This is a genomic window from Bacillus sp. FSL R5-0603 (assembly GCF_038050295.1).
GTDB lineage: Bacteria > Bacillota > Bacilli > Bacillales > Bacillaceae > Bacillus > Bacillus subtilis.
Genome location: NZ_JBBOYP010000001.1, coordinates 35,001 through 150,343 on the forward strand (window position 1 = coordinate 35,001; position 115,343 = coordinate 150,343).

The 115,343-nt window shown below is 42.9% G+C and carries 111 protein-coding genes, 7 tRNA genes, 3 rRNA genes and 2 pseudogenes (2 of these 123 cut by a window edge); 100 read left to right on the plus strand and 23 right to left on the minus strand.

Going from position 1 to position 115,343, the window contains the following annotated elements; genetic code table 11:
- From csfB to rsmI, 13 genes are all read left to right on the plus strand, one after another.
- A protein-coding gene (gene csfB, locus NYE56_RS00180; RefSeq protein ID WP_003243294.1) for an anti-sigma-G factor crosses the window boundary here: on the plus strand, positions 1 to 175 show its 3' portion. It extends 20 nt beyond the left edge of the window; the window shows 175 of its 195 coding nt (coding positions 21–195); its start codon lies beyond the left edge, outside the window; it ends in the stop codon at positions 173 to 175.
- A gap of 119 nt (positions 176 to 294) precedes the next feature.
- Positions 295 to 909, plus strand: a complete 615-nt coding sequence (locus tag NYE56_RS00185) for a 5-bromo-4-chloroindolyl phosphate hydrolysis family protein (RefSeq protein ID WP_341283292.1) — start codon at positions 295 to 297, stop codon at positions 907 to 909.
- 18 nt (positions 910 to 927) lie between these two features.
- Positions 928 to 2,088, plus strand: a complete 1,161-nt coding sequence (locus NYE56_RS00190; RefSeq protein WP_341283293.1) for a toxic anion resistance protein — start codon at positions 928 to 930, stop codon at positions 2,086 to 2,088.
- 81 nt (positions 2,089 to 2,169) lie between these two features.
- On the plus strand, positions 2,170 to 3,612 hold the full coding sequence (locus tag NYE56_RS00195) for an aminotransferase class I/II-fold pyridoxal phosphate-dependent enzyme (protein WP_341283294.1): 1,443 nt from the start codon (positions 2,170 to 2,172) through the stop codon (positions 3,610 to 3,612).
- On the plus strand, positions 3,609 to 4,247 hold the full coding sequence (tmk, locus tag NYE56_RS00200; protein WP_015253015.1) for a dTMP kinase: 639 nt from the start codon (positions 3,609 to 3,611) through the stop codon (positions 4,245 to 4,247). Before NYE56_RS00195 ends, tmk begins: the two co-directional genes overlap by 4 nt.
- 73 nt (positions 4,248 to 4,320) lie before the next feature.
- Entirely contained in the window at positions 4,321 to 4,650 is a 330-nt protein-coding gene (darA, locus tag NYE56_RS00205; protein ID WP_003242755.1) for a cyclic di-AMP receptor DarA, read from the plus strand.
- 12 nt (positions 4,651 to 4,662) lie between these two features.
- Complete coding sequence (locus tag NYE56_RS00210; protein WP_009966249.1) at positions 4,663 to 5,103, plus strand: YaaR family protein; 441 nt, start codon at positions 4,663 to 4,665, stop codon at positions 5,101 to 5,103.
- Positions 5,104 to 5,114: 11 nt separating this feature from the next.
- Positions 5,115 to 6,104, plus strand: a complete 990-nt coding sequence (gene holB / locus NYE56_RS00215) for a DNA polymerase III subunit delta' (RefSeq protein ID WP_268549261.1) — start codon at positions 5,115 to 5,117, stop codon at positions 6,102 to 6,104.
- Positions 6,105 to 6,106: 2 nt separating this feature from the next.
- A complete protein-coding gene (gene ricT, locus NYE56_RS00220) occupies positions 6,107 to 6,934 on the plus strand; it encodes a competence/sporulation regulator complex protein RicT (RefSeq protein WP_003226767.1) in 828 nt (275 codons plus the stop codon).
- Between the two features lie 14 nt (positions 6,935 to 6,948).
- Positions 6,949 to 7,308, plus strand: a complete 360-nt coding sequence (gene yabA / locus NYE56_RS00225; protein ID WP_003218308.1) for a replication initiation-control protein YabA — start codon at positions 6,949 to 6,951, stop codon at positions 7,306 to 7,308.
- Between the two features lie 58 nt (positions 7,309 to 7,366).
- Positions 7,367 to 8,110, plus strand: a complete 744-nt coding sequence (locus tag NYE56_RS00230; protein WP_003244526.1) for a tRNA1(Val) (adenine(37)-N6)-methyltransferase — start codon at positions 7,367 to 7,369, stop codon at positions 8,108 to 8,110.
- Positions 8,097 to 8,396, plus strand: coding sequence for a GIY-YIG nuclease family protein (locus NYE56_RS00235; RefSeq protein WP_003242983.1), 300 nt, complete (start codon positions 8,097 to 8,099; stop codon positions 8,394 to 8,396). Before NYE56_RS00230 ends, NYE56_RS00235 begins: the two co-directional genes overlap by 14 nt.
- Positions 8,371 to 9,249, plus strand: a complete 879-nt coding sequence (rsmI, locus tag NYE56_RS00240) for a 16S rRNA (cytidine(1402)-2'-O)-methyltransferase (protein WP_341283295.1) — start codon at positions 8,371 to 8,373, stop codon at positions 9,247 to 9,249. Before NYE56_RS00235 ends, rsmI begins: the two co-directional genes overlap by 26 nt.
- 48 nt (positions 9,250 to 9,297) lie before the next feature.
- Here rsmI and abrB read toward each other — a convergent pair whose 3' ends face one another.
- Positions 9,298 to 9,588 (minus strand): transition state genes transcriptional regulator AbrB, encoded by a 291-nt coding sequence (gene abrB, locus NYE56_RS00245; RefSeq protein WP_003226760.1) that lies wholly within the window; start codon positions 9,586 to 9,588, stop codon positions 9,298 to 9,300.
- Between the two features lie 494 nt (positions 9,589 to 10,082).
- On the opposite strand from abrB, the gene metG reads away from it, so the two are divergent.
- The 50 genes from metG to rrf all read left to right on the plus strand — a co-directional run bounded on the left by metG (position 10,083) and on the right by rrf (position 59,805).
- Positions 10,083 to 12,077 carry a methionine--tRNA ligase gene (gene metG, locus NYE56_RS00250; protein WP_015382561.1) on the plus strand — a complete coding sequence of 665 codons (1,995 nt, stop codon included), beginning with the start codon at positions 10,083 to 10,085 and terminating at the stop codon, positions 12,075 to 12,077.
- Positions 12,078 to 12,156: 79 nt separating this feature from the next.
- The gene (locus tag NYE56_RS00255; protein WP_014475570.1) at positions 12,157 to 12,924 is read left to right on the plus strand and encodes a TatD family hydrolase; all 768 of its coding nucleotides are present in this window, start codon (positions 12,157 to 12,159) and stop codon (positions 12,922 to 12,924) included.
- Positions 12,925 to 13,079: 155 nt separating this feature from the next.
- Positions 13,080 to 14,393: a ubiquitin-like domain-containing protein gene (locus NYE56_RS00260; protein WP_341283296.1), complete on the plus strand. Its 1,314-nt coding sequence runs from the start codon at positions 13,080 to 13,082 to the stop codon at positions 14,391 to 14,393.
- 144 nt (positions 14,394 to 14,537) lie between these two features.
- A complete protein-coding gene (gene rnmV / locus NYE56_RS00265) occupies positions 14,538 to 15,098 on the plus strand; it encodes a ribonuclease M5 (RefSeq protein WP_015253010.1) in 561 nt (186 codons plus the stop codon).
- Positions 15,091 to 15,969 (plus strand): 16S rRNA (adenine(1518)-N(6)/adenine(1519)-N(6))-dimethyltransferase RsmA, encoded by an 879-nt coding sequence (rsmA, locus tag NYE56_RS00270; RefSeq protein ID WP_003226751.1) that lies wholly within the window; start codon positions 15,091 to 15,093, stop codon positions 15,967 to 15,969. The genes rnmV and rsmA overlap by 8 nt, the downstream gene beginning before the upstream one ends.
- 160 nt (positions 15,970 to 16,129) lie before the next feature.
- On the plus strand, positions 16,130 to 17,002 hold the full coding sequence (gene prtG / locus NYE56_RS00275; RefSeq protein ID WP_014475574.1) for a sporulation-specific protease PrtG: 873 nt from the start codon (positions 16,130 to 16,132) through the stop codon (positions 17,000 to 17,002).
- Positions 17,003 to 17,212: 210 nt separating this feature from the next.
- Positions 17,213 to 17,473: a biofilm formation stimulator Veg gene (gene veg, locus NYE56_RS00280; RefSeq protein WP_003218330.1), complete on the plus strand. Its 261-nt coding sequence runs from the start codon at positions 17,213 to 17,215 to the stop codon at positions 17,471 to 17,473.
- 159 nt (positions 17,474 to 17,632) lie between these two features.
- Positions 17,633 to 17,818, plus strand: coding sequence for a small, acid-soluble spore protein, alpha/beta type (locus NYE56_RS00285; protein ID WP_003218333.1), 186 nt, complete (start codon positions 17,633 to 17,635; stop codon positions 17,816 to 17,818).
- Positions 17,819 to 17,965: 147 nt separating this feature from the next.
- On the plus strand, positions 17,966 to 18,835 hold the full coding sequence (gene ispE / locus NYE56_RS00290; protein ID WP_003226742.1) for a 4-(cytidine 5'-diphospho)-2-C-methyl-D-erythritol kinase: 870 nt from the start codon (positions 17,966 to 17,968) through the stop codon (positions 18,833 to 18,835).
- Between the two features lie 55 nt (positions 18,836 to 18,890).
- A complete protein-coding gene (gene purR, locus NYE56_RS00295) occupies positions 18,891 to 19,748 on the plus strand; it encodes a pur operon repressor (protein WP_003218342.1) in 858 nt (285 codons plus the stop codon).
- Positions 19,745 to 20,122, plus strand: a complete 378-nt coding sequence (ridA, locus tag NYE56_RS00300) for a 2-iminobutanoate/2-iminopropanoate deaminase (protein ID WP_003226738.1) — start codon at positions 19,745 to 19,747, stop codon at positions 20,120 to 20,122. The genes purR and ridA overlap by 4 nt, the downstream gene beginning before the upstream one ends.
- A gap of 194 nt (positions 20,123 to 20,316) precedes the next feature.
- Complete coding sequence (gene spoVG, locus NYE56_RS00305; RefSeq protein WP_003218346.1) at positions 20,317 to 20,610, plus strand: septation regulator SpoVG; 294 nt, start codon at positions 20,317 to 20,319, stop codon at positions 20,608 to 20,610.
- 192 nt (positions 20,611 to 20,802) lie between these two features.
- Positions 20,803 to 22,173 carry a bifunctional UDP-N-acetylglucosamine diphosphorylase/glucosamine-1-phosphate N-acetyltransferase GlmU gene (gene glmU / locus NYE56_RS00310; protein WP_015382564.1) on the plus strand — a complete coding sequence of 457 codons (1,371 nt, stop codon included), beginning with the start codon at positions 20,803 to 20,805 and terminating at the stop codon, positions 22,171 to 22,173.
- Positions 22,174 to 22,195: 22 nt separating this feature from the next.
- Positions 22,196 to 23,149 carry a ribose-phosphate diphosphokinase gene (locus NYE56_RS00315; protein ID WP_003218353.1) on the plus strand — a complete coding sequence of 318 codons (954 nt, stop codon included), beginning with the start codon at positions 22,196 to 22,198 and terminating at the stop codon, positions 23,147 to 23,149.
- An 84-nt stretch (positions 23,150 to 23,233) separates the two neighbouring features.
- Complete coding sequence (locus tag NYE56_RS00320; protein ID WP_122895838.1) at positions 23,234 to 23,848, plus strand: 50S ribosomal protein L25/general stress protein Ctc; 615 nt, start codon at positions 23,234 to 23,236, stop codon at positions 23,846 to 23,848.
- 106 nt (positions 23,849 to 23,954) lie between these two features.
- Positions 23,955 to 24,521, plus strand: a complete 567-nt coding sequence (gene pth, locus NYE56_RS00325; RefSeq protein WP_003226727.1) for an aminoacyl-tRNA hydrolase — start codon at positions 23,955 to 23,957, stop codon at positions 24,519 to 24,521.
- 59 nt (positions 24,522 to 24,580) lie between these two features.
- Positions 24,581 to 24,811, plus strand: coding sequence for an anti-sigma-F factor Fin (gene fin / locus NYE56_RS00330; protein ID WP_003243417.1), 231 nt, complete (start codon positions 24,581 to 24,583; stop codon positions 24,809 to 24,811).
- Positions 24,812 to 24,880: 69 nt separating this feature from the next.
- Positions 24,881 to 28,414: a transcription-repair coupling factor gene (gene mfd, locus NYE56_RS00335; RefSeq protein ID WP_341283297.1), complete on the plus strand. Its 3,534-nt coding sequence runs from the start codon at positions 24,881 to 24,883 to the stop codon at positions 28,412 to 28,414.
- Positions 28,415 to 28,549: 135 nt separating this feature from the next.
- Positions 28,550 to 29,086: a stage V sporulation protein T gene (gene spoVT / locus NYE56_RS00340; protein WP_003218365.1), complete on the plus strand. Its 537-nt coding sequence runs from the start codon at positions 28,550 to 28,552 to the stop codon at positions 29,084 to 29,086.
- Positions 29,087 to 29,267: 181 nt separating this feature from the next.
- Complete coding sequence (locus tag NYE56_RS00345) at positions 29,268 to 30,866, plus strand: putative polysaccharide biosynthesis protein (RefSeq protein ID WP_341283298.1); 1,599 nt, start codon at positions 29,268 to 29,270, stop codon at positions 30,864 to 30,866.
- Complete coding sequence (mazG, locus tag NYE56_RS00350; RefSeq protein ID WP_341283299.1) at positions 30,856 to 32,325, plus strand: nucleoside triphosphate pyrophosphohydrolase; 1,470 nt, start codon at positions 30,856 to 30,858, stop codon at positions 32,323 to 32,325. The genes NYE56_RS00345 and mazG overlap by 11 nt, the downstream gene beginning before the upstream one ends.
- 2 nt (positions 32,326 to 32,327) lie before the next feature.
- Complete coding sequence (locus NYE56_RS00355; protein ID WP_003226716.1) at positions 32,328 to 32,588, plus strand: RNA-binding S4 domain-containing protein; 261 nt, start codon at positions 32,328 to 32,330, stop codon at positions 32,586 to 32,588.
- A gap of 78 nt (positions 32,589 to 32,666) precedes the next feature.
- Complete coding sequence (gene yabP, locus NYE56_RS00360) at positions 32,667 to 32,969, plus strand: sporulation protein YabP (RefSeq protein ID WP_003226714.1); 303 nt, start codon at positions 32,667 to 32,669, stop codon at positions 32,967 to 32,969.
- Complete coding sequence (yabQ, locus tag NYE56_RS00365) at positions 32,966 to 33,601, plus strand: spore cortex biosynthesis protein YabQ (RefSeq protein ID WP_021479720.1); 636 nt, start codon at positions 32,966 to 32,968, stop codon at positions 33,599 to 33,601. Before yabP ends, yabQ begins: the two co-directional genes overlap by 4 nt.
- 17 nt (positions 33,602 to 33,618) lie before the next feature.
- On the plus strand, positions 33,619 to 33,996 hold the full coding sequence (gene divIC, locus NYE56_RS00370) for a cell division protein DivIC (protein WP_003243211.1): 378 nt from the start codon (positions 33,619 to 33,621) through the stop codon (positions 33,994 to 33,996).
- Between the two features lie 80 nt (positions 33,997 to 34,076).
- Entirely contained in the window at positions 34,077 to 34,463 is a 387-nt protein-coding gene (locus NYE56_RS00375) for a S1 domain-containing RNA-binding protein (protein ID WP_003218379.1), read from the plus strand.
- 168 nt (positions 34,464 to 34,631) lie between these two features.
- Positions 34,632 to 34,708 (plus strand) — tRNA-Met (locus NYE56_RS00380).
- Between the two features lie 9 nt (positions 34,709 to 34,717).
- Positions 34,718 to 34,789 (plus strand) — tRNA-Glu (locus NYE56_RS00385).
- Between the two features lie 199 nt (positions 34,790 to 34,988).
- Complete coding sequence (gene spoIIE / locus NYE56_RS00390) at positions 34,989 to 37,472, plus strand: stage II sporulation protein E (RefSeq protein WP_015253002.1); 2,484 nt, start codon at positions 34,989 to 34,991, stop codon at positions 37,470 to 37,472.
- Positions 37,473 to 37,556: 84 nt separating this feature from the next.
- Entirely contained in the window at positions 37,557 to 38,294 is a 738-nt protein-coding gene (locus tag NYE56_RS00395; protein ID WP_286315702.1) for a VWA domain-containing protein, read from the plus strand.
- The gene (gene prkT / locus NYE56_RS00400; protein WP_213419825.1) at positions 38,260 to 39,276 is read left to right on the plus strand and encodes a protein kinase domain-containing protein; all 1,017 of its coding nucleotides are present in this window, start codon (positions 38,260 to 38,262) and stop codon (positions 39,274 to 39,276) included. Before NYE56_RS00395 ends, prkT begins: the two co-directional genes overlap by 35 nt.
- A gap of 103 nt (positions 39,277 to 39,379) precedes the next feature.
- Positions 39,380 to 40,798 (plus strand): tRNA lysidine(34) synthetase TilS, encoded by a 1,419-nt coding sequence (gene tilS, locus NYE56_RS00405; RefSeq protein ID WP_070548359.1) that lies wholly within the window; start codon positions 39,380 to 39,382, stop codon positions 40,796 to 40,798.
- The gene (hpt, locus tag NYE56_RS00410) at positions 40,795 to 41,337 is read left to right on the plus strand and encodes a hypoxanthine phosphoribosyltransferase (RefSeq protein WP_341283300.1); all 543 of its coding nucleotides are present in this window, start codon (positions 40,795 to 40,797) and stop codon (positions 41,335 to 41,337) included. The genes tilS and hpt overlap by 4 nt, the downstream gene beginning before the upstream one ends.
- 97 nt (positions 41,338 to 41,434) lie before the next feature.
- Positions 41,435 to 43,348 (plus strand): ATP-dependent zinc metalloprotease FtsH, encoded by a 1,914-nt coding sequence (gene ftsH / locus NYE56_RS00415; protein WP_003243881.1) that lies wholly within the window; start codon positions 41,435 to 41,437, stop codon positions 43,346 to 43,348.
- Positions 43,349 to 43,542: 194 nt separating this feature from the next.
- Positions 43,543 to 44,319, plus strand: coding sequence for a type III pantothenate kinase (locus NYE56_RS00420; RefSeq protein ID WP_010886388.1), 777 nt, complete (start codon positions 43,543 to 43,545; stop codon positions 44,317 to 44,319).
- Between the two features lie 11 nt (positions 44,320 to 44,330).
- Positions 44,331 to 45,206, plus strand: coding sequence for a redox-regulated molecular chaperone HslO (gene hslO / locus NYE56_RS00425; protein WP_123374533.1), 876 nt, complete (start codon positions 44,331 to 44,333; stop codon positions 45,204 to 45,206).
- A gap of 46 nt (positions 45,207 to 45,252) precedes the next feature.
- Entirely contained in the window at positions 45,253 to 46,146 is an 894-nt protein-coding gene (locus NYE56_RS00430; RefSeq protein WP_003226693.1) for a peptidyl-prolyl cis-trans isomerase, read from the plus strand.
- Between the two features lie 75 nt (positions 46,147 to 46,221).
- Positions 46,222 to 47,148: a cysteine synthase A gene (gene cysK, locus NYE56_RS00435; RefSeq protein WP_341283301.1), complete on the plus strand. Its 927-nt coding sequence runs from the start codon at positions 46,222 to 46,224 to the stop codon at positions 47,146 to 47,148.
- A 166-nt stretch (positions 47,149 to 47,314) separates the two neighbouring features.
- Complete coding sequence (locus NYE56_RS00440; RefSeq protein WP_341283302.1) at positions 47,315 to 48,727, plus strand: anthranilate synthase component I family protein; 1,413 nt, start codon at positions 47,315 to 47,317, stop codon at positions 48,725 to 48,727.
- Between the two features lie 13 nt (positions 48,728 to 48,740).
- On the plus strand, positions 48,741 to 49,325 hold the full coding sequence (gene pabA, locus NYE56_RS00445; protein WP_341283303.1) for an aminodeoxychorismate/anthranilate synthase component II: 585 nt from the start codon (positions 48,741 to 48,743) through the stop codon (positions 49,323 to 49,325).
- Positions 49,325 to 50,206, plus strand: coding sequence for an aminodeoxychorismate lyase (gene pabC, locus NYE56_RS00450; RefSeq protein ID WP_341284368.1), 882 nt, complete (start codon positions 49,325 to 49,327; stop codon positions 50,204 to 50,206). The genes pabA and pabC overlap by 1 nt, the downstream gene beginning before the upstream one ends.
- Positions 50,188 to 51,045: a dihydropteroate synthase gene (gene folP, locus NYE56_RS00455; RefSeq protein ID WP_341283304.1), complete on the plus strand. Its 858-nt coding sequence runs from the start codon at positions 50,188 to 50,190 to the stop codon at positions 51,043 to 51,045. Before pabC ends, folP begins: the two co-directional genes overlap by 19 nt.
- Positions 51,038 to 51,400, plus strand: a complete 363-nt coding sequence (gene folB, locus NYE56_RS00460; RefSeq protein ID WP_335451701.1) for a dihydroneopterin aldolase — start codon at positions 51,038 to 51,040, stop codon at positions 51,398 to 51,400. Before folP ends, folB begins: the two co-directional genes overlap by 8 nt.
- Positions 51,397 to 51,900, plus strand: coding sequence for a 2-amino-4-hydroxy-6-hydroxymethyldihydropteridine diphosphokinase (folK, locus tag NYE56_RS00465; protein ID WP_003242690.1), 504 nt, complete (start codon positions 51,397 to 51,399; stop codon positions 51,898 to 51,900). The genes folB and folK overlap by 4 nt, the downstream gene beginning before the upstream one ends.
- A complete protein-coding gene (locus tag NYE56_RS00470) occupies positions 51,852 to 52,061 on the plus strand; it encodes a helix-turn-helix domain-containing protein (RefSeq protein ID WP_003226678.1) in 210 nt (69 codons plus the stop codon). The genes folK and NYE56_RS00470 overlap by 49 nt, the downstream gene beginning before the upstream one ends.
- Before the next feature lie 23 nt (positions 52,062 to 52,084).
- The gene (gene dusB / locus NYE56_RS00475) at positions 52,085 to 53,086 is read left to right on the plus strand and encodes a tRNA dihydrouridine synthase DusB (RefSeq protein ID WP_014475588.1); all 1,002 of its coding nucleotides are present in this window, start codon (positions 52,085 to 52,087) and stop codon (positions 53,084 to 53,086) included.
- A 91-nt stretch (positions 53,087 to 53,177) separates the two neighbouring features.
- Entirely contained in the window at positions 53,178 to 54,677 is a 1,500-nt protein-coding gene (lysS, locus tag NYE56_RS00480; protein ID WP_003226674.1) for a lysine--tRNA ligase, read from the plus strand.
- Between the two features lie 310 nt (positions 54,678 to 54,987).
- Positions 54,988 to 56,537: ribosomal RNA gene (locus NYE56_RS00485) — 16S ribosomal RNA — on the plus strand.
- Positions 56,538 to 56,707: 170 nt separating this feature from the next.
- Positions 56,708 to 59,635 (plus strand): 23S ribosomal RNA (locus tag NYE56_RS00490).
- Between the two features lie 54 nt (positions 59,636 to 59,689).
- Positions 59,690 to 59,805 (plus strand): 5S ribosomal RNA (rrf, locus tag NYE56_RS00495).
- The 16S, 23S and 5S rRNA genes sit together here, the layout of an rRNA operon.
- Before the next feature lie 15 nt (positions 59,806 to 59,820).
- Here rrf and NYE56_RS00500 read toward each other — a convergent pair.
- Positions 59,821 to 60,249 (minus strand): annotated as a pseudogene (locus tag NYE56_RS00500) (hypothetical protein); the annotation flags it as partial.
- 307 nt (positions 60,250 to 60,556) lie between these two features.
- Between NYE56_RS00500 and NYE56_RS00505 the strand changes: the two are divergent.
- Positions 60,557 to 61,993, plus strand: a complete 1,437-nt coding sequence (locus NYE56_RS00505; RefSeq protein WP_080528835.1) for a SulP family inorganic anion transporter — start codon at positions 60,557 to 60,559, stop codon at positions 61,991 to 61,993.
- A gap of 145 nt (positions 61,994 to 62,138) precedes the next feature.
- Positions 62,139 to 63,059 carry a bile acid:sodium symporter family protein gene (locus NYE56_RS00510; protein ID WP_341284369.1) on the plus strand — a complete coding sequence of 307 codons (921 nt, stop codon included), beginning with the start codon at positions 62,139 to 62,141 and terminating at the stop codon, positions 63,057 to 63,059.
- A gap of 9 nt (positions 63,060 to 63,068) precedes the next feature.
- Here NYE56_RS00510 and NYE56_RS00515 read toward each other — a convergent pair whose 3' ends face one another.
- The 13 genes from NYE56_RS00515 to NYE56_RS00575 all read right to left on the minus strand — a co-directional run bounded on the left by NYE56_RS00515 (position 63,069) and on the right by NYE56_RS00575 (position 77,499).
- Positions 63,069 to 63,821: an alpha/beta hydrolase gene (locus tag NYE56_RS00515; RefSeq protein WP_335389040.1), complete on the minus strand. Its 753-nt coding sequence runs from the start codon at positions 63,819 to 63,821 to the stop codon at positions 63,069 to 63,071.
- Positions 63,818 to 64,828, minus strand: a complete 1,011-nt coding sequence (feuC, locus tag NYE56_RS00520) for an iron ABC transporter permease FeuC (protein ID WP_341283305.1) — start codon at positions 64,826 to 64,828, stop codon at positions 63,818 to 63,820. The genes NYE56_RS00515 and feuC overlap by 4 nt, the downstream gene beginning before the upstream one ends.
- Positions 64,821 to 65,825, minus strand: a complete 1,005-nt coding sequence (locus NYE56_RS00525; RefSeq protein ID WP_134156055.1) for a FecCD family ABC transporter permease — start codon at positions 65,823 to 65,825, stop codon at positions 64,821 to 64,823. Before NYE56_RS00525 ends, feuC begins: the two co-directional genes overlap by 8 nt.
- 18 nt (positions 65,826 to 65,843) lie before the next feature.
- Positions 65,844 to 66,797 (minus strand): iron ABC transporter substrate-binding protein FeuA, encoded by a 954-nt coding sequence (gene feuA, locus NYE56_RS00530; RefSeq protein ID WP_014478641.1) that lies wholly within the window; start codon positions 66,795 to 66,797, stop codon positions 65,844 to 65,846.
- A 90-nt stretch (positions 66,798 to 66,887) separates the two neighbouring features.
- On the minus strand, positions 66,888 to 68,477 hold the full coding sequence (btr, locus tag NYE56_RS00535; RefSeq protein ID WP_341283306.1) for a bacillibactin transport transcriptional regulator Btr: 1,590 nt from the start codon (positions 68,475 to 68,477) through the stop codon (positions 66,888 to 66,890).
- Positions 68,478 to 68,666: 189 nt separating this feature from the next.
- Entirely contained in the window at positions 68,667 to 69,911 is a 1,245-nt protein-coding gene (locus NYE56_RS00540; RefSeq protein WP_341283307.1) for an exo-beta-N-acetylmuramidase NamZ family protein, read from the minus strand.
- A 14-nt stretch (positions 69,912 to 69,925) separates the two neighbouring features.
- The gene (nagZ, locus tag NYE56_RS00545) at positions 69,926 to 71,854 is read right to left on the minus strand and encodes a beta-N-acetylhexosaminidase (protein ID WP_341283308.1); all 1,929 of its coding nucleotides are present in this window, start codon (positions 71,852 to 71,854) and stop codon (positions 69,926 to 69,928) included.
- 27 nt (positions 71,855 to 71,881) lie between these two features.
- On the minus strand, positions 71,882 to 73,207 hold the full coding sequence (amiE, locus tag NYE56_RS00550) for an N-acetylmuramoyl-L-alanine amidase (RefSeq protein WP_341283309.1): 1,326 nt from the start codon (positions 73,205 to 73,207) through the stop codon (positions 71,882 to 71,884).
- Positions 73,208 to 73,263: 56 nt separating this feature from the next.
- Positions 73,264 to 74,631, minus strand: coding sequence for a PTS transporter subunit EIIC (locus tag NYE56_RS00555; protein ID WP_341283310.1), 1,368 nt, complete (start codon positions 74,629 to 74,631; stop codon positions 73,264 to 73,266).
- Between the two features lie 25 nt (positions 74,632 to 74,656).
- Positions 74,657 to 75,508 (minus strand): MurR/RpiR family transcriptional regulator, encoded by an 852-nt coding sequence (locus tag NYE56_RS00560; protein ID WP_341283311.1) that lies wholly within the window; start codon positions 75,506 to 75,508, stop codon positions 74,657 to 74,659.
- A gap of 16 nt (positions 75,509 to 75,524) precedes the next feature.
- Positions 75,525 to 76,439, minus strand: a complete 915-nt coding sequence (gene murQ, locus NYE56_RS00565; protein ID WP_336154865.1) for an N-acetylmuramic acid 6-phosphate etherase — start codon at positions 76,437 to 76,439, stop codon at positions 75,525 to 75,527.
- A 109-nt stretch (positions 76,440 to 76,548) separates the two neighbouring features.
- Entirely contained in the window at positions 76,549 to 77,031 is a 483-nt protein-coding gene (locus NYE56_RS00570; protein WP_014475628.1) for a GNAT family N-acetyltransferase, read from the minus strand.
- A gap of 12 nt (positions 77,032 to 77,043) precedes the next feature.
- A complete protein-coding gene (locus NYE56_RS00575) occupies positions 77,044 to 77,499 on the minus strand; it encodes a DUF523 domain-containing protein (protein ID WP_335451237.1) in 456 nt (151 codons plus the stop codon).
- 179 nt (positions 77,500 to 77,678) lie between these two features.
- Here NYE56_RS00575 and NYE56_RS00580 point away from each other — a divergent pair.
- From NYE56_RS00580 to NYE56_RS00635, 12 genes are all read left to right on the plus strand, one after another.
- A tRNA-Glu gene (locus tag NYE56_RS00580) sits at positions 77,679 to 77,753 on the plus strand.
- Between the two features lie 3 nt (positions 77,754 to 77,756).
- Positions 77,757 to 77,832, plus strand: a tRNA-Val gene (locus NYE56_RS00585).
- 4 nt (positions 77,833 to 77,836) lie between these two features.
- Positions 77,837 to 77,909 (plus strand) — tRNA-Thr (locus NYE56_RS00590).
- A 22-nt stretch (positions 77,910 to 77,931) separates the two neighbouring features.
- Positions 77,932 to 78,016: transfer RNA gene (locus NYE56_RS00595), tRNA-Tyr, on the plus strand.
- 4 nt (positions 78,017 to 78,020) lie between these two features.
- Positions 78,021 to 78,092, plus strand: a tRNA-Gln gene (locus NYE56_RS00600).
- Positions 78,093 to 78,322: 230 nt separating this feature from the next.
- Complete coding sequence (gene sigW, locus NYE56_RS00605; RefSeq protein ID WP_003223646.1) at positions 78,323 to 78,886, plus strand: RNA polymerase sigma factor SigW; 564 nt, start codon at positions 78,323 to 78,325, stop codon at positions 78,884 to 78,886.
- 13 nt (positions 78,887 to 78,899) lie between these two features.
- Positions 78,900 to 79,526 carry an anti-sigma-W factor RsiW gene (rsiW, locus tag NYE56_RS00610; RefSeq protein WP_015252964.1) on the plus strand — a complete coding sequence of 209 codons (627 nt, stop codon included), beginning with the start codon at positions 78,900 to 78,902 and terminating at the stop codon, positions 79,524 to 79,526.
- Between the two features lie 160 nt (positions 79,527 to 79,686).
- On the plus strand, positions 79,687 to 80,508 hold the full coding sequence (gene cdaA, locus NYE56_RS00615) for a diadenylate cyclase CdaA (protein ID WP_003223651.1): 822 nt from the start codon (positions 79,687 to 79,689) through the stop codon (positions 80,506 to 80,508).
- Positions 80,501 to 81,955, plus strand: a complete 1,455-nt coding sequence (gene cdaR, locus NYE56_RS00620; protein WP_341283312.1) for a CdaA regulatory protein CdaR — start codon at positions 80,501 to 80,503, stop codon at positions 81,953 to 81,955. Before cdaA ends, cdaR begins: the two co-directional genes overlap by 8 nt.
- Positions 81,956 to 81,973: 18 nt before the next feature.
- On the plus strand, positions 81,974 to 83,320 hold the full coding sequence (glmM, locus tag NYE56_RS00625; protein WP_014112449.1) for a phosphoglucosamine mutase: 1,347 nt from the start codon (positions 81,974 to 81,976) through the stop codon (positions 83,318 to 83,320).
- Positions 83,321 to 83,753: 433 nt separating this feature from the next.
- Positions 83,754 to 85,556, plus strand: coding sequence for a glutamine--fructose-6-phosphate transaminase (isomerizing) (gene glmS, locus NYE56_RS00630; protein WP_341283313.1), 1,803 nt, complete (start codon positions 83,754 to 83,756; stop codon positions 85,554 to 85,556).
- A gap of 44 nt (positions 85,557 to 85,600) precedes the next feature.
- On the plus strand, positions 85,601 to 85,741 hold the full coding sequence (locus NYE56_RS00635) for a hypothetical protein (protein WP_268555775.1): 141 nt from the start codon (positions 85,601 to 85,603) through the stop codon (positions 85,739 to 85,741).
- 262 nt (positions 85,742 to 86,003) lie between these two features.
- On the opposite strand, the gene alkA is transcribed toward NYE56_RS00635, so the two are convergent.
- Positions 86,004 to 86,915 (minus strand): DNA-3-methyladenine glycosidase II, encoded by a 912-nt coding sequence (alkA, locus tag NYE56_RS00640; RefSeq protein WP_341283314.1) that lies wholly within the window; start codon positions 86,913 to 86,915, stop codon positions 86,004 to 86,006.
- A 272-nt stretch (positions 86,916 to 87,187) separates the two neighbouring features.
- Here alkA and adaA point away from each other — a divergent pair, with 272 nt between their 5' ends.
- The 10 genes from adaA (at position 87,188) to NYE56_RS00690 (ending at position 97,042) form a co-directional block, all read left to right on the plus strand.
- On the plus strand, positions 87,188 to 87,826 hold the full coding sequence (gene adaA, locus NYE56_RS00645; protein ID WP_335451242.1) for a bifunctional transcriptional activator/DNA repair enzyme AdaA: 639 nt from the start codon (positions 87,188 to 87,190) through the stop codon (positions 87,824 to 87,826).
- Positions 87,810 to 88,352 carry a methylated-DNA--[protein]-cysteine S-methyltransferase gene (gene adaB / locus NYE56_RS00650; protein ID WP_335451244.1) on the plus strand — a complete coding sequence of 181 codons (543 nt, stop codon included), beginning with the start codon at positions 87,810 to 87,812 and terminating at the stop codon, positions 88,350 to 88,352. The genes adaA and adaB overlap by 17 nt, the downstream gene beginning before the upstream one ends.
- Before the next feature lie 519 nt (positions 88,353 to 88,871).
- On the plus strand, positions 88,872 to 90,389 hold the full coding sequence (locus NYE56_RS00655; protein WP_341283315.1) for an NADH dehydrogenase subunit 5: 1,518 nt from the start codon (positions 88,872 to 88,874) through the stop codon (positions 90,387 to 90,389).
- A 14-nt stretch (positions 90,390 to 90,403) separates the two neighbouring features.
- Positions 90,404 to 93,019 carry a DUF2309 domain-containing protein gene (locus tag NYE56_RS00660; RefSeq protein ID WP_341283316.1) on the plus strand — a complete coding sequence of 872 codons (2,616 nt, stop codon included), beginning with the start codon at positions 90,404 to 90,406 and terminating at the stop codon, positions 93,017 to 93,019.
- A 76-nt stretch (positions 93,020 to 93,095) separates the two neighbouring features.
- Positions 93,096 to 93,623 carry a carbonic anhydrase gene (locus NYE56_RS00665; protein WP_160244336.1) on the plus strand — a complete coding sequence of 176 codons (528 nt, stop codon included), beginning with the start codon at positions 93,096 to 93,098 and terminating at the stop codon, positions 93,621 to 93,623.
- A gap of 62 nt (positions 93,624 to 93,685) precedes the next feature.
- A complete protein-coding gene (locus NYE56_RS00670) occupies positions 93,686 to 93,976 on the plus strand; it encodes a DUF6407 family protein (protein WP_014475635.1) in 291 nt (96 codons plus the stop codon).
- 57 nt (positions 93,977 to 94,033) lie between these two features.
- Entirely contained in the window at positions 94,034 to 94,408 is a 375-nt protein-coding gene (locus NYE56_RS00675; protein ID WP_341283317.1) for a DUF2294 domain-containing protein, read from the plus strand.
- 482 nt (positions 94,409 to 94,890) lie between these two features.
- On the plus strand, positions 94,891 to 95,193 hold the full coding sequence (locus NYE56_RS00680) for an ArsR/SmtB family transcription factor (protein WP_003234907.1): 303 nt from the start codon (positions 94,891 to 94,893) through the stop codon (positions 95,191 to 95,193).
- A gap of 126 nt (positions 95,194 to 95,319) precedes the next feature.
- Positions 95,320 to 96,492 (plus strand): MFS transporter, encoded by a 1,173-nt coding sequence (locus tag NYE56_RS00685; protein WP_341283318.1) that lies wholly within the window; start codon positions 95,320 to 95,322, stop codon positions 96,490 to 96,492.
- A gap of 208 nt (positions 96,493 to 96,700) precedes the next feature.
- Complete coding sequence (locus NYE56_RS00690) at positions 96,701 to 97,042, plus strand: hypothetical protein (RefSeq protein ID WP_341283319.1); 342 nt, start codon at positions 96,701 to 96,703, stop codon at positions 97,040 to 97,042.
- Positions 97,043 to 97,158: 116 nt separating this feature from the next.
- On the opposite strand, the pseudogene NYE56_RS00695 reads toward NYE56_RS00690, so the two are convergent.
- Positions 97,159 to 97,308: pseudogene (locus NYE56_RS00695) on the minus strand (MerR family DNA-binding transcriptional regulator); the annotation flags it as partial.
- 130 nt (positions 97,309 to 97,438) lie between these two features.
- On the opposite strand from NYE56_RS00695, the gene NYE56_RS00700 reads away from it, so the two are divergent.
- From NYE56_RS00700 to NYE56_RS00715, 4 genes are read left to right on the plus strand one after another with little or no spacing between them, the layout of a single operon-like run.
- Entirely contained in the window at positions 97,439 to 98,416 is a 978-nt protein-coding gene (locus NYE56_RS00700; RefSeq protein WP_341283320.1) for an alpha/beta hydrolase, read from the plus strand.
- A gap of 1 nt (position 98,417) precedes the next feature.
- Positions 98,418 to 99,089 (plus strand): two-component system response regulator YbdJ, encoded by a 672-nt coding sequence (ybdJ, locus tag NYE56_RS00705; RefSeq protein WP_015252948.1) that lies wholly within the window; start codon positions 98,418 to 98,420, stop codon positions 99,087 to 99,089.
- Positions 99,086 to 100,072, plus strand: coding sequence for a two-component system sensor histidine kinase YbdK (ybdK, locus tag NYE56_RS00710; protein ID WP_335451254.1), 987 nt, complete (start codon positions 99,086 to 99,088; stop codon positions 100,070 to 100,072). Before ybdJ ends, ybdK begins: the two co-directional genes overlap by 4 nt.
- A gap of 58 nt (positions 100,073 to 100,130) precedes the next feature.
- A complete protein-coding gene (locus NYE56_RS00715; protein ID WP_133953770.1) occupies positions 100,131 to 100,394 on the plus strand; it encodes a hypothetical protein in 264 nt (87 codons plus the stop codon).
- Here the strand turns inward: NYE56_RS00715 and NYE56_RS00720 are convergent.
- Both NYE56_RS00720 and NYE56_RS00725 read right to left on the minus strand, forming a co-directional pair.
- A complete protein-coding gene (locus tag NYE56_RS00720) occupies positions 100,379 to 101,149 on the minus strand; it encodes a serine/threonine-protein kinase (protein ID WP_077671182.1) in 771 nt (256 codons plus the stop codon). The two genes, NYE56_RS00715 and NYE56_RS00720, sit on opposite strands and share 16 nt — an antisense overlap.
- An 85-nt stretch (positions 101,150 to 101,234) precedes the next feature.
- Entirely contained in the window at positions 101,235 to 102,092 is an 858-nt protein-coding gene (locus NYE56_RS00725; protein ID WP_123374006.1) for a hypothetical protein, read from the minus strand.
- Between the two features lie 131 nt (positions 102,093 to 102,223).
- On the opposite strand from NYE56_RS00725, the gene NYE56_RS00730 reads away from it, so the two are divergent.
- From NYE56_RS00730 to NYE56_RS00745, 4 genes are all read left to right on the plus strand, one after another.
- A complete protein-coding gene (locus NYE56_RS00730; protein WP_341283321.1) occupies positions 102,224 to 103,408 on the plus strand; it encodes a DUF4885 domain-containing protein in 1,185 nt (394 codons plus the stop codon).
- 317 nt (positions 103,409 to 103,725) lie between these two features.
- The gene (locus NYE56_RS00735) at positions 103,726 to 105,114 is read left to right on the plus strand and encodes an amino acid permease (protein ID WP_014475643.1); all 1,389 of its coding nucleotides are present in this window, start codon (positions 103,726 to 103,728) and stop codon (positions 105,112 to 105,114) included.
- 111 nt (positions 105,115 to 105,225) lie between these two features.
- Entirely contained in the window at positions 105,226 to 105,474 is a 249-nt protein-coding gene (csgA, locus tag NYE56_RS00740; protein ID WP_003234887.1) for a sigma-G-dependent sporulation-specific acid-soluble spore protein CsgA, read from the plus strand.
- A gap of 16 nt (positions 105,475 to 105,490) precedes the next feature.
- Positions 105,491 to 105,682 (plus strand): DUF5370 family protein, encoded by a 192-nt coding sequence (locus tag NYE56_RS00745; protein ID WP_003234886.1) that lies wholly within the window; start codon positions 105,491 to 105,493, stop codon positions 105,680 to 105,682.
- 26 nt (positions 105,683 to 105,708) lie between these two features.
- On the opposite strand, the gene blaOXA is transcribed toward NYE56_RS00745, so the two are convergent.
- Positions 105,709 to 106,512 carry a class D beta-lactamase gene (gene blaOXA, locus NYE56_RS00750; RefSeq protein WP_256683172.1) on the minus strand — a complete coding sequence of 268 codons (804 nt, stop codon included), beginning with the start codon at positions 106,510 to 106,512 and terminating at the stop codon, positions 105,709 to 105,711.
- 171 nt (positions 106,513 to 106,683) lie between these two features.
- Between blaOXA and cypC the strand changes: the two genes are divergently transcribed.
- Positions 106,684 to 107,937, plus strand: coding sequence for a fatty-acid peroxygenase (cypC, locus tag NYE56_RS00755; protein WP_341283322.1), 1,254 nt, complete (start codon positions 106,684 to 106,686; stop codon positions 107,935 to 107,937).
- Positions 107,938 to 107,977: 40 nt separating this feature from the next.
- On the opposite strand, the gene NYE56_RS00760 is transcribed toward cypC, so the two are convergent.
- Complete coding sequence (locus NYE56_RS00760; protein WP_003234883.1) at positions 107,978 to 108,238, minus strand: hypothetical protein; 261 nt, start codon at positions 108,236 to 108,238, stop codon at positions 107,978 to 107,980.
- 267 nt (positions 108,239 to 108,505) lie between these two features.
- Here NYE56_RS00760 and NYE56_RS00765 point away from each other — a divergent pair, with 267 nt between their 5' ends.
- Both NYE56_RS00765 and NYE56_RS00770 read left to right on the plus strand, forming a co-directional pair.
- Positions 108,506 to 110,125, plus strand: coding sequence for an APC family permease (locus NYE56_RS00765; RefSeq protein WP_341283323.1), 1,620 nt, complete (start codon positions 108,506 to 108,508; stop codon positions 110,123 to 110,125).
- A gap of 304 nt (positions 110,126 to 110,429) precedes the next feature.
- Entirely contained in the window at positions 110,430 to 112,310 is a 1,881-nt protein-coding gene (locus NYE56_RS00770; RefSeq protein ID WP_341283324.1) for a glycosyltransferase family 2 protein, read from the plus strand.
- A 55-nt stretch (positions 112,311 to 112,365) separates the two neighbouring features.
- On the opposite strand, the gene NYE56_RS00775 is transcribed toward NYE56_RS00770, so the two are convergent.
- Entirely contained in the window at positions 112,366 to 113,253 is an 888-nt protein-coding gene (locus NYE56_RS00775; protein WP_268555796.1) for a glycerophosphodiester phosphodiesterase, read from the minus strand.
- Positions 113,254 to 113,351: 98 nt separating this feature from the next.
- Complete coding sequence (glpT, locus tag NYE56_RS00780; protein ID WP_003246460.1) at positions 113,352 to 114,686, minus strand: glycerol-3-phosphate transporter; 1,335 nt, start codon at positions 114,684 to 114,686, stop codon at positions 113,352 to 113,354.
- A 294-nt stretch (positions 114,687 to 114,980) separates the two neighbouring features.
- On the opposite strand from glpT, the gene NYE56_RS00785 reads away from it, so the two are divergent.
- Together NYE56_RS00785 and NYE56_RS00790 are read left to right on the plus strand one after the other, a co-directional pair.
- Complete coding sequence (locus tag NYE56_RS00785; RefSeq protein ID WP_133953766.1) at positions 114,981 to 115,229, plus strand: YbeF family protein; 249 nt, start codon at positions 114,981 to 114,983, stop codon at positions 115,227 to 115,229.
- 91 nt (positions 115,230 to 115,320) lie between these two features.
- Positions 115,321 to 115,343 carry the start of a bifunctional helix-turn-helix transcriptional regulator/GNAT family N-acetyltransferase gene (locus NYE56_RS00790; protein ID WP_085187833.1) on the plus strand. Its footprint extends 895 nt past the window's final position, so 23 of the gene's 918 nt are visible here — the first part of the coding sequence; the start codon lies at positions 115,321 to 115,323; its stop codon lies off the right edge, out of view.

Below are 115,343 nucleotides of genomic sequence, written 5' to 3' on the forward strand. Positions count from 1 at the left end.
TAATCATACATGTGTGATTTGTGATCAAGAGAAGAATAGAGGCATTCATCTTTATACGAAATTCATATGCTTAGATTGTGAGAGAAAAGTAATTTCTACATCAACTTCTGATCCTGACTATGCGTTTTACGTAAAAAAACTAAAGAGCATTCATACACCGCCATTATATTCATAGACCTGAAAAGGTCTTTTTTTGTACTCTTAATAATAAAAAGAAGATGAAACTTGTTTAAGGATTGAACGTAGTAGATAATAATATTAAAACTGAGTATAGACACAGGAGTCGATTATCTCATGCAGAGATTTTTTCACTTTTTGATGTGGAGTTTAACTAGCAGTGCGACTTTTGTTTTCATTGGAATATTGAGCTTTTTTGGTTTAAACCAGTCGCTTTTTTTATCTATTGTTTATGGGCTTGCTTCTGGAGCAGCCGTATATATAGCTGGCATTTGGAATACAAGACGGTTATTTCTTAAAAAGCATGAATTGACAGGAAGAGAGTATGCTTACATTAAGAAAAACTTAGAGGAAGCAAGGCAGAAAATGATCCGTCTTAGGAAAGCCTTGTTTCAGGCTAAAAGCATTCAAATGTTTAAGCAAAATGCAGAAATGCTAAGGATTGTGAGAAGGATTTATCTCCTCACCAAAAAAGAGCCAAAGCGGTTTTATCAGGCAGAACGATTTTTTTATCAAACTCTCGATTCGGTTGTTGAATTGACAGAGAAGTATGCTTTTCTATCATCTCACCCAAAAAAAAGCAAAGAACTGTCGATGTCGTTAAGTGAGACACGCATCACTCTTACTGAATTGACCAAGCGTTTAGAGGAAGATTTAACTCAAGTAATGGGTGATGAAATTGACGAGTTGCAGTTTGAATTAGACGCAGCAAAACATTCATTAAAGAAATAAGGGAAGAGGGTAAGAGCGATGAACCGAGACCAAAGCGACCTTCATATAGATGAATTATTGGCAGATCCTTTTGGTGGTAACATAGAGATACCAGGTTCGGAGGCTGTAAAAGCAGAGAAAGAGCAAGTACGGCTTGTTGATGTTCTTCCTGAGGAAAACAAGGAAAAAGCAATTCAGCTTGCTGGACAGATTGATCATAAAAATATGCAAAGCATTGTCTTATACGGTTCACAAGCTCAATCTAAACTGCTGAACTTTTCTCATGATATGATTAATCATGTTCAAAAGAAGGATGTCGGGGAGATTGGCGAAATACTTGGAGAGCTGATGAAAAAGCTGGAGCAAGTAAATCCTGATGATCTCCAATCTAAGAAAAAGGGTTTTTTGGCACGCATGTTTGGAAGAGTATCAAGTTCTCTTCAAGAGATGCTGTCTAAATACCAAAAGACCAGCGTGCAGATAGACAGAATCAGCTTGAAGCTGGAGCACTCTAAAAATGCTTTAATCAGTGACAACAAGCTGTTAGAGCAGTTATATGAAAAAAATAAAGAATATTTTGCCGCGCTGAATGTTTATATTGCTGCAGGAGAACTGAAGCTGGAGGAATTAAAAACGAAAACAATTCCTGAACTGAAGCAACAGGCTGAATCGAGTGATCATAACCAAATGGCCGTTCAAGAGGTGAATGATTTAATTCAATTTGCTGACCGGTTAGATAAAAGAGTTCATGATTTGTTGCTGAGCAGGCAAATTACAATTCAAAGTGCACCGCAAATCAGGCTGATTCAAAATACAAACCAAGCGTTAGCTGAAAAGATTCAGTCATCCATTGTGACAGCGATTCCGTTATGGAAAAATCAAGTTGCCATTGCACTGACGCTTTTAAGGCAGCGCAATGCAGTGGATGCACAACAGAAAGTATCTGATACAACCAATGAGCTTTTGCTGAAAAATGCGGAGCTTTTAAAAACCAATACAATTGAAACTGCACGGGCAAATGAAAGAGGCCTTGTTGATATAGATACCTTGAAGAAGGTGCAGGAAAGCTTAATAAGCACGCTTGAAGAAACACTGACTATACAAGAAGAAGGACGAATCAAACGCCGTCAGGCAGAAGAAGAGCTCATGATGATGGAAGGCGACCTGAAGCAAAAGCTGCTTACAATAAAGGAAAGATAGTTACCAGTAAGTCTGGCTTTAAGTTCTGTCAGAGGCACGATATAATAAGGTGTAAGAAGACACATTCAAAGGATTGTTTTCATGAACACACCTTTATATAAAGCATTAATTCAACATGCGAGAAGAAATTCTCATTCATTTCATGTTCCGGGACATCACAATGGAGATGTCTTTTTTGATGACGCTAAGTCAATATTCGATCCGCTTCTCACCATTGATGTAACTGAACTGGCAGGACTGGATGATCTCCATCATCCTTCCGGGGTGATTAAGGAAGCTCAGGAGCTTGTCAGCCAATTATATGGATCGGCGGAAAGTTTTTTTCTGGTAAATGGTACGACTGTCGGAAACTTAGCGATGATTTTATCTGTTTGTGAACCTGGTGATACAATTCTGGTTCAAAGAAACTGTCATAAATCTGTATTTCATGCTGTTGATTTGGCCGGTGCTGAGCCGGTTTATCTTGCACCTGACGTTGATTCAGCGATGCATGTGCCTACGCATGTTCCGCTTGGAACAATTAAAGAGGCCCTGGCAGCATATCCAGATGCGAAAGGCTTAGTACTGACCAATCCGACATATTACGGACATAGTGCTGATTTGACTGAGATCATTACTGAAGCCCATCATTATGGGATTCCTGTTTTGGTCGATGAAGCGCATGGCGCACATTTTATTTTAGGTGAGCCTTTTCCGGTCTCAGCTTTAAAAATGGGGGCAGATATTGTTGTTCAGTCGGCCCACAAAACGTTGCCTGCCATGACGATGGGTTCTTATTTGCATCTCAACACCAGCTGCAGGATTAACAGGGATCGGGTGGCAGAGTATTTAAACCGATTACAAAGCAGCAGCCCGTCTTATCCGATTATGGCTTCGTTAGATATTGCCCGCGCTTATGTACAGCATATTATAGAAGAACAAAAGCTTTCTGACATTCTGCAGCGGATACAAACACTTAAACAAACGTTTGATTCACTTACAAATGCAGAAGCTGTTAACCCTGCTAATCCACTGATCATCACGGACCCGCTGAAGCTCACAATTCGTTCAAAACGCGGGCATTCTGGCTATACGCTGCAAAGCATATTAGAGCGTGCCAACATATTCACTGAGCTTGCTGATGAAAATCAAGTTCTGCTCGTTCTCCCATTGGGAGGAAAACGGAGAATAAACGCTGAAACCATTAGAAGCATCGATGAAGAGATTGAGAAAACGCCTCCGGATCAGGCGTTTGTTTCTGCAGAATGGGGAGTGCAGCCTGTTACTGTCTTGCCTTATCCAAAAAAGGTCTTACATTCGTTTAAGAAAGAATATGTGGACTTTGAGGAAGCAGCTGGCCGGCTGAATGCAGAAGATATCATCCCTTATCCTCCGGGTATCCCGATGATTATGGCGGGAGAAAGAATAACAAAAGAAAGTGTGCAAAAGCTCAGCCGCTTGATCAGCATGAAAACGCATGTTCAAGGGAATATGAAAATCAAAGAGAAACAACTACTTGTTTATATAGAAGAGGAGAAATCATGAGCGGTTTATTTATTACATTCGAAGGTCCTGAAGGTGCAGGAAAAACGACTGTTCTGCAGGAAATCAAAAACATACTGACAGCAGAAGGCCTTCAGGTTATGGCAACTCGAGAGCCAGGCGGAATAGATATTGCAGAACAAATTCGAGAGGTTATTCTGAATGAGAACAATACATTAATGGACCCAAAAACAGAAGCTCTCTTATATGCGGCTGCAAGACGCCAGCATTTAGTTGAAAAAGTAAAACCTGCTTTAGAACAGGGGTTTATCGTTCTTTGCGACAGATTCATAGACAGTTCTCTTGCGTATCAAGGATATGCAAGAGGACTTGGAATTGATGAGGTTCTGTCCATTAATGAATTTGCCATTGGAGATATGATGCCCCATGTAACGGTTTATTTTTCAATTGATCCGGAAGAAGGACTGAAGCGTATTTACGCAAACGGCTCACGGGAGAAAAACAGGCTCGATTTAGAAAAACTGGACTTTCATACAAAAGTACAAGAAGGTTATCAAGAGCTGATGAAGCGATTTCCGGAAAGATTTCATTCAGTTGATGCCGGGCAATCCAAAGACCTCGTCGTTCAGGATGTTCTAAAGGTGATCGATGAAGCGTTGAAAAAAATTCAATTGTGACCTGTTTCCCAATAGTTGATATAATAATGTAAACGAGATCACGTTGTTTCCAATCTAAAGGAGGCCTTCACAGATGAAATTGATAGTGGCAGTTGTACAAGATCAGGACAGCAACAGACTTTTGAAAACCTTAACGGATCACAACTTCAGAGTCACAAAGCTTGCGACGACAGGAGGATTTCTTAAATCAGGCAATACGACGTTTATGATCGGTGTCGAGGATATACGCGTCAATAAAGCGTTGAGTCTCATTAAAGAAAACGGGCAGAAACGTGATCAGATGATTGCCCCTGTATCTCCAATGGGAGGAAATGCTGATTCCTATGTCCCTTATCCAGTCGAAGTTGAAGTTGGCGGAGCGACAGTATTTGTCCTTCCAGTCGATGAATTTCATCAATTTTAAGGATCTGAAACTGTGAAAATTAATAAAGATATACGTACATTTATAGATAATAAGCAGATTCCCTCTGTGAAAACATCTGAGATCACGGCATCGTTTAAAACATCAATGGAAAACCAAAGCAGCAAAATGAAGCTTGATCAGCTTACCAGGCTGTTATCTGATATAGAAGCCTTCGGAAAAAGGCTAACGAAATCTCGGAATTTTAAAGACTTAGCGAGATTTAAAGGACTTGTGAAACGTTTTGTCAAAGAAGCTGTGGACAGCGGCCTTTCACATGAAACATCGAAAAGCTTTGACCTTTACGGGAACAGCAGAACGCTGGGACTTGTGAAAGAAATAGATGACAAATTGATACAGCTTACGGAAGAGATGATGGATCAGGAAAAACCGGCAATTGATTTGTTGGAGCGTATTGGCGAAATAAAAGGTTTATTGATTAACCTTTACACATAGAGAGTGATACAATGGCAATATCCTGGAAGGAAATGAAAGAGCTTCAGCCCAGAGTGATGAAGCTTTTATATAATAGTATTGAGAAGGACAGACTATCACACGCTTATTTGTTTGAGGGGAAAAAAGGAACAGGCAAGCTTGATGCCGCGCTGCTTCTTGCAAAAAGCTTCTTTTGTCTGGAGGATGGCGCGGAGCCTTGTGAGAGCTGCCGAAACTGTAAACGGATAGAGTCAGGGAACCATCCTGATCTCCATCTTGTTCAGCCTGATGGCTTATCAATCAAAAAGGCGCAAATTCAAGCGCTCCAAGAAGAGTTTTCTAAGACAGGACTTGAATCGCATAAAAAGCTGTATATTATTTCGCACGCAGATCAAATGACAGCAAATGCGGCGAACAGCCTGCTGAAATTTTTAGAAGAACCGAACAAAGACACAATGGCCGTCCTCATCACTGAGCAGCCCCAAAGGTTATTGGATACCATCATTTCAAGATGCCAAACCCTTCCTTTTCAGCCTTTGCAGCCGAAAGCAATTGAAGACAGACTGATCGAACAGGACGTCTCGCCTCATATGGCAAGGCTTCTGGCCAACATGACCAATAATGTAGCAGAAGCAGTCGAATTAAGTCGAAATGATGAGTTTGCAGAGTCTAGAGCGAAAGTGATAAAATTGTATGAAGTCCTACACCAGCGGAAAGGACATGCTTTTTTCTTTATTCAAGATCAATGGATGCCCTTTTTCAAAGAAAAAACCCATCAAGAAATGGGTCTTGATATGCTCTTATTGATATATCGTGATGTGTTGTCCATCCAAATAGGAAATGAAGATAAATTGATTTATCAAGACTTATTCCAATCAATAAAACAGCATGCGCTACAATCAACACAACAAAGCGTTACGAATCAGATACTTGCTGTTTTAGAAGCAAAGAAACGGCTTCATTCCAATGTGAATGTACAAGGATTAATGGAGCACTTGGTGTTAATGTTGCAGGAGGGATAAGCTTGTACAATGTAATTGGTGTCCGCTTTAAGAAAGCGGGTAAAATATATTATTTTGATCCGAATGGATTTCATATAGAACATGACAGCTGCGTAATTGTAGAAACTGTCAGAGGCGTTGAGTACGGCCAGGTCGTAATTGCAAATAAACAGGTGGATGAGCATGATGTGGTGCTTCCCCTTCGAAAAGTGATACGTGTGGCTGACGAGCGCGATCTTCTCATTGTAGAAGAAAATAAACAGGAAGCACTATCAGCATTTGATATCTGCCAAAAGAAAGTGATTGAGCATGGCTTGGATATGAAGCTGGTCGATGTTGAATTCACGTTTGATCGCAATAAAGTCATTTTTTACTTCACTGCTGACGGCCGAGTCGACTTTAGAGAGCTTGTAAAGGATTTGGCTTCTATCTTTAAGACAAGAATTGAGCTGCGCCAAATCGGAGTAAGGGATGAGGCAAAAATGCTCGGAGGAATCGGTCCTTGCGGAAGAATGCTTTGCTGTTCAACGTTCCTTGGAGATTTTGAACCCGTTTCCATTAAAATGGCCAAGGATCAGAACTTGTCTTTAAATCCTACGAAGATTTCGGGTCTTTGCGGACGATTGATGTGCTGTCTAAAATATGAGAACGATGAGTATGAGACGGCAAAAGAACAGCTTCCGGATATAGGAGAAATGATTACGACAGCAAACGGTCCCGCGAAGGTCGTCGGACTAAATATTCTGGAACGGGTGCTTCAGGTGGAACTGATAAACCGTGAAAAAGTGATAGAATATACTTGGGAAGAGCTCTTGGAAGAGGGCGTCGTATCCGCACAAACCACAGATTAACGAGGTGTGGAACCTTGGATAAAAAAGAGTTATTTGATACAGTCATTAACTTAGAAGAACAAATTGGCTCACTGTACAGGCAGCTGGGGGATTTAAAGCAGCATATCGGTGAGATGATTGAGGAAAATCATCATTTACAGCTTGAAAACAAGCATTTGCGCAAACGGCTGGACGATACGACGCAGCAGATTGAAAAGTTCAAAGCTGATAAAAAAGAATCAAAAACACAGAAGACAGAGCAAACTGATATAGGGGAAGGATATGATAATCTGGCACGTCTGTATCAAGAAGGATTTCATATCTGCAATGTCCACTATGGAAGTGTTCGAAAAGAGGATTGTCTTTTCTGTCTGTCATTCTTAAATAAAAAATAGGGAAAAGGCTTCCGCATAAGACGGGAGCCTTTTTCAAAGGTACTGAAAGGATAAGAAGATGGTTTCATTACATGATGATGAAAGATTAGATTATTTGCTGGCAGAGGACATGAAAATCATACAAAGCCCAACAGTGTTTGCTTTTTCGTTGGACGCTGTGCTTCTGTCCAAATTTGCGTACGTTCCGATTCAAAAAGGGAAAATCGTTGATTTATGCACCGGCAATGGTATTGTGCCGCTGCTGCTCAGTACAAGATCAAAAGCAGACATTCTGGGAGTCGAAATACAAGAAAGGCTGCATGATATGGCCGTTCGCAGCGTGGAGTATAATAAGCTGGACGATCAGATCCAGATCATACATGATGACCTGAAAAACATGCCGGAGAAACTTGGACATAATCGATATGATGTTGTCACCTGCAATCCGCCGTATTTTAAAACGCCGAAACAAACTGAACAAAACATGAACGAGCATCTCCGAATTGCAAGACATGAAATCCACTGCACATTGGAGGATGTCATTTCAGTCAGCAGCAAGCTGCTCAAGCAAGGGGGAAAAGCAGCTCTTGTTCACCGGCCGGGAAGGCTTCTGGAGATTTTTGAACTGATGAAGGCTTATCAAATCGAGCCAAAACGTGTACAATTTGTCTATCCGAAGCAAGGGAAAGAAGCCAATACCATTTTGGTTGAAGGTATCAAAGGCGGGCGCCCGGATTTAAAAATTCTTCCTCCCTTATTCGTTTATGATGAACAAAATGAATATACAAAAGAAATCAGGACCATTTTATATGGAGACAAATAACCATTTCTTCTACGTCGTGAAATGTAAGGACAATAGCTGGTATGCCGGGTATACCAACGATCTTCATAAACGAGTGAAAACACACAACGATGGAAAGGGCGCAAAGTACACAAAAGTAAGACGTCCGGTTGAATTAATTTTTGCCGAGAGCTTTTCAACAAAGCGGGAAGCTATGCAGGCGGAATATTATTTCAAAAAACTAACTCGGAAGAAAAAAGAGCTTTATATAGAAGAAAAGCGGAACAGCAAGGAGGCTGTATATGTTAAGGCGCCAAATGAGCTTTAATGGAAAGTCGGACATGGGGATTCTTTACTTGGTCCCAACCCCAATCGGAAATCTAGAGGATATGACATTCCGGGCGATCGACACGCTGAAATCAGTGGATGCGATTGCTGCGGAAGATACGAGGCAAACGAAAAAGCTTTGTCATGTATATGAAATTGAAACACCGCTCGTCAGCTATCACGAACACAATAAAGAAAGCAGTGGGCACAAAATTATTGAATGGCTAAAATCGGGAAAAAACATTGCTCTTGTCAGTGATGCCGGTCTGCCGACGATTTCTGATCCCGGAGCGGAAATTGTAAAGGATTTTACGGATATAGGCGGTTATGTTGTTCCGTTGCCGGGAGCAAATGCTGCATTAACAGCTCTTATTGCTTCAGGTATTGTACCGCAGCCTTTTTTCTTTTACGGTTTTCTCAACAGACAGAAAAAAGAAAAGAAGAAGGAGCTTAAAGCCCTTAAAAAACGGCGGGAAACGATCATTTTTTATGAAGCGCCTCACAGATTGAAGGAAACCTTGTCAGCGATGGCAGAGATATTAGGAGATCGGGAAATTGCTGTAACACGTGAACTCACTAAGAAATATGAAGAGTTTATCCGAGGAACCATATCTGAGGTCATTGGTTGGGCAAACGAGGATCAGATACGCGGCGAGTTTTGTCTTGTCGTAGAAGGAAGTAATAATGAAGAGGCAGATGAGGAAGAACAATGGTGGGAAACCCTCACTGCGAAAGAACATGTCGAGCATTACATCTCGAAAGGCGCTACGTCTAAAGAAGCCATTAAAAAAGCAGCAGTCGATCGCAATGTACCAAAGCGTGAAGTGTACGATGCTTACCATATTAAGCAATAAAAAAACGTTCTTGTGTCATAACAAGAACGTTTTTTGTACAAGAAATGATTATTTAAGGTTTTGAAGCTGGTTTTGGATTTCGCTGATGATTTGCTCAGCGCCTTCTTTACTAAGAACCAATTTACCGCCTGCAAGTTTAAGGTTATCATCAGAAACTTCACCAGTTACTTGGCAAGTCATGTTTGGTTTATATTTTTTAAGGATGATTTTTTCATCATCAACATAGATTTCAAGAGCATCTTTTTCTGCGATTCCAAGAGTACGACGCAGTTCGATAGGAATAACTACACGTCCTAATTCATCAACTTTACGTACAATACCAGTAGATTTCATAAACATTCTCCTCCCAAGAGATACTTATTTGTTTAAATTATATTTTTCTTCGTCATTATTCGACAAAATCCTTACCTTCATAGCATAACAAGGTTTCCAATAATCGTCAATCATTTTGTTTACTATTGATTGTAAGAATTAGTTCTTATAGTCAGTAATGTCTTAGAAACTACCGAAATAACAGCATTTTATAAATATTTAATAAAGCTATTATCCTACTAAAAATCCTTTTAAATCAAGACTTTCGAACCAAAGTTTTTTATTTCATTTGATTATATACGACAAAATTCGACACGAACAGACTTTTTTTATTTTCATTAAAGATTTTTAATTTTAATTATTCTTTTTCAGGGTGTATGTATATATTCTTGATCTTAAAGGCTAAGATGGTATCATAGATAAAGGATAAATATAAATAATATTCATATATGATTTGCACTTATCGCCGCTCTCGTCCTTTGGGCGGGAGCTTTTTGACATTCTGATTAGGAGGTTTCAAGATGCCGCAAGAAAACAATACATTTTACATTACAACACCGATTTATTATCCGAGCGGAAAATTACATATCGGCCATGCATATACGACAGTCGCGGGAGATGCAATGGCACGTTACAAAAGATTAAAAGGGTTCGATGTTCGCTATTTAACGGGAACGGACGAGCATGGACAAAAGATCCAGCAAAAAGCTGAACAGGAAAACATTACACCTCAGGAGTATGTGGATCGCGCAGCGGCAGATATTCAAAAACTGTGGAAGCAGCTTGAAATCTCAAACGACGACTTTATCCGCACGACAGAAAAACGGCATAAAGTTGTCATTGAAAAGGTGTTTCAGAAGCTTCTTGATAACGGGGACATCTATCTTGATGAGTATGAAGGCTGGTACAGCATCCCTGATGAAACGTTCTACACGGAAACTCAGCTCGTTGATATTGAGCGGAATGAAAAGGGAGAGGTCATCGGCGGAAAAAGCCCTGACAGCGGTCACCCAGTTGAATTGATCAAAGAGGAATCTTATTTCTTCCGCATGGGGAAATACGCGGATCGTCTTCTGAAATACTATGAAGAAAACCCGACATTCATTCAGCCAGAATCACGCAAAAACGAAATGATTAATAACTTTATCAAACCTGGACTTGAGGATTTGGCAGTATCACGTACCACTTTTGATTGGGGCGTGAAGGTGCCGGAAAATCCAAAGCATGTTGTATATGTTTGGATTGACGCACTATTTAACTATTTAACAGCACTCGGTTATGATACAGAAAATGATGAGCTTTATCAAAAATATTGGCCTGCCGATGTTCATTTAGTCGGTAAGGAGATTGTACGATTCCATACTATTTACTGGCCAATTATGCTGATGGCGCTGGATCTTCCGCTGCCAAAGCAAGTATTCGCGCATGGCTGGCTTTTGATGAAAGACGGAAAAATGTCGAAATCAAAAGGAAATGTTGTAGATCCGGTTACATTAATTGAGCGCTATGGTTTAGACGAACTTCGCTATTACTTGCTTCGCGAAGTGCCGTTCGGATCAGACGGTGTTTTCACGCCGGAAGGATTTGTTGAGCGAATCAACTATGATTTAGCGAATGATTTAGGAAATCTATTGAATCGTACTGTTGCGATGATCAATAAGTATTTTGACGGACAAATTGGTTCTTACAAAGGTGCTGTTACGGAATTTGACCAAACGCTCACTTCTGTTGCTGAAGAAACAGTGAAAGCTTATGAGAAAGCAATGGAAAATATGGAGTTCTCGGTAGCACTTTCGACTTTATGGCAGCTCATCAGCCGCACAAACAAATACATTGATGAGACAGCTCCATGGGTGCTTGCGAAAGATCCGGCAAAAGAAGAAGAATTGCGATCAGTTATGTATCATCTCGCTGAATCATTGCGTATTTCAGCGGTACTGCTTCAGCCATTCTTAACAAAAACACCTGAAAAAATGTTCGAGCAGCTGGGCATTACTGATGAATCTTTAAAAGCTTGGGACAGCATTACAACTTTCGGCCAGCTGAAAGATACAAAAGTACAAAAAGGCGAGCCATTGTTCCCTCGTTTAGAGGCAGAAGAAGAAATTGCTTACATCAAAGGGAAAATGCAAGGTTCGGCACCAGCGAAAGAAGAAACAAAAGAAGAAGAGCCGCAAGAGGTCGATCGTTTACCTGAAATTACGATTGATCAATTCATGGATGTAGAGCTTCGCGTAGCTGAGGTCATTGAGGCAGAGCCAGTGAAAAAAGCAGACCGTTTATTGAAGCTGCAGCTTGATCTTGGTTTTGAAAAGCGCCAAGTGGTATCCGGTATTGCGAAGCATTATACGCCTGAAGAGCTTGTTGGAAAAAAACTCGTTTGTGTAACAAATCTAAAACCGGTTAAACTCAGAGGAGAGCTTTCTCAAGGTATGATCCTTGCAGGAGAAGCAGACGGCGTTTTAAAGGTCGTGTCTATCGATCAGTCGTTACCAAAAGGCACAAGAATTAAATAATGATAAAACAAAAGGTGTTTCACGTGTAACAATTCGTCGAACACCTTTTGTGTTTCGACAAGAAAGGAGTTTTTCACTTATGTTGTTTGACACACACGCACATTTAAATGCAGAACAATATGATACTGATCTTGAAGAGGTTATTGAACGGGCAAAAGCTGAAAAAGTTGAACGAATTGTCGTAGTTGGTTTTGACCGTCCGACGATTACCCGTGCGATGGAAATGATTGAGGAATATGATTTTATTTATGCAGCCATTGGCTGGCACCCTGTTGACGCTATTGACATGACAGAGGAAGACTTAGCGTGGATTAAAGAGCTTTCTGCTCATGAGAAAGTGGTAGCGATAGGGGAAATGGGACTGGATTATCATTGGGATAAATCACCTAAAGATATTCAAAAAGAGGTGTTTAGAAAACAAATCGCCTTAGCGAAAGAGGTCAATTTGCCTATTATCATTCATAACCGTGATGCAACGGAGGATGTCGTGACCATTTTGAAAGAGGAAGGCGCAGAAGCTGTGGGCGGAATCATGCACTGCTTTACAGGAAGTGCGGAAGTGGCAAGAGAATGCATGAAAATGAATTTTTATTTATCATTTGGGGGACCGGTGACATTTAAAAATGCGAAGAAACCGAAGGAAGTAGTGAAGGAAATTCCCAATGACCGGCTGCTGATTGAAACGGACTGCCCGTTTCTCACACCGCACCCTTTCCGCGGGAAAAGAAATGAGCCAAGCTATGTGAAATATGTGGCAGAACAGATCGCCGAATTAAAAGAAATGACCTTTGAAGAGATTGCTTCCATCACGACTGAAAATGCGAAAAGACTTTTCCGTATAAACTGACAAAAAACGCTAGCGGGTTTTGTAAGAGCTTGTCCCTTACAGCGTTTTTCTATAAAAGTTCTACATGCTTTCTTCTCCTCATAGGATAGGTTTGTCGACAAGTCTTTCTTCCGTTTCTCAGTGTATTTCAGGATAATGAAGAGGACACTGAGCTTTTGGGAGAAAGAGAAGGGAGGGTTGACAGCCTTTTAGATACTCTATATAATCTCTCCGAGGAGAAGGAGGCGTTTTTCATCACACAAAAAATGAAAAAGCTGTTTTCCGTAAAGCTTAGCAAAAGCAAAGTCATTCTGGTTGCTGCTTGTTTGCTTTTGGCAGGAAGCGGGACTGCGTACGCGGCTCATGAGCTGACGAAACAATCAGTCTCAGTTTCTATCAATGGCAAAAAGAAACATATACGCACACATGCAAATACAGTCGGTGATCTTTTGGACACGCTTGATATCAAGACAAGAGACGAAGACAAGATCACACCTGCTAAACAGACAAAGATAACAGCAGACATGGACGTTGTGTATGAGGCTGCAAAACCTGTGAAGCTTACAATAAACGGGGAAGAAAAGACGTTATGGTCAACAGCAAAAACGGTCGGTGCATTACTGGACGAACAAGATGTTGATGTGAAAGAACAAGATCAAATTGATCCCGCAATAGATACAGATATTTCGAAAGACATGAAGATTAACATAGAGCCCGCATTTCAGGTTACTGTGAATGATGCAGGGAAACAAAAGAAGATCTGGACGACTTCGACTACGGTCGCTGACTTTTTAAAACAGCAAAAGATGAACATAAAAGACGAAGATAAAATCAAGCCTGCGTTAGATGCAAAGCTGACGAAAGGAAAGGCTGATATTACAATTACTCGTATCGAAAAGGTCACCGATGTAGTTGAAGAGAAGATTGCGTTCGATGTGAAAAAGCAAGAAGACGCTTCTCTTGAAAAAGGGAAAGAAAAGGTCGTCCAAAAAGGAAAAGAAGGCAAGCTAAAAAAACATTTCGAAGTCGTTAAAGAAAACGGTAAAGAAGTGTCCAGAGAGCTTGTTAAAGAAGAAACAGCTGAACAAAGCAAAGATAAAGTAATTGCTGTCGGCACAAAGCAAAGCAGTCCAAAAGTTGAAACGGTCAGTGCTTCAGGTGATTCAAAAACAGTTGTGTCCCGCAGCGATGAATCAACAGGCAAAGTCATGACTGTATCATCTACGGCTTATACGGCAAGCTGCAGCGGTTGTTCAGGACATACAGCGACAGGCGTCAATTTAAAAAATAATCCGAATGCCAAAGTCATCGCTGTGGATCCAAATGTCATTCCGCTAGGCTCCAAAGTCCACGTGGAAGGCTATGGATATGCCATTGCTGCAGATACCGGTTCAGCGATTAAAGGGAACAAGATAGACGTCTTTTTCCCAGAGAAATCATCGGCGTACCGATGGGGAAATAAAACAGTCAAAATTAAAATCTTAAATTAATATATACTTATGTATTCAGAGGGTTTTGCGCCCTCTGTTTTTTTCGTTATAATAGACAAAGTGCATTTTCTGCTTATTAGACGCTCGATATAAGAAAAAGTTTCATGAATATACAAAAGTTTTTATTTTGTCTTGGAGGAAATAATGAAAATTAAAGAGATCATTGTGGTCGAGGGGCGTGACGATACGGCCCGCATCAAATTGGCTGTTGATGCAGACACAATTGAAACAAATGGTTCAGCCATCGATGATCATGTGATTGACCAAATCCGTTTGGCCCAGAAGACCAGAGGCGTCATTATTTTAACGGATCCGGACTTTCCGGGAGAGAAGATTCGCAAAACCATCTCAGAGGCTGTACCCGGCTGTAAGCATGCATTTTTGCCAAAACATCTTGCCAAACCTAAAAACAAGCGGGGAATTGGTGTAGAGCATGCATCGGTTGAAAGCATTAGGGCATGTTTAGAAAATGTGCATGAGGAGATGGAAGCGCAGCCGAGTGACATTTCAGCTGAGGATTTGATTCATGCCGGACTAATAGGCGGGCCTGCGGCCAAACGCCGCCGGGAACGACTGGGTGATCTGTTGAAAATCGGCTATACAAATGGCAAACAGCTTCAAAAACGGCTGCAAATGTTTCAAATTAAAAAAAGTGATTTTATGAGTGCGCTCGATACCGTTATGCGGGAGGAACAGAATGAATAAAGATATTGCGACACCGATTAGAACGAAAGAGATACTGAAGAAATACGGTTTTTCTTTTAAAAAGAGCTTAGGACAGAATTTCTTAATTGATACGAACATTTTAAACAGAATTGTTGATCACGCGGAAGTGACTGAGAAAACAGGTGTCATTGAAATCGGCCCGGGAATCGGGGCTTTAACCGAACAGCTTGCCAAGCGGGCGAAAAAGGTCGTGGCATTTGAGATTGACCAGCGATTATTGCCGATTCTGAAGGATACACTGTCACCTTACGAAAATGTCACTGTCATTCATCAGGACGTGTTAAAGGCTGATGTCAAATCAGTCATTGAAGAACAATTTCAAGATTGTGATGAGATCATGGTAGTTGCCAACCTTCCTTATTACGTAACAACACCGATTATCATGAAACTGCTTGAAGAACATCTTCCGCTGAAAGGGATTGTGGTCATGCTGCAAAAAGAAGTGGCTGAGCGCATGGCGGCTGATCCTTCATCTAAGGAGTACGGCTCACTTTCAATCGCGGTGCAGTTTTATACAGAAGCCAAAACGGTGATGATCGTTCCGAAAACCGTATTTGTTCCTCAGCCTAATGTCGATTCCGCAGTCATCCGTCTGATTCTCCGAGACGGCCCGGCAGTGGACGTGGAAAACGAATCCTTTTTCTTTCAGCTCATCAAGGCAAGCTTTGCACAGCGCCGTAAAACGCTGCTCAATAACTTAGTTAACAATCTGCCTGAAGGAAAAGCGCAAAAATCAACGATTGAGCAAGTGCTCGAAGAAACAAATATTGACGGTAAGCGCCGAGGTGAATCCCTGTCTATTGAGGAATTCGCAGCGCTGTCTAACGGATTGTATAAAGCCCTTTTCTAAAAGGGCTTTTTGTTTTGCGCACCACATGGACTGCCGCTACATAGGCTAGAGAAGGACCTTTCATTCAATGATAAGAAAAACTTGGACTCAGCGAAAAAAGGCGCTTTCTCAAGGCTCTTTCTTTCATGATGAGGCTTAGTCTATGTGTGGAGTGAGGAACGTGCAATTTCAAATAGGGGATATGGTAGCCAGAAAATCCTATCAGATGGATGTTTTGTTTCGAATTATAGGAATAGAGCAAACAAGCAAAGGAAATTCAATTGCCATTTTGCATGGAGATGAAGTCAGGCTGATTGCTGATTCGGATTTTTCTGATCTGGTGGCAGTGAAAAAGGATGAGCAGATGATGCGGAAAAAGAAAGATGAGAGCAGAATGAATGAGTCGCTCGAATTACTCCGCCAGGATTATAAGCTGCTCAGAGAAAAGCAAGAGTACTATGCGACAAGCCAATATCAGCATCAGGAGCATTATTTCCATATGCCGGGCAAAGTGCTTCATCTGGATGGTGACGAAGCATATCTGAAAAAATGCCTGAATGTCTATAAAAAAATTGGAGTGCCGGTCTATGGCATCCATTGCCATGAAAAGAAAATGTCTGCTTCTATTGAAGAATTGCTCGACAAATATCGACCTGATATCCTGGTGATCACAGGGCATGATGCGTATTCGAAGCAAAAGGGCGGTATTGATGATTTGAATGCGTACAGACATTCTAAGCACTTTGTTGAAACAGTTCAAACAGCCCGAAAAAAGATCCCTCACTTAGATCAGCTTGTTATTTTTGCGGGGGCCTGCCAATCCCATTTTGAATCACTCATCAGAGCGGGTGCGAATTTTGCGAGTTCACCGTCAAGAGTCAATATTCATGCGCTTGATCCGGTATATATCGTCGCGAAGATCAGCTTTACGCCGTTTATGGAACGGATTAATGTATGGGAAGTGCTCCGTAATACGCTGACAAGAGAGAAAGGGCTTGGAGGTATTGAAACAAGAGGAGTTCTGAGAATTGGTATGCCTTATAAGTCCAATTAACAGTTGAAAACCTGCATAGGAGAGCTATGCGGGTTTTTTATTTTACATAATGATACATAATTTACCGAAACTTGCGGAACATAATTGAGGAATCATAGAATTTTGTCAAAATAATTTTATTGACAACGTCTTGTTAACGTTGATATAATTTAAATTTTATTTGACAAAAATGGGCTCGTGTTGTACAATAAATGTAGTGAGGTGGATGCAATGGCGAAGACGTTGTCCGATATTAAAAGATCGCTTGATGGGAATTTAGGTAAAAGGCTGACGTTAAAAGCAAACGGTGGCCGCCGAAAAACGATTGAGCGTTCGGGCATTTTAGCTGAGACGTACCCTTCTGTTTTTGTGATACAACTAGATCAAGACGAGAACTCGTTTGAAAGAGTTTCATACAGTTATGCTGATATTTTGACTGAGACTGTTGAGCTGACATTTAATGATGACGCCGCAAGCTCAGTGGCATTTTAACGGGCAGTGAACCTTTTGTTTACTGCTTTTTGTTTTGCCCTTTTTTGGTTTCCAATAATTTTAACGAAAGTTCCATCTGATTTAACAAAAGATAAAACAGTCACATATTATCGTGACGTGCACGAATGGCTATCACTTCTAAAAAAGGGGTTGTTTCGTTTGGGCAGACGTCGTGGAGTTATGTCAGATGAGTTTAAATATGAGCTTGCTAAAGACCTTGGTTTTTATGACACAGTAAAAAATGGCGGCTGGGGCGAAATTCGGGCTCGCGATGCCGGTAACATGGTAAAGCGCGCTATAGAAATCGCCGAACAGCAAATGGCTCAGAATCAGAATAACCGATAAGGATGTGACCCGGGGGACGTGCTGTTCCCTGGTTTTTTTATTTTGGATATAAATACATAATGGGCTGAATATGGATATGTTCATCCTGTACTTCAAATGTGATACAATGTTCATACTTATGTTTAGATGGAGAAGTAGGTGAAAGCTATGCGTATTTTAGAAAAAGCGCCAGCTAAGATCAATCTGTCACTTGACGTCACCCGAAAACGCCCGGATGGCTATCATGAAGTCGAAATGATCATGACGACAATTGATTTAGCTGATCGAATTGAATTGACGGAGCTTGCAGAGGATGAAGTGAGGGTTTCCTCCCACAACCGATTTGTGCCTGATGACCAAAGAAACTTAGCTTATCAGGCTGCCAAGCTGATCAAGGACAGATACAACGTGAAAAAGGGAGTTTCCATCATGATTACGAAGGTAATTCCGGTGGCTGCCGGTCTTGCCGGCGGAAGCAGTGATGCGGCGGCGACACTCAGAGGGCTGAACAGACTTTGGAATTTAAATCTGTCTGCGGAAACGCTTGCTGAGCTTGGAGCGGAAATTGGCTCTGACGTTTCATTTTGTGTCTATGGCGGAACTGCATTAGCAACAGGGCGCGGCGAGAAAATTAAACATATCAGCACGCCTCCGCACTGCTGGGTCATTTTAGCGAAGCCGACAATCGGTGTTTCAACTGCTGAAGTGTACAGAGCGTTGAAACTGGATGGTATAGAGCATCCCGATGTACAAGGCATGATCGAGGCGATAGAAGAAAAGAGTTTTCAGAAGATGTGCAGCCGTTTAGGCAATGTGCTTGAATCTGTTACGCTCGATATGCATCCTGAAGTTGCGATGATCAAAAACCAGATGAAACGCTTTGGTGCAGATGCCGTGTTAATGAGCGGGAGCGGCCCGACAGTGTTTGGACTGGTTCAGTATGAGTCGAAGGTGCAGAGAATTTATAACGGGTTAAGAGGCTTCTGCGATCAAGTTTATGCGGTGAGAATGATCGGTGAACAGAACGCTCTTGATTAAATCCGTATGTTAAGTTATATTGATCTTAAAATATTCGGATTTTGGGGGTAAGTTCATGAAGTTTCGTCGCAGCGGCAGATTGGTGGACTTAACAAATTATTTGTTAACCCATCCGCACGAGTTAATACCGCTAACCTTTTTCTCTGAGCGGTATGAATCTGCAAAATCATCGATCAGTGAAGATTTAACAATTATTAAACAAACCTTTGAACAGCAGGGGATTGGTACTTTGCTTACTGTTCCTGGAGCTGCCGGAGGCGTTAAATATATTCCGAAAATGAAGCAGGCTGAAGCTGAAGAGTTTGTGCAGACACTTGGACAGTCGCTGGCAAATCCTGAGCGTATCCTTCCGGGCGGTTATGTATATTTAACGGATATCTTAGGAAAGCCATCTGTACTCTCCAAGGTAGGGAAGCTGTTTGCTTCCGTGTTTGCAGAGCGCGAAATTGATGTTGTCATGACCGTTGCCACGAAAGGCATCCCTCTTGCGTATGCAGCTGCAAGCTATTTGAATGTGCCTGTTGTGATCGTTCGTAAAGACAATAAGGTAACAGAGGGCTCCACAGTCAGCATTAATTACGTTTCAGGCTCCTCAAACCGCATTCAAACAATGTCACTTGCGAAAAGAAGCATGAAAACGGGTTCAAACGTACTCATTATTGATGACTTTATGAAAGCTGGCGGCACCATTAATGGTATGATTAACCTGTTGGATGAGTTTAACGCAAATGTGGCAGGAATCGGCGTCTTAGTTGAAGCCGAAGGAGTAGATGAACGTCTTGTTGACGAATATATGTCACTTCTTACTCTTTCAACCATCAACATGAAAGAGAAGTCCATTGAAATTCAGAATGGCAATTTTCTGCGTTTTTTTAAAGACAATCTTTTAAAGAATGGAGAGACAGAATCATGACAAAAGCAGTCCACACAAAACATGCCCCAGCGGCAATCGGGCCTTATTCACAAGGGATTATCGTCAACAATATGTTTTACAGCTCAGGCCAAATCCCTTTGACTCCTTCAGGCGAAATGGTGAACGGCGATATTAAGGAGCAGACTCATCAAGTATTCAGCAATTTAAAGGCGGTTCTGGAAGAAGCGGGTGCTTCTTTTGAAACAGTTGTAAAAGCAACTGTATTTATCGCGGATATGGAACAGTTTGCGGAAGTAAACGAAGTGTACGGACAATACTTTGACACTCACAAACCGGCGAGATCTTGTGTTGAAGTCGCGAGACTCCCGAAGGATGCGTTAGTCGAGATTGAAGTTATTGCACTGGTGAAATAATAAGAAAAGTGATTCTGGGAGAGCCCGGGATCACTTTTTTATTTACCTTATGCCCGAAATGAAAGCTTTATGACCTAATTGTGTAACTATATCCTATTTTTTCAAAAAATATTTTAAAAACGAGCAGGATTTCAGAAAAAATCGTGGAATTGATACACTAATGCTTTTATATAGGGAAAAGGTGGTGAACTACTGTGGAAGTTACTGACGTAAGATTACGCCGCGTGAATACCGATGGTCGCATGAGAGCGATTGCATCCATCACGCTGGATCACGAATTTGTTGTACATGATATTCGTGTGATTGATGGAAACAATGGTCTTTTCGTTGCGATGCCGAGTAAACGCACCCCTGATGGAGAGTTCCGCGATATTGCTCATCCTATTAATTCAAGCACGCGAGGAAAGATTCAAGATGCCGTGTTAAATGAGTATCATCGTCTGGGTGACACTGAAGCATTAGAATTCGAAGAAGCTGGAGCTTCTTAAAAAATAACCAAAAAGCAAGGACTGCTGAAAGGGCTGACATAAGCCTTTTGCCGGCGGTCCTTTTTTAATTCTGATTTTTCAAACTTAGTTGCACTCAATAGAAAATTCTTGCACTTCATGAAGTCTCCTTGAAATCAGAAGATATTTAGGATATATTTTTCTATGGATAAAAGGGATATTGGAGGCCAATAAATGGATAAGCGGTTTGCAGTTGTTTTAGCGGCTGGACAAGGAACGAGAATGAAATCGAAGCTTTATAAAGTCCTTCATCCAGTTTGCGGTAAGCCTATGGTAGAGCACGTCGTGGACGAAGCCTTAAAATTATCTTTATCAAAGCTTGTCACGATTGTCGGACATGGTGCGGAAGAAGTGAAAAAGCAGCTTGGTGATAAAAGCGAGTACGCGCTTCAAGCAGAACAGCTTGGCACTGCTCATGCTGTAAAACAGGCACAGCCATTTCTTGCTGACGAAAAAGGCGTCACAATTGTCATTTGCGGAGATACGCCGCTTTTGACAGCAGAGACGATGGAACAGATGCTGAAAGAACATACACAAAGAGAAGCAAAAGCTACGATTTTAACTGCGGTTGCAGAAGATCCAACCGGATACGGCCGCATTATTCGCAGCGAAAACGGAGCGGTTCAAAAAATCGTTGAGCATAAGGACGCCTCTGAAGAAGAACGTCTTGTAACTGAGATCAACACCGGTACGTATTGTTTTGACAATGAAGCGCTATTTCGGGCTATTGATCAGGTGTCTAATGATAATGCCCAAGGCGAGTATTATTTGCCGGATGTCATAGAGATTCTTAAAAATGAAGGCGAAACTGTTGCCGCTTACCAGACTGGTAATTTCCAAGAAACGCTCGGAGTTAATGATAGAGTTGCTCTTTCTCAGGCAGAACAATTTATGAAAGAGCGTATTAATAAACGGCATATGCAAAATGGCGTGACGTTGATTGACCCGATGAATACGTATATTTCTCCTGACGCTGTTATCGGAAGCGATACTGTGATTTACCCTGGAACTGTGATTAAAGGTGAGGTGCAAATCGGAGAAGATACGATTATTGGCCCTCATACGGAGATTATGAATAGTGCCATTGGCAGCCGTACGGTTATTAAACAATCGGTAGTCAATCACAGTAAAGTGGGGAATGATGTAAACATAGGACCTTTTGCTCACATCAGACCTGATTCTGTCATCGGGAATGAAGTGAAGATCGGGAATTTTGTAGAAATTAAAAAGACTCAATTCGGAGACCGAAGCAAGGCATCTCATCTAAGCTATGTCGGCGATGCTGAGGTAGGCACTGATGTAAACCTGGGCTGCGGTTCAATTACTGTCAATTATGATGGAAAGAATAAGTATTTGACAAAAATTGAAGATGGCGCGTTTATCGGCTGCAATTCCAACTTGGTTGCCCCTGTCACAGTCGGAGAAGGCGCTTATGTGGCGGCAGGTTCAACTGTTACGGAAGATGTACCTGGAAAAGCACTTGCTATTGCCAGAGCGAGACAAGTAAATAAAGACGATTATGTGAAAAATATTCATAAAAAATAATCCTAAATTCGGAGGTTTATCCATGTCTAATCAATACGGAGATAAGAATTTAAAGATTTTTTCTTTGAATTCGAATCCAGAGCTTGCAAAAGAAATCGCAGATATAGTTGGAGTTCAATTAGGGAAATGTTCTGTCACAAGATTTAGTGACGGGGAAGTCCAAATTAATATCGAAGAAAGTATTCGCGGATGTGATTGTTACATCATCCAGTCTACAAGTGACCCCGTTAACGAGCATATTATGGAACTGCTGATTATGGTAGATGCGTTAAAACGCGCTTCTGCAAAAACGATTAACATTGTTATTCCTTATTACGGTTATGCGCGTCAAGACAGAAAAGCAAGATCCCGTGAGCCAATCACAGCTAAACTTTTCGCTAACCTGCTTGAAACAGCCGGTGCGACTCGTGTGATTGCACTTGACCTGCATGCGCCGCAAATTCAAGGATTCTTTGATATACCGATTGACCACTTAATGGGTGTTCCGATTTTAGGAGAATATTTTGAAGGCAAAAATCTTGAAGATATCGTCATTGTTTCACCAGACCATGGCGGTGTGACACGTGCCCGCAAACTGGCTGACCGGCTAAAAGCGCCAATTGCGATTATCGATAAACGCCGTCCGCGTCCAAACGTGGCGGAAGTCATGAATATTGTAGGTAACATCGAAGGGAAGACTGCTATCCTCATCGATGACATTATTGATACTGCAGGTACGATTACACTTGCTGCTAATGCGCTCGTTGAAAACGGAGCGAAAGAAGTATATGCATGCTGTACACACCCTGTACTATCAGGCCCTGCGGTTGAACGGATTAATAATTCAACAATTAAAGAGCTTGTTGTGACAAACAGCATCAAGCTTCCTGAAGAAAAGAAAATTGAACGCTTTAAGCAGCTTTCAGTCGGACCGCTTCTGGCCGAAGCGATTATTCGCGTTCATGAGCAGCAATCAGTCAGCTATCTGTTCAGCTAAACCATTTTTCGAGGTTTAAATCCTTATCGTTATGGGTATTGTTTGTAATAGGACAACTAAAACGACAATAGGATGGTGCTGAATATGGCAACTTTAACGGCAAAAGAAAGAACGGACTTTACTCGTTCGTCTCTTCGGAATATCCGTACTTCAGGACATGTTCCAGGTATCATATATGGGAAGGATACGGGCAACAAACCTGTGTCATTAGACAGTGTGGAGCTCATCAAAACGCTTAGGGACGAAGGCAAAAATGCAGTCATTACGCTTGAGGTCGGCGGAGAAAAACACTCAGTCATGGTAACAGACTTGCAGACGGACCCGCTGAAAAATGAAGTCACTCATGCTGATTTTCAAGTAGTTAATATGAGTGAGGACATTGAAGTGGAAGTTCCGATTCATCTGACCGGAGAAGCCATTGGAGTGAAAAACGGAGGCGTACTGCAGCAGCCGTTATATGCACTTACTGTAAAGGCCAAGCCAAAAGCCATTCCGCAAACGATTGAGGCTGATATTTCAAGCCTCGATGTAAATGAAGTACTGACGATTGCGGATTTGCCTGCTGGCGGTGACTACTCCTTTAATCATGAATCAGATGAGGTTGTGGCTTCAATCCTTCCTCCGCAGCAGCAGGAAGCAGCTGAGGTCGATGAAGAGGAATCTGCCGATGCTCAGCCAGAAGGTGAAAACGAACAATAATAGCTTAAGGCGTAACCCTCCCGCGGTTACGTCTTTTGTGCTAGAATGAGAAGAATTATAGCCCGTTTATGAAGACGGGAGTTATGTGACTAAGGGAGGATTCGCCATGCTTGTGATTGCCGGTCTCGGAAACCCGGGGAAGAACTATGAAAATACACGGCATAATGTCGGATTTATGGTGATAGATCAGCTTGCAAAGGAATGGAATATAGAGCTGAATCAAAATAAATTTAACGGATTATACGGAACCGGATTTGTTTCCGGCAAAAAGGTTCTACTTGTTAAACCGCTTACATATATGAACTTATCAGGAGAATGTTTGCGGCCTTTAATGGACTACTATGATGTCGATAACGAAGATTTGACAGTCATTTACGACGACCTTGACCTTCCGACTGGCAAGATCCGTTTAAGAACGAAAGGAAGCGCCGGAGGGCACAATGGCATCAAATCACTGATCCAGCATCTTGGAACATCCGAGTTTGACCGTATCCGCATCGGAATCGGCCGGCCTGTAAACGGCATGAAGGTCGTTGATTATGTGTTAGGCTCCTTTACCAAGGAGGAGGCACCTGAGATCGAAGAAGCGGTTGATAAATCTGTGAAGGCTTGTGAGGCTTCTTTGAGTAAACCGTTTTTAGAAGTCATGAACGAATTTAACGCAAAGGTATAAAATGTAACAACAAAGTCCATACTACACCAAAATGACTTTTTCATCAGGAGGTCCCTTGTATGGCTTTGCATTATTATTGTCGTCATTGCGGAGTGAAAGTAGGCAGTCTCGAATCTTCAATGGTATCGACAGACTCACTTGGATTTCAGCACTTAACAAATGAGGAAAGAAACGATATGATTTCTTATAAAGAAAATGGAGATGTCCATGTTTTGACGATATGTGAAGATTGCCAAGAGGCGCTTGACCGAAATCCGCATTACCACGAATATCACACATTTATTCAATAAAAAGCTTTGGTGTAGACACTAGACCAAAGCGTTTTTCTGTTCTCGCAGGAAACAGAGAGGAGGGGCCATATGGACAACATTCAAACCTTTATAAAAGAAAGCGATGACTTTAAATCCATCATCAACGGTTTACACGAGGGCCTGAAGGAACAGCTGCTCGCGGGTCTGTCGGGTTCCGCGCGTTCTGTTTTTACTTCTGCTCTGGCTAATGAAACGAATAAGCCTATCTTTCTCATCACCCATAACTTATATCAAGCCCAGAAAGTAACAGATGATCTGACTTCACTTCTAGAGGATCGGTCTGTCCTTTTGTACCCCGTCAATGAACTCATTTCATCAGAAATCGCAGTTGCAAGCCCTGAATTGCGGGCGCAGCGATTAGATGTCATTAATAGACTAACGAATGGAGAAGCGCCAATTGTCGTTGCTCCGGTAGCGGCAATCAGAAGAATGCTGCCGCCTGTTGAGGTGTGGAAAAGCAGCCAGATGCTCATTCAAGTAGGCCATGATATCGAACCTGACCAGCTTGCCTCACGGCTAGTAGAGGTAGGGTATGAGCGGTCTGATATGGTTTCTGCGCCCGGGGAATTCAGTATTCGCGGGGGAATCATTGATATTTATCCGTTGACTTCAGAGAATCCGGTGAGAATTGAACTTTTTGACACCGAGGTGGATTCAATCCGCAGCTTTAATTCAGATGATCAGCGGTCAATTGAGACCCTTACCTCGATCAATATCGGTCCCGCGAAGGAATTAATTATCAGACCGGAAGAAAAAGCGCGGGCGATGGAGAAAATCGATAGTGGTCTTGCCGCGAGCCTGAAAAAATTAAAGGCTGACAAACAAAAAGAAATACTTCATGCGAATATTTCTCATGATAAAGAACGCTTGTCTGAAGGCCAGACAGATCAGGAGCTCGTGAAGTATCTCTCATATTTCTATGAAAAGCCTGCTAGTTTACTAGATTATACACCTGATAATACACTTCTGATTTTGGATGAAGTCAGTCGGATTCATGAGATGGAAGAACAGCTTCAAAAAGAAGAAGCGGAGTTTATAACAAATCTTCTTGAGGAAGGGAAGATTTTGCATGACATTCGTTTGTCATTCAGCTTCCAAAAAATAGTGGCTGAGCAAAAACGGCCTCTGCTGTACTACTCTTTATTTTTGCGGCATGTACACCATACGAGCCCGCAAAATATCGTCAATGTGTCAGGCCGGCAAATGCAGAGTTTCCATGGCCAAATGAACGTACTTGCGGGCGAAATGGAGCGTTTTAAAAAATCAAATTTCACTGTTGTGTTCTTAGGAGCAAACAAGGAACGTACACAGAAATTGTCATCTGTTTTGGCTGATTATGATATCGAGGCTGCCACGACAGACAGCAAAAAAGCGCTTGTTCAGGGACAGGTCTATATCATGGAAGGCGAGCTCCAATCGGGATTTGAGCTGCCGTTAATGAAGCTTGCCGTTATCACGGAAGAAGAACTGTTCAAAAACCGTGTAAAGAAGAAGCCGCGAAAACAGAAGCTTACCAATGCAGAGCGCATCAAAAGTTATTCTGAGCTTCAAATTGGAGATTATGTCGTTCATATTAATCACGGGATCGGAAAATACCTGGGGATCGAAACTCTTGAAATCAACGGCATTCATAAAGACTATTTAAATATACATTATCAGGGCAGTGACAAGCTTTACGTTCCTGTAGAACAAATTGATCAGGTGCAAAAATATGTCGGCTCCGAAGGAAAAGAGCCAAAGCTGTATAAATTAGGCGGTAGTGAATGGAAGCGGGTCAAGAAAAAAGTAGAGACATCCGTTCAGGATATTGCTGATGACTTAATTAAGCTGTATGCCGAAAGAGAAGCGAGCAAGGGCTATGCGTTTTCTCCTGACCATGAGATGCAGCGTGAATTCGAATCGGCTTTCCCTTATCAAGAGACTGAGGATCAGCTCCGTTCTATTCACGAAATCAAAAAAGACATGGAAAGAGAACGTCCGATGGACCGCTTGCTGTGCGGAGATGTGGGCTACGGTAAAACAGAGGTTGCCATACGTGCCGCGTTTAAGGCGATCGGTGACGGAAAGCAGGTAGCTCTGCTCGTTCCGACAACAATTTTGGCACAGCAGCACTATGAAACCATAAAAGAGCGCTTCCAGGACTATCCGATTAATATCGGCCTTCTCAGCAGGTTCAGAACGAGAAAAGAAGCAAACGAAACAATCAAAGGGCTGAAAAACGGAACGGTTGATATCGTCATCGGGACGCATCGGCTTTTATCAAAGGATGTCGTGTATAAAGACTTAGGGCTCCTCATCATTGATGAAGAGCAGCGTTTCGGTGTAACCCATAAAGAAAAAATCAAGCAAATAAAAGCCAATGTTGATGTATTAACGTTAACTGCAACGCCGATTCCGCGTACGCTGCATATGTCTATGCTTGGCGTAAGGGATCTTTCAGTCATCGAGACTCCGCCGGAAAATCGCTTCCCCGTACAGACGTATGTTGTGGAATATAACGGCGCTCTTGTCAGAGAGGCGATTGAACGTGAGCTTGCACGCGGAGGCCAGGTCTATTTCTTGTACAACCGGGTAGAGGACATTGAGCGGAAAGCGGATGAAATTTCAATGCTAGTCCCTGACGCGAAGGTAGCATATGCGCATGGGAAAATGACAGAAAATGAATTAGAAACCGTTATGCTAAGTTTTCTTGAAGGAGAATCAGACGTTCTCGTCAGCACAACCATTATCGAAACTGGCGTGGACATCCCGAACGTCAATACGCTGATCGTATTTGACGCTGACAAGATGGGTCTTTCTCAGCTTTACCAGCTGCGGGGGCGTGTCGGTCGTTCTAACCGTGTGGCGTATGCGTACTTCACGTATCGCCGGGATAAAGTGCTGACAGAAGTGGCTGAAAAAAGGCTGCAGGCTATTAAAGAATTCACAGAGCTAGGTTCCGGTTTTAAAATCGCAATGCGTGACTTAACGATTCGCGGAGCCGGGAATCTTCTTGGTGCCCAGCAGCATGGCTTCATCGATTCGGTCGGATTTGACCTCTATTCACAAATGCTGAAGGAGGCCATTGAGGAGCGTAAAGGAGACACAGCGAAGACAGAGCAGTTTGAAACAGAAATTGATGTCGAGCTTGATGCGTATATTCCGGAAACTTATATTCAAGACGGCAAACAGAAAATTGATATGTATAAACGCTTCAGGTCTGTGGCGACAATCGAAGAGAAGAATGAGCTTCAAGATGAAATGATCGACCGCTTTGGAAACTATCCAAAAGAAGTCGAATACTTGTTTACTGTTGCAGAAATGAAGGTCTATGCGAGACAGGAACGTGTCGAGCTGATTAAGCAGGATAAAGATGCTGTCAGATTGACAATTTCTGAAGAAGCAAGTGCTGAAATTGACGGGCAGAAGCTGTTTGAGCTTGGCAATCAATATGGCAGACAAATCGGACTGGGAATGGAAGGGAAAAAACTCAAAATCTCCATACAGACGAAAGGCCGTAGTGCTGATGAATGGCTCGACACCGTGCTGGGCATGCTGAAGGGCTTAAAAGATGTGAAAAAGCAAACCATTTCATCAACGTAAATTTTGTTACTCTCTGGTGTATATTACATTTGATGTGACGGATACTAATTTCAAGCGAGGCGGAAGGTACATAAAGTAACTGCTTTAGGTCTTTCCCACATGTATATACCATCAAATGAAAGAGAGGCACCAGAGATGAAAGCAACCGGTATCGTACGTCGTATTGATGACTTAGGTCGGGTCGTGATTCCTAAAGAAATTCGAAGAACTCTGAGAATCAGGGAAGGCGATCCGCTTGAGATTTTTGTAGATCGTGACGGAGAAGTGATTTTGAAAAAGTACTCTCCGATCAGTGAGCTTGGAGACTTTGCAAAGGAGTATGCAGACGCGCTTTACGACAGCCTCGGCCATTCAGTGCTGATTTGTGATCGTGATGTATATATTGCCGTGTCCGGCAGCTCCAAAAAAGATTACTTAAACAAGTCAATCAGCGAAATGCTGGAAAGAACAATGGATCAGCGCAGCTCCGTGCTTGAGAGTGATGCGAAATCAGTACAGCTTGTGAATGGAATTGATGAGGACATGAATTCTTATACTGTCGGCCCAATTGTGGCGAACGGTGATCCGATAGGTGCTGTGGTAATCTTTTCAAAAGATCAGACAATGGGCGAAGTAGAGCATAAAGCCGTTGAAACAGCAGCTGGATTTTTGGCTCGTCAAATGGAACAGTAGGTCTTATTCCTTTCTTCGAAAATAGGTATGTAAAGAACAGCTCTCCTTGGGACGCTGTTCTTTTTCATGCGTGCCGAAAAAGGAATCCAAGGGTTGGGATGTGGTATAATAACCTCGTTTTTATTTGTGCCGCGGTAATACGTGAACCGTATTGCCCCTGACGTTGGGAAGGAGCTTTTGGATGGACGATTCAATAGGCGTTAAACGGCATTGGATTTGGCAGGGGGCTTTTGTTTTAATTCTGGCAGGCGTCATCACAAAAATTTTAAGCGCTGTTTACAGAGTCCCGTTTCAAAACATTGTCGGCGATGTTGGATTTTATATATATCAGCAGGTATATCCCTTTCTTGGTATTGCGGTCATGCTGTCCACATCAGGATTTCCAGTCATTATTTCAAAGTTGATGAATGATTATAGTGAAAAAAATCATCACACCATATTAAAAATATCAGCATTATTTTTGTCTTTAATCGGTATTTTATTATTTCTTTGTTTATATCTGGGTGCTGTTCCTATTGCACTCTTTATGGGAGATTCGCATCTAGCCGTGTTAATTCAAGTGGCCGCATGCGCGTTTCTGCTTTTCCCATTTGTCGCGTTGCTTAGAGGCGGTTTTCAGGGGCGGCACGAAATGCTCCCTTCAGCCTTATCACAGATGACAGAGCAGTTTCTGCGTGTTGCGGTGCTCTTGGGTTTATCATTTTGGCTCGTGAAAAAGGGAGCCTCGCTTTATACTGCGGGAGCGGCAGCCGCTTCAGGCTCTCTTGCCGGAAGTTTGGTTGCATTGGTGATACTGGGGTTTTTTTGGTTCAAAACGAAAAGAGACAACCAAACGGATAGGCAAAACGAAAATGTCATCACAACAAAAGAATTGACGAAAAAACTGCTTTTATATTCGGCTACAATCTGTGTAAGCAGTTTGCTGCTTTTGTTTATCCAGCTTGTTGATGCTTTGAATTTATATGCATTGCTTTCGGATGGTGAGGCAAGCGAAGAAGCAAAACGCCTAAAGGGGATCTATGATCGGGGACAACCGTTGCTGCAACTCGGTTCAATTTTCGCGGTAAGCATTGCGACGTCACTCGTTCCGTATATTTCTAAGGCTGTAAAAAACAAAGAGCTGAAGATCATGAAAGAAAAAATCACGTCATCTTTGAAACTATGCCTTGTGCTCGGTACAGGCGCATCGGCTGGGTTGATTTGCATTCTTAAGCCGGTGAATATCATGCTGTTTCAAAATGGAGAAGGCACAGGTGCGTTACAAGTATTTAGCTGCTCCATTTTATTTGCATCCTTGGCGGTAACGGCAGCGGCAGTCTTACAGGGAGCGGGATACACAGTTTTTCCTGCGATAGCGGTGGGCGCGGGTGTTGCAGTGAAATGGGTGTTAAACACTCTTTTGGTTCCGCGCTATGGGATTGAAGGCGCATCGCTTGCGACAGCGGCTTCCTTTGCGGCTGTCGCCGGCCTTAACTTGTATCAGCTTCGGCAAAAGGAATGGCTCGATAAGCTTAGAGGCGTTTTGATTCCGATTATTGGATCTGCTCTTTTGATGTCAGCTGTTTTGCTTGCGTATACGCGTCTATGGACTTTCTTGTTTCCTGCAACAGGAAGAGGAGTGGCTGTGATTGAGAGCCTTTCTGCTGTTGCCATTGGTGGCGCGGTGTTTATTTATTGTATGATGAGATTGGGAATATTTACAGATGAAGAGCTGAACAGTGTGCCATTCGGCAGCAAGTTAAGCAAATTCATGAGAAGGAGAGAACAAAATGGCGGGTAAAATTACAGTCGTGGGACTTGGTGCCGGAGACATGGACCAGTTGACAATTGGTATACACAAGCTGCTGACGAAGGCAGATACGCTGTATGTCAGAACCAAGGATCATCCTTTAATTGAGGAGCTTGAAAAAGAAACGAAGAACATCCGTTTCTTTGATGATATATATGAGAAACATGATCAGTTCGAGGCGGTATATGAAGAAATTGCTGATATCCTCTTTGAAGCGGCGCGGCGTGAGGACGTGGTTTATGCTGTGCCGGGACACCCTTTTGTCGCAGAAAAAACAGTTCAGCTGCTGACGGAGCGGCAGGAAAAGGAAAACGTTCAAGTGAAAGTCGCGGGGGGACAAAGTTTCCTTGATGCCACATTCAATGCCTTGCAAATTGACCCGATTGAAGGTTTTCAATTTGTGGATGCCGGCACATTGTCCGCGGATGAGCTTGAGCTCAGACATCATCTGATCATATGTCAGGTTTACGACCAAATGACGGCTTCTGAAGTCAAGCTGACATTGATGGAGAAGCTGCCTGATGATTATGAGGTCGTCATTGTGACTGCAGCAGGCAGCCGTGGCGAGGAGATCAGGACAGTGCCATTATTTGAGCTGGACCGCAATGTCGCCTTGAACAACTTAACAAGTGTGTATATTCCGCCGATTAAAGAAGAGAAGCTGCTTTATCACGAATTCTCCACGTTCCGAAGCATCATCAGAGAGCTTCGCGGACCTAATGGATGTCCGTGGGATAAAAAGCAGACGCATCAGTCATTAAAACAGTACACGATTGAAGAATGTTATGAGCTTCTCGAAGCTATTGACGAAGAAGACACAGACCATATGATCGAAGAGCTTGGCGACGTTTTGCTTCAGGTCTTGCTTCACGCGCAAATTGGTGAAGATGAAGGTTATTTCACAATTGATGATGTCATAAAAGGAATCAGTGAAAAAATGGTCCGAAGACATCCCCATGTGTTTAAAGATGTTAAGGTTCAGGATGAAAACGATGTTTTGGCAAATTGGGAAGACATAAAAAAAGCCGAAAAAAACACATCCGAATCATCCTTATTAGACAGCGTGCCGAAAACTCTTCCAGCTCTTTCGAAAGCCGCTAAACTGCAGAAAAAAGCAGCGAAGGTCGGTTTTGACTGGGAAGACGTCAGCGATATTTGGGAAAAGGTAAGTGAGGAAATGAAGGAATTTTCTTCTGAGGTTTCTGAAGCTCCTCACGAACACAATCTTAAAGCTGAGTTTGGCGACATTTTGTTCGCGCTGGTGAATGTAGCCCGCTTCTACAAAATAGAGCCAGAGGAAGCGCTGACCATGACTAATGACAAATTCCGGAGACGGTTCTCGTACATTGAGGAAACAGCGAAGGAAGAGGGAGTCGAGTTGGCTGATATGTCCCTTGAGGACATGGACAAACTGTGGAATGAAGCGAAAGAAACTGAGAGGAGATCATAGATATGAGATTAGATAAATTTTTGAAAGTATCACGGCTGATCAAACGGCGTACACTAGCGAAGGAAGTAGCTGACCAAGGACGAATCTCTATTAACGGAAACCAAGCTAAAGCAAGCTCTGACGTAAAACCGGGAGATGAACTAACGGTCCGCTTCGGCCAAAAGCTTGTAACGGTTCAGGTTAATGAATTGAAAGACACGACGAAAAAAGAAGAAGCTGCAAACATGTACACGATTCTAAAAGAAGAAAAACTCGGCGAATAGGCTTGTTCTAAAAAAATCCCCCACCTCATACAATGCAGTAATAATGCTAAAAGTATCGAGGATATGGGGGCTGAATAGATGAATTCATATTATGATCAAAAAGGTTCTTCGTCTGTTCCGGAACAGCATGATGTGACAATGAAAGGCCGGAAGCATTTAGATATTTCTGGGGTTAAGCATGTGGAGAGTTTTGATAACGAAGAATTCCTGCTGGAAACGGTGATGGGAATGCTCTCCGTCAGAGGCCAAAACCTGCAGATGAAAAATCTTGATGTGGAAAAAGGGATTGTTTCGATAAAAGGCAGGGTATTTGATTTAGTATACTTAGACGAACAACAAGGGGATAAAGCTAAAGGGTTTTTTAGCAAGTTGTTTAAATGACGCTGACGACACAATTCTATACAATGCTGGCGATGTCCGGTATGGGTCTCTGGCTTGGTGCTTCGCTTGATACATACCGGCTCTTTGTCATTCGTGCCAAAACAGCCAGATGGCTATTATTTATTCATGATATTCTTTTCTGGATTGTGCAAGGGCTGCTTTTCTTTTATGTCTTGCTTCATGTAAATGAGGGAGAATTCAGGATTTACATCTTTTTAGCGGTTCTGCTGGGCGTTGCGACGTATCAGAGCCTTTGCAAACGAATCTATATAAAAATACTGAAATTCTTCATTTACCTTGTTGTTTCTGTTTATCAATTCTTCAAAAAACTCATTCAGCACGTGTTATTTCGTCCTATTGTATGGACATGCGGAGCGATCATCTGGCTGGCGGCATTTTTATTCAAGAAAACATACAGCCTGATAGGTTTTCTCCTGCTGTGTCTATATAAAATAGTCATGGTTCTGTGTTTTCCGATCCGTTTTATCGCGAAACAATGTTTGAAACTTCTTCCTGTGAAAATGCGTCTAACTTTTAGACGTTATTTTGAAAAAGGTGCAGGATTTCTCAAAAAGAAGAAGAAACTATTGATAACCATAAGAACGACCATTACACGGTTTTTGAAGAAATGAAAGGAGGACCGTCTGGTTTGAATTTTTCCAGGGAACGAACGATAACTGAAATACAAAACGACTATAAAGAACAAGTAGAACGGCAAAATCAGCTGAAGAAACGAAGACGCAAAGGGCTGTACAGACGGTTAACTGTGTTCGGCGCCCTAGTATTCCTGACGGCAATTGTGCTGGCAAGCTCTGTCTGGTCCCAAACATCTTCCCTTAGTGCAAAAGAAGAAAAGAAAGAACAGCTTGAAAAAGAACTGAAAAGTTTAAAGACAAAACAAACGGATTTAAAAGAAGAAATATCCAAATTGAAGGATGAGGATTACGTCACAGAGCTTGCCAGAAGGGACTTATTCATGTCTGGAGACGGAGAAATTATCTTCAATGTGGAGAAGAAGAGCAAGTAGCCTTGTTGACACTTAAATTTTTATTTAGGTATAATTAAGCAAACGATCTTTTTATAAGCCTAAGGAGGAGCACTTTTTTTATGTCGATTGAAGTTGGCAGCAAGTTGCAAGGGAAAATTACAGGTATTACAAATTTTGGAGCGTTTGTTGAATTGCCTGGAGGCTCAACCGGTCTCGTTCACATTAGTGAGGTAGCTGATAATTATGTCAAAGACATTAACGACCACTTAAAAGTCGGCGACCAAGTTGAAGTGAAAGTCATCAACGTTGAAAAAGACGGGAAAATTGGTTTATCTATTAAAAAAGCTAAAGACCGTCCGCAAGCCAGACCTAGAAATGATTTCCGTCCGAAAGAATCTTTTGAACAGAAAATGAATAAGTTTTTAAAAGACAGCGAAGATCGCTTGTCATCTTTAAAACGCAATACGGAATCAAAACGTGGAGGGCGCGGAGCAAGAAGAGGATAACTTGCTGCTTTCTATAAAATAAATGAAGCATCCGTTCATCCCGACGGATGCTTTTTTATTATCCTCACCCTCTATAAGAGTCAGAAAATTACAACATTAAAGTTTCTGTTGACGAAAGAGACAAACCTTTGTATTATATAACTTGTGCTTAGAAGCACAAAACAATATGGCGGTGTAGCTCAGCTGGCTAGAGCGTACGGTTCATACCCGTGAGGTCGGGGGTTCGATCCCCTCCGCCGCTACCATATTTGTTTGGCCCGTTGGTCAAGCGGTTAAGACACCGCCCTTTCACGGCGGTAACACGGGTTCGAATCCCGTACGGGTCATCCTAAAAAATCGGTTTCTCTTGCAGAAGCCGATTTTTTTCATTTTTAGACAACATTCCGGAAATTCTTTTCATAAACGAATATCAAGGCAGAAACCGTCGAAGATTTCTTTGGTATTGTTACCTTCTTTTGACAAAATCCTATCTGTGCTTTCGCTATAATGACAGGCAACGAATATAACAGGTGGGAGATGAGAGGAATGGAAAAAGCAGAAAGAAGAGTGAACGGGCCAATGGCGGGACAAGCTTTGGAAAAACTCCAATCGTTTTTTAACAGGGGCACGAAGCTGGTGACTCATCATTTGCATTCACTGTTTTTCTATAAAGGATTCATTTATGTTGTCATCGGATTTTTGCTTGGACGGGCTTTCATATTATCCGAGGTGCTTCCTTTCGCACTTCCTTTCTTTGGAGCGATGCTTCTCATCAGAAGAGACAAAGCGTTTTATGCGGTTTTGGCTGTGCTTGCAGGTGCGCTGACCATATCTCCAAAGCACTCATTGCTCATACTGGCGGCATTGCTGGCATTCTTCGTATTTTCTAAAGTGGCTGCCTTCATTACCGACGATCGTGTAAAAGCACTCCCGATTGTCGTGTTCTTCTCCATGGCTGCAGCAAGAGCCGGGTTTGTTTATGCCCAAAATGGCGTATTTACAACCTATGATTATGTAATGGCTATCGTTGAGGCTGGACTATCGTTTATCTTAACACTGATTTTCCTTCAGAGCCTTCCGATTTTTACTGTGAAAAAAGTGAAACAATCATTAAAAATAGAGGAAATCATTTGCTTTATGATTCTTATAGCTTCTGTTTTAACGGGGCTGGCTGGCTTGTCCTACCAAGGGATGCAGGCAGAACATATATTGGCTCGTTATGTTGTATTGAGTTTTTCCTTTATTGGCGGAGCAAGCATTGGCTGTACGGTTGGTGTTGTGACCGGCCTGATTCTTGGCTTGGCGAATATCGGAAACCTATATCAAATGAGTCTGCTTGCTTTTTCCGGTTTATTGGGCGGTTTGCTGAAGGAAGGAAAAAAAGCGGGTGCAGCAATCGGTCTGATCGTTGGATCGCTTCTTATATCTTTATATGGTGAAGGCTCTGCCGGTCTGATGACAACGCTCTATGAGTCATTAATCGCAGTCGGCCTGTTTTTGCTCACACCTCAATCTATTACAAGGAAAGTGGCGAGATATATTCCGGGAACTGTCGAGCATCTTCAAGAGCAACAGCAATACGCTAGAAAAATCCGTGATGTCACTGCTCAGAAGGTAGACCAGTTCTCCAATGTATTTCACGCGCTGTCTGAAAGCTTTGCAACCTTTTACCAAGCATCAGACGAACAGACAGATGACAGCGAAGTTGATCTGTTCTTAAGCAAAATCACGGAGCATTCCTGTCAGACGTGCTACAAGAAAAACAGGTGCTGGGTACAGAACTTTGATAAAACATATGACTTAATGAAACAAGTTATGCTTGAAACAGAGGAAAAAGAATATGCATCAAACCGAAGGCTGAAAAAAGAGTTTCAACAGTATTGTTCTAAATCCAAGCAGGTTGAAGAGCTGATTGAGGATGAGCTCGCACATCATCATGCCCATTTGACACTCAAGAAAAAAGTCCAAGACAGCAGGCGCCTTGTTGCTGAACAGCTTTTAGGCGTTTCTGAGGTTATGGCCGACTTTTCTCGGGAAATAAAAAGAGAGCGAGAACAGCACTTTCTGCAGGAAGAGCAAATCATAGAAGCGCTTCAGCATTTCGGAATTGAGATTCAGCATGTCGAGATCTATAGTCTTGAACAAGGAAATATCGATATTGAAATGACCATTCCGTTCAGCGGACATGGAGAAAGTGAAAAAATCATTGCTCCTATGCTTTCTGACATTCTGGAAGAACAAATTCTTGTGAAAGCCGAACAGCACTCTCCGCATCCGAATGGATACAGCCATGTCGCCTTTGGATCAACAAAATCATACAGGGTGTCCACGGGAGCTGCTCACGCTGCGAAGGGCGGCGGCCTTGTCTCCGGCGACAGCTACAGCATGATGGAGCTTGGAGCCAGAAAATATGCTGCAGCAATCAGTGACGGAATGGGCAATGGCGCAAGAGCGCACTTTGAAAGCAATGAAACGATCAAGCTTCTTGAAAAAATCCTTGAATCGGGAATTGATGAAAAAATAGCAATTAAAACGATCAACAGCATACTGTCTCTAAGGACAACTGACGAAATATATTCCACGCTTGACCTATCTATTATCGATCTTCAAGATGCCAGTTGTAAATTTTTGAAGGTTGGATCGACGCCTAGCTTTATCAAACGTGGTGACCAGGTCATGAAAGTTCAAGCGAGCAATCTGCCAATCGGTATTATTAATGAATTTGATGTGGAGGTTGTGAGTGAACAGCTGAAAGCGGGTGACCTCTTAATTATGATGAGTGATGGCATTTTTGAGGGGCCTAAGCATGTGGAAAATCACGACTTATGGATGAAACGTAAAATGAAAGGGTTGAAAACAAATGACCCGCAGGAGATTGCCGATTTGCTTATGGAAGAAGTCATCCGCACAAGATCCGGCCAAATTGAGGACGATATGACTGTTGTTGTCGTCCGGATTGATCACAATACACCGAAGTGGGCATCCATTCCTGTTCCGGCAATCTTTCAAAACAAACAAGAAATTTCATAACGCTTCCGTATAAATCAAATTTCTTCTGGCGAAGATGGGAATATATGAATCTGAGAATCCTCGTATTCTCCAGGAGGAATGAATGTGAACAACGGACATTTAAATCAAATTTTGCTGATAACGGATGGCTGCTCAAACCATGGGGAAGACCCGCTTGCAATGGCTGCTTTTGCTAAAGAGCAGGGGATTACGGTAAATGTCATTGGTATAATGGAAGAAAATCAAATTGACCCTGAGGCAATGAAGGAAGTCGAAGGGATTGCACTTGCCGGAGGAGGCGTGCACCAAGTCGTTTATGCATCTCAGCTTTCACAAACTGTTCAAATGGTAACAAAAAAAGCGATGACGCAAACCTTACAAGGTGTAGTCAATCAAGAACTGAAACAGATTCTCGGAAAGAATGTGGAAATGGAAGAGCTTTCTCCGGAAAAACGCGGCGAAGTCATGGAAGTGGTAGACGAGCTTGGAGAAACGGTGCATCTTCAGGTTTTGGTTCTTGTTGATACAAGTGCAAGTATGGCGCCAAAGCTTCCAACAGTAAAAGAGGCGCTGATTGATTTGTCTGTAAGCCTCAATTCCCGAATCGGGAATAACGAATTTGCGATGTGTATATTTCCCGGGAAAAAACAAGAGGTCGAGCTTGTGCTGAACTGGACACCGAAGCTGCAATCTCTTTCCACACTCTTTGCAAAGCTTTCGACAGGCGGCATCACGCCGACAGGTCCGGCGATTCGTGAAGCGACACTGCAGTTTGAAAAAATACGCTCAAGAAGGGGCATGCTGGTAGATGATGAACGACGCTTTGACGAGTTTGGCATGTAGCCTCAAGCCGGGTACGACAATCAAAGGCAAGTGGAATGGAAACACTTATACATTGCGTAAACAGCTTGGTAAAGGGGCCAATGGAATTGTGTATTTGGCAGAAACATCAGATGGACATGTTGCCTTAAAGGTGAGTGATGACAGCCTGTCTATTACTTCTGAAGTGAATGTCTTGAAATCTTTCTCAAAGGCCCAGTCCGTTACGATGGGGCCTTCTTTTTTTGATACGGATGATGCCTATATTCCCAGTGCCAATACGAAAGTTTCATTTTATGCAATGGAATACATAAAAGGGCCGCTGCTTTTGAAGTATGTCAGTGATAAAGGAGCAGAGTGGATACCTGTATTAATGATTCAGCTGTTATCCAGCTTATCGGTGCTTCACCAGCAAGGATGGATATTCGGCGATCTTAAACCTGATAATCTGATCGTAACTGGTCCGCCCGCAAGGATCCGCTGCATTGATGTGGGCGGCACGACAAAGGAAGGCCGGGCGATAAAAGAGTATACGGAGTTTTATGACAGAGGCTATTGGGGGTATGGAACAAGAAAGGCAGAGCCATCCTATGATCTGTTCGCAGTTGCCATGATTATGATCAACAGTGTGCATAAAAAAGAATTTAAGAAAACGAACCAGCCCAAAGAACAGCTTAGGTCTCTCATCGAAGGAAACCCGCTGCTTCAAAAGTATAAAAAAGCGCTTTTTTCAGCCTTGAACGGAGATTATCAATCCGCAGATGAAATGAAAAAGGATATGCTAGACGCGGGGCAAAAAGCATCACAAAGAAAACAGCCTATAAAAGCATCACCGCAGCCTGCCACACGACAAAGACAGCAAATACCGCGCCAAGGAAAAATAACGAAGACGCGATATACCCCAAAACAGAAACCGGCTAAGTCGGGGGGGTTATTTGAAACAACGCTTATCGTGATCAGTGTTTTAGCGCTTTATTTCGCCTATATTATCTTTTTCTTAATCTGAATGGCGCAAACTGCAGAGCCTATGCTTCTTCTTTGCTTGGAGGGGTTGAAAGTGTTAGGATATGAATATCTTTAAAATACCTGCTCATTGTGAGGAGGACATTGTGAAAAGTGTCAAAGATTTTTTAAACAAACACAATCTTACGTTAAAAGGGGCGACAATCATTGTAGGCGTTTCCGGCGGTCCGGACTCAATGGCTCTTCTTCACGCGTTGCATACGTTATGCGGCCGTTCAGCGAATGTTATTGCAGCTCACGTTGACCATCGGTTCAGAGGTGCGGAATCCGAGGAGGACATGCGTTTTGTCCAAGCTTATTGTAAAGCTGAACAGCTCGTGTGCGAAACGGCTCAAATCAATGTAACCGCATATGCACAGGAAAAAGGACTCAATAAGCAGGCTGCAGCACGCGATTGCCGCTACCAGTTTTTTGAGGAAATCATGTCGAAGCACCAAGCGGACTATCTGGCTCTTGCGCATCATGGTGATGACCAGGTTGAAACAATGCTTATGAAACTGGCTAAGGGTACGCTTGGAACGGGACTTGCGGGAATGCAGCCGGTTAGACGTTTTGGGACGGGGCGGATCATCAGGCCGTTCTTACCCATTACAAAGGAAGAGATCCTTCACTATTGCCGTGAAAACGGCTTGAGCTACCGGACGGATGAAAGCAACGCCAAAGATGACTACACAAGAAACAGATTCAGAAAAACAGTGCTCCCGTTTTTGAAGCAGGAATCTCCGGATGTGCATAAAAGGTTTCAGAAAGTGAGTGAAGCACTGACGGAAGATGAGCAATTCTTACAGTCATTAACGAAAGATGAAATGAATAAAGTAATCACAAGCCAGTCTAATACATCAGTTGAAATCAATTCCTCTCAATTGCTTGCCCTCCCGATGCCTTTACAAAGAAGAGGAGTTCAACTAATATTAAACTATCTTTATGAAAACGTTCCATCATCCTTTTCAGCCCATCACATTCAGCAGTTTCTCGATTGGGCGGAAAATGGCAGTCCTTCAGGAGTACTGGACTTTCCGAAAGGACTGAAGGTGGTCAAATCATATCAGACATGTTTGTTTACATTTGAACAATGGCAGTGCAAAAATGTTCCCTTTGAATACCAAATTAGCGGAGCTGCTGATGAAACGGCAGTACTCCCTAATGGATATCTGATAGAGGCAAAGCATTATGCGGACTCGCCTGAAGAACATGGGAATGCTGTTTTTATCACAAGTGAAAAAAAGGTGCGGTTTCCCTTAACAATCCGGACGAGAAAAGCTGGAGACCGGATCAAACTAAAAGGGATGAACGGCTCAAAAAAGGTAAAGGATATATTTATTGATAAGAAACTGCCTCTCCAAGAAAGAGACAACTGGCCGATTGTGACGGACGCAAGCGGTGAAATTATCTGGATACCTGGCTTGAAAAAATCAATTTTTGAAGATCTTGTGATTCCAAACAGCGACCGCATTGTATTACAATATAGACAGCATGAAAAGTGTAGGGGGCAAGCAAAATCATGATGAAACATGATATCGAGAAAGTACTGATCTCAGAGGAAGAGATACAAAAGAAAGTAAAAGAGTTAGGTGCAGAATTAACGAGCGAGTATCAAGATACATTTCCGTTGGCAATCGGTGTGTTAAAAGGAGCACTTCCTTTTATGGCGGATCTTATCAAGCATATTGATACATATTTGGAAATGGATTTCATGGATGTATCAAGCTACGGAAATTCTACGGTTTCTTCTGGAGAAGTAAAAATCATTAAAGATTTGGATACATCTGTAGAGGGCCGGGACATCTTAATTATTGAAGATATCATCGACAGTGGGTTAACCTTAAGTTATCTCGTAGAGCTCTTCCGATACCGTAAAGCAAAATCAATTAAGATTGTTACCCTTTTGGATAAACCAAGCGGAAGAAAAGCGGACATCAAAGCAGACTTTGTCGGTTTTGAAGTTCCTGACGCGTTTGTAGTGGGTTACGGACTTGATTATGCTGAGCGCTATCGCAATCTGCCTTATATCGGAGTGTTAAAACCGGCAGTTTATGAAAGATGATCGGCAGCCTGCTTCCGAGATGGTTATTGTTTGTATTGGAATGATTTTCTATGGTACTATTGAACATAGTTGTGCTTACTGTGGGAGGAGGTAAGGAATGAATCGGGTCTTCCGTAATACCATTTTTTATTTACTTATTTTATTAGTAGTAATCGGGGTTGTGAGCTACTTCCAGACCTCAAATCCGAAAACAGAAAATATGTCGTACAGTACGTTCATCAAAAACCTGGATGACGGGAAAGTTGATAGCGTATCGGTTCAGCCTGTCAGAGGTGTTTATGAGGTAAAAGGGCAGCTGAAAAACTACGACAAAGATCAATACTTTTTGACTCATGTTCCTGAAGGAAAGGGAGCAGACCAGATATTTAACGCTTTGAAAAAGACAGACGTAAAGGTTGAGCCCGCGCAAGAAACAAGCGGATGGGTGACGTTCCTGACGACCATCATCCCATTTGTCATTATCTTTATTCTGTTTTTCTTCCTGCTCAATCAGGCTCAAGGCGGCGGCAGCCGTGTCATGAACTTTGGCAAGAGTAAAGCGAAGCTGTATACAGAGGAAAAGAAACGCGTCAAATTTAAAGACGTTGCAGGGGCTGACGAAGAAAAGCAAGAACTTGTTGAAGTTGTTGAGTTTCTGAAAGATCCCCGCAAGTTTGCCGAGCTCGGCGCCAGAATACCAAAAGGCGTGCTTTTAGTCGGACCTCCAGGTACCGGTAAAACATTGCTTGCCAAGGCTTGTGCAGGAGAAGCCGGCGTACCTTTCTTCAGCATCAGCGGATCTGATTTCGTTGAAATGTTTGTAGGGGTCGGTGCTTCCCGTGTGCGTGACTTGTTTGAAAATGCGAAAAAGAATGCGCCTTGTTTGATCTTCATTGATGAAATTGACGCAGTCGGACGCCAGCGTGGCGCTGGTCTCGGCGGTGGACACGATGAACGTGAACAGACGCTAAACCAATTGCTTGTTGAAATGGACGGATTCAGCGCTAATGAAGGAATTATCATCATTGCTGCGACGAACCGTGCGGACATCTTGGACCCAGCCTTACTTCGTCCGGGACGTTTTGACCGTCAAATCACAGTGGACCGCCCAGATGTCATTGGCCGTGAAGCTGTATTGAAAGTCCATGCGAGAAACAAACCGCTGGATGAAACGGTTAACCTAAAATCAATTGCCATGAGAACACCAGGCTTCTCAGGCGCTGACTTAGAAAACCTCTTGAATGAAGCTGCGCTTGTAGCGGCTCGTCAAAACAAGAAAAAAATCGATGCGCGTGATATTGACGAAGCGACGGACCGTGTAATTGCCGGACCCGCTAAGAAGAGCCGCGTTATCTCCAAGAAAGAACGCAATATCGTGGCTTATCACGAAGGCGGACACACCGTTATCGGTCTCGTTTTAGATGAGGCAGATATGGTTCATAAAGTAACGATTGTTCCTCGGGGCCAGGCTGGCGGTTATGCTGTTATGCTGCCAAGAGAAGACCGTTATTTCCAAACAAAGCCGGAGCTGCTTGATAAAATTGTCGGTCTCTTGGGCGGACGTGTTGCTGAAGAGATTATCTTCGGTGAAGTCAGCACAGGGGCGCACAATGACTTCCAGCGTGCGACGAATATTGCAAGACGAATGGTTACGGAATTCGGTATGTCAGAAAAACTGGGACCGTTGCAATTTGGACAGTCTCAGGGTGGCCAGGTATTCTTAGGCCGTGATTTCAACAACGAACAGAATTACAGTGATCAAATCGCTTACGAAATTGATCAGGAAATTCAGCGCATCATCAAAGAATGTTATGAGCGTGCGAAACAAATCCTGACTGAAAATCGTGACAAGCTTGAATTGATTGCCCAAACGCTTCTGAAAGTTGAAACGCTTGACGCTGAACAGATCAAACACCTTATCGATCATGGAACATTACCTGAGCGTAATTTCTCAGATGATGAAAAGAACGATGATGTGAAAGTAAACATTCTGACAAAAACAGAAGAAAAGAAAGACGATACGAAAGAGTAATTCGCTTTCTTTCTAAAAAAACTGCCGGCTGACGCTGGCAGTTTTTTTATGTAAATGATGGGCTCAGGTGCGGCTTTTACAATCATCCAATTCTGGTATCGATTTGTTTACAAATGAGCCGCTAATCGTGTATGGTATTGTAGAATGTTTGTAAAAAGTAAAGTAGAGAAACTATTCAAAAGTGGTGATAGAGGTTGTTACTGGTTATCGATGTGGGGAACACCAATACTGTACTTGGTGTATATCATGATGGAAAATTAGAATATCACTGGCGTATAGAAACAAGCAGGCATAAAACAGAAGATGAGTTTGGGATGATTTTGCGCTCCTTATTTGATCACTCCGGGCTTATGTTTGAACAGATAGATGGCATTATTATTTCATCAGTAGTGCCGCCAATTATGTTTGCGTTAGAAAGAATGTGCACAAAATACTTTCATATCGAGCCGCAAATTGTTGGTCCAGGTATGAAAACCGGTTTAAATATAAAATATGACAATCCGAAAGAAGTGGGGGCAGACAGAATCGTAAATGCTGTCGCTGCGATACACTTATACGGCAATCCATTAATTGTTGTCGATTTCGGAACCGCCACAACGTACTGCTATATTGATGAAAACAAACAATACATGGGCGGGGCGATTGCCCCTGGGATTACAATTTCGACAGAGGCGCTTTACTCGCGTGCAGCAAAGCTTCCGCGTATTGAAATCACCCGGCCCGACAATATTATCGGAAAAAACACTGTTAGCGCGATGCAATCTGGGATTTTATTTGGCTATGTCGGCCAAGTGGAAGGAATCGTTAAGCGAATGAAATGGCAGGCAAAACAGGAACCAAAGGTCATTGCGACAGGAGGCCTGGCGCCGCTCATTGCGAACGAATCAGATTGTATAGACATCGTTGATCCATTCTTAACCCTAAAAGGGCTGGAATTGATTTATGAAAGAAACCGCGTAGGAAGTGTATAGGAGGTTTAGTAATGGATTATTTAGTAAAAGCACTTGCGTATGACGGAAAAGTTCGGGCTTATGCAGCGAGAACGACTGATATGGTAAATGAGGGGCAGAGACGCCATGGTACGTGGCCGACAGCATCTGCTGCACTAGGCCGCACAATGACAGCTTCACTTATGCTCGGCGCTATGCTGAAGGGCGATGATCAGCTGACTGTGAAAATCGAGGGCGGAGGTCCGATCGGAGCTATTGTAGCTGATGCCAATGCCAAAGGAGAAGTCAGAGCCTATGTCTCTAACCCGCAAGTTCATTTTGATTTAAATGAACAAGGCAAGCTTGATGTCAGACGTGCGGTTGGAACAAACGGAACGTTAAGTGTCGTAAAAGATTTAGGTTTGCGCGAGTTCTTCACAGGACAAGTAGAAATCGTTTCAGGAGAATTAGGAGAGGATTTCACTTACTATCTTGTATCATCTGAGCAGGTTCCTTCATCAGTGGGCGTAGGTGTGCTCGTGAATCCTGACAATACCATTCTTGCGGCAGGGGGCTTTATTATTCAGCTGATGCCGGGAACAGATGATGAAACAATCACAAAAATTGAACAGCGTCTATCTCAAGTAGAGCCGATTTCTAAGCTCATCCAAAAAGGGCTGACACCAGAAGAAATTTTAGAAGAAGTCCTAGGCGAGAAACCTGAGATTTTGGAAACGATGCCTGTCAGATTCCATTGCCCTTGTTCAAAAGAACGGTTCGAAACAGCCATTTTAGGACTAGGCAAAAAAGAAATTCAAGATATGATAGAAGAAGATGGACAAGCCGAAGCAGTATGCCATTTTTGTAATGAAAAGTACTTATTTACAAAAGAAGAGCTGGAAGGGCTTCGTGACCAAACTACCCGCTAAGCTCTTTAGCGGGTTTTTAATTTGAGAAAAGGGGCTGAAAGCAGGTTTGAAATCAAGAACAATCTGGACCATTATTTTAGGGGCGCTGTTGGTTTGCTGTATTGCTGTTGCATATACGCTGACGAAATCCCAAGCCGGCGCATCGTCATCCGGTGAGTCTATTGCGACTATCGGAGGCAAGAGTGTGACAAGAGAAGAATGGCTGAAAGAAATGGAAGATCAGTATGGTAAGTCAACGCTTGAAGATATGATCAATGTCCGAGTTGTTGAGCAGCTGGCTAAAAAGAACAACCTTAAAATATCCAAAAGCGAAGTTGATCGTGAGTTTTTGCTGATTAAAGCGGTCAATAATTCCTTTTACGAAGATGAACATACGACGGAGAAAGAGTGGAAAGACCAAATTCGTTATAATATCCTCCTTGAAGAATTATTAACAAGGGATATCGATATCTCAAACAAAGAACTGGAATCATTCTATCATAAAAATAAGGAACTATATCAGTTTGATGATTCGTATCGAATTCGGCACATTGTTGTAAAAGATGAAGAAGAAGCGAGAGAAGTCCTGAAAGAACTCAAAGGCGGATCAAGCTTTGAAGCTGTCGCTGCCGAAAGATCCACTGACAGATATACATCACCATACGGCGGAGATTTAGGTTTTGTCACAGAGGCATCAGACAACATTCCATCAGCATACATTGAAGAGGCGAAAACACTCAAAGAGGATGAATGGTCTCAGGAACCAATAAAGGTCAGCAATGGATATGCCATTATCCAGCTGAAAGAAAAACTAAAGGCAAGAACGTTCTCATTTGATGAAGTAAAAGACCAGATCAGACGGCAAATCGCAATGGATCAGCTAGGCGATAAAGCGACAGTTAAGACACTTTGGAAAGAAGCCGATGTATCTTGGTTTTATGGAGAAAAAAGTACTAAGTGATTGACAAAAAATTTTGAAATTGATAGATTATATACATAATACCAATACAAATAGTCGGAAATTGAGGTGTCGAGAATGGTACGTGTAGCAAACTCCATTACTGAATTAATCGGGAATACGCCAATCGTTAAATTAAATCGCCTTGCAGATGAAAACAGTGCGGATGTATATCTAAAACTTGAATACATGAACCCTGGAAGCAGTGTAAAAGACCGTATCGGTTTAGCCATGATTGAAACGGCTGAAAAAGAAGGAAAATTAAAAGCCGGTGATACAATCATTGAACCGACAAGCGGAAATACAGGAATCGGGCTTGCAATGGTTGCTGCTGCTAAAGGATTAAAAGCCATTTTGGTTATGCCTGATACAATGAGCATGGAGCGCCGCAACCTTCTTCGCGCATACGGTGCTGAGCTTGTGCTGACTCCTGGCGCGGAAGGCATGAAAGGTGCCATTAAGAAAGCTGAAGAGCTTGCTGAAAAGCACGGATACTTTGTGCCGCAGCAGTTTAACAACCCTTCTAACCCAGAAATTCACCGCCAAACAACGGGTAAAGAAATCGTTGAGCAATTCGGTGATGATCAGCTTGACGCATTTGTAGCCGGAATCGGAACGGGCGGAACGATTACGGGAGCGGGCGAATTGCTGAAGGAAGCATACCCTTCCATCAAGATTTACGCTGTTGAACCGTCAGATTCCCCAGTGCTTTCAGGAGGAAAACCAGGCCCCCACAAAATTCAGGGAATCGGAGCTGGATTCGTGCCGGACATCTTAAACACTGAAGTATATGATGAAATCTTCCCTGTGAAGAATGAAGAAGCATTCGAATATGCCCGCAGAGCTGCACGTGAAGAAGGAATTCTCGGAGGCATCTCATCAGGTGCGGCAATTTATGCTGCTCTTCAAGTAGCAAAAAAACTCGGAAAAGGCAAAAAAGTATTGGCCATCATTCCAAGTAACGGCGAACGTTATCTAAGCACGCCGCTGTATCAATTCGATTAAAAAAAGCCAAAACTCCCGGTCCGCCGGGAGTTTTTTTATATTTCGTGCATCAAATATGCCATGTCTGCGACGAATGTTATTCTTGGAAGAGAAATTCACTTTTTTCACTAACAACATTGCTTTACAATTAAAAACAAGTAAAAAAGAAAATAGAGGAATGATACAAATGGCACAACGCAGACCGGCAGGCAAAAAAATACCTTTTCAAAAAGACTCATTCTTACAACAATTTGAGAAACTTGCGCAATCCCGAAAACATCATGTACTTCTCGAAAGTGCAAGAGGCGGCAGATATAGTATAGCCGGTCTTGATCCAATTGCGACTGTGAAAGGAAAAGACGGAATAACTACAATTAAGCATGGTGATGAGATGCTGTTTAAAGAAGGTGATCCATTACGGGCCTTCCACAGCTGGTTTAAAACGCTGGAAACAGAAACGAATCATGAGTTCCCTGACTTTCAAGGCGGGGCAATCGGGTTTCTCAGCTATGATTACGCACGGTACATTGAAAATTTTAAAATGCTCTCGTTAGATGATCTAGAAACACCAGATATTTATTTTCTTGTTTTTGATGATATAGCAGTTTATGACCATCAAGAAGAGTCTCTATGGCTGATTACTCATGTTAATGGTTCTGATCAGGAAACAGCGGATGTGAAGCTATCTGAGTTAGAGCAGATGTGGCTGACTGAGCTTCCCGCTGTCTCTTCGCGAGAGATGAAGCCTGAAACAGATGGTTCCTTCGCGGCGCCATTTACCGAGGATGGGTTCTCACAAGCTGTAGAGAAAATCAAACAATACATTGCCAGCGGAGATGTGTTTCAAGTCAATCTATCAATAAGGCAGTCACAGTCACTGTCTGCCCACCCATATCAAATTTACAAAACCTTGAGAGAAGTAAATCCTTCTCCTTATATGGCGTATTTAGAAACACCTGATTTCCAAATCATTTGCGGATCGCCTGAACTGCTTGTCAGCAAAAAGGGCAAGCTATTAGAGACGAGACCAATTGCGGGCACCCGTTCCAGAGGGAAAACAAATGAAGAAGACGAGGCGCTTGCAAACGAATTGATCCACAATGAAAAAGAACGCGCGGAACATGTCATGCTGGTTGATCTTGAGCGAAATGATCTAGGAAGAGTATCACGTTACGGGTCTGTGCGCGTAAATGAATTCATGGCAATTGAAAAATACTCGCATGTAATGCACATTGTGTCTAATGTCCAAGGTGAACTGCGGGATGGGTATGATGCTGTAGATATTATTCATGCTGTATTCCCCGGAGGAACCATTACTGGTGCACCGAAAGTAAGAACGATGGAAATTATAGAAGAACTTGAGCCGACACGCCGAGGGCTTTATACTGGATCTATAGGGTGGTTTGGATATAATCACGATCTGCAGTTTAATATCGTCATTCGAACCATTTATGCAACCGGAGGGCAGGCATTTATGCAGTCCGGCGCAGGAGTTGTGATTGATTCTGTTCCGAAGCACGAATACAAGGAATCATTCAAAAAAGCTTTTGCGATGCAAAGAGCATTAGAGCTGAGCAAAGAAGAGACAAAAATTAGATGAGGTGAGCGGAGAAATGATTTTAATGATTGATAACTACGATTCATTCACGTACAACTTGGTACAGTATTTGGGCGAGCTTGGGGAAGAGCTGGTTGTGAAACGCAATGACAGCATCACAATCGAAGAAATTGAAGAACTGTCTCCGGACTTTCTGATGATATCTCCCGGACCGTGCAGCCCTGATGAGGCGGGAATCAGCCTCGAAGCAATTAAACATTTCGCAGGGAAAATTCCTATTTTCGGTGTATGTCTCGGACATCAGTCCATCGCACAAGTGTTCGGTGGTGACGTTGTTAGGGCAGAGCGGCTTATGCACGGGAAAACCTCGGATATCGAGCATGACGGCAAAACCATTTTTGAAGGGTTGAAAAACCCCCTTGTTGCGACGCGGTACCATTCGCTGATCGTAAAACCTGAGACGCTGCCAAGCTGTTTTACAGTAACAGCACAAACGAAAGAAGGAGAAATCATGGCTATTCGCCACAATGACCTCCCGATAGAGGGCGTGCAATTTCACCCAGAGTCTATTATGACCTCCTTTGGGAAAGAAATGCTCAGAAATTTTATTGAGACATATCGCAAGGAAGTTTTTGCGTGATGATATATGTGAACGGCCGGTATATGGAGGAGAAAGATGCAGTTCTTTCTCCTTTTGACCATGGGTTTTTATATGGGATCGGTGTTTTCGAAACCTTCAGGCTCTACGAAGGCTGCCCGTTTTTGCTTGATTGGCATATAGAAAGGCTTGAAGGCGCACTTAAGGATCTGCAAATCGAATATACTGTTTCAAAGCATGAGATCCTTGAGATGCTGGACAAGCTGCTTAAGCTAAATGATATCAAGGATGGCAATGCCCGCGTCAGACTGAACATATCAGCGGGAATCAGCGATAAAGGCTTTGTCGCCCAGACGTACGATAAGCCGACCGTTTTATGCTTTGTGAATCAGCTGAAACCAGAAAGTCTTCCTTTGCAAAAAGAAGGGAAGGTTTTATCGATACGGAGAAACACTCCTGAGGGATCGTTCCGGTTAAAATCTCATCATTATCTAAATAATATGTATGCGAAACGGGAAATTGGAAATGATCCGCGTGTCGAGGGAATTTTCTTAACGGAGGATGGAGCTGTTGCAGAGGGTATCATATCTAATGTCTTTTGGAGAAAAGGTCGTTGTATCTATACGCCATCGCTTGATACCGGTATTCTGGACGGCGTCACGAGACGTTTTATCATTGAAAATGCAAAGAACATCGGCCTGGAGCTCAAAACGGGCCGATATGAGCTAGAAGCTCTCTTGACAGCTGACGAAGCGTGGATGACGAACTCGGTTCTTGAAATCATCCCGTTTACTAAAATAGAAGAAGTAAACTATGGAAGCCAAAGCGGAGAAGCAACCTCCGCTCTTCAATTGTTATACAAAAAAGAAATAAAGAACATGATTCATGAAAAGGGAGGAAGAGCATGGCGCAGCACACAATAGATCAAACACAAGTAATCCACACTAAGCCCCGCGCTTTATCATATAAAGAGAAGACGCTGGTGATGGGAATTTTAAACGTAACGCCTGACTCTTTCTCGGACGGTGGAAAATATGACAGCTTGGACAAGGCGCTGCTGCACGCAAAAGAGATGATCGATGATGGTGCCCATATCATTGATATCGGAGGGGAATCGACAAGGCCTGGCGCTGAGTGCGTATCTGAGGATGAGGAGATGTCCAGAGTCATTCCGGTGATTGAGCGGATTACGAAAGAGCTTGGTGTTCCTATTTCTGTAGACACGTACAAGGCTTCTGTCGCAGATGAAGCAGTGAAAGCCGGCGCATCCATTATCAATGATATTTGGGGAGCCAAACATGATCCGGAGATGGCTTCCATTGCAGCTGAACATAATGTTCCAATTGTTCTCATGCATAACCGACCTGAAAGAAACTACAATGACTTATTGCCGGATATGCTGTCGGACTTAATGGAGAGTGTAAAAATTGCTGTTGAGGCCGGAGTAGAGGAGAAGAACATTATTCTTGATCCCGGTATCGGCTTCGCGAAAACCTATCACGATAACTTGGCAGTGATGAACAAACTGGAGATTTTCAGCGGGTTGGGATATCCGGTTCTTCTGGCAACCTCCCGAAAAAGATTCATCGGACGTGTTCTGGATCTTCCGCCTGAGGAGCGGGCTGAGGGCACAGGCGCGACTGTGTGTCTCGGCATTCAAAAAGGCTGTGACATTGTCAGGGTCCATGATGTAAAGCAAATTGCCAGAATGGCGAAAATGATGGACGCGATGCTGAATAAGGGAGGGGTGCACCATGGATAAAGTTTATGTAGAAGGTATGGAGTTTTACGGATATCACGGTGTGTTCAAGGAAGAAAACAAACTTGGCCAGCGGTTTAAAGTCGATTTAACCGCTGAGCTGGATTTAAGCAAAGCCGGACAAACAGACGACCTTGAGCAAACGATCAACTATGCTGAGCTCTATCACGTATGTAAGGATATCGTGGAAGGGGCGCCTGTGAAATTGGTGGAAACACTGGCAGAACGTATTACTGACGCTGTTCTCAAAAAATTTCAGCCGGTTCAGCAATGTACGGTGAAAGTGATTAAGCCAGACCCGCCAATTCCCGGACACTATAAATCAGTAGCAATTGAAATCACGAGAAAAAAGTCATGAACAACATAGCTTATATTGCACTTGGATCTAATATTGGAGATAGAGAAACGTATTTAAGGCAAGCAGTGGCTTTACTGCATCAGCATGCTGCGGTGACAGTTACTAAAGTGTCGTCTATTTACGAAACTGACCCGGTCGGATACGAAGATCAAGCTCAATTTTTGAATATGGCTGTTGAAATCAAGACATCACTGAACCCTTTTGAACTACTTGAACTGACGCAGCAGATAGAAAATGAATTAGGCAGAACAAGGGAAGTAAGATGGGGGCCGCGGACGGCAGACCTTGACATTTTGTTATTTAATCGTGAAAATATTGAAACAGAGCAACTAATTGTTCCGCATCCGAGAATGTATGAGCGTTTGTTTGTCCTTGCGCCGCTTGCGGAAATTTGCCAGCAGGTTGAAAAAGAGGCTACAAGCGCCGAAACAGACCAAGAAGGTGTAAGAGTATGGAAGCAGAAATCTGGGGTAGACGAATTCGTGCATTCAGAAAGCTGAAAGGTTATACTCAAGAAGGATTTGCAAAAGCATTAGGTATATCAGTTTCTATTCTCGGCGAAATTGAACGCGGAAACCGATTGCCGTCAGCTGCCATCATTCAAGATGCAGCAGATGTTTTAAATATAAGTGCGGACGAATTGGCGCCGCCAGAAAAATAGAACAAATGAAAGGAGGAGAAAAATTGTTCAAAATCGGAGATATTCAATTGAAAAACCGGGTTGTGCTCGCACCTATGGCTGGTGTCTGCAACTCTGCGTTCAGATTGACTGTAAAGGAATTCGGAGCCGGATTGGTATGCGCTGAAATGGTCAGTGACAAAGCGATCCTTTACAACAATGCAAGAACAATGGGTATGCTTTATATCGATGAACGTGAGAAACCACTCAGCCTTCAAATTTTCGGAGGAAAAAAGGAAACCCTTGTGGAAGCGGCGAAGTTTGTAGACCAGAACACAACTGCTGATATCATTGATATTAACATGGGATGTCCCGTGCCGAAGATTACAAAATGCGATGCGGGTGCGAAATGGCTTCTCGACCCTGATAAGATTTACGAAATGGTTTCTGCAGTAGTGGATGCTGTTAATAAACCAGTTACAGTGAAAATGAGAATGGGCTGGGATGAAGACCACATTTTCGCAGTGAAAAATGCACAGGCTGTAGAACGTGCGGGCGGTAAAGCAGTGGCGCTTCACGGCCGTACGAGAGTGCAGATGTACGAAGGAACGGCAAACTGGGATATCATCAAAGAAGTAAAACAATCAGTATCGATTCCGGTTATCGGAAACGGCGATGTTAAGACACCGCAGGATGCTAAGCGTATGCTCGATGAGACAGGAGTAGACGGGGTCATGATCGGACGCGCTGCATTGGGCAACCCGTGGATGATTTACCGTACGGTTCAGTATCTTGAAACAGGTGAATTAAAAGAAGAGCCGCAAGTACGCGAAAAAATGGCCGTATGCAAACTGCATCTTGACCGCCTGATTGACTTAAAAGGTGAAAACGTAGCGGTAAGAGAAATGAGAAAGCATGCTGCATGGTATCTGAAAGGCGTGAAAGGCAATGCGAACGTTCGTAATGAAATCAATCATTGCGAGACGAGAGAAGAGTTTGTACAGCTTTTAGATGCATTTACGGTTGAAGTTGAGGCAAAAGAGCTTCAAAATGCAAAAGTAGGATAATACTCACCTCTATTTGCTGCTCACTGCTAGTTTTACGCTGGCAGTTTTTCTGCTTTTTTCATGAAACAATATCTGTAATGGAGTGATAACAATGAGTCAAGAAGAGCATAACCATGAAGAATTGAATGATCAGCTGCAAGTCCGACGCGATAAAATGAATCAGCTGAGAGATAACGGCATCGATCCATTCGGCGCACGTTTTGAAAGAACTCATCAGTCTCAAGAAGTTATTTCGGCATATCAAGATCTAACCAAAGAAGAGTTAGAAGAAAAAGCGATTGAAGTTACAATCGCAGGCCGCATGATGACAAAACGCGGCAAAGGAAAAGCCGGATTTGCCCATCTTCAGGATTTAGAAGGCCAAATCCAAATCTACGTAAGAAAAGACAGTGTCGGTGACGACCAATATGAAATCTTCAAGTCTTCTGACCTCGGTGATCTTATCGGCGTAACCGGAAAAGTCTTCAAAACAAATGTAGGCGAATTGTCTGTTAAAGCAACTTCCTTTGAATTGCTGACAAAAGCGCTTCGTCCGCTTCCTGACAAATACCATGGTTTAAAAGACGTTGAGCAGCGCTACCGTCAGCGCTACCTGGATCTTATCGTAAACCCAGACAGCAAACATACGTTCATTACACGAAGCAAGATCATTCAAGCTATGAGAAGATACCTTGATGATCATGGATACTTAGAAGTAGAAACACCTACAATGCACAGCATTCCTGGGGGAGCTTCTGCACGTCCGTTTATCACTCACCACAACGCGTTAGACATTCCACTCTATATGCGTATTGCTATCGAACTGCACCTAAAACGTCTAATTGTCGGCGGTTTAGAAAAAGTATATGAAATCGGCCGTGTTTTCCGTAACGAAGGTGTCTCTACACGCCATAACCCTGAATTTACAATGATTGAGTTATATGAAGCATATGCGGATTATAAAGATATCATGAGCTTAACTGAAAACCTTGTCGCTCATATCGCCCAAGAAGTGCTTGGCACAACTACGATTCAATACGGGGAAGAGCAAATTGACCTTAAACCGGAGTGGAAAAGAATCCATATGGTTGACGCAGTCAAGGAAGCGACCGGCGTTGATTTCTGGGAAGAGGTTACTGTTGAGCAGGCGCGTGAATATGCAAAAGAACATGGTGTAGAAATTAAAGATTCTATGACAGTAGGGCATATCATCAACGAATTCTTCGAACAAAAAATTGAAGAAACGCTTATTCAGCCAACGTTTATTTACGGGCATCCTGTAGAAATTTCTCCTCTTGCTAAGAAAAACCCTGAGGACCCGCGTTTTACAGACCGTTTTGAGCTGTTTATCGTTGGCCGTGAACATGCCAACGCGTTTACAGAGCTGAATGATCCTATTGATCAAAGAGAACGCTTTGAAGCGCAATTAAAAGAGCGTGAAGCCGGTAATGATGAAGCTCATTTAATGGATGAAGACTTTGTTGAAGCTCTGGAATACGGTATGCCGCCAACAGGAGGTTTAGGCATCGGTATCGACCGTCTGGTTATGCTGCTGACGAATGCCCCTTCTATTCGCGATGTGCTGTTATTCCCGCAAATGAGACAACGCTAATAAAAAAGAGCGGTATCCTCCATAGGGAAAGGATGCCGCTCTTTTTAAATTCCTTAGTATTTCTTCAAAAAAACTATTGCACTATTATTTACTAGGTGGTATATTATTATTCGTTGCCGCTAAACAAGGCGATAACGAAAAAAAGAACTTCAAAAAAAGTTATTGACTTCACTGAGTCAACGAGTTATAATAATAAAGTCGCTTGAACGAAGTGAACAAAATGATCTTTGAAAACTAAACAAGACAAAACGTACCTGTTAATTCATTTTTTATAAATCGCACAGCGATGTGCGTAGTCAGTCAAACTACTTTGTCGGAGAGTTTGATCCTGGCTCAGGACGAACGCTGGCGGCGTGCCTAATACATGCAAGTCGAGCGGACAGATGGGGGCTTGCTCCCTGATGTTAGCGGCGGACGGGTGAGTAACACGTGGGTAACCTGCCTGTAAGACTGGGATAACTCCGGGAAACCGGGGCTAATACCGGATGGTTGTTTGAACCGCATGGTTCAAACATAAAAGGTGGCTTCGGCTACCACTTACAGATGGACCCGCGGCGCATTAGCTAGTTGGTGAGGTAACGGCTCACCAAGGCAACGATGCGTAGCCGACCTGAGAGGGTGATCGGCCACACTGGGACTGAGACACGGCCCAGACTCCTACGGGAGGCAGCAGTAGGGAATCTTCCGCAATGGACGAAAGTCTGACGGAGCAACGCCGCGTGAGTGATGAAGGTTTTCGGATCGTAAAGCTCTGTTGTTAGGGAAGAACAAGTACCGTTCGAATAGGGCGGTACCTTGACGGTACCTAACCAGAAAGCCACGGCTAACTACGTGCCAGCAGCCGCGGTAATACGTAGGTGGCAAGCGTTGTCCGGAATTATTGGGCGTAAAGGGCTCGCAGGCGGTTTCTTAAGTCTGATGTGAAAGCCCCCGGCTCAACCGGGGAGGGTCATTGGAAACTGGGGAACTTGAGTGCAGAAGAGGAGAGTGGAATTCCACGTGTAGCGGTGAAATGCGTAGAGATGTGGAGGAACACCAGTGGCGAAGGCGACTCTCTGGTCTGTAACTGACGCTGAGGAGCGAAAGCGTGGGGAGCGAACAGGATTAGATACCCTGGTAGTCCACGCCGTAAACGATGAGTGCTAAGTGTTAGGGGGTTTCCGCCCCTTAGTGCTGCAGCTAACGCATTAAGCACTCCGCCTGGGGAGTACGGTCGCAAGACTGAAACTCAAAGGAATTGACGGGGGCCCGCACAAGCGGTGGAGCATGTGGTTTAATTCGAAGCAACGCGAAGAACCTTACCAGGTCTTGACATCCTCTGACAATCCTAGAGATAGGACGTCCCCTTCGGGGGCAGAGTGACAGGTGGTGCATGGTTGTCGTCAGCTCGTGTCGTGAGATGTTGGGTTAAGTCCCGCAACGAGCGCAACCCTTGATCTTAGTTGCCAGCATTCAGTTGGGCACTCTAAGGTGACTGCCGGTGACAAACCGGAGGAAGGTGGGGATGACGTCAAATCATCATGCCCCTTATGACCTGGGCTACACACGTGCTACAATGGACAGAACAAAGGGCAGCGAAACCGCGAGGTTAAGCCAATCCCACAAATCTGTTCTCAGTTCGGATCGCAGTCTGCAACTCGACTGCGTGAAGCTGGAATCGCTAGTAATCGCGGATCAGCATGCCGCGGTGAATACGTTCCCGGGCCTTGTACACACCGCCCGTCACACCACGAGAGTTTGTAACACCCGAAGTCGGTGAGGTAACCTTTTAGGAGCCAGCCGCCGAAGGTGGGACAGATGATTGGGGTGAAGTCGTAACAAGGTAGCCGTATCGGAAGGTGCGGCTGGATCACCTCCTTTCTAAGGATATTATACGGAATATAAGACCTTGGGTCTTATAAACAGAACGTTCCCTGTCTTGTTTAGTTTTGAAGGATCATTCCTTCGAAACGTGTTCTTTGAAAACTAGATAACAGTAGACATCACATTCAATTAGTAATACAAGATATCACATAGTGATTCTTTTTAACGGTTAAGTTAGAAAGGGCGCACGGTGGATGCCTTGGCACTAGGAGCCGATGAAGGACGGGACGAACACCGATATGCTTCGGGGAGCTGTAAGCAAGCTTTGATCCGGAGATTTCCGAATGGGGAAACCCACCACTCGTAATGGAGTGGTATCCATATCTGAATTCATAGGATATGAGAAGGCAGACCCGGGGAACTGAAACATCTAAGTACCCGGAGGAAGAGAAAGCAAATGCGATTCCCTGAGTAGCGGCGAGCGAAACGGGATTAGCCCAAACCAAGAGGCTTGCCTCTTGGGGTTGTAGGACACTCTGTACGGAGTTACAAAGGAACGAGGTAGATGAAGAGGTCTGGAAAGGCCCGCCATAGGAGGTAACAGCCCTGTAGTCAAAACTTCGTTCTCTCCTGAGTGGATCCTGAGTACGGCGGAACACGTGAAATTCCGTCGGAATCCGGGAGGACCATCTCCCAAGGCTAAATACTCCCTAGTGACCGATAGTGAACCAGTACCGTGAGGGAAAGGTGAAAAGCACCCCGGAAGGGGAGTGAAAGAGATCCTGAAACCGTGTGCCTACAAGTAGTCAGAGCCCGTTAACGGGTGATGGCGTGCCTTTTGTAGAATGAACCGGCGAGTTACGATCCCGTGCAAGGTTAAGCAGAAGATGCGGAGCCGCAGCGAAAGCGAGTCTGAATAGGGCGCATGAGTACGTGGTCGTAGACCCGAAACCAGGTGATCTACCCATGTCCAGGGTGAAGTTCAGGTAACACTGAATGGAGGCCCGAACCCACGCACGTTGAAAAGTGCGGGGATGAGGTGTGGGTAGGGGTGAAATGCCAATCGAACCTGGAGATAGCTGGTTCTCTCCGAAATAGCTTTAGGGCTAGCCTCAAGGTAAGAGTCTTGGAGGTAGAGCACTGATTGGACTAGGGGCCCCTACCGGGTTACCGAATTCAGTCAAACTCCGAATGCCAATGACTTATCCTTGGGAGTCAGACTGCGAGTGATAAGATCCGTAGTCGAAAGGGAAACAGCCCAGACCGCCAGCTAAGGTCCCAAAGTATACGTTAAGTGGAAAAGGATGTGGAGTTGCTTAGACAACCAGGATGTTGGCTTAGAAGCAGCCACCATTTAAAGAGTGCGTAATAGCTCACTGGTCGAGTGACTCTGCGCCGAAAATGTACCGGGGCTAAACGTATCACCGAAGCTGCGGACTGTTCTTCGAACAGTGGTAGGAGAGCGTTCTAAGGGCTGTGAAGCCAGACCGGAAGGACTGGTGGAGCGCTTAGAAGTGAGAATGCCGGTATGAGTAGCGAAAGAGGGGTGAGAATCCCCTCCACCGAATGCCTAAGGTTTCCTGAGGAAGGCTCGTCCGCTCAGGGTTAGTCGGGACCTAAGCCGAGGCCGAAAGGCGTAGGCGATGGACAACAGGTTGATATTCCTGTACCACCTCCTCACCATTTGAGCAATGGGGGGACGCAGGAGGATAGGGTAAGCGCGGTATTGGATATCCGCGTCCAAGCAGTTAGGCTGGGAAATAGGCAAATCCGTTTCCCATAAGGCTGAGCTGTGATGGCGAGCGAAATATAGTAGCGAAGTTCCTGATTCCACACTGCCAAGAAAAGCCTCTAGCGAGGTGAGAGGTGCCCGTACCGCAAACCGACACAGGTAGGCGAGGAGAGAATCCTAAGGTGATCGAGAGAACTCTCGTTAAGGAACTCGGCAAAATGACCCCGTAACTTCGGGAGAAGGGGTGCTCTGTTAGGGTGCAAGCCCGAGAGAGCCGCAGTGAATAGGCCCAGGCGACTGTTTAGCAAAAACACAGGTCTCTGCGAAGCCGTAAGGCGAAGTATAGGGGCTGACGCCTGCCCGGTGCTGGAAGGTTAAGAGGAGCGCTTAGCGTAAGCGAAGGTGCGAATTGAAGCCCCAGTAAACGGCGGCCGTAACTATAACGGTCCTAAGGTAGCGAAATTCCTTGTCGGGTAAGTTCCGACCCGCACGAAAGGCGCAACGATCTGGGCACTGTCTCAACGAGAGACTCGGTGAAATTATAGTACCTGTGAAGATGCAGGTTACCCGCGACAGGACGGAAAGACCCCGTGGAGCTTTACTGCAGCCTGATATTGAATGTTGGTACAGCTTGTACAGGATAGGTAGGAGCCTTGGAAACCGGAGCGCCAGCTTCGGTGGAGGCATCGGTGGGATACTACCCTGGCTGTATTGACCTTCTAACCCGCCGCCCTTATCGGGCGGGGAGACAGTGTCAGGTGGGCAGTTTGACTGGGGCGGTCGCCTCCTAAAAGGTAACGGAGGCGCCCAAAGGTTCCCTCAGAATGGTTGGAAATCATTCGCAGAGTGTAAAGGCACAAGGGAGCTTGACTGCGAGACCTACAAGTCGAGCAGGGACGAAAGTCGGGCTTAGTGATCCGGTGGTTCCGCATGGAAGGGCCATCGCTCAACGGATAAAAGCTACCCCGGGGATAACAGGCTTATCTCCCCCAAGAGTCCACATCGACGGGGAGGTTTGGCACCTCGATGTCGGCTCATCGCATCCTGGGGCTGTAGTCGGTCCCAAGGGTTGGGCTGTTCGCCCATTAAAGCGGTACGCGAGCTGGGTTCAGAACGTCGTGAGACAGTTCGGTCCCTATCCGTCGCGGGCGCAGGAAATTTGAGAGGAGCTGTCCTTAGTACGAGAGGACCGGGATGGACGCACCGCTGGTGTACCAGTTGTTCTGCCAAGGGCATCGCTGGGTAGCTATGTGCGGACGGGATAAGTGCTGAAAGCATCTAAGCATGAAGCCCCCCTCAAGATGAGATTTCCCATTCCGCAAGGAAGTAAGATCCCTGAAAGATGATCAGGTTGATAGGTCTGAGGTGGAAGTGTGGCGACACATGGAGCTGACAGATACTAATCGATCGAGGACTTAACCACATTTTGCATGATGTCACACCTGTTATCTAGTTTTGAGAGAACACTCTCAATTTGTTTGGTGGCGATAGCGAAGAGGTCACACCCGTTCCCATACCGAACACGGAAGTTAAGCTCTTCAGCGCCGATGGTAGTCGGGGGTTTCCCCCTGTGAGAGTAGGACGCCGCCAAGCAAGCTTAAACCCAGCTCATTGAGCTGGGTTTTTTATTTTATATCTGTGCCGATTTGCTTTCATCAGTATCCATTTTATCAAGCTTCTGCTTTTTAAGTTTTCTAATACTTTCAATCTCAATACAATCCCCAGCATGATCAACATGAGAGTCATAAATAATCAAAATGCAGGTTGTACGGGAGACTCATCCAGACTCCATCCGACTGCAATTGGCAGGATAGAGCCGCCAATCCATTGGCAGCGAGCAGCATGCCTGTCGTTTGTTCTGTTTTTCCATGATAAAATTGATTGGTGATAATTAAGATAATGGCGAACATGCCGGCCATAAATAAGTCCTAAGCCTGCAAAAGCTGTTTTATTGATTGCCAAAATACAGAGTTAAATGAGGCCGCTCATATTTATCAGCCTGAGATAATGATGATAGGTTATTTTTTCGGAAACAGGCTCGGGTTGCCAAATGAGAGAAAAGATATTACTGTCATTAAAACGATTCTTGGTTTCATCCGGATATGATAAAATGTCTCAGACTATATTTGAGCCATTTTTTTCTTCAGCATTCATCTTGCGTAATTGATAAAAATTTATTATGATACTCTTTGTATGACAACTCCTTGCCTCAATACAATATACTCAACGTTTCCCCGTACTCCCCGGTCGTTTTTCTTTTCATTTTCTCCCGTAAAATAAAAAAAGCTCCCAATACAATAGATATGGTGCGGATTTATTTTTTACTAAAAAGGAGTCGTTATATTTGAATAATAGTTTTACATTAAAACAGCAATGGTTCGGGAATATCCGAAAAGACATTCTTGCTGGCATTTTAGTTGCGTTAGCGTTAATACCTGAAGCGATTGGCTTTTCTATTATAGCGGGTGTGGATCCGATGGTCGGTCTTTATGCGTCATTTTGTATAGCCATTATTATTTCTATTTTTGGCGGCAGACCTGGCATGATTTCAGCTGCGACAGGCTCAATGGCAGTCGTTATGGTGTCGCTGGTTGCTGATCATGGGCTTCAGTATTTATTTGCGGCTACGATTTTGACAGGCATTATTCAGGTGATTTTAGGTATCAGTAAAATTGCAAGATTAATGAAATTCATCCCGCGTTCTGTGATGATCGGGTTTGTGAATGCGCTGGCGATCCTTATCTTCTCTGCGCAGCTTCCCCAGTTTGAAGGTGCTTCTTGGAGCATGTATGCGATGCTTGCCGGGTCGTTGGTTATTATTTATGTGCTGCCAAGGTTTACGACTGCTGTTCCGTCTCCGCTTGTGGCGATTATTGTGATGACGATTATTGCGGTCACTTTTCATGTGGATGTGCGGACGGTTGGTGATATGGGCAATATTTCTAGTTCGTTGCCTCATTTCTTAATCCCTGATGTTCCGTTTACCTTTGAAACACTGCAAATTATTTTTCCTTATTCAATTGCTTTAGCGTTTGTCGGGTTGCTTGAATCTTTGCTGACAGCGCAGATTATTGATGAAATGACGGATACGGACAGTGATAAAAATAAAGAGAGCCGCGGACAGGGAATTGCGAATATCGTGACTGGATTCTTTGGCGGAATGGCAGGCTGCGCTATGATCGGACAATCTGTCATTAATACAAAAGCGGGCGGTCGCGGACGTTTGTCAGCATTTGTTGCCGGTGCTTTTCTGATGTTTTTAATTGCGGTGTTAAGTCATGTCGTGGTGAAAATCCCAATGGCGGCGTTAGTGGCTGTAATGGTTATGGTGTCTGTCGGCACATTTGATTGGTCTTCTTTAAAAGGTCTCAAAAAAGCGCCGCTCACGGACTCGATTGTCATGGTTGTGACTGTGGTTACGGTTGTTGTAACAGATGACTTATCTAAGGGTGTATTTGTCGGTGTTCTTTTAAGTGCCGTGTTCTTTGTGGCAAAAATCTCGAAGCTGAAAATCGTTTCTCATGCAGAGGATCAAAAGCTTAGAACGTATCAAGTGAAGGGGCAAATCTTTTTTGCGTCAGTGACGGATCTTGCAAATGCGTTTATATATCAAGAGGATATTGAGCGGGTTGTGATTGACTTAACTGAAGCTCACGTATGGGACGATTCTGGTGCGGCCGCACTTGATAAGATTGTTGCGAAGTTTAAGGAACAAGGCATTGAAGCTGAGTTAAAAGGTTTGAATAAAGCGAGTAAATCTCTAATGAAACAGATGGCATAAAATAGAGAAGCCCAGATTAATGAGATCTGGGCTTTTTTATATAACATACACTTAAGCAGCATTGATATAATAGAGAGAAGAGAAATTTTAAATAGGGGACTTGCATATGATGCTTCAAAAGCTGAACCGTGTATTGGGGAGAGTGATGCCGCTGTTGACGCCGACTAGTGTGATGCTGGGCGTGCTGCTGTCTCAATTTTTAAATGGGTATGAATGGGCTGTGCCTTGGATCTTTGCTTTTATTACGTTTGCAGGCAGTTTAAGCGCGAACTTTCAATCTTTGAGACATGCATTGTCTCACCCTCTCCCTATGATTCTTGCACTATTCGTTCTTCATATTTTCATGCCGCTTTTTGCTTGGGGCAGCGGCCATCTTATATTTAAAGGTGATCCTTTGACGATTACCGGTTTAACATTGGCTGTTGTGATTCCTACGGGGATTACAAGCTTGATTTGGGCAGCGATGTACAAAGGGAATGTCGGTTTGACACTTTCGATTATTTTAATTGATACTGTGCTGTCACCGCTAATCGTACCGCTGAGTCTTTCATTGCTGGCCGGCGCTCAGGTTCATATGGATGTGTGGGGAATGATGAAAGGTCTGATTGTAATGGTCGTGATTCCTTCTTTTCTGGGCATGCTGTTTAATCAGATGTCATCTCCAGAAAGAACTGCGTCTGTGAGCAGTGCGCTGTCGCCTTTTTCAAAGCTTTGCTTGATGGCAGTGATTGCGATTAACAGTTCAGCGATTGCTCCTTATTTCAAATCCATTGATTTGAGATTTGCAGGAATAGCTGTAACGGTATTCTTTATCGCGTTAACAGGCTATGCCGCTGCTTGGCTGATCGGAAAAATGATGAAAAGGCGCCAAGAGGAAATAGTCTCTCTTATATTTACGGGAGGCATGAGGAATATTAGTGCCGGCGCAGTTCTTGCCGTTACGTTCTTCCCGTCTCAGGTTGCCGTTCCTGTTGTGATCGGCATGCTGTTTCAGCAGATATTGGCTGCTTTGTTTGGCTATATGCTGAATCGTTTTGAATTAAAACCAATGTTGCAGAAAGCATAAAAAAACCGCTCATAGGGTTGAGCGGTTTTTTCCGTATAGCCATTCGAGCGCATTGATGAACTGTTTGCAGAAATACTTGCGGTGGTGCACCGCTCCTTTTTCAATTGAAAGATACAACTGGTCTTCAGTGAAGCCTTTTTCTTTTAGACTTTGATGAACTTGCTTTGTTTTTTTCAGCATATGTCGCTGAATGGATTGTTTTTCACAGCCTTCTTCACTCCCGACAGACATGAAAACACGTGCAGTGCCGGGCTTTAAAGAAGATATATGAATGGTTTCCGCTGCGTTCTCGTACCAGTATGAACCTGATATAGAGCCTATTTTCCCGAACATTGACGGATATTTTAATAAGGCGAACATTGAGATGAGGCCGCCTAATGAGGCACCGATCATTCCTCTTGACTGCGGTTCCCTGGTGACGTTCCAGTTTTCTTCGATTAGCGGAATGAACTGGTTCGTTATATCAGACAGATAGTGATATCCCATTCCGCCGAAGTCCGTGAACCGATCACTGAGTGATGCAGCCGGCCAAGGTGTGTATTCATTTAGCCTGTTTTCGGGTTCGATACCGATCAGCACGAGTTCAGGGAGCCTTTGCTGTTGAAACATGCTTTCTAAAAATTCAATTTCGTCGTGAAACAAAGAACTGCCATCTTGCACATAAACAGCAGGAAATTCCCCGCTGTCTGTGCTGTAGGAAGGAGGGAGGTACAGCGTGAACCTCCTGTTGCCGGCTTTGTGTTCTGAAAGAGATCCTTTCAAGCATTCTCCCCCTTTTTTTGCTTGAAAAGCAGATATAAGAAATAAGGAACTCCGAGGATCGCCAAAATGATGCCTGCGGGCACTTCTGCGGGCTGAAAAAACAGTTTTCCGGCAAAGTCTGCGCTTATCACAAGAAGCATCCCGATTAAACCGCTCAGTGGCAGGATATAGCGATGTTCGACGCCAGCCAGTCTCCGTGAGATATGGGGAGCAATTAAGCCGACAAACGCCATGCTTCCCGCTACGGAGACACAGGCGCTGATGATTGCTACACAGGCTACGAGCAGGATGGTTTTTTCTTTATTTGATGAAATGCCGAGGCTTCTGACTGTGTCTTCATCAAAACGAATGGTGTCGAGCAGGCGGGATTTGCCGATAAGAATCGGTATAAACAGCAGCATCCATGGGAGAACGGCTGTAATATACGTCCAGTTGGCAGACCAGATGCTTCCGTTTTTCCACACCATGGCCATTTGATAGTCTTGCGGGTCCATTTTTAAAGATAAAAACAAAGACAGGGCGCTGAATCCTGAATTAATCGCAATCCCTACCAGAATAATTCTTCCTGAATCTAAATTGCCTCTGTGCCATGCAAATATGTAAATCAGGATCGCCGCGGTGAGCCCGCCTATCAATCCAAAGAGCGGCATTCCCATCGCTGCAGCTATGGATGTCACTTCCTTCTGGCCTTGGAATAAGAGCATAAACGCTACAATGCCGGCTCCTGCCCCTGCGTTGATTCCGAGAATTCCAGGATCAGCAAGCCCGTTTCTCGTGATGGCTTGGATAACAGCGCCTGCAATGCCAAGACCGAGTCCAATAATAGCAGCCATGACAACCCGCGGCAGTCTTAAATCGAACAGCAAAATTTCATACTGCGGATTCGGGTCGATTTGAAAAAGAGTGGAGAGCAGCTCAGCAGGACGAACAGAAAATGATCCGCTCGTTAAGCTGAAATAGCTGACAACAAGAATCAAAGCGATGAACAATGCATATTTTTTAGCCATTTTGCTCCCCTCCTTTTCGTTTAATTAAATAAAGGAAGAAAGGTACGCCGATAATGGATGTTACGACCTCAATCGGTGTTTCAAACGGATAGTTGATAAATCTGCTTGCGAGATCACACAGGGTTAAAAAGATTCCGCCCAAAATACAGGAGCACGGAATCAGCCTGCTGTAATCAGAGCCGACGAGAAATCTCGTGATATGCGGAACAACCAACCCGACAAACGCAATTTTTCCGGCCAGCGCTACGGCACTGCCGGTTAAAATGATGACGGAAAGCATTGCCATGATTTTAATGGTTTTTTTCTTTTGCCCCAGGCTTTTAGAAATGTCGTCCCCTAATGATACAGCGGTCACCTTTTTGCTGAGAGAAATGGCCATTATGATGCCAATCAGGAAAAACGGAGCGGCAAGCTTCAGGAAATCTGGACTCATTTGATGAAGTCTGGCACTGTACCAGAAACTGAGATCTTGAGAAATTTGAAAATAAATCGACATGGCCGCTGATAAGCTGCTGAGCAGCATGCTTGTGACTGTGCCGATGATGGCGAGCTGCACGGGGGTAAATCCGTTTGGCATCATGGCGGCAAGGCCGAATACTAACACAGCTCCTAACGCTGAGCCGATAAAAGAGTATATCATCATTTCAATCGAAGATGATTGCGGGAGCAGAACCATGCAAAGCGTAATGATAAACGCTGAACCATCTGAAACACCCATAATGGATGGCGAAGCTAAATAATTGCGCGTAATGCCCTGCATAAGCGCTCCAGAAACAGCAAGGGCTGCCCCTATGAGCAGAGCGCCGGCAGCCCTTGGAATCCGGGAATGCCATATAATTTGATGGTCTGTGTTTCCCGGATCGAAATGAATAAGAGATGTAAAAACAATATCTGCGCTAAGATGCTTTGCCCCATAAAGGATTGAAAGCAAAAGTGACAGCGCTATAGCGAATGGAGAAGTAATCAATATGATACGTGTCCACTGTTTTGAATACATACAAAAACCTACTCTGAATTAGTTTTGTGTCAATTTTTCAGCAGCCGCTTTCAGGAAACGGACTTTACTCCAAGCTGTGCCGCCTTGTGCGAGAGGGTCCACTGAGTTGACATACACATGGTCTTCTTTGACTGCTTTAAGGCTTTTCCAGATTGGATTTTTCTCTAAATCTTTTAAGGCATCAGGTTTGTCTGCATTTTCATCATCAGAAAATTGGACGAAAATATGGTCCGGGTTCATTTCACTTAATTTTTCTAATGAAATCAGCTCTTGCGCTTTTGCAGCTTTTACTTCGTTCGGCGCCTTAAGGCCTAAATCACCGTATAGTGTGGAGTTGAAATACACCTGTTCAGGGTAAATGTAAATGTTGCCTTGTCTGATTCTGATGACAAGCGCTTTTGAATCTTTCGCTTTATCGTTGATTTTTGTTTTTGTTTCTTTTAGATCCTGTTCATAGTCTGCAATAATTTTCTTTGCTTTTTTCTCTTTTCCAGTCAGCTGGGCAAGCAGCATCATGTTTTCCTTCCAGTTTGAAGAGATATGAGAAACTGGGATCGTCGTGCCTGCTGTGCTGATTTTTTGAAGCGTTTTTTCCGGAAACTTTGTTGAAGCAAGGATAACATCTGGCTTCATTTCAAGAATCTTTTCAATATTTGGCTCCATTTTTTCTCCGGTTGGTTTGGCTTTATCAGTGATGTCTTTGAACATATCAGGGAATTTGCCGGAGAATGAAATTGCGCCTTGCGGATGAACGTCAAGCAATTTCGCGTCTTCCATTGATTCAACGCTTCCCGTAATGGCGATTTTGTCTGTCGGTACAGTTACTTCATATGTTTTATCAAGGTATTCAATTTTCTTCTTCTCAGATGCTGTGCCGCTTGCCTTGCTGGCAGTTGATTCATTTTTGCTGCCGCAAGCTGCCGCCGTCAGAGCGAGAAGCAAGATTAATAAGGTAAGAGATATCTTTTTCATCTATAGAGCCTCCTGTTCAATTGATAACTATTATCAATTGGAATTATAGAGAATGAACAGATATAACACCATGGACAAATTCCTGATTTATCATGGACAATCTCCGGATAATAAAGAAACAGTTTGCTGAACGATGCGTTCGTGCCCGCAAGCTGAGTATTCATTCCACGGGTCAAGGGATAGAAGATAAACACGGTTATTCCGTACCGCGCTTAGGTTTTGCCATGCTTCTGTCTGCTGTAATTGCTGGTAGTAAGCTATGGTCTCCGGCTCTTTAAAAAGAAAAAGCATTATACAGTCAGCTTGGTAATTTGCGATATTTTCTAACGAAATCGCTTGTTCTGAAGGTGTGTCAGCCGTTGTTGCCGAGCTGAATCCTAAATCCCCAAAGAAAACTTCGCGGACACTTCGGTTATGTGCCAGATAGAAGTTTTGCTTATGCAGCCTCAAAAAGAGAAAACGCAGCCCTTGAACGTGCTGAAGTGTTTTTTTGGCGGCTGTTGTCTGCTGGTCATAATCCGCTAGCCACTTTTCTGCTTCGGACTCCTCCTTTAAAAATGAGGCAGTTTGCAGAAAGTGGGTTCTCCAGCTTTCTTCTGAAGGAAGGTACATGACTTCTGCGATGCGATTCAGGCGATCTTGTTCTTCTGGAGAAATAGAATCCATGCTGACAATCACATCTGGTTCTGCCTGTGATAACGTGTACAGGTTTTCTTCCCACTTTTCATTAAACCGGTATGCACTGAGCTGGACGGGTATATCTGTCGAATAATGCTGATAGTAGTAAGACGTCCATTTCGGATGCAGAGCGGCCGCAAAAGGTATGTGGTGAAGAGGGATGAGATGGCCCATTGTGCCCCTTCCGTATGCGGCGATTTTCTTTCGGCGTTTTTTCATATAGCTTGTAGGTGAACAGCCTGTATATTTTTTAAAGATTCTGCTGAAATAAAATTCATCTTGATAACCGGTTTGGTGTGCGATTTCTTTCAATTTGCAGTTTGATTTTGCCATGAGCCGTTTTGCCTTTGTGATTCGTGTTTTCGTAATAAATTCTGTTACGCTCTGTCCTGTCCATTTTTTAAAGCTTTCACTGTAGTGTTTGGCACTGATTCCTGCCATTTGCGACAGCTGGGCAAGCGTGATTTTTGTATCGGCATGGGTTTCGATATAGTGTTTTGTTTTTTCGATTGCTGAATGTGTATCCGTTTGATCAGATAAACTGGCAGTAAAGAGGTCATAAATCAGGCTTTGTACTTCAATCCCACATTTTAGCTGAGAAAGCTGAGACGATTCATTCCATAGTGCGGCAAGCTCTTGAAGCCGGACTGCAAGATTTTCGATATGTGAAACATTCATAAGCTTCAGGTTGGCTAATTCCGATTCTGTGCACGGTGTGAAAATATCTTGTCCGGTTTCCTTGATATAGCTTTGAAGCCTGATCAGACAGGCATCTATATGTCCATCGGCTGCTGGCGTAAAGCCAAAGGTATCGTTAGGCGGACAAACATAAAGTGTCTTTTTTTGCAGAGGATTGGTGTTTGTTCCGATCGAAATATAGCCGTTTCCTTTTAAATGAAAAATCAGCACGAATGAATCGGCTAATTGCTGTTCTGAGAAGAGATCACTTGTCTTTTTTAGATATTCAATTTGTACCGGTTGATAAATCACTGCATTTTGCACGAGTAGACCACCTTTTCAGAAGCTTTCAATTGATAATCATTTTCAATAAAAATTGTACCAAATAAATGAAAGTTTTCCTATATAAAGCGAGTGGATTTTTAGCATGAAAAAACCCTTACTCGTGTGTAAAAGTAAGGGTCTTTCGTTCGATAAGAATATGTTACACGTGTAACATACGATGCTTACGTTCTAATAAATGAGATATTTTTTTCTTGTTTTGCTGAATTGTTGGAGTGTTTTTTCATAGCTGTTTATGATGTTCTCAATCGAAGTTCCATTTTCAATTTTTGTCCTGATCCAGCCGTTGCCTGCCAGTTTATCGAATGATCCTGTTGACAGGAACTCAAAATCCTCAGGATAGAGATCGTGTATGGTTTTAATGACTGAAAGACCCGTTTTAACAGCTTCAAACTTATCTCTGTCTGTCACATAGAGCTGCACACCGTGGCAAAGCGTTCCTTGATGTTTAGAAAACGTCGGTGTGAAGGATGCTGCCCTAAATGTAACGCCCGGCAAATGGAGGCTGTTTAATGTTTCTTCAAGTTCTGTGCTTTTGATAAAGGGAGCTCCGATCAATTCGAATGGCTTTGTTGTCCCTCGCCCTTCGGATATATTTGTTCCTTCAATCAGCCCGGTTGCAGGATAAACAAATGTGCTTTCCACCGTCGGCATGTTAGGCGAAGGGAGGACGAAAGGCAATCGGGTATCGTCAAAATCCATTTTTCGCTTCCAGTGTTTCATTTTTACCACTGTAAGATCGGCATCAATACTAAATTCTTTGTTGAACAGTAAAGCCAATTCGCCTATCGTCATCCCATGCTTCAATGGAATGGGATACAATCCGACAAATGAGGCGTATTCAGGTTCTAAGATTGGTCCTTCAATATGATTCCCGCCTTGAGGATTCGGACGGTCCAGCACCATAAATGGAATGCCGTTTTCTTTAGCGGCTTCCATTGCGTATGCCATTGTATAAATGTACGTGTAGAAACGGGTCCCGACATCCTGAATGTCAAACATTAGAATATCGACATTTTTCAGCATTTCTGGAGTCGGTTTTTTCGTTTTTCCGTAGAGGCTGTATACGGGAACCCCGGTTTTTTCGTCAATGTAAGAGCCTACTTCGTCTCCAGCCTGGGCGTCACCGCGGACGCCGTGTTCAGGGCCGAATAAAGCTGTCAGTTTGATATCTGAGTTCTCGTAAAGAATATCGACACTGCTTTTCAGAGATGCGTTTACTCCGGTTGGATTGGTGATCAGTCCGATACGTTTTCCCTTGAGCTGTTTTTTATAGTCTGGCAAGAGCGTGTCTATACCAGTCTGGACTTTAGGTTTTTTAGCCGTTTGATTCTTTGAATCGGGTGAAGCAGAGGCAGCTGCTATCGTTCCGAACATCATGAGCCCTGTCAGAAAAGCGAATATTGTTTTTCTCATGTGTCCCTCCTTAATTAAAGCGGTTTTCCCGTTTTGATATTTAATCCGTAGCCATATGGATAAAGGGTGTCCCCCGGGTTCGTGACTGATGGGATGTCAACTGGAAGTGTGCCTTTAGGTTTTGCCTGGCCGAATATCGCCATCACTCCGGCCGGAATATTAGGTTGAAGATAACGGCCATTTGCGTATCCTTTAAAGCCATAGACTGCAATCAGTGCCTTTGCTTCTTCGAAATTGGCTGCGTCATAGGGGTTGCGCAGGCTCATTAAGACAAATGGTTTGTTGTGCTGCAGTGCGGCTTTCATGACAGCTCTCGGAAACACGGTGGCCCATTTGCTTGAATCTGATATTGTGTCGTCGATGACACCGTCGTTGACGACAGGGTCATTTTTGACGACATAGGAGCCGGTTATGATATAATCAGCCTTTTTTACTTGTTTTGCATGCTCGGCATTAAATATTTGGTTGGCAAAATTCATTTTGTCGACAGATACGGGTTTGATTTTCTTTCGCTTGATGAGATCGTGAATGGTTTGTTCGATTGAAGCAGTTTGTTCTTCGTAAGGTGCCACAATTAAGATGTGGCTGCCTTTTTTAGGCTTGAACGGCAAAGTGTGCTGTTCATTTTTTAATACAGTTACTGCTTTTTCAGCTATTTTTTTCTCTGCTTTCAGGTGCTGCTTGCTTCCTACGATTTTTTGGGCTTTGGCTATTTTTTCTTTTGTACTGTCGCTTTTTCGCGCTGGATACATGCCGCGTTTTATTTTCAGGGAAATGATTCTTTCAACTGATTTGTTGATTTGTTGTTCAGGAATATCCCCGTTTTTCACGGCTTCTTTCAAAGCTTGAATAACACGTGCGAATTTCTGTTCTTCTTTCATTGAAGTGACTGAGGCTGGCATTAATGCAATATCGACACCAGCTTTTACGGCCATGACCACAGCCTCTTCCTGTCCGAAATGGTCTGCGATTGCCTTCATATTGAGTGCATCGGTAACGATCACACCATTAAAGCCCATTTCCTGACGAAGAAGACCTGTCATCACTTTTTTTGAAAGTGTAGCTGGAACCAGAATGTCCGATCCATCGAGTTTGCTTTTGTATATGGTGTCGTCGAAGGCAGGGAATTGAACATGGGCTGTCATCACCATATCAGCACCAGCATCAATTGCTTTTTGGAAAGGATAAAGCTCGACCTCACGAAGCCGTTCTTGGTCATGGGAAACGAGCGGCAGTCCATAATGGCTGTCAACGTCCGTGTCTCCATGTCCCGGGAAATGTTTGAGGGCAGACGCGATATCCTGCCGCTGCAACCCTTTCATCGTGTATAAACCGAGGCGTGATGTCAGTTCTCGATTGGAGCTGAATGACCGTACGCCGATTACAGGATTATTAGGATTATTGTTAATGTCCACGACAGGGCTGAAATCTGTATTGATGCCTAAGGCAGAGAGCTCTTTCCCGATGATGCTGCCGGTCTGATACGCATTGATTCTGCTTCTGGCTGCGCCCAGCGCCATATTCCCTGGGAAATTAGTGCCCTCCCCTAACCTCGTTACAATGCCGCCTTCCTGATCAATACTCAGCATGAGCGGGATTTTTGGACTTGCCTTTTGGTAATCGTCTGTCAGCTGGACAGTTTGTTTTGTTGTTTTTACATTTTCTGCAAAAAGGATGATGCCTCCGAATTGATATTTCTTGACGAGGCTGGCGACTTCATCATTCATTTCTGTAAGGGCTTGCGGAGAGGACTCGCCTTCCTTTTGCCAATTTCTAAAATCAGGCATCAGCATCTGGCCGAGTTTTTCATCTAACGACATACGATTGACAATCTGATTGGCATCAATTGAACGTTTGGATGCAGAGGCTTCTGTCTGTCTGGCCCCGTAAAAGCATGAAAGAAAGAGAACGGCTGAAAGGATAAGCGGAAAGACAGGTCTCATAGAAACTTCCTCCTATCGTCTAATCATTCACTCCATCGCTTCATAAATCGCGGTTATGACACTTCCATAACTGCCTGTTGGAAATTGGTCACCCTCAAAGACGTTGGGATTTTCTTCTGGATCAACAACTGGTGTATGCTTTTTATTTGTTAACAATGTGATGCCTAAATTGTATGCTGGATCAATAATTGTAACTGTCCCCGTCCAGCCGGTATGCCCGTAAGCATTTTCGCTGGCATGAGGGCCAAACATCCATTCCATGCTTTTACTTCCGTTTCTTCTCCAGCCAAGAGCGAATGTTGGATCTGTTGCTGAAGGTGCTGTAAACAGGTCGGCTGTTTTCTGATCAAATAAAGAAATGTTTCGGTATGAACCTTTGTTTAACATAACTTGCAGCAGTATGGCCATATCATCTGCATTTGAGAACAATCCGGCATGCCCAGACACGCCATCCATTGAGTAAAACGCTTTTTCGTCATGCACCTCTCCTTGCAGCGTGTTTGTGCGGATGTTAGGGAATTGAATAACGCCGTCACGTGTATTGCCCATGCGTTCAGTAGCTGCGAACTGTTTCGGTTTAAAGCCCTTTTGCAGCGGATTGTATAAGGTATGCTTCAGCCTCAGCGGTTTGTAGAGCTCTTGCTCCGTGTAGACATCAAGCGGTTTACCGGTGAGTTTTTCGACAATACATCCGAGTAGCATATATCCAATGTCACTGTATACGTGCTTTGTCCCAGTTCGATAATCGAGCGGAATTTTCGTCAAATATTCAATCGTTTTGTCCCGTTCCTGGGAATAGTACTTGTCGGCTTTTTCCGGCGTGTAAAAGTAAAAGCTTGATGGGAGTCCTGATTGGTGCTGGAGGACATCGATGACACGTATCTTGTCTTTTCCTTTTATGAGGTCACCCGGCTGATCCTTGAAACCCGGCAAATATGCAGAAACTTTTTCATAGACGTCAAGTTTTCCTTGGCTGACTAAGTGCTGCAATGCAAAATTTGTTGCGTACATTTTTGTATTTGAGGCTAAGTCAAACATCGTGCGGGTTTTCATTTTGGCCGGACGGCGCAGCAGTTCTGATCCTTCGTACTTTTTACTGTAGCCGTATGCTGCTTTTTTTATGATGCGCCCATCCTTCACCACCACAAGAACGGCGCCTGGAAATCCTGCTGCAATATCCCGTTCTATCATCTGATCTACCTTCCTTAGCTTCTTCGTCGAGAATTGTGCAGTTTCTGCATTTATGGTTTTCGGCTCAATCAAGTTGTCTGCTGTTTGTGCGAAGGTTTCATTTGGCGCAAATATCGATAGGGTTAAAATGGCACTGAATATGAACAGTGTCTTTGTTTTCACAGGCTAGCCCCTTTCTGTGCTTCTATCCCGTTTACTATCCCTAATACAGAAACAATTTAATCGAACTGAGAAGCCATTTCATCTTTATATCCGAATGCATAGGTCAATAAAAAGCCGGCCGCGTAGGAAATAAAGAGCCCAACGATATACAGGATGATTTGCGAAGGCAGGACTAGAAAAGAAAGCGGCAGTCCGGAGACACCAATCGCAATGGTGGCTACTTGAAAATAAGCTTGAAAGGCGCCGCCGATTCCAGCTCCTAAACATGCTGTTAAAAACGGACGGCCAAGCGGCAGCGTGACTCCGAAAATAAGCGGTTCACCAATGCCGAGCAGTCCCGATGGAAGCCCGCCGGCGATTGCTTTTCTCAGTGTTGTTTTTTTCGTCTTCACGAAAACGGCAAAGGCCGCGCCTACCTGTCCTGCACCTCCCATAGCCAAAATAGGGAGCAGAGGATCATTGCCAATTGAATTGATCAGTTCCATGTGCACAGGCGTCAAGCCTTGATGCAGTCCGGTTACGACGAGAGGAAGGAAGGTTGCGCCCAGAATAAAGCCTGCAGCGATGCCGCCGATGTCCAGGATGGACAGAAGGCCGGATGTAATAGCATCAGAAATGAATCCGCCTAAAGGCATAAATACGACATACGTTACGATTCCGGTGATTAACAGTGAAACGGTGGGTGTGACAATGATATCGAGTGATTGAGGAATAAAACGGCGAATAAATTGTTCGGTGTAAGCAATGAAAATGGCTGCGAAAAGGACGCCGATCAGACCTCCCCTGCCCGGGAGAAGCTCTTCTCCAAATAAACTGATTTTTGCGATCTCCGGATTGATAATCAAGATCCCGGCCAAAGCCCCAAGTGCGGGTGTCCCGCCAAATTCTTTCGAAGCGTTAATACCGACGAGAATGCCGAGATAAGTGAACAGCCCTGATCCGATGACTGTCAGGATAACCGCAATTTGTGAGTCTGCAGAGAGCCAGCCTGCTTGAATAATTGCTTTGGTAATCCCAGTAATTAAACCGGAAGCGACTAGAGCGGGAATAAGAGGGATAAAAATGCTGGCAATTTTACGCAAGAAAAGTTTAAAAGGAGTGGCGTTTTTTCGATTGATATCGGCTTTCTTTTTGGCCGCTGCTTCTTTGACATCGGCACCTTCTTCTGCTGACACGAGCTTTGAGAAAGCAGCTATAACATGATTGACGACTCCTGTGCCGAGGATAATTTGTAAGGTTTCAGCTTCAACGACCCCCAATACGCCGTCAAGCTTTCTTAAACCCTGAGCATCTGCTTTGCTTTCATCGTAAGGCGTAATGCGCAGGCGTGTCATGCAATGCGTATATGAAGAAATATTGGATTTTCCTCCGCATAGCTCAAGGATTTTCTGTGCGAGATGATGGTAGTTATTTTCTTTGCTCATTAAAACCCCTCCCCTTCAAGATGCCTTATTTTTTTCTCATAGATTGGATGGCTGCTCTCGTTTTATCGATATAACCGGTTGTCGTTTCATACTGCTCAGCCGCCATGCCTAAAAACAAAACATCAATTATAAAAAGCTGGGCGAGGCGGGAGGAAGTGGCCGCACTTCGAATCAAGGCTTCATTGGAATGGGCTGTATACAATGGGACATCAGCCAGTGCGGAGACGGATGTCTGACTGAATTGTGTGATGCTGATCGTTGTGATGCCTTTTTCCTTAGCCATGGCGAACAGTTCAATGATTTCCTGTGTCTCTCCTGAAAACGAAATGGCGATTACGATGTCGTCTTTATCTGCATTTGCGATTAAAGATGCCACAAGATGAGTGTCTGTAAACGCGGTTGCTTGTTTATGAATGCGAAGCCACTTTTGCTGGGCGTCCTTGGCGACAATGCCGGAAGCCCCGAGGCCGATAAAATGCACGGTATGAGCTTTGAGAAGCAGAGAAACCGCTCGTTCAAGCTCTTTGTAGTCCATCAGGTCTGAAGTATCCTGAATGGCTTGAATGGCATTGCCGGCCGTCTTTTCGGAAATGGAGGGCAGCGGCTCGTGGGGAACAATATCCCGGTAGCCCTGAAACGTAGGCTTTGCCAGATCGCCCGCTACTCTCATTTTTAAATCTTGAAATCCTTTTAAACCGAGTGATTTGCAGAGCCTGATGACGGCAGCGTCACTTGAATTGGCTAAGGCGCTGATTTCGTTGACGGTGCTTTCGATTGCTTTGTGAGGATGGGCTAGGATATAATCTGCAAGTTTGCGCTCGGATGGAGGGAGCTTATGCTTCATTGATTGGATGATCGCTAAACCGCCTGTGGCCATTCTAGTTCTCTCCTTATCATGGATGGTAATGTTCGATTGCTTTGTCAATGAAACCGTTTGCTTCATCGAGTAATGTCTTTGCTTGTTTCTGATCTGTGCTTGTTTTGAGCATGACGATTGCTGTTTTGACGTGATGATCGGCTTGTTCCAGGGTGTGCCTGGCCGTGTCGTATGAAGCATTTGTAAGGCTTTGGATGATGCTGATGGCGCGTTCTTTTAGTTTTTTGTTGCTGACGTTGACGTCTACCATCAAGTTTTCGTAAACCTTGCCGATTTTGACCATTACAGCGGTAGATATCATGTTTAGAATCATTTTATGAGCGGTTGCGGCTTTCATACGTGTTGATCCTGTAATGGCCTCAGGTCCGACGACAACCTCAATGCTGTGATCCGCATCCTTGCTGATGGCGGAATTTTCATTGCAAGTAAGGGCGATGGTGTGTGCTCCGACTTTGCGGGCGTATCTTAGGGCGCCTGCGGCGTAGGGTGTGCGGCCGCTTGCTGCGATGGCAATGACGGTGTCATTTGAAGTGAGCTGTATGTTTCTTAAATCTTCAGCTCCTGCTTCTTCACTGTCTTCAATGCCCTCTGCTGCCTGTAAAAAGGCTTTGGGGCCTCCAGCCATGATTCCGATGACCTGATCTGGGCTTACGCTGTAGGTGGGAGGACATTCAACAGCATCCATGACGCCGAGTCTGCCGCTTGTGCCGGCGCCTGTATATATGAGCCGGCCTCCATTTTGAAACGATTCATATGCGCAGTCTACAGCTGTTTTGATGTCGGGGAGAACCTCCTGAACGGCTGCAGCGACTTTCATATCTTCGTTGTTGATCATTTTGAGGATGCCGAGAGTGTTTGCTTTGTGGATTTCAACTGTTTGGCTATTGCGTGATTCCGTTGTAAGACGGTGAAGGTTTAATGGTTCTGACATGAGGATGCCCCCTGTTTTAAAATGATATATCTCAATATTCAGTATATTCATTTCTGTTATGATATTTCAACTATGTTTTTAAATTTTTGAAATTTTATTTCACTCAAGACTATAAGAAATGATGAAGGATCAACTGTTCTCCAAGCGGCCCGATTCTTCTCCGTCCTTTATCAAGGAACCCGCTTTTCATATAAAGGTGTTTTGCGCGTATGTTCAGATGATTGACGGCCAAGATGATTTCGTCGCACCATGGAAAATATCCGCTCACAAAAGCGGGAAGCAAAAGCATGGCTTTTTTCGCATAGCCTTTTCCATGATGCACAGCGTTTAAAGACAGGGAGCTGAGCAGTAAAGCAAATGGATTGTTAGAATAAGAAGCAAGCGTTTCTTTTGATGCATGTAAAATGAAAAAACCGACTGGAAGGTCGTCTTTTAAGATGACAACCGGGTATCGGTCCTGTATGCCCAGAGCCTGAGACAGCACCTCTTTCGGGAGGGAGGTAAAGCGTTTGTCATCGTTGGTGAGCGTGAATGATTGAAGCTCGGGCAAGTGTTCAGGCTTATAGAAGGATAAAGAAATGTCTTGAGTCATGGGGTGGCCTCCTTACAAGATGTCGTCAAGCTCGTTTTCCGAAATGACGCAGTAGCCCGCTTGTTTTAACAATGCGGCGGTTACTCCGTTGCCGGTGATTTTTTTGCCAGAGAATGTGCCGTTATAGATAAAACCGCTTCCGCAAGATGGACTGTTTTCTTTTAATATGACGGCAGAAGCGTTGATTTCTTTTGCGTAAGCCAATGTTTTCGCGGCGCCTTCCATATATAGTTCTGTGACGTCTTCTCCTGAAGCTGTCACGATTTTCGCTGTTCCATTGAGGACATCCTCGCCAGTGCCTCCTATGATTTCTGCGGGTTCGCGTGGGGTAGAGAAGCCGCCGAGAAGTTCAGGGCAAGCCATGACTGCTTTCTTTTCATCGACGAGTTTTCTGATTATCTCCGACGCTGCGTGAGAGCCGTTATATCTGCATTCAATGCCTCCAAGGCAAGAACTGACTAGTATCATATTGGTTTCTCCTCTCTTGCTTTGCTTGTCTCTATCATAAAATAAATGGCTTTAGTTGGGAGGCTTTTTCAGTTAAAAAAGGAGTTAAAAAGTTTGAAAATAAAAAATTTAATTTTTCTCTTTACAAACAGGGGGTGACCTGTATATAATAACTTTTGTCAGCTCGACGAGAACACAACGGCCCGTTGGTCAAGCGGTTAAGACACCGCCCTTTCACGGCGGTAACACGGGTTCGAATCCCGTACGGGTCACCATTTGGAGGATTAGCTCAGCTGGGAGAGCATCTGCCTTACAAGCAGAGGGTCGGCGGTTCGAGCCCGTCATCCTCCACCATCTTGCCGGTGTAGCTCAATTGGTAGAGCAACTGACTTGTAATCAGTAGGTTGGGGGTTCAAGTCCTCTTGCCGGCACTGTTTTTTCAAAAATTTATGTGGAGGGGTAGCGAAGTGGCTAAACGCGGCGGACTGTAAATCCGCTCCCTCAGGGTTCGGCAGTTCGAATCTGCCCCCCTCCACCATTATTGGGCTATAGCCAAGCGGTAAGGCAACGGACTTTGACTCCGTCATGCGTTGGTTCGAATCCAGCTAGCCCAGTCACAGACACCTTTGATCAAAAGGTGTCTTTTTTCTTTTCGGAAAAATCATTCCAACTTCTAACTGTTCAGTCTGTATAATAATTTTAAAAATATGTTAAGGTAGTTTATTCACGAATTACCATCTACACCCTGCCAAAAATTTGATAAACTTATTTTATAAAAAAATTGAAACCTTTTGAAACGAAGCTCGTATACATACAGACCGGTGAAGGCAGAGGTTAGATAAATATGGAAATGATGATTAAAAAAAGAATTAAACAAGTCAAAAAAGGCGACCAGGATGCATTTGCGGACATCGTAGATATTTACAAAGATAAAATTTATCAGCTTTGCTACCGTATGCTTGGCAATGTGCATGAGGCGGAGGATATTGCACAGGAAGCTTTCATCAGAGCGTACGTTAATATCGACAGTTTTGATATTAACCGGAAATTTTCAACTTGGCTTTATCGAATCGCGACCAATTTGACCATTGACCGCATTCGCAAAAAGAAGCCGGATTATTACCTCGATGCAGAAGTTGCTGGTACGGAAGGCTTGACCATGTATTCTCAAATCGCCGCAGATGGTGTTTTGCCTGAAGATGCAGTTGTGTCGCTGGAGCTCTCAAACACGATACAGCAGAAAATTTTAAAGCTTCCTGACAAATACAGAACAGTCATCGTATTAAAGTATATTGACGAACTCTCATTAATTGAAATCGGGGAGATTCTAAACATTCCTGTGGGGACTGTGAAAACGCGAATTCACAGAGGCAGAGAGGCTCTTAGAAAACAATTAAGGGATCTTTAAGTGGGGTGATGAAATGAGCTGTCCTGAACAAATTGTGCAGCTTATGCATATGCATCTTGATGGAGATATCCTTCCAAAAGATGAACACGTATTGAATGAACATCTGGAGACATGCGAGAAATGCAGAAAGCATTTTTACGAGATGGAGAAATCCATAGCGCTCGTACGGAGCACATCGCATGTCGAAGCCCCCGCGGATTTTACCGCTAATGTCATGGCAAAATTGCCTAAGGAGAAGAAAAGAGCTTCTGTGAAAAGATGGTTCAGAACCCATCCCGTTATCGCAGCTGCTGCGGTATTCATCATTTTGATGGGCGGGGGTTTTTTTAACAGCTGGCATAATGACCACAATTTCAGCGTGTCCAAGCAGCCGAATCTTGTGGTTCATAACCATACTGTGACCGTGCCAGAAGGTGAGACGGTCAAAGGTGATGTCACTGTTAAAAACGGCAAGCTGATTATTAAAGGCAAAATAGACGGGGATGTAACCGTCGTAAACGGCGAAAAGTATATGGCCTCTGCTGGACAAGTCACCGGTCAGATTGAAGAAATCAATCAATTATTCGACTGGACATGGTACAAGATGAAGTCTGCGGGGAAAAGTGTACTCGATGCATTCAGTCCGAACGGAGAAGAGTAAAGCGCGTTAGCCGCTTTGCTCTTTTTTTGCGGGCTGAGAGGGCTGGCACATTTCACTTGCTAAATCGAAATGTGGTATAATGGGCTCGCTATGTAAAGTACATATGCGTAACCCGTAAAACACAAAATACGAAATGACTGAAATCTTGGAGGACGAGGAAATGGCTTTTGAGGATATCCCTTTTTTGCAGTACCTCGGCAATGCCGTTGATATTCTCCTTGTTTGGTATGTGATATATAAATTGATTATGGTGATACGCGGCACGAAAGCGGTTCAGCTGTTAAAAGGAATTGTAGTCATCGTGCTTGTTCGTATGGCCAGCCAATATTTGGGCCTCAGCACACTTCAATGGCTGATGGACCAAGCGATAACATGGGGATTTTTAGCAATTATTATTATTTTTCAGCCTGAGCTGAGAAGAGCGCTTGAACAGCTAGGCCGCGGCCGCTTTTTTTCGAGGAGCGGCACGCCTGTTGAAGAAGCGCAGCAGAAAACGATTGAGGCCATTACAAAAGCGATCAATTATATGGCGAAACGCCGTATAGGCGCCCTGCTTACCATTGAGCGGGATACTGGAATGGGGGATTATATTGAGACCGGCATACCACTGAATGCCAAAGTCAGCTCTGAGCTGCTGATCAATATTTTTATCCCAAACACCCCGCTTCATGACGGTGCGGTGATTATGAAAAATAATGAAATTGCCGCGGCCGCCTGTTATCTGCCGCTTTCTGAGAGCCCGTTTATTTCAAAAGAACTGGGCACGCGACACAGAGCGGCAGTCGGTATCAGTGAAGTAACAGACAGTTTGACGATTATTGTGTCTGAAGAGACCGGCGGCGTCAGTGTGGCAAAGAACGGCGACCTTCACAGAGAGCTTACAGAAGAAGCGCTGAAAGAAATGCTTGAAGCCGAGTTTAAGAAAAACACCAGAGACACTTCTTCTAACCGCTGGTATTGGAGGGGCAAGAAAAATGGATAAATTCTTAAACAACCGCTGGGCTGTGAAAATCATTGCTCTGCTTTTCGCGCTCTTGCTTTATGTGGCGGTTAACAGCAACCAAGCACCGACTCCAAAAAAACCGGGTGAATCTTTCTTTCCGACATCAACAACTGATGAAGCAACTCTGACTGATATTCCGGTTAAAGCGTATTATGATGATGAAAATTACGTCGTGACGGGTGTTCCGCAAACGGTTAATGTCACGATAAAAGGCTCGACAAGCGCCGTGAAAAAGGCTCGGCAGACCAAGAACTTTGAAATATATGCCGATATGGAACATTTGAAAACCGGCACACATAAGGTTGAGCTTAAGGCCAAAAACGTGTCGGATGGGCTGACAATCTCAATTAATCCGTCTGTTACGACAGTGACCATTCAGGAACGGACGACCAAAAGTTTTCCCGTAGAAGTGGAGTACTACAACAAGAGCAAGATGAAAAAAGGCTATTCTCCGGAGCAGCCGATTGTCAGTCCGAAAAATGTGCAGATTACCGGATCGAAAAATGTCATCGATAATATTTCTCTTGTAAAAGCTTCAGTGAATTTGGAAAACGCAGATGAAACGATTGAAAAGGAAGCGAAAGTGACTGTCTATGATAAAGACGGAAACGCGCTTCCTGTCGACGTGGAGCCCTCGGTGATCAAGATTACCGTTCCGGTGACAAGCCCGAGTAAAAAAGTGCCCTTTAAAATTGAACGGACAGGAAGCCTTCCTGACGGTGTCAGCATAGCGAATATTGAATCCAGCCCCAGTGAGGTAACGGTTTACGGCTCACAGGATGTGTTGGATTCTCTTGAATTTATTGACGGCGTCAGCTTAGATTTAAGTAAAATTAACAAGGATTCCGATATCGAGGCAGATATTCCGCTTCCTGACGGTGTCAAAAAAATCTCACCGTCAAAGGTGACTTTGCATATAGAAGTCGATAGTGAAGCGGATCAGAAGTTCGAGAATGTCCCTATCAAGACTGTAGGGCTGAGCAGCTCACAAAACATTGAATTTCTTGATCCTGACTCACAAGCGATAGACGTAACGGCTAAAGGCTCTCCTGCGAATATAAAAAAACTGAAAAAATCAGATATTGAATTGTATGTGAATGTTTCAGATTTAGAGGACGGGGAGCATAGCGTGAAGCTTGAAGTGAACGGGCCACAGAATGTAACTTGGTCCTTGGGGCGGAAAAACGCCAAAATCAAGCTGACGTCTAAGAAAAGCAATACATCAACGAATGATAATAGCAGCAATACATCAGGGAACCAGGATGACACAGATAAACAAACAAATGATCAAAAGAACAATCAGCAAGAAGATACAAAGAACACTGATAAAAACAGCAACGATCAAAACCAAGACGAAAATAAAGATCAAAACCAAGATCAGGATGAGGATGAATCCACTGCGAATTCACAATCCTCATCGGAATAAAAAAGGAGCGATTATAAAATGGGCAAGTATTTTGGAACAGACGGTGTAAGAGGTGTCGCCAATAGTGAGCTTACACCTGAGCTGGCCTTTAAAGTCGGACGTTTCGGCGGTTATGTGCTGACAAAAGACAAACAACGTCCAAAAGTGCTGATAGGCCGCGATACACGCATCTCCGGCCATATGCTGGAGGGAGCCCTTGTCGCCGGACTTTTATCCATTGGCGCAGAAGTCATGCGCCTAGGTGTCATTTCTACACCAGGTGTATCTTATTTGACAAAAGCGATGGATGCAGAGGCGGGCGTCATGATTTCCGCTTCTCATAACCCAGTGCAGGATAACGGCATCAAATTCTTTGGGGGAGATGGATTTAAGCTTTCTGATGAACAGGAGGCTGAAATTGAGCGCCTGATGGACGAACCTGAGGATAAGCTGCCAAGACCTGTCGGAGCAGACCTTGGACTTGTAAACGATTATTTTGAAGGCGGACAAAAATATCTGCAATTCTTAAAACAGACAGCTGATGAAGATTTCACAGGCATTCATGTGGCATTGGACTGTGCCCATGGCGCAACGTCATCCTTGGCGACACACCTGTTTGCTGATTTAGATGCAGATGTTTCTACAATGGGGACTTCCCCGAACGGATTAAACATTAATGACGGCGTCGGTTCGACTCATCCCGAAGCGCTCAGCGCGTTTGTCAAAGAGAAAAACGCGGATCTCGGTCTTGCGTTCGACGGTGACGGCGACCGCCTGATTGCTGTCGATGAAAAAGGAAATATTGTAGACGGCGACCAAATCATGTACATATGCTCAAAACACCTGAAATCAGAGGGCCGGTTAAAGGATGATACAGTGGTTTCAACCGTGATGAGCAACCTTGGCTTCTATAAGGCGCTCGAAAAAGAAGGCATCAAAAGCGTACAGACAGCTGTCGGCGACCGCTACGTAGTAGAAGCAATGAAAAAAGACGGCTACAACGTCGGCGGAGAGCAGTCAGGACATCTTATTTTCCTTGATTACAACACGACAGGGGACGGATTATTGTCTGCTATTATGCTGATGAACACTTTGAAAGCAACAGGCAAGCCGCTGTCAGAGCTTGCAGCTGAAATGCAGAAGTTCCCGCAGCTGTTAGTCAATGTGAGAGTGACTGATAAATATAAAGTTGAAGAAAATGAAAAAGTAAAAGCAGTTATTTCTGAAGTTGAAAAAGAAATGAACGGCGACGGCCGGATTTTGGTGCGCCCTTCAGGAACTGAACCGCTCGTCCGTGTCATGGCTGAAGCGAAGACGAAAGAGCTGTGCGATGAGTATGTCAATCGCATTGTTGAAGTCGTCCGGTCAGAAATGGGATTAGAGTAACGAAGTCTATTATCAGAGAGTGAACAAGACAAGCGAGGTTTACATAAGATAATTGTGAGACATACGGCAGAGTTGTTTAAAAAACAATTGACCGTTTATGCCACATGTTGTAAAATCAAGCTTGTCTTGTTCTTATTTTCTCAATAGGAAAAGAAGACGGGATTATTGTTTTACCTATAATTATAGCGCCCGAACTAAGCGCCCGGAAAAAGGCTTAGTTGACGAGGATGGAGGTTATCGAATTTTCGGCGGATGCCTCCCGGCTGAGTATGCAGATCACAGCCGTAAGGATTTCTTCAAACCAAGGGGGTGACTCCTTGAACAAAGAGAAATCACATGATCTTCCAAAAAACATGTAGGAGGGGACGATTGAAAGTCCCCTTGAAATTTGACTTTCTTCGTCTCCTTTTACAATCTTAGGAGGAAGAAAAATATGTGTGGAATCGTAGGTTATATCGGTCAGCTTGATGCGAAGGAAATTTTATTAAAAGGGTTAGAAAAGCTTGAGTATCGCGGTTATGACTCTGCTGGTATTGCTGTTGCCAACGAACAGGGAATCCATGTGTTCAAAGAAAAAGGACGCATTGCAGATCTTCGTGAAGTTGTGGATGCCAATGTAGAAGCGAAAGCCGGAATTGGGCATACTCGCTGGGCGACACACGGCGAACCAAGTTATCTGAACGCTCACCCGCATCAAAGCGCACTGGGCCGCTTTACACTTGTTCACAACGGCGTGATCGAGAACTATGTTCAGCTGAAGCAAGAGTATTTGCAAGATGTAGAGCTCAAAAGTGACACCGATACAGAAGTAGTCGTTCAAGTAATCGAGCAATTCGTCAATGGAGGACTTGAGACAGAAGAAGCGTTCCGCAAAACACTTACACTGTTAAAAGGCTCTTATGCAATTGCTTTATTCGATAACGACAACAGAGAAACGATTTTTGTAGCGAAAAACAAAAGCCCTCTATTAGTAGGTCTTGGAGATACATTCAACGTTATAGCATCTGATGCGATGGCGATGCTTCAAGTAACCAACGAATACGTAGAGCTGATGGATAAAGAAATGGTTATTGTTACTGATGATCAAGTCGTCATCAAAAACCTTGATGGTGACGTGATTACACGTGCGTCTTATATTGCTGAGCTTGATGCCAGTGATATCGAAAAAGGCACGTACCCTCACTACATGTTGAAAGAAACGGATGAGCAGCCTGTTGTTATGCGCAAAATCATCCAAACGTATCAAGATGAAAACGGCAAGCTGTCTGTGCCTGGCGATATCGCTGCCGCTGTAGCGGAAGCGGACCGCATCTATATCATCGGCTGCGGAACAAGCTACCATGCAGGACTTGTCGGTAAACAATATATTGAAATGTGGGCAAACGTGCCGGTTGAAGTGCATGTAGCGAGTGAATTCTCCTACAACATGCCGCTTCTGTCTAAGAAACCGCTCTTCATTTTCCTTTCTCAAAGCGGAGAAACAGCAGACAGCCGCGCGGTTCTCGTTCAAGTCAAAGCGCTCGGACACAAAGCCCTGACAATCACAAACGTACCTGGATCAACGCTTTCTCGTGAAGCTGACTATACATTGCTGCTTCATGCAGGCCCTGAGATCGCTGTTGCGTCAACCAAAGCATACACTGCACAAATCGCAGTTCTTGCGGTTCTTGCTTCTGTGGCTGCTGACAAAAACGGCATCGATATCGGATTTGACCTCGTCAAAGAACTCGGTATCGCTGCAAACGCAATGGAAGCTCTATGCGACCAGAAAGACGAAATGGAAATGATCGCTCGTGAATACCTGACTGTATCCAGAAATGCTTTCTTCATCGGACGCGGCCTTGACTACTTCGTATGTGTCGAAGGCGCACTGAAGCTGAAAGAGATTTCTTACATCCAGGCAGAAGGTTTTGCCGGCGGTGAGCTAAAGCACGGAACGATTGCCTTGATCGAACAAGGAACACCAGTATTCGCACTGGCAACTCAAGAGCACGTAAACCTAAGCATCCGCGGAAACGTCAAAGAAGTTGCTGCTCGCGGAGCAAACACATGCATCATCTCACTGAAAGGCCTAGACGATGCGGATGACAGATTCGTACTGCCGGAAGTAAACCCAGCGCTTGCTCCGTTGGTATCTGTTGTTCCATTGCAGCTGATCGCTTACTATGCTGCACTGCATCGCGGCTGTGATGTTGATAAACCGCGTAACCTTGCGAAGAGTGTTACTGTGGAGTAAAAATGTTAACCCCTTTGGATAAGATTGTCTAAAGGGGTGTTTTTATGTCCAAAAGAGAAAGAACGTCTACAGTGGAAAAATGGATTAAAGAAGGTGATGGTACAGAACCCGATTATCGATCGGCCATGGCTATAGATTTAAGATGTTTCCTCATTAGGTCGGTCAACGAGGTTAAAAGGCATTAAGACTTTTGCCTAACTGAGTTTTCTGATGTTAATACAGATATAAGAGAGCAGTTCCTCATTAAGATACGCTTTTGACAGCAGTTGGAATAAAGCATGCTAAAATCCGAAAACCGAAGAGCCTATTGGAATGATAACGTGTTTTTTATTGTCAATTAATAAAGGCAAAGAATTCTAGAAGTCGCACTTACAATGTACTTGTGGGATTAGGTTTTAAAGTTCATTCTTTTTTTATTGAGTACATTCCGGTTTAAGTTGAAATGATTCAGTAAAGGACACGCCATAAATAAAAGATAGCGTATGACTCCCATTTTTTCCATGAAAACGATATTTCTAAGATTTCATCTTTCGTAGGCTTTCGATTCATATAACGTAATATTTTTATCGAACGAATTAGACCCACATCATCGATTGGAAAAGCTGTCGGGAACCTAAGGCAGCGCATTAGAACATAATTGGCTGTCCAAGGACCGATTCCTCGTATTTTCATTAAGTTTTTTTCAGCATCTTTAAAGTTCATTTTCATTAATTTTTCCCTCGATAATTCTCCACTTGCCATTAATCTGGCTATTCCAATGATATATTCACTTTTTTTTACCGTCATTTTAATATCTGCCAGGTCGGTAGGGGTTAACCGTGCAATTCGCTCGTACGGTGGGAACACCCAATACTTTTTACCATTCCATTCAATAGAATCGCCAAATGCTTCTACAAATTGCTTCTTTAAGGAGTACGCGAAGGCTAAGTTAATTTGTTGTCCTAAAACTCCCCAACATAAAGCTTCAAATAAATCGGGAATGCCGATAACTCGCAACCCATAAAATTTTCGGGCAGGCATTTTAAGTAATGGATCTGCTTTTGCCATTTCATAAAATGGTGTTAAATCGTTATCAAGATCAAACCATTCATGAATATATTTTACAATCTCTTCCCGTTTCCACGGCTCAACAGGTCTAGAATCGTTTAGGAATTGAACAACCATTTGTTTATTATTGATTACGCTTACCTGCACTAAGGACCGAATTTCCCCAATGGCTATAACTTTTGTAATGATATTGTTCTCTATTTCATACATGCATTCATTTTTTTCCCTGGTTAGGTAGCCAAGGTTCGCATTCATGTCGAAAATTTCAGGTAATGTAATGACAATAACATCATTGACTTCATGCCATGTCACTTTTTCTTTCTCCTTATCTTAAATAATTATAAGAAAACTCACGCTGGTTGAAATTAGTTTATCACATAATCATCTTTACTCATTTTGTTATCTTGCTATTACATTCTAACCACCTTATTTTTTTCTATTTATGAGGTTATAGTGTAGTTATCAAGAATGCTAAACGGGAGTATATAAAAATGGCTCAAGATATAAAAAACGCGTGTCGAAAATTTAATTTGGGATTCAATTCAAAATGAATTAGATGAGCCATGTAAGGAGAGGTGAGATAAATGCCGGATAGTATCAATAACGGACATAAAGAGAGCCATGATCATAGAATTTCGAATGATGTAGAAATGATAACAGATGAAAAGTGGGAAGCAATTATAAATAATGATGCAGCGTACAATAATCAATTTTTCTACGCTGTAAAATCGACAGGGATATTCTGTAAACCATCCTGTAAATCTCGCGTTCCGAAAAAAGAAAATGTATGTATTTTTCCAAACGCAGAACAAGCTCTCCGCGCAAATTTTCGCCCTTGTAAACGTTGCAAGCCCACTAATGAAAAAATGCCTGATCGCGAGTGGGTTGATTTAATTACTGAATACATTGATAAAAATTTCACAGAAAAATTAACGCTAGAATCGTTAGCAGATATTTGTCATGGGAGTCCGTATCATATGCATCGAACATTTAAAAAGATTAAAGGCATTACGCTGGTTGAGTATATACAACAAGTTAGAGTACACGCGGCTAAAAAGTATTTGATTCAGACAAATAAAGCGATTGGAGATATCGCTATATGTGTGGGTATGGCTAATGCGCCTTATTTTATTACTTTATTTAAAAAGAAAACTGGACAGACACCAGCACAATTTCGTCAAATGAGTAAAATGGAGGAAACGTACAATGGAAACAAAGAATAAACCAACCCTTTATTGGTCTTTACTAATGTTCAAGGATTGGAATTTTTATATTGCTTCAACTTTAAAGGGGCTTGTGTTTGTAGGTTCACAGAACAAACCAATCGAGGAATTGTTCGAATGGGCTAAGAAACGCTTTCCAGGAAGTCTTCTTGTTGAAGATGATGATAAGCTTGAACCCTATGCCGTTGAAATCACTCAATATCTAGAAGGAAAGCGGAAAAACTTTACTGTTCCAGTTGAGTACGTAGGTACGCAATTTCAGTTAGCAGTCTGGAATGCACTTTGTGAAATTCCTTATGGACAGACGAAATCCTATTCCGACATTGCAAATGAAATAAATAAACCAGCAGCTGTTCGTGCTGTAGGTGCGGCTATTGGGGCTAATCCGGTATTAATTACTGTACCGTGCCATCGTGTAATAGGAAAGAATGGTTCATTAACTGGCTATCGGGGCGGATTCGAAATGAAGACACTGCTCCTCGATCTGGAAAAGCGAGCTTCATCTGAAATGGATGTTCCTCATTGAAAGTGAATCATCTATAATGGGTTGGATTCTTTTAGAGGAAAGTAAAGACCAGTTTACTGATAAACTTGACAACTTTTAAAATTTAGCATATCTTATACGTAACTTAATAATTGATGTAGATGTTTATTTTTCCTTTTAAAATATGTAGGCCTTTAGCATTCTTTTCATATTTCATTTTAAATATTGACAGGATGAAAAAGTATCCTAATAAAAAAGGAAGAGAAACATAAGTCGATTTATTTGATAATCAGGACTATATTAAAGGAAATGAAAACATAGCATAAAGTAAAGACCAATAATAAGGTAGCACTTCAAAAAACTTCGCTGAAGTTAGTTGAAGTGAAGCCGACAATTTTCAGGATTCAATGATCTAACATAATCATTGAAATTTTGAAGTTGTCGGCTTTTTTGTTGGAAAAAAATAGAGATAAATAAAAATTGAAATAAATAATAAACAAATATGATCTGATTGAAAGGTCTTTTGACCAATAATGAGTTTTAAAAAAGGGAGAATTTAGAATGTTAGTTTCGCTGAGTTTGTCATCATTATTAACATTATTTTTTATTATGCTAATGGCTTCTGGGATTAGTGGACTATTGTTTTTACATCCGCGAGTACCCTTGAGTTTTGTTCGCATTCATATTGGGATCTTGGCTTTACCACTTTTGGTTTCCTTACTGATTCTTGCCAATAGTGGTGTGAGTGGAAATGTTGGCCCTTGGCACTTAGATTCCTTAGCTTGTTTAATGACTTTCTTTGTTCTTGCAATTGGATTCATCATTCAGCGTTTTTCTGTACGTTACTTAATGGGGGATCGATCTTATCGAAAATATTTTATGCTTTTTACTTTCACAACAGGAGCTGCTTCAATGACATGGTTAAGTGGTGATCTCCGCTTGATGGTTCTATTTTGGGGAGCAACTCTTGTTGGTTTAACCTTACTTATAAGGTTAAACAGTGCTTGGCAAGTGGCTAGTGAAGCAGCTAAAATTTCTGGCCGGTTATTTTTGTTAAGTTGGTTTTCTTTGTTTTTTGCGATGATGTGGCTTTTTCATGCCACAGGTCAATGGCAGTTATCATTGGTTGTAACAAATGAAAGTTTAGCTGGGCTGGGAGAATGGGAGAGAACAGGGATTCAGCTATTGATTGTACTGGCGGTGATCATTCCTGCAGCTCAATGGCCATTCCAAAGATGGTTGGTTGAGTCTATTGTTGCTCCAACCCCTGTTTCTGCAATTATGCATGCAGGTTTAGTAAATGCTGGAGGAATAATACTAACTCGATTTTCACCTCTATTTCATGGTGGTATCGCTTCGATTATCTTACTTCTGCTTGCTGGCATTTCTGTATTGATTGGAACTGGAATTAGTTTAGTCCAGGTTGATTATAAACGCCAGTTAGTAGGCTCCACGATTGGACAAATGGGGTTTATGCTCATTCAGTGTGCATTAGGCGCCTATATAGCAGCCATTATTCATCTTATTTTACATGGTTTATTCAAAGCTACGTTGTTTCTACAAGCTGGTTCAGCAGTAGGGCGTCATGAAGTATCGGCTCGCACTAATGAAAGAACATCCTATTTATGGGTCATGGCTGGTTGGATTTTATCCTTAGTTATAGGTGTTGCTTTTTGGCTCACTGCTCCTGGAGACGGGTATCACTTAATCAGTGCGCTGATCTTAGGGTGGTCATTGTCCGTTTCTTGGACTCAGCTTGTCGCTTTTGGAGAGGGCCGAATTGGCCGAATTGCCGGCTTAATTGTTTTAGGAGGAGCAGCCCTCGTATATTTTATCATTCATAACCTTTTCTATAAGTGGCTGCATACAACCATTTTTCAAAGTGTTCAACCTCCAATGTCAGCTGTCATGATTGTCGTATGTCTCTTACTATTTGGCAGTGCTTTAGGTACGTGGGTTGCTCGTCATCGTTCTTCCGTTTTTTTCGCGGTACTCTATCTTTGGTTAGTTCGATTAGGTGAAGCAAAACCAAAGTCAGTAGAGAGTCACCCAGACTACCTTAAACAATATATTTCATAAGGAGCTAATCTGAGATGGGCATTACATCCGTATTAACGAAAGATAATGTAAAAAAGATAGATACAGATATTGATGTTCAAGAAAGGGATCTTAACGTTTTCATTACATCTGCCAGCCGAGTGATTGCACCACTTTGGCCTATTTCTACATTTGCTGCACGTAATCCGTGGATGGGACTTGAAAACCAACCTTTTGATCAGGTTGCAAGTTGGTTGAAAAACACTCGTGATGTTGATATATACCCTAGTGCGTCTATGATCCGTTCAGCAAAGAATAAAGGTGAGATTGATGAAGATTTTGTGGAAATGGGGCTGCAGCGCTGGCTTGATTCACATTCCTATCACATCCCACGGGACGTGGCAGAGCGATTTTGTCATGCTGCATTAAAGTTAGATCCCCTGCCTTCCGACCTTTTATCATCACAAGAGCTGGAGAAATTAGTAGGTGAATGTAGTGGATTGGATCATATCGAGAATGTGTTTATGCAGCCACTAAGTTCGTATATAGAGAATCAAGATGGTGAAAGGCTAGTCAATATACTAGATCATCATGTCATTAAGTGGAGTAAATTATATCTTGATGACTCTCAAGCAGGCTGGACAATGCCTAATCGTGAGGAAGGTTTCTATCGTGCTTGGCAGCATCTCATTCAATATGATCCAGCACTTAGCAAAAAGCAGCGAGAAAGGGTAAAGGGTTGGCCGAAAGAGGCACATTTGGCTTTACAGGAAGCTTTATTCGCACTAGAAATCCCAGAGTCAGAAATCCAGACTTATCTTGAAGGTCATTTACTTTCATTACCTGGATGGGCAGGGATGATGCTTTGGCGCTCCCAACAATCGAGCCACGAACATGCACTCCTAACAGAATATTTAGCGGTTCGAATATCCATGGAGTGGGCTCTTATAAAGCCATATTTACCTTTGACTAATGAACGATCTAAGAAAACAATTTCAATTGCTCCCCTTATAGCAGCTTGGATTCATTGGGGTGGGCTTACATTAGAAGAATGGTCACAGATGACGGCCATTGAACAAAACGAATATTTATCATTTGCCTACAGCTTTGATGAGAAACTTCGCAAGAAACTTTGGTTAGAAGCTTGGGAACAAACGTACACTGATCGATTAAGCCAGAAGATCATCTCGAAACAACGTGAAACCGGCGGTAAAAAATCTGCATTAGCTCAATTAGCATTCTGCATCGATGTACGATCAGAACCTTTTCGTCGTCAACTAGAAAAAGAAGGCCCGTTTGAAACGATTGGTATTGCTGGTTTTTTCGGGGTGCCGATTGCAACTTGTGAACTTGGCAGTAAACACAGTCATGCTTCCTTGCCGATCATACAAAAACCGCAAAATAAAATAAAAGAGTTCGCAGATGAGGATGTATTCAAAAAATACAATCAACGGAAGCAAGCAATTCATTCTTTAAGCCATACCTTTAAAACGATGAAGCAGAATGCGCTTTCGAGCTTACTACTGCCTGAGCTAAGCGGACCTTGGCTTACTCTGCAAATGGCAGCCCGTAGCTTTGTGCCAAGAAAGGCGGGTCGTTTCATTCGTAATCTCCGTGAGGCTTGGTTACGCAAACCTGATACAAAACTCTCGCTTCATCATGATGCTACAGAGGCAGAAATACCTGTGGGTTTTACTGATGAAGAAAAAGTGAACTATGCTCGCCAAGCATTAAAAATGATGGGGTTAACAGAGAACATCGCACCCTTGGTCGTGATCTGCGGGCATGGCAGTCAAAGTACTAATAATCCTTATTCCGCAGCCCTTGATTGTGGTGCCTGCGGTGGAGCGGCTGGTGGATTCAATGCAAGAGTTTTAGCTGCTTTATGTAATCTATCAGAGGTACGAGAAGCTCTTTTAACTGAAGGAATTAAAATCCCTGAGGATACGGTTTTTGCGGCAGCTGAACATAATACAACGGTGGATGAATTACATTGGCTTTATGTACCAGAGCTTTCCGAAGCTGCACAAGAAGCATTTGAACAAATTGAAGCTGTTATGCCGAAAGTGAGACATCATGTAAACGCAGAACGTCTGGCCCAATTACCGAATTTCCAATCGAAGCTAAAAAATCCGAAGGCTGAGGCAAACCGATTTGCGGAAGATTGGAGTGAGATACGTCCGGAATGGGGACTGGCTCGTAATGCCGCCTTTATTATCGGTAAACGTGAACTAACTCAGGATTGTGATTTGGAAGGCAGAGCCTTTCTCCATAATTATGATTGGAAGCAGGATGAAAGCGGTGAACTCCTAGCAAATATTATTGCAGGACCTGGAACTGTAGCCCAATGGATTAATTTACAATATTACGCATCAACGGTAGCACCTCATTATTATGGCAGCGGAAATAAAGCAACTCAAACCGTTACTGCAGGTCTCGGCGTTATGCAGGGGAATGCAAGCGACTTGTTAGCCGGACTGCCTTGGCAATCCGTCATGGAATCAGATCACGAGGCCTATCATTCTCCTCTTCGTTTATTGATACTCATCCAAGCACCTAGAGAATATGTAGAACGGTTATTAAATCATGACTCAGCATTTCTGCAAAAAGTTCAAAATGGATGGGTCCGACTGGCTAATATTGATCCAGAAGGATGTTGGGAAAGCTGGTAATGATGAATCTAAGCATTTATCAAATGGATTTGTTATTCAAAATAAAAATGATAAACATAAGGAAGAGGTGTGCTGTATGAATGTAAACCAAAATAAAAAAGTATTATTTTTGACGGATATTGAAAACGGTTTGGAGCCTATTTTACAAGAAGCGACTAACACTTCTGCAGAGAATATGTTGACTATACAAAGCTATGGTGCCAGTATTTCACATCCTTATGGAGAAATCATGAGGTCTGTTATTTTTGCGATTTACCAGGAAGATGTTGAGGAGATTTTTGTAGTAGGAACAAAAGATAAGAAGACTTCCGCAGGTAATGGACTAACTCAACTTGAAACAATGAAAGATAAAATACAAACATTGGATTATCTCTTTCAAAATTGCAAGCCTGAATTTTTAGGTGGTACGGTCGATGAATGGCTAAATGAAAATAGCAGTGACACCATTGAAAAAAGTGTTGATATGATTCGACATCACCCCCTAGTGCCGTCATATGTTAAAGTTAGAGGTTTATTCGTTCATCATAAGGATGGAGAACCCTCAATTGTGGAGGATCCAGCTATTAAAACAGGTCAAGCCTTACCTGATCATTGCTTGTCATGATGAAATGCAGGTTCAACTTCTAACGCACCCATATATGGAGAAAGCAGTTCTAAGGAGATTGTATGAGCGCTAATTTAACTGATTTTGTCACGAAAACAATAGAGGAAATGAACTCGTTTGATCGTGAAAATATGGAATGTATGAAAAAACTAATTAGAAAAGCAATTGATTTTTATCATCTAAAGTCTTATGAAGAAGTTGAGGAAACCCATTCAGGAAATGTTCGATTTTTGCACGTCCACTCTATGATGGAAGAAAATATGTTATCCAAAATGATAGTGGTCACAAGAAACGGTAAAACTGATTTGGATATTGAAGGTGTATATGAAGGATATGTTGTAAGAGAATATTAATGAGACGAAATCACAAATAGAATATGCCAATTTTTTTGCTCAGGAGATGTATTAGATATGAAAAAGTCGAAGGGTTCTATTGAATCAGAGATCAGTAAGTCCATTACTCAATGGGAGAAGGATTATCTTGGGCGGGGGTCTGTATCTGTTAAGACTGATATACTGCGGGACATGATCATCGTCAATTTAAAAGGGATTTTAACACCAGCCGAATATGTAGTTTGTGGATCAAAAGAGGGTATGTTATCTATCAAACAAACTCGTTCGGAGTTAGTCGAATCAGGTATAGAAGGCCTTAAGGATATTATCTTAAAAATAACCGGAGAAAAAGTGAAAAGTTTTCATACTGATTTAAGCTCCCGGACAGGTGAACGAGTGATGGTGTTTAAATTATGTAATGATCTAGAGAAAAATTTGGAAAAGGTCTTATAATCTATAGAAAATAAATGTTTTAACGGTATGGAATTGGTTGTGAATTGAACATAATGAACTGCCGCTTCTTTTGTTTTACAATTATGGTATCATTGATAACTTTTATTCATATCCTAAGCGGACATAAAGAGATGTCAATTCATAGTACACTGTCATGTTATTCCTGTCGAAAGATCTAACATCCGCTGTTGTTATGAGCGGATGTTTTTTTACATCTTTTTAAATACATGAATTTGATGCTGGTGATTAGTCACTTGAACAATATTTGAAAACATCCTTGTCACCTGCCGGGTTCCCCCAAGTGTTTAGTGACATGATTATGAGACCAATTTCGTAAAGCTTGATGATAAATTTAAGCGGTGAACAAAATTGATATGCTGTCTTCAGTTTCATTTCACGGAATTAGTCAGAGATAAACCTTCAATTAAATATATCCAAAAAAACGCATTGACATATCGGAATATAACGATATAATAATCGATATGGAACCAATTGAAGTATTCAAAGCCTTATCAAATGAATCAAGGCTGCAAATTTTACAATGGCTGAAGGAGCCCGATCGTCATTTTGCACCCCATGAAGGGATTGATATGAACACAATCGGGGTATGTGTCAGTCAAATAACAGACAAATTGAAAATGACGCAATCGACAGCTTCTCAATATCTTACCATCCTTTTAAGAGCCGGCTTGATTAAGGCGGAGCGTATTGGAAAGTACACATATTACAAAAGAGATGAAGAAGCCATTGGGAAACTTGCTGACTTTCTTAAAACAGAGATATAAAAATAAACATCAAAAGATGTTTATTTTTACACCATACATATCGACATATTACGATGTGTTTATTTTTTATAATAACATATCGATAATTCGTGATATGTTTATTAATAATTAAGGAGTGAATGTTTTATGTCTAACACTTGGAAAATTTATATTTTAGCCATTGTCAGTTTTTTAGTTGGAACCTCAGAGTACATCATTTCCGGAATTTTGGATCAAATTGCTCATACTCTCGGGATCACTTTGGCTGCCGCGGGCCAGCTTATTACCATTTTTTCACTTGTATATGCTCTTTCTACACCCGTACTTATGGCGTTGACAGCAAGTATGGATAGACGCAAATTGATGATGTATGCCCTAGGTTTGTTTGTGTTCGGTAATGTCCTGGCTTTTGTACTGCCTGGTTATGGATGGTTTATTGCAGCGCGGATCATTATGGCGATGGGAGCAGGTGTGGTTGTTGTCACCGCATTAACGATTGCGGCTAAGATTGCATCGGAAGGGAAGCAGGGCAGTGCCATCGCTACGGTCGTGATGGGATTTACCGCTTCTTTAATCATAGGTGTTCCGCTTGGAAGAATGATAGCGGTAGCATTAGGCTGGAAGTCTGTATTTGGTGCCATTGCTTTGTTGGGATTGATCGCGATGGTCGTTATATTCTTTACTCTTCCGCATACTGAAGGGGATAAACCTGTGCCTTTGCTTCAACAGCTTGCTCTTTTTAAGAAACGGAAAGTGACTATGGGATTATCAATCACTTTCTTCTGGCTCGGGGGATATTCTGTTGCTTACACTTATTTGTCACCGTATCTCTTGAACATCTCAGGTATAAACGGCAAGTTGCTTAGCGGTGTTTTGCTTATATTTGGAATTGCCAGTTTGGTTGGATCAAAGTTTGGGGGATATAGCACCGATAAATGGGGAGTGCCCTTTACACTCGTTGGCGGGATGACGTTGCATATCGTCACACTGATTCTGCTGTCACTTGTTACTCATTCCTATATCGGAGTGATGGTGATTCTCATATTATGGTCGTTTGCCGCATGGTCTACCGGTCCGACACAGCAATTTCACTTAGCTACAATAGAACCGGAAATGTCAGGTGTTTTGCTTAGCATGAATCAGTCAATGATGCAATTCGCCATGGCGGTCGGCGCAGGTATAGGAGGGGTTTTTGTGGAAAACGTATCATTGGCCTCGATTACCTGGGTTGGTGCGTTAGGGGTTATGATTGCCATTATTGCATCATTGCTGATTTTCAATTCGCAACCGAAACAAGCGCTAAAAGATATCAATCAATAATTTCGAAAGATCTAACATCCGCTCGTTATACAAGCGGGTGTTTTTTTAAAAAGCTCAAGTAGAAGGCACACTGGAGCTGAAAGGGATTTTTGCCGACGGAGAGCTGAAGCACAGCAAGTTATAATATACTAGGAAGGGAAATAACGGTATGGCGGAAGGGTTCTAGCGCTTCTCGCCTGTAAGATCATTACTTTGAGGATGTGTCATCGTGAATCAAAAGACGTACATTGAAATGAGCAGGACATCGCAGTACATCAACAAAATGAGAGAGTATTCAGTGCTAATTGATGGGGCTGAGATGGGAAATATCAAAGATGGAGGGAGGCTGCGAATTGATTTGCAGCCTGGTGAACATGTTATTCAAGTGAAAGTTGATTGGTGTACAAGCCAAATATTGAGGTTTAACTTAGCAGAAGGAGAAGTGTTGAAGTTTAGGTGCGGAAGTCCGCTTCGAGGTTGGAAGTTGCTTTTGGCACTTTTTTCTGTTTTGGCCCGTCCTGAAAATTATCTGTTTATCGAGCAGGAAGAAGAGAAAAAAGCTTTGTGGTGACTTTGTTGTGTGAATAAATAGGAATAAATAGATTAAATACCCCTGAATTATGTTTTGTGAAAGATTGATATAAGCGGTAGCCTTCTCAATGTCGTTCTCGGTTGGAGAAGGCTGCGTATTAGAAATTCTCGGACTTTGCGGATAGACCTTCCGATTTCAAGATTAATGTCTTCTGGGTGGGTGAGTCCGATTTCATCATAGTATCGCAGTGTTTTTGTTGATACTTTGCATATCTTTGAAAATTCGCCGATCGATAGCCGAGTGATCACCTCTATGCTCCAAATGTACACCTTTCCGTAAGGGCAAAGTCAAATGTGAAAATAAAACTGTTCCAAAGTTAATCAGAAATTTATTTTCATATTGTATCCTTTCAGTATCACGTGAAAGGAGCATCATATGAAAACATTATGGAAAGTCCTAAAAATTGTTTTTGTCAGCTTGGCTGCTTTGGTTTTGCTTGTATGCGTCTCGGTATTTATTTATCACCATTTCCAGCTAAATAAGGAGGCGGCACTGCTGAAAGGTAAAGGCACAGTAGTCGATGTTGACGGTAAAAAGATGAATGTGTATCAAGAGGGAAGCGGGAAGAATACATTTGTGTTTATGTCCGGTTCGGGGATTGCTGCGCCTGCTTATGAAATGAAGGGGTTGTACAGCAAGTTTTCAAAAGAAAATAAGATTGCTGTTGTAGATCGGGCAGGTTATGGATACAGTGAAGTGTCTCACGATGACAGAGATATTGATACAGTATTGGAACAGACGAGGAAAGCGCTTATGAAAAGCGGAAATAAGCCTCCTTATATTTTAATGCCTCATTCGATATCCGGGATTGAAGCGATGTATTGGGCACAGAAATATCCTAAGGAAATCAAGGCCATTATTGCGATGGATATTGGATTGCCCCAGCAGTACATCACGTATAAATTGAGCGGAGTTGACAGTTTGAAAGTGAGAGGGTTCCACCTGTTAACCTCGATTGGTTTTCATCGGTTTATGCCTTCCGCTGTATATAATCCTGAGGTGATTCGGCAGTCGTTTTTAACTGATGAAGAAAAAGAAATCTATAAAGCCATTAACTTTAAGCAATTTTTTAATGCAGATATGGAGCATGAGCTTTTACAGTCTTACCAAAACGGCAGCAAATCTGTGAATCTGCCGGCACCAAAGGAGACTCCCGTCTTGATTTTAGATGCGGTCTCTGACCAAAATAGACATTCAAAGTATGCTATACAAAACCGAAAAGACTATGAAGCGTTTGCGGCTCAATTCAATACTGCCGATATAAAGGAACTGAGGGGAACACACAGTATTTATTTATATCAGCCTGATCAAATATATAAACTTTCCATGGAGTTTATGAGAAAGGTTCGCTAGGATGAAGGGTTATCATATTTTAATCGTTGAAGACGATGTGATGATTGGTGAATTGCTGCAAAAGATTTTGCAGCGTGAGGGATATCGTGTGATATGGAAAACAGATGGAGCGGATGTGCTTTCGGTGATTCAGAAGGTGGACTTGGTCATTATGGATGTGATGCTGCCGGGTGAAGACGGGTATCAAATGTCTGCAAAAATCAAAGAGCTGGGGCTGGGCATTCCGGTTATTTTTCTTTCGGCCCGTAATGATATGGACAGCAAGCTTCAAGGTTTGCAGATCGGCGAGGATTATATGGTAAAGCCCTTTGATCCGAGAGAGCTGCTATTAAGAATGAGGAATATGCTTGAGCATCATTATGGCACCTTTACGCAAATCAAACATTTGTATATTGATGCGGTAACGAAAAAAGTGTTCAATGAAAGCCTGCATGATGAGGTATTGTTTACTGCGATTGAGCGGAAAATTTTCTTTTATTTATATGAAAATAGAGACAGTATCCTGACAAAGGAACATTTCTTTGAATATCTATGGCAGCTCGAAGATAGAAACCCGAATATTGTCAATGTGCATATTAAAAAAATCAGAGCTAAAATCAATGATCAAGCGGGTGAGATGATTGAAAATATATATGGAGAAGGGTATCGGCTGAATACCGTTGTGAAGAAATGAAGCTCAAGACAAAATATCAGTTGTTATTGTTTACGGCAGTCATTAGTGTTCCGGTGCTATTGCTGGCGGTCAGTGTTTTGATGTCGATGATTTATGACAGCATGTTTAAACCGATGAATCATGGTATGCCCTTTCACAGGTCGTTTGCGTACCCGGCAATGATCGTTGTATTTTTGATATCACTCTTATTGTTAGCTTTTTTATTTTCAAAGTCGATTCATTCTCTGCTTCATAAAATCAATCTATTGAATCAAACCATTCGGCATCTGGCGAGTGATCAAAAGGTGCCCGATAAAATTGAAGTGAAGCGTGCTGATGAAATCGGGGAACTGATCAAGTCGGTCAATTTGTTAATTGAACGGACGACATATCGTGAACTGGAGCTGAGACAGCAGGAGGAAATCAAAAAGGAGCTTTTGCAAAAACTGCGGCATGACATTAATACACCTTTAACGGCTCTCAGGCTGCAGTTATTTTATTTGGAAGACCAATGTCATGGTCAGGCTGTATTCGAATCATTGTATCAGCAAATCGAATATATCTCGGAATTAACCAATGAATTCAATCTATATTCCGCTGAGACGCTGGAAAGCTCTTATATTGTAAATGAAGAAGTGCGTCTAAACGAGCTATTAGAAACAGCGGTGAAAAAGTGGGATTATTTATACAGTATGAGTGGGATTGAGCTGCACTATAAGCCGGCAGATCAAGATGTGAGATGGATGAGCAACGCGTTATGGATGCAAAGGCTGTTTGATAATATTTTTCAAAATACGTTAAAGCATTCAAAAGCTGAAAAGATGGAAGTCACGATTGAACATGGCAATGTTTTTATTCGTGATAACGGTATTGGATTTGATCGGAATGAGAGCAGTGAGGGACTCGGGTTAAATATTATTGAGGATACATGCAGGCTGCTTGCGATTACTTATGAGCTGCATACAAATGATAACGGAACGGAGTTCTTGTTTTCAAAAGAGTGACCCTGCTGATGTTTTTCTTTCTCCTATAAAATTTATATAATAGGGAGAAAGAAATGGGGTGAACATCATATGTTTAAAAAAATCATCAAAACGATTAAGTACCTCTCAAGCAGTTCTAGTGACCGATATCGCAGACATCGGCATTACAGCAGCAGCCGGCGCAGACATTATCGCAGCAACAGCAGCAGCTCGGGCAAAAGAAGACACTACGACCGTTATGGCGGCAGTCATCGTTACAAACGCCGGAGCTACAGCAGTAGTTAATCCAAAAAAAGTTCTTGTTCCGCTTTTGGGACAAGGGTTTTTTTATGTGACCGATTGAATGGCCCGGTTTAGATCCTCGCGAATAGAAGCGGTGTGCTGATACTCTTCCTCAATGCCCAATAATCTTTTCAGCAGCAAGGTTACTTCCTTTGTCAGTGTTAATTCCTCCAGCCAAGTGCCGTTTTTCTTCTTTTTTCCTTTATATTGAGAGTACAGCAGGAATAATAGCGTTTCTCCGAGATCGAAGAAGTCATCCTGTTTTCGTACCTTTATTTCCTCCATTTCTTCAAGAGTCAATTGTTTGGCAAGGCCGAAATCGATGAGGCAGAGCCTGCCGTCATTGATGATGATATTAGGCGTTCTGATGTCGCTGTGGAAGATAAGGCGATCATGCAGGTATTCTATAATCTCAAGCAGCTGCGAAATCAGTTGTAACGCCATAAGCTCTGTGAACGGCTGTTTTCGAAAAAATAATAATTCTTCTATATTCTCTCCCTCAATGAACTGCATGACATAATAAGCCTGTCCGTCTATGATGAACTCATCTATGAAGCCCGGAATTTGCGGGTGGTGAATGCTTTTGAGCAGTTTTATTTCCTGTTGGAATCGGACTTTCTCTTTTTCCTTTTTGGCTTTTGTCGGCCGAAGCTGTTTTAAGACATAAGGTGTTTGAGTTAGGATATCGGTGCACAAATAAACCAAACCGTAGCCTCCCATACCGAGGCACTCTTCGATTTTGTATTGATGATTTAAGATAACGCCGTTCTTTAGAGGGCGGTCAAAAAGCAGTTTTTTTAGAAGTTTTAATGCCATGTCTGCACTTCCCTTGGTTGTACTGACTATAGTTTACCTTCTAGACGGAGAATAAAAAAGAGCCGGATAACCGGCTCGGTATAAGTTAAAACTGCTTTGTCACGTCGTATTCATAATCTATTTTTGCTTTTACGTTGCTCATCGTCGATCTGGCTGTCGCTAATGTATTATATTTAAAACTCCATACCTTTGCCACACTGAGTTGATCTGACAAAGAGATATCATAAGACCCTGAAGTCGAGCTGTTTACAAGAGCACGGCGCCATTCGTTGTTTTCGCTCGTCATGATCAGATGGCGTGTATTTCCCTGGCTTGGTGTTTGAGTGGCGGTGGTTTGAACTCTGGTTACAATGGCATCACGCGGTATCCCGGATTGGTTTGTTAAATCAACCTTGATCACGCTGGAATCAGAACCTGAGGGGCTAAGGCTTGTATTTCCTTTATTTTCAGCAACGCCGCTGAATTGGAATGTTCCGCTGCCTGATTTGATTCGGTCTTCAATTGAAAGTGTAAAATACATGTTTCCGGTATAGGTGCCTCGTGACACTTTCACATAAAAGGTATCTGTCGTGTTTTGGGCGTCTGCATTTGCATAAATAAAAGAAGAAAACGTATTAGGGTTAATGACTTCTGTCCCTTGAGAAACAGGTATTCTATTCTTATCATAAATTTCAATTTTCATCCCTGTATACGCGCTCTGGTATGTACTCCTCACGTATACTTTTTCTCCCTTATTAGCCGTAAAAGTGAAATAGGCTTCATCTTGACCAGCTTCCAGTATTGTTGTATCGATATTTTTATATTTCCAATAACCGATCGGCATTGCGGTATCAAATGAATTGTTTCCTGTGATAGCAGTGACTCCGACAGCTGATGCCGAATACGTAAAGGTGAATAAGACAGACAGCATAACAGCGAATGGAATAAGCCATTTTTTCACCATGCAAACAACCTCCTTTTATTTCCATCATACATAATAATGATTTAGGTGTAAATAAATGTTTTTTGAGGTTAATATATACATTATCTTTGCCGATAAAAAGGAATAAGAGAGAATACTCGGGAGGGAATTCAATGCGTCTGAATCGGCAATTTATCCGCACTCAGCTGATGGCACAGAACATATTGAGCAAGAATGCGCCTGCCAAACGGGAGAATGCGACTGAAAATCCAGCGGCAGTTCTGGAAAAGGCATACAGCAGGCTTAAGTCACAATCTTCAACTGGGGAAATCAATCAGTTCAATTATTCTAAAACCGGCGTGGCGGGAAACAGCGGGACGTTCAGCAAAGTGTATCGATCAGCGAATGATCGAACAGTGACAGACACAGGGGAAGAAACAGTGATTCAATCCCAAAACCCCTATGAATCTGAGAGTGATATCAGAACCAAAATACTAGATGAAAAATACAGCAGGATGAATGCGATTAACAAAACAAAGTCTGATCCATTAGGCTATATTAAGGATAAGTACCAAAATTCAAAGTCTCCTTATTTCAGAAGTGATCTGTCAGCTGCAGAAAGACAGGCCGCTTACGATAATGAAACAGAATGGCTATTCAAAGGCAAGGCCCAAAACTATAACCTCCAGGATGCTGCGTTTCGGAATGTCACATTTCATGGGGAAGTGGAAGCTGAGAATGAAAAGGTGTATCAGCGGGGACAGGTTAACCAGCAGCTGCAAGTGCTGTTGAATCGAAACCATATTCATATTCCAGAGGGGACAGAGCTGACGTTTACAATCACACCGATTGACTATCAGGTGCGGGTGAGCGGGACAGACGATCAGGATCTGATCAAGCAAATTGAGCAAGTGCTGCAATCTGGAGACAACAGCAAAGAGCTATTTTTGCACATCATGAAAAGCCAAAGCAGTGATTCAACACAATTTTCCGAAGAGGCCTATCAAAAGTATCAGGCTGCTCGTGAGATGTATGAAGTTACAGGCTACCATTTGAAGGATTTAGAAGTGATTGATGGGCGGTATGTCACGCCTGATGGACGTGATTTAATAGATGTATATAGGGAAGAGCTTGAAAAAGATCCAGCGCAGAAGCAAACGGCTTCTTATGCTATATCTTACTATCGTTCAGAGCTCAGTAAAATCGCGGAAGCCGGGTATAATGCCATTCCGGAATTCATCCTATCAATTGATTACAGCAATGGATCTCTGAGAGATGTGGGACAAAGCAAGAGCTATGGGACCGGAGATACCGGGTGGCTTGAAGCATTAAAGCGTCAAACGGGTGTGAATTATTAGGTAAGCTGTTCATGTAGAACAGCTTATTTTTTATGAGAATATAAGGGGTGTATTAATTTAAATATTCAAATAATTTTATTATTTTTATATAAAAGATTTTAAAAGAAGTGAACGATTCAAAACTCTGAACAAAGGTGTTTACCTGAAAAAAACAATTGTATTTTCCAGAGAAATTTATTATGATGAAATAAGTAATTTAGGAGATTATATAACAATTTTAAGTTTGAATTTTCTGATTGTTATCACTGATTCATGTGAAGGCAAGCAGGTCTGCTGTTTTCTCATTTATGAGTATTTTGTTAGGAGGAGGAAGAGGAGTGGCAAATAAAGAATTAAAGAGGGGCCTGGGCGCGCGCCATATTCAGATGATCGCCTTGGGCGGTACAATCGGTGTTGGCTTGTTTATGGGTTCTGCCAGTACGATTTCATGGACTGGCCCATCTGTCCTTCTGGCTTATGCAATATGCGGAATTTTTATCTTTTTTATTATGCGTGCGATGGGTGAAATGCTGTATGTCGAGCCGAGCACAGGTTCTTTTGCGACGTTCGGCCATCAATATATTCATCCGATGGCAGGTTATATAACAGCATGGAGCAACTGGTTCCAGTGGATTATAGTCGGCATGTCAGAAATTATCGCTGTAGGTTCTTATATGAAGTATTGGTTCCCGGATTTGCCTGCTTGGATACCTGGTATCGTGGCAATGGTGATTCTTGGTGCGGCGAATTTAATTTCTGTTAAGTCGTTTGGGGAATTTGAGTTTTGGTTTGCGATGATTAAAATCGTCACGATTATCTTGATGATTATTGCGGGAATCGGAATTATTTTCTTCGGTTTTGGCAACGGCGGAGATGCGATCGGTTTGTCGAACCTGTGGTCTCACGGGGGCTTCTTTGCAGGAGGTTTCTCAGGTTTCTTCTTTGCACTGTCTCTTGTCATTGCGGCCTATCAAGGAGTTGAGCTGATCGGGATTACAGCGGGTGAAGCGAAGGACCCGCAAAACACGCTAAGAAATGCGATTCAAAGTATTATCTGGCGTATTTTGATTTTCTACATTGGCGCTATTTTTGTGATCGTGACGGTGTATCCTTGGGATGAGCTCAACTCACTCGGAAGTCCGTTTGTGTCTACGTTCTCGAAAATCGGAATTACGGCAGCGGCCGGCATTATTAACTTTGTCGTGATTACTGCGGCAATGTCCGGCTGTAACAGCGGTATTTTCAGCGCGGGCCGCATGCTGTATACACTGGGTGTCAATGGACAAGCACCGAAATTCTTTACGAAGATTTCACGCAATGGTGTGCCGCTGTATGGCACAATTGCGGTGCTGATCGGTTTGGCTGTCGGTGTTGTGCTGAACTATATCGCTCCGCCGAAGATCTTTGTCTATGTATACAGCGCAAGCGTGCTCCCAGGGATGATTCCTTGGTTTATCATTTTGATCAGCCATATCGGATTCAGAAAAGCGAAGGGTGCTGCATTAGATAAACATCCATTCAAAATGCCGTTTGCTCCTTTTACAAACTATTTGACGATTGCTTTCTTGCTGATGGTTCTGGTTGGTATGTGGTTTAACGATGATACTCGTATCTCCCTGATTGTAGGCGTAATTTTCTTAGCGCTTGTGGTCATTAGTTATTATGTGTTTGGGATTGGCAAACGCACGCAGGCCAATTTGACAAAAAGCGAACAAGCAGCAGAATAACGATAAAAAAGAGACATTCACGGATGTCTCTTTTTTTATTTTCCGCGTATGGATTTTCCCTATTTTAGCAAGCTATAGGGTAAAGATAGCAGAAGGAAAGGTGTTCATAAAATGGATGTTACACTCGGTTATTTGCGCGAATCACTTTCGAATCATCTAGAAAATGAAGTGTGCCAGCGTATTTGCAAGAAGATGCTGGCGAAGCGTTATGCAAATGAAGAGGAATTTGTAAAAGACTTAGATGATAATGAAATGTCTTTTTTGAACCATGTATTAGAAAAAGAAATTAAGTATGCCCAGAATGAACAGGATCAAAAACGGGCCAAGGAATTAAACGAGGTGTATGAATTACTGCTTTGAGAAAGGCGGGTAAGAAATGGGAGCAATTGAACGAAGCGGATATACATTTCAGCCGGAGTTTAGCGTTGTCCGTCAAAACGGAGCCATCCATGTGTACCATCAAGGAGAATTTGTGGAAGAAATCGAATTTGAATTTAACGGGGAATATCCCGATCATGATTTGATTGAAGAGCTTGTGAATCATTATTGTTTTGAGCATGAGATTTAGAGCCCTGCCGTGCAGGGCTCTTTTATTTAGGATGTGATCAGGCCATACTTTTTCAGGATATCCACGGTGATGTTTTTGGCTTTTGTGCCGGAATCATCGACATTGGTGACAAAGACATAAGAGCCATGCTCTGTTTTGATGAATCCGACAAACCATCCTAATCCCATATCAGTCAGGCGGGTTCCGGTTTTCCCGTAGAGCGTGTAATGATCACCTTCCTCTTGAATCATCATGCGCTTGACGGTTTTCATTACCGGCTTGTCAAATGGAAGCTCCTCTTTAGCCAGTTTCTCCAAAAAAGTTTCTTGTTCCAGCGGAGATATTGTAAGCGAGCTTTGCAGCCAAAACTGGTCGATTCCCCCGCTGATATCCTCGTTGCCGTAAGATAGTGTATGAAGCCATGATTTCATCCTTTCCTCGCCGATATCTCTCGCTAATTCCTGATAATACCAGATTGCGGATTCGCGCATGGCCGAGCCAAGCGTATGGTCGCGGTTCCATGATTCGAATTCACGCTTGACCCCGTCCCATCGTTTAACATCGTATTCATCTCTTACAGCTTTGACCTGCAAACCGATTAAAGCGTTCACGACTTTAAAGGTGGATTGCGGAGTTTGTCTTTGATTTGCCCGTTTTCTGTTATAGACAAATGTCTGATCCTTTTGTAAATCGTGAAGAATGAAGGTTCCATCCGTATCCTTGAATTCGTCATCGACATTCATTCTGCTGACATTCAAGTGTTTTTCATGAGCAGATGATGCTGCGTGGACGGAGAAGCCGCCGATCCCTGCAATACTCAGCACAAGCACAACATATATCCATTTTTTCATTTTGTTCTCCCCTTCGTTTTGATTAACTACCTTTTCTCTCTTTCGTTTGTTCTTCCTTTAAAAAATAATCAAAAAGCGCTTAAATTTGGTTTTGTAAACAAATACTGTTACTGGGTTTATAGTCGGAAGATAACGTGAAAATAAAGGGTAAAAGGAAGGCAGGGTAAGCGGATGAATGAGCAGATTCCACATGACAAAAGTCTCGATAACAGTCTGACACTGCTGAAGGAAGGGTATTTATTTATTAAAAACAGAACAGAGCGCTACAATTCAGATCTGTTTCAGGCCCGTTTGTTGGGAAAAAACTTTATTTGCATGACTGGCGCTGAGGCGGCGAAGGTGTTTTATGATACGGATCGATTCCAGCGGCAGAACGCTTTGCCTAAGCGGGTGCAGAAATCGCTGTTTGGTGTTAATGCGATTCAGGGAATGGATGGCAGCGCGCATATCCATCGGAAGATGCTTTTTCTGTCATTGATGACACCGCCGCATCAAAAACGTTTGGCTGAGTTGATGACAGAGGAGTGGAAAGCAGCAGTCACAAGATGGGAGAAGGCAGATGAGGTTGTGTTATTTGAAGAAGCAAAAGAAATCCTGTGCCGGGTAGCGTGCTATTGGGCAGGTGTTCCGTTGAAGGAAACGGAAGTCAAAGAGAGAGCGGATGACTTCATTGACATGGTCGATGCGTTCGGTGCTGTGGGACCGCGGCATTGGAAGGGAAGAAGAGCAAGGCCGCGTGCGGAAGAGTGGATTGAAGTCATGATTGAAGATGCTCGTGCCGGCTTGCTGAAAACGACTCCCGGAACAGCGCTGCATGAAATGGCTTTTCACACACAAGAAGATGGAAGCCAGCTGGATTCCCGTATGGCAGCCATTGAGCTGATTAATGTATTGCGGCCTATTGTCGCCATTTCTTACTTTCTTGTGTTTTCAGCTTTGGCGCTTCATGAGCATCCGAGATATAAGGAATGGCTGCGGTCTGGAAACAGCCGGGAAAGAGAAATGTTTGTGCAGGAGGTCCGCAGATATTATCCGTTCGGCCCATTTTTAGGGGCGCTTGTCAAAAAAGATTTTGTATGGAATAACTGTGAGTTTAAGAAGGGCACATCGGTGCTGCTCGATGTATATGGAACGAACCACGACCCTCGTCTATGGGATCATCCCGATGAATTCCGGCCGGAACGATTTGCGGAGCGGGAAGAAAATCCGTTTGATATGATTCCTCAAGGCGGGGGGCACGCCGAGAAAGGCCACCGCTGTCCAGGGGAAGGCATTACAATTGAAGTCATGAAAGCGAGCCTGGATTTCCTCGTCCATCAGATTGAATACGATGTTCCGGAACAATCACTGCATTACAGTCTCGCCAGAATGCCGTCATTGCCTGAAAGCGGCTTTGTAATGAGCGGAATCAGACGAAAAAGTTAAATTAAAAAGCTCTCTTCCTTTATCGAAGAGAGCTTTTTGATTACTTCTTTTTTTCATCGTAGTATTGGACGGGATACATGGAGCCTTCTGATACCATTTTGTTGTCCTCGATATCTTGCGGGTCCGGGTGGCCGGCTTTATCGACTGGGAACGTTTCCATGTCTGGCTGTTTTGTTATTTTCATCTTCATGCTGTGAATGAATTCTCTTGCTTTTTGGCGATTTGACGGGTCTTTTAATAGATAAGAAGTGATGCCGACAGTTGAAACAGCGAGACCTGAAAGTAACAGCTTTTGTTTCATGGTGATACTCCTTTCTATTTTAAGAATAGTGTTTCCTGTATCATTCCCGTTTTGGAAATAGCTAAACCTATTGTGTTTTTATCGTCGGGATTAACAGTAAATTCCATTTAAGAAGAAACTAGTGACTTCATTCCTGTATTGGAAGGTAATATACATTGACTTATTATAGTTTCAGTCAAAATTCGATAAATATTGACAAAGTAAAGTAATCAGAATAATAATATAATTAGCAAGAGAATGTCATCATACATGAAAGGTGTTTACGATATGAATCAATTGCATCGAAGAATGGGAACGTTTTCCCTCATGATGGTCGGGCTCGGGTCGATGATCGGTTCAGGCTGGCTGTTCGGGGCTTGGCGTGCGGCTCAAATAGCAGGACCAGCTGCTATTATTTCATGGGTTATTGGAATGGTCGTCATTTTATTTATTGCTCTTTCTTATAGTGAACTAGGTTCTATGTTCCCTGAAGCGGGGGGAATGGTAAAATATACGCAATATTCACACGGTTCGTTTATCGGTTTTATTGCGGGCTGGGCCAACTGGATTGCGATTGTGTCCGTCATTCCGGTTGAAGCGGTGGCCTCCGTTCAATATATGAGTTCTTGGCCTTGGGAATGGGCGAAATGGACAAGTGGTTTGGTGAAGAATGGAACGCTGACTGGGGAAGGACTAGCATTTGCCTCTGTATTGCTTCTCATTTATTTTCTGCTGAACTATTGGACAGTCAATCTATTTTCGAAAGCGAATTCATTAATTACGATTTTTAAAATTATTATTCCGGGTCTTACGATTGGAGCTTTGCTGTTTGTCGGATTCCACGGAGAAAACTTTACTGGCGGTGAAAGCATTGCGCCGAATGGCTGGGCAAGTGTGCTGACGGCGGTTGCCACTTCAGGTATCGTTTTTGCGTTTAATGGTTTCCAAAGCCCGATTAATATGGCGGGTGAAGCAAAAAATCCGGGGAAATCAATTCCGATTGCGGTTGTCGGCTCTCTTTTCGTTGCGACAGTGATTTATGTCCTGCTACAGATCGCCTTCATTGGAGCTGTGAATCCTTCTGATATTGCTCACGGCTGGAGCCATCTGAATTTTAATTCTCCTTTTGCTGATCTGGCGATTGCGCTGAATATTAACTGGCTAGTTATTGTGTTATATGCGGATGCATTTGTATCACCGTCTGGAACGGGGATTACGTATACGGCGACAACGTCCCGAATGATTTACGGAATGGAAAAAAACAAATACATGCCGAGTATATTCGGAAAGCTTCATCCGATTTACGGCGTTCCGCGACAAGCAATGTTCTTTAACTTGATTGTGTCGTTCATCTTTTTGTTCCTGTTCAGAGGGTGGGGCGTATTAGCGGAAATTATTTCCGTTGCTACGTTAATTTCTTATATCACCGGCCCGATCACAGTCATGACATTGAGACGGACGGGGAAAGACCTGTACAGGCCTCTTCGTTTAAAAGGTTTAAACGTGATTGCGCCGCTTGGATTTATCTTTGCGTCACTGGTGCTGTATTGGGCGCGCTGGCCGTTAACAGGGCAGGTTCTGTTTATTATCCTGATCGGTCTTCCGATTTATTTCTATTATCAGGCGAAGGCGAAATGGAAAGGGTTTGGCCGAAACTTCAAAGCCGGCGTCTGGATGGTGTTTTATCTGCTGGCCATGATGGTCATTTCTTATTTGGGCAGTGATAAATTCGGCGGCCTGAATGTCATTCATTATGGCTGGGATATGGTTCTGATTGCGATGGTATCACTTGTATTCTATGTGTGGGCGCTGAAGAGCGGCTACCAGACAGAATACTTAAAGGATGCGAAAGAGATAAATTCTCAGCTGCTTAATGGACAGTCAGAAGCTGCTGCCGGAAAAGAATAAAATATGAAGAAAACCTTGCGATAGTTGTCGCAAGGTTTTTTCTGTTTACTTGAATAACACAAGACAACAGGCTTCAAAACAGATTCATTGTTTAATCTTCGGGAGCATTCCTAACCGTGTTTATGAAGTTTGTTTAAATTTACTTTAAATGCTTCCTGGAAATACTGTATAAAAATAGGTTTGTGGTAAAATTGTCTAGTTAAATGATTAATTCTTTATTGTTACATTAATTCCAATTATTGAATGTGAATAAGAGTTTTTTAGGATAAATATATATGTACGTCGAAAGGAATAGGGGGAAGGTATGAAATTTTCAGTTGCAATACCAGTATATAATGACCAAAACTCAATAAAAATATGTTTAGATAGTGTGTTAAATCAAACTATCGGACAAGACAGACTTGAAATTATTTGTGTGAATGACGGTTCAACCGATGAGAGTGGTGCTATATTAGATGAATACATGAGTAAATATCCTTGCATAAAAGTGATTCATCAAGAAAATAGTGGAGCGCCTGGTCGACCTAGAAATAAGGCAATAGATATTGCTACAGGAGATTATATCTATTTTGTTGATGGAGATGATTATTTAGGGATTGAAGCTTTGGAAAGAATGGAAGAAAAGATTCTTGAATATCAAAGTGATATTGTCATAGGACGTTATGAAGGGATCAATAGAGGAGTGCCTGTTTCAATTTTTAAGAGAAACCCGGACTGTTTTTCTTTTTTTGGTTCAAACGCTCTTTTTACAACGAGTGCTCAGAAATTATTCAAACTTGATTTGTTGAAAAAACATAATATTCGTTTTCCGGAACATTTCTCTCTGGGAGAGGACCAGCCGTTTATCATTCAGGCATATGCCTATTCAAATTCAATTGCATTGGTTAAAGATTACGAATGCTATTATTTGACGAATCATCAGACCGTTGGAAGAGTCCAACTAACGAAAAAACCTTTATCCGGTAAACTTTTCATGCTTAGAATTGAAGAGACATTGGCTGCTATTGAAGCATTAGAACTAGACAAGGATAAGAAATTAATGGTCTTTCATCAATATTGGGAGAGAGTTTTAGATGTAGAACTGAGTGCGCTCATCTCAAGATCATTTTTAGTAGAGGACAAACTTTATATATTCAATACATTTAAGAAAGTCCTTGATAAGTATCATTATCTGGATTATTACTCTCAATTTTCATCTAGGCAGAAGCTATTAATTCGGTTGATTGACAAAGGTAAGATGGAGGATTTAATTGCCTTTTGGTATGCGGAAAAACATACGGGCAATATGGTGGTTTTTCATGGACAAGTATATCCAAAACCCAAAATGGCTTATGAACTAGCGTTAAATGAATCCATATCCTTTCATCGGCTTAATAAGTTTGAAGGGGAAATAACTAGATTAGAACGTTTAGAAAACACTCTTTTACTGGAAGGATTTTGTTATCATTCTCACGTTGATTCATCAAACGAAAATTTATTTATTGAAATCTCTTTAAGAGGTCAGCAAGAAGAAGGGATTACATTACCGGCCTTCAGAAACATTTATGAAAAACACCACCCAATAGAAATTGAGTCCCACTATTTGAAAAAGGAACGTGTTACCTACTTTCATACCTTTATCCCGATACAGTCCCTTTTCCGTTTTAACCAAGAAGGAGACATATTGGATGTAAGATTAATTAGTAAGATCGAAGATTATACGAAATCGGTAAGATTGAGAGCAAAACCAACAGTGTTATTAAAGGAGTCCTTATTTATTTCTAAAGAGCATACAGAGTGGACATTATTGTCTACCTATTTAACCAAATGGGGAAATCTTTCTTTTGTCTTAAAAACTCAAGAGCTTGATATTAAAAATTTTTCATTATCATACAATGATTCTGAAGTGAAAGGGTATTTCAGTTTGCCATCGAGTGTATCTTTGGATGAATCAAGCCGCTTTCAACTTATATTTTCAAAATTTCTTACTTATGAACCTGAAGTTATACTTCAGAAATCCAGTGGCAGCGAACAGTTGTGCCACTTTCGCTTCGCAGTCTCTAAGAGTGATTTAAAGCAGCTGAGACAAAAAAAGAATGTAGAAATTGCGATAGGGCACTATAAGAAAAGAGTGCCAGTTTATTATAAAGAAAGACCCTCTATCATAAAACGCGTACTAAATAAATTAAGACGGCTTTTCATTTAATATATTTTCAAATCAAAAGAGCTTTGAATCCAAGGAGATTCAAAGCTCTTTTTTTTTACTTTTTATAGGATTTTTTCACATAATGAAACACATCCGGGTAATTCGTAAACACTCCGGTAACTCCCAAGTCAAGCAGGCGATGCATATCAGCTTCATTATTGACTGTGTAAGGGTGAAGCAGGAGGCCGTGGCTGCGGATCATACGGACGTTTTCTTGATTTAATGCTTTATAATCCGGGCCCGCACCGACAGCGTATGTTTTGATTTCTTCCAGGGCAGCATCTGTCATTGACGCCATTTGTTTGGCTTCCAGCAATTGAACGGTCGGCAGGTTTGGCTGTAATTGATGGATTTTTACCAGGCTTTCTTTGCTGAACGATTGAATGATCACCTGGCCTGGCTTAGAATGTTTCCCCAGTAATTTATGTTTCTGCAAAGAAGCGATCAGTTTTTCTTCCATACCTGGGTAGGTGTCAGGCGATTTTGTTTCAATGTAGTAGTTCGCGTGCTTTCCGAAACGGTCTAATACCTCTTCTAATGTAGGAACTTTAAGGCCGACGTACTGCGGCTTTGCTTTTTCCGGATAGGCTTCATTAAACCAAGAACCGGCGTCAAGCTTCTTAATGTCTGCGAGCGTATGGTCTTTCACCCAGCCCGTTCCGTTTGTGGTACGGTCCAGTTTTTCGTCATGCATGACAATCAATTTCCCGTCTTTTGTCATTTGCAGATCCAATTCAATATAATCAGCTTTCATTTTCTGAGCAGTTTCGTAAGACAGAATCGTGTGCTCAGGCACATATCCAGAAGCCCCTCTGTGCGCGACGGTCAGGATACGGTCAGGTGACAGCAGGTTTCCTTTTGACGCTGCCGACACTGGCGTTACCATAAATGAGAGTAAGCCCAGCGACAGAACAAACAAGGCCAGTATTCTATTTTTTCTCATGATTTCTCCTCCTTATAGATAAGCACTACCTGTCTTTCATATTAAAAAACGGATGTAAACGGCGTGTTGGAAAACTATTAATCTTTTATGTGTCTTTCTTAAACATGCTCTGCCCGTTTTCCTGTATTCCATGTCAAAGCCAAGAAGACGATGGCAAGAATGCAGGAAGAGATCAGCATGATAAAGCCGCCGTTCCAGTTAAAACGGTCAACGACAAAGCCCATAATGGCGTTTGCGAAAGCGGATCCGCCGATGTATCCGAAAAATCCGGTCAAACCGGCTGCAGTTCCGGCTGCTTTTTTCGGTGCTAGATCGATCGCTTGCAGGCCGATCAGCATAACAGGTCCGTAGATTAAGAAGCCAATGCTGATTAAGGCGATATTGTCTACGAGCGGATTGCCGGCCGGATTCAGCCAGTACACCAATACGGCAATGAAAACACCCGCCATAAACAAAACGCCTGCCGGTGCCCGGCGGCTTTTGAAGAATCGGTCACTGATCCAGCCGCACAAGATTGTTCCCGGTATGCCTGCGTATTCATAAAGAAAATACGACCAGCGCGAGTCTTCAGGAGAAAAGCCTTTGGCTTCTGTTAAGTAAGTAGGCGCCCAGTCAACCACGCCGTATCGCACGAAATAAACAAATACATTGGCAAAAGCGATGTACCAAAGAAATTTGTTGTTCAGCACATATTGAAAAAGAATTTCTTTTGTTGTTAATTCTTTTTCCTGATTTTTAAAAGCGTGTTTTGGATAGTCATTCCGATACTCTTCAATTGGCGGGAGTCCGCAGGATTGAGGCGTATCACGAACCAATAAAACAATTAAAAAAGAAATGATAATGGCGATGATGGCAGGGAAGAAAAACACGCTTTTCCAAGTGACGAACATCGCGATCCCAAGAGTGACAAGCGGAGCAAGAATACCGCCGCCTATGTTATGGGCGACATTCCAGATCGACATTTTTGTGCCGCGTTCACTTATGGAGAACCAATGGGCCATCGTCCTGCCGCATGGCGGCCAGCCCATTCCTTGAAACCATCCGTTGATAAACATAAAAATAAACATGATGGTGACGCTCGAAGTCACCCAAGGCATTGAAACGAATAGAATATTAACGATTGCTGATAAAAATAGGCCTGTCGCCAGAAAATATCTCGGATTACAGCGGTCAGACACCATTCCCATGATGAATTTGCTGAAGCCGTACGCAATGGACACAGCGGCCAGCACCAAACCCAGTTCTGTTTTCGAAAATCCCTGTTCCTGCAGATAAGGAATGGCAAAGGCAAAGTTTTTCCTCAGCAGGTAGTAGCCTGCGTAGCCAATGAAAATACCAATGAATACTTGCAGCCTGAGCCGTTTGTATGCCGCATCCATCTTTGAATCATCCAGTCTCTCAATATGAGGAGCCGGTTTAAATATATTAAGCATTAATAATTATCCCCCTTTGCTGTTTGTGCTGGATGTGTGGCGTGCCTCCTTTCCCAAAACAAAAAGAGCCAGAAAACACCCCTTGTCAAAAGGGGTTGGATTCCTGGCTCTCCTCATCTCCATCCAAGCTATTAACTTATCATGATAGCGCTTTCTTAAATTATCATAGTCCGGAGCGAATGTAAACGGGTAATTTTCAAATTGGGCCTTAAGGAAGTAAATATTATCCTTTTACTAAATGAAATTATATTTTTTTACTAGTAACATAAAAATCTGGAGGGAGGCTGTTTAAAGGTGGATGAATTAGATATCGCATTCTTTATTTTACCGTTAGGAATTATGCTGCTATCGATTGTCGGGACTTGTATTTGTAAAAACCCGTATCTGATGCCAATGCTTAGTTTGGTGATTTCTCTTGTGCTCACCTTTACCATTTTTAATGAATCATTTTTGGGATGGGCTGTTATCTATAGCTTGGTTTCTCTGGCTTTATCGTATATCACATTGATTGTGGTAAGGAAAAGGAAGGAATTAGGAAATTAAAAAGACCTCACTTTCTGACATATCGTTGACTAAAGCAACTATATGTGATTATAATTGCCTTAGTCAACAATATTAGAAAGTGGGGATTGATTTGAAAACAAGAGAATCATCTGT

Coding starts and splice junctions, on each gene's coding strand:
- darA (WP_003242755.1), top strand. CDS start 4,321: ATGAAATTGATAGTGGCAGTTGTACAAGATCAGGACAGCAACAGACTT.
- cdaA (WP_003223651.1), top strand. CDS start 79,687: ATGGCTTTTGAGGATATCCCTTTTTTGCAGTACCTCGGCAATGCCGTT.
- adaB (WP_335451244.1), top strand. CDS start 87,810: ATGGAAACAAAGAATAAACCAACCCTTTATTGGTCTTTACTAATGTTC.
- NYE56_RS00195 (WP_341283294.1), top strand. CDS start 2,170: ATGAACACACCTTTATATAAAGCATTAATTCAACATGCGAGAAGAAAT.
- NYE56_RS00700 (WP_341283320.1), top strand. CDS start 97,439: ATGAAAACATTATGGAAAGTCCTAAAAATTGTTTTTGTCAGCTTGGCT.
- ybdK (WP_335451254.1), top strand. CDS start 99,086: ATGAAGCTCAAGACAAAATATCAGTTGTTATTGTTTACGGCAGTCATT.
- glpT (WP_003246460.1), bottom strand. CDS start 114,686: ATGCTTAATATATTTAAACCGGCTCCTCATATTGAGAGACTGGATGAT.
- cdaR (WP_341283312.1), top strand. CDS start 80,501: ATGGATAAATTCTTAAACAACCGCTGGGCTGTGAAAATCATTGCTCTG.
- nagZ (WP_341283308.1), bottom strand. CDS start 71,854: ATGAGACCTGTCTTTCCGCTTATCCTTTCAGCCGTTCTCTTTCTTTCA.
- NYE56_RS00675 (WP_341283317.1), top strand. CDS start 94,034: ATGAAAAAGTCGAAGGGTTCTATTGAATCAGAGATCAGTAAGTCCATT.
- ispE (WP_003226742.1), top strand. CDS start 17,966: ATGCGTATTTTAGAAAAAGCGCCAGCTAAGATCAATCTGTCACTTGAC.
- NYE56_RS00775 (WP_268555796.1), bottom strand. CDS start 113,253: ATGAGAAAAAATAGAATACTGGCCTTGTTTGTTCTGTCGCTGGGCTTA.
- NYE56_RS00315 (WP_003218353.1), top strand. CDS start 22,196: ATGTCTAATCAATACGGAGATAAGAATTTAAAGATTTTTTCTTTGAAT.
- NYE56_RS00670 (WP_014475635.1), top strand. CDS start 93,686: ATGAGCGCTAATTTAACTGATTTTGTCACGAAAACAATAGAGGAAATG.
- NYE56_RS00230 (WP_003244526.1), top strand. CDS start 7,367: ATGGTTTCATTACATGATGATGAAAGATTAGATTATTTGCTGGCAGAG.
- cysK (WP_341283301.1), top strand. CDS start 46,222: ATGGTACGTGTAGCAAACTCCATTACTGAATTAATCGGGAATACGCCA.
- NYE56_RS00540 (WP_341283307.1), bottom strand. CDS start 69,911: ATGAGAAAAACAATATTCGCTTTTCTGACAGGGCTCATGATGTTCGGA.
- NYE56_RS00660 (WP_341283316.1), top strand. CDS start 90,404: ATGGGCATTACATCCGTATTAACGAAAGATAATGTAAAAAAGATAGAT.
- NYE56_RS00685 (WP_341283318.1), top strand. CDS start 95,320: ATGTCTAACACTTGGAAAATTTATATTTTAGCCATTGTCAGTTTTTTA.
- tmk (WP_015253015.1), top strand. CDS start 3,609: ATGAGCGGTTTATTTATTACATTCGAAGGTCCTGAAGGTGCAGGAAAA.
- lysS (WP_003226674.1), top strand. CDS start 53,178: ATGAGTCAAGAAGAGCATAACCATGAAGAATTGAATGATCAGCTGCAA.
- folB (WP_335451701.1), top strand. CDS start 51,038: ATGGATAAAGTTTATGTAGAAGGTATGGAGTTTTACGGATATCACGGT.
- NYE56_RS00765 (WP_341283323.1), top strand. CDS start 108,506: ATGAATCAATTGCATCGAAGAATGGGAACGTTTTCCCTCATGATGGTC.
- NYE56_RS00525 (WP_134156055.1), bottom strand. CDS start 65,825: ATGTATTCAAAACAGTGGACACGTATCATATTGATTACTTCTCCATTC.
- NYE56_RS00570 (WP_014475628.1), bottom strand. CDS start 77,031: ATGACTCAAGACATTTCTTTATCCTTCTATAAGCCTGAACACTTGCCC.
- spoIIE (WP_015253002.1), top strand. CDS start 34,989: ATGGAAAAAGCAGAAAGAAGAGTGAACGGGCCAATGGCGGGACAAGCT.
- NYE56_RS00510 (WP_341284369.1), top strand. CDS start 62,139: ATGCCGCTGTTGACGCCGACTAGTGTGATGCTGGGCGTGCTGCTGTCT.
- pabC (WP_341284368.1), top strand. CDS start 49,325: ATGATATATGTGAACGGCCGGTATATGGAGGAGAAAGATGCAGTTCTT.
- NYE56_RS00730 (WP_341283321.1), top strand. CDS start 102,224: ATGCGTCTGAATCGGCAATTTATCCGCACTCAGCTGATGGCACAGAAC.
- NYE56_RS00555 (WP_341283310.1), bottom strand. CDS start 74,631: ATGAGCAAAGAAAATAACTACCATCATCTCGCACAGAAAATCCTTGAG.
- spoVT (WP_003218365.1), top strand. CDS start 28,550: ATGAAAGCAACCGGTATCGTACGTCGTATTGATGACTTAGGTCGGGTC.
- veg (WP_003218330.1), top strand. CDS start 17,213: ATGGCGAAGACGTTGTCCGATATTAAAAGATCGCTTGATGGGAATTTA.
- NYE56_RS00725 (WP_123374006.1), bottom strand. CDS start 102,092: ATGGTGAAAAAATGGCTTATTCCATTCGCTGTTATGCTGTCTGTCTTA.
- NYE56_RS00655 (WP_341283315.1), top strand. CDS start 88,872: ATGTTAGTTTCGCTGAGTTTGTCATCATTATTAACATTATTTTTTATT.
- NYE56_RS00345 (WP_341283298.1), top strand. CDS start 29,268: ATGGACGATTCAATAGGCGTTAAACGGCATTGGATTTGGCAGGGGGCT.
- NYE56_RS00680 (WP_003234907.1), top strand. CDS start 94,891: ATGGAACCAATTGAAGTATTCAAAGCCTTATCAAATGAATCAAGGCTG.
- rsmA (WP_003226751.1), top strand. CDS start 15,091: ATGAATAAAGATATTGCGACACCGATTAGAACGAAAGAGATACTGAAG.
- murQ (WP_336154865.1), bottom strand. CDS start 76,439: ATGTCAGAACCATTAAACCTTCACCGTCTTACAACGGAATCACGCAAT.
- NYE56_RS00190 (WP_341283293.1), top strand. CDS start 928: ATGAACCGAGACCAAAGCGACCTTCATATAGATGAATTATTGGCAGAT.
- metG (WP_015382561.1), top strand. CDS start 10,083: ATGCCGCAAGAAAACAATACATTTTACATTACAACACCGATTTATTAT.
- NYE56_RS00320 (WP_122895838.1), top strand. CDS start 23,234: ATGGCAACTTTAACGGCAAAAGAAAGAACGGACTTTACTCGTTCGTCT.
- fin (WP_003243417.1), top strand. CDS start 24,581: ATGGCTTTGCATTATTATTGTCGTCATTGCGGAGTGAAAGTAGGCAGT.
- feuA (WP_014478641.1), bottom strand. CDS start 66,797: ATGAAAAAGATATCTCTTACCTTATTAATCTTGCTTCTCGCTCTGACG.
- NYE56_RS00375 (WP_003218379.1), top strand. CDS start 34,077: ATGTCGATTGAAGTTGGCAGCAAGTTGCAAGGGAAAATTACAGGTATT.
- NYE56_RS00635 (WP_268555775.1), top strand. CDS start 85,601: ATGTCCAAAAGAGAAAGAACGTCTACAGTGGAAAAATGGATTAAAGAA.
- NYE56_RS00355 (WP_003226716.1), top strand. CDS start 32,328: ATGAGATTAGATAAATTTTTGAAAGTATCACGGCTGATCAAACGGCGT.
- NYE56_RS00720 (WP_077671182.1), bottom strand. CDS start 101,149: ATGGCATTAAAACTTCTAAAAAAACTGCTTTTTGACCGCCCTCTAAAG.
- purR (WP_003218342.1), top strand. CDS start 18,891: ATGAAGTTTCGTCGCAGCGGCAGATTGGTGGACTTAACAAATTATTTG.
- rsmI (WP_341283295.1), top strand. CDS start 8,371: ATGTTAAGGCGCCAAATGAGCTTTAATGGAAAGTCGGACATGGGGATT.
- glmU (WP_015382564.1), top strand. CDS start 20,803: ATGGATAAGCGGTTTGCAGTTGTTTTAGCGGCTGGACAAGGAACGAGA.
- blaOXA (WP_256683172.1), bottom strand. CDS start 106,512: ATGAAAAAATGGATATATGTTGTGCTTGTGCTGAGTATTGCAGGGATC.
- NYE56_RS00560 (WP_341283311.1), bottom strand. CDS start 75,508: ATGGCCACAGGCGGTTTAGCGATCATCCAATCAATGAAGCATAAGCTC.
- NYE56_RS00185 (WP_341283292.1), top strand. CDS start 295: ATGCAGAGATTTTTTCACTTTTTGATGTGGAGTTTAACTAGCAGTGCG.
- mfd (WP_341283297.1), top strand. CDS start 24,881: ATGGACAACATTCAAACCTTTATAAAAGAAAGCGATGACTTTAAATCC.
- NYE56_RS00255 (WP_014475570.1), top strand. CDS start 12,157: ATGTTGTTTGACACACACGCACATTTAAATGCAGAACAATATGATACT.
- NYE56_RS00575 (WP_335451237.1), bottom strand. CDS start 77,499: ATGATACTAGTCAGTTCTTGCCTTGGAGGCATTGAATGCAGATATAAC.
- NYE56_RS00770 (WP_341283324.1), top strand. CDS start 110,430: ATGAAATTTTCAGTTGCAATACCAGTATATAATGACCAAAACTCAATA.
- ftsH (WP_003243881.1), top strand. CDS start 41,435: ATGAATCGGGTCTTCCGTAATACCATTTTTTATTTACTTATTTTATTA.
- NYE56_RS00665 (WP_160244336.1), top strand. CDS start 93,096: ATGAATGTAAACCAAAATAAAAAAGTATTATTTTTGACGGATATTGAA.
- hslO (WP_123374533.1), top strand. CDS start 44,331: ATGGATTATTTAGTAAAAGCACTTGCGTATGACGGAAAAGTTCGGGCT.
- yabQ (WP_021479720.1), top strand. CDS start 32,966: ATGACGCTGACGACACAATTCTATACAATGCTGGCGATGTCCGGTATG.
- cypC (WP_341283322.1), top strand. CDS start 106,684: ATGAATGAGCAGATTCCACATGACAAAAGTCTCGATAACAGTCTGACA.
- holB (WP_268549261.1), top strand. CDS start 5,115: ATGGCAATATCCTGGAAGGAAATGAAAGAGCTTCAGCCCAGAGTGATG.
- mazG (WP_341283299.1), top strand. CDS start 30,856: ATGGCGGGTAAAATTACAGTCGTGGGACTTGGTGCCGGAGACATGGAC.
- NYE56_RS00760 (WP_003234883.1), bottom strand. CDS start 108,238: ATGAAACAAAAGCTGTTACTTTCAGGTCTCGCTGTTTCAACTGTCGGC.
- NYE56_RS00440 (WP_341283302.1), top strand. CDS start 47,315: ATGGCACAACGCAGACCGGCAGGCAAAAAAATACCTTTTCAAAAAGAC.
- feuC (WP_341283305.1), bottom strand. CDS start 64,828: ATGGCTAAAAAATATGCATTGTTCATCGCTTTGATTCTTGTTGTCAGC.
- pth (WP_003226727.1), top strand. CDS start 23,955: ATGCTTGTGATTGCCGGTCTCGGAAACCCGGGGAAGAACTATGAAAAT.
- csgA (WP_003234887.1), top strand. CDS start 105,226: ATGGATGTTACACTCGGTTATTTGCGCGAATCACTTTCGAATCATCTA.
- hpt (WP_341283300.1), top strand. CDS start 40,795: ATGATGAAACATGATATCGAGAAAGTACTGATCTCAGAGGAAGAGATA.
- folK (WP_003242690.1), top strand. CDS start 51,397: ATGAACAACATAGCTTATATTGCACTTGGATCTAATATTGGAGATAGA.
- rnmV (WP_015253010.1), top strand. CDS start 14,538: ATGAAAATTAAAGAGATCATTGTGGTCGAGGGGCGTGACGATACGGCC.
- folP (WP_341283304.1), top strand. CDS start 50,188: ATGGCGCAGCACACAATAGATCAAACACAAGTAATCCACACTAAGCCC.
- glmS (WP_341283313.1), top strand. CDS start 83,754: ATGTGTGGAATCGTAGGTTATATCGGTCAGCTTGATGCGAAGGAAATT.
- sigW (WP_003223646.1), top strand. CDS start 78,323: ATGGAAATGATGATTAAAAAAAGAATTAAACAAGTCAAAAAAGGCGAC.
- pabA (WP_341283303.1), top strand. CDS start 48,741: ATGATTTTAATGATTGATAACTACGATTCATTCACGTACAACTTGGTA.
- adaA (WP_335451242.1), top strand. CDS start 87,188: ATGCCGGATAGTATCAATAACGGACATAAAGAGAGCCATGATCATAGA.
- NYE56_RS00745 (WP_003234886.1), top strand. CDS start 105,491: ATGGGAGCAATTGAACGAAGCGGATATACATTTCAGCCGGAGTTTAGC.
- abrB (WP_003226760.1), bottom strand. CDS start 9,588: ATGTTTATGAAATCTACTGGTATTGTACGTAAAGTTGATGAATTAGGA.
- glmM (WP_014112449.1), top strand. CDS start 81,974: ATGGGCAAGTATTTTGGAACAGACGGTGTAAGAGGTGTCGCCAATAGT.
- prkT (WP_213419825.1), top strand. CDS start 38,260: ATGATGAACGACGCTTTGACGAGTTTGGCATGTAGCCTCAAGCCGGGT.
- ridA (WP_003226738.1), top strand. CDS start 19,745: ATGACAAAAGCAGTCCACACAAAACATGCCCCAGCGGCAATCGGGCCT.
- rsiW (WP_015252964.1), top strand. CDS start 78,900: ATGAGCTGTCCTGAACAAATTGTGCAGCTTATGCATATGCATCTTGAT.
- ybdJ (WP_015252948.1), top strand. CDS start 98,418: ATGAAGGGTTATCATATTTTAATCGTTGAAGACGATGTGATGATTGGT.
- NYE56_RS00470 (WP_003226678.1), top strand. CDS start 51,852: ATGGAAGCAGAAATCTGGGGTAGACGAATTCGTGCATTCAGAAAGCTG.
- yabP (WP_003226714.1), top strand. CDS start 32,667: ATGAATTCATATTATGATCAAAAAGGTTCTTCGTCTGTTCCGGAACAG.
- NYE56_RS00235 (WP_003242983.1), top strand. CDS start 8,097: ATGGAGACAAATAACCATTTCTTCTACGTCGTGAAATGTAAGGACAAT.